We start from the raw sequence: 90,642 nt of genomic DNA, 5'->3' as shown, positions 1-90,642 counted from the left end.
GGCGGTGGACGTGCGGGGGCTGGGCTCGGGCGTGCTCGCGCTCGCCGTCGGGGGACAACACACCTGCGTGGTGGTGGAGGGGGGCACCGTGCGCTGCTGGGGGGACAACTCCCTGGCACAGCTCGGCAACAACACCACGATGGCCGCACTGGAGCCGGTGGATGTGCCGGGCGCGGGCACCAACGCGGTGACGGTGGTGTCGGGGCTGGGGCACTCCTGCTCGCTGCACGCGGGGGGACAGGTGATGTGCTGGGGCGAGAACAACCTCTTCCAGCTCGGCGGAGCGTACGCGGGGAAGGCGCCCAGGCCCGTGCCCGTGCTGGGACTTCCCGCCAACCTCACGGTGCTCGCGTCGGGCGCCAACCACACCTGCGCCGCCACCGCCGATGGAGAGGCGTGGTGCTGGGGCGACAACACGTACGGCGCGCTGGGCAATGGCCTCGCCAATCCCACGCCCGAGCCTGGGGCGGTGCGGGTGAGGGGCCTGAGCGGGCCGGTGCGCGCGCTGACTGCGGGCCTGAGCCACACCTGCGCGCGCGTGGGCATGGGCGACCTCGAGTGCTGGGGATTCAATCGCGAAGGGCAGTTGGGGGATGACACCGCGCTGGACAGCGTCACGCCGGTGCGGCCGGTGGGGCTGTCGTCGACCATGCGGCAGGTGCGCGCGGGCAATTCCTTCACCTGCGCGCTGGACGCGGAAGGTCGCGTGCGGTGCTGGGGACTCAATGGCGACGGACAGCTGGGGGATGGAACGCGCATCCACCGCGCGGCGCCCGTGGAGGTCACGGCCCTGGGCGACGACGTCGTGGACCTGTCGGCCGGAGCGACGAGCACCTGCGCGGTGATGCGGGATGGACAGGTGCGGTGCTGGGGCGCGAACGCCTTGGGCCAGTTGGGTGATGGGACGCAGTCGGACCGCGTGGAGCCGGCCGTGGTCCAGGGGCTTGGGGCCCCCTGAGAGGGAGGACGGCATGTCACTGTTGAGGGAAGACCCGCTGTTGCTGGAGGCCTTTCGCCGGGGAGAGCCGGGGGCGTTGACCCGCGTGTACCGGGCCTACTCCGGGCACGTGGCGCGGTTCCTGTCGCGCACGTACGTGTCGCGCGGACCTGGGGGCCTGGCGCGCGTGGGGCCGTTGGATTTGGAGGCCGCGCACCAGGAGACCTTCGTGCGCGCATTCCGCGAGCAGGCCCGGCTCACTTATGACGGCGTGCGGCCGTACTCCATCTGGCTCAACGCGCTGGCGCGGCAGGCGGCGGTGGATGTGCTGCGGGCGGCGGGGCGCATCGCTCGCGAGGCGGTGGCGCTGGATGACACGCCGACGGCGGAGCGGCTGGCCAGCAACGCTCCTTCGCCCGAGGACCGCGCGCTGGAAGCAGAGACGCGCGAATTGGTGCACCGCTTCCTCGCGGGACTCGACGAGGCGACCCGTCGTCTCGCGGACCTGCGCTTCGTGCAGGGCCTGTCCCAGGAGCGCGCGGGGCTGGTGCTGGGATTGTCCCGACAGGAGCTGCGGACGCGGGAGACGAAGCTGCGCCGCGCGATGACCGACTTCCTCCTCAACGAAGGCTGGCTCACCGCTGACTCGCCCGATGCATTGCCCTCCGCCGCCGCCACGGCCGCGGTGCTGGCGCTCCTCTTCCCCCTCTTCGTGCCTTGATTCGAGTGAGTTCCCCCATGGCCCTGTTCACCCAGCACGTGGACCGACAGCTCGTCCACCTCGCCAACGAGGGCGTCCTGCCTCCTCGCCAGTGGAGCCGCGTGCTGCGTCATGCCCGCGGCTGCGCGCGGTGTGGAGCGCGCTACGAGCGGGTGATGAACCTGCGCCGCATGTTCGCCAGCGACACCGTCACCGTGCCCACCCCGGGGGAGCTGGCGTCGCTCGAGTCGCGCGGGCTGGCCTCGGTCCTCGCCACCGTGGAGAGGGAGCCGTCGACCGAGTCCTCGGGACAGGCGGCGCGAGCGGACCGGCTGCACAAGGACCTGGGGGAGCCGTGGAGCCTGGCGCGGAGGCTGTGGGCCCGGGTGCTTCAGGCGTGGAACTCGCCGTCGCTGGGGCATGTGGGCGGCGCGTGGGTGGTCAGCTTGATGGCGGCGGCGGGGTTGCTGTGGCTGAGCCTGCCGAGCGACACGACGGAGTGGGGCGCGCGAGGCGAGGGGCAGGGCGCGACGGTGATGCGACTGTTCTGCGTGCCAGCGGAAGCAGAGCTTCGGGAGGTCCGAGGTCAGGGCGACTGTCCCGCCGGCGCGGCGCTGGCCTTCGCGGCCGGGGCACGTGCGCCCTACACGCATGTCGTGGTGACGGTGCGCACCGACAAGGGGCTGAAGGTGGAAGGACCGTTCGAGGTGAAGGCGTCTCCGGGCGCGGAGGCGGCGCTGGACCTCACGCCGAGACTGCCCGACACGGGAGAGGTGGAGCTGACCGCCGTGTTCGCGAGCAGCGCGTCCGACGCGCTCGCCGCCGCGCGCGGAGAACCCGTCCGAGACGTCGTGCGCGTGCAGCATCGCGTCCGCATTGCGGGGAAGCCATGAGCCACCGGCTCCATCGAGACGCGGCTGTGTTCGCGGAAGGAACACCATGAGACCCAGCACGGTTCCGGTGCCCAGCGGTGTCGTCGTCCTGTGGCTCGCCTGCTGCGCGACGGTGTCCCTCGCCGAGCCGGCGACCTCATCCTCGGGACCACCTCCCGTGCGGCGCGCCCTGGTCGTCGCCTACAACGGAAGCGACTCCCCGGGCATGCCTCCCCTGCGCTACGCGGACGATGACGGCGTGCGCTGGATGGAGACACTCCAGCGGCTGGGCGTAGAGGTAGTGCTGCTCACCGTCGCCGATGCCGACACCGCCGAGGCGGAGCGTGAGCGATTGACGGGGGTGCGCGTGCCCACGCTCGCCGCGCTCGATGAAGCCGTGGCCTCGCTGGCCCAACTCAACGCGGCGGACCGCGCCGCCGGACGCACCGTGGACTTCCTGTTCGTCTACGTGGGCCATGGGCGCACCGGTGAGTCCGCGCGCGCCTACCTCACGCTCGCCGACGGCAGACTGGACCAGGAGGGCCTGTACACCCGGGTCGTGGAGCGAATCGAGGCGGACTATGTCCACTTGCTGGTGGATGCCTGCCACGCGGCTGGCGTCGTGGGCAGCCGGGGCGCCGACCCGCTGGTACTCCGCAGGTTGCGACGCGCACTGGAGCAGGAGCAGCTCGCGGGCCACCCCAGCGTGGGCGCCATCTTCGCGGAGAGCAACGAAGGCGAGACGCATGAGTGGTCTCGCATCCGCGCGGGTGTCTTCAGCCATGCGGCGCGCTCGGCGCTGCTGGGTGGCGCGGACGTCAACGGTGACGGGCAGGTCGAGTACAGCGAGCTCGACGCCTTCGTCGCCGCCGCCATCCGGGGCGTGAAGTCTCCGCAGGCGAGGCTCGCGCTGCGCACCTTCCCGCCGATGCTCAATCCCTCGCGCGCGCTCATCGGCCCCATTCCAGAGGGTCCCCGCCTCGACCTGCCGGCGACGCCCGGGGGCGCGCGCATCTCCGTGGAGGACACGAATGGCGTGCGCCTCGCGGATGCGCATCAGTCCGAGGGAGAGCCCCTGGTCCTCGCGTTGCCGAAGCGCGACGCGTACTGGTTGCGTACGCCCGGAGGTGAAGCCCGTGTGCGGCTCGCGGACCTGAAGGCCAGACGACTGCCCCGCCCCTCACCTCCCGAGATGGCCCAGCGCGGCGCCGCCGAGGAGAGTCTGCTCCAGGGCCTCTTCGCCCTCCCCTTCGGACGCGATTTCTACGAGGGCTATGTCGCTTCGGCGGGAGGGCCCATCGTGGACTTCTCCAATCCGGTGACACCCGGAGACCCATCGAGCCTGCCGCACTCCCTGGGGCTGGAGGTGGGCCTCACGCTCGGCGCTCCGCCACTGGGAGGTCGTGGTGTGGCACGCGGACTGTCGCTGGCCTGGCGCGTGCCGGGCCCTGGCATCGTCCGGTGGGGCGCGCGGGCCAGCTACTCGCTCGCACCGGATGCGTGGGTGGACAACACCACGCTTCAGCGCGTGTCCGTACTGGCCATGGGCGGACTGAACGGCCGAGGCACGCTGGCCCCATTCGCGGAGGTGGGCGTGGGCTGGTTGATGACGGTGGTGGACAAGCCCGGCCGCAGAGAAGGCGACTCGCTGGGTCTGTCCGCGCGCGCCGCCGCGGGCCTGCGCTGGAGGGCGGGCGACTTCGCCGTGCGAGGCGCGCTGGGCATGGACCTCGACGGTGTCCGGGTGGATGGGCACCGTCGCGGACACTGGATTCCCGGCGTGGAGTTGGGGCTGGAGCGCTGAGCGACTCACCGTCCACGCGGTGCGCGGCACGCTGTGAACGCCGTTGACAGTGGCGCCTTCGCGCCCGCTCAAGTCCCTGGAATCAGGCCCGTGCATCCCTGGCAGGGCGCTTGCATTGGCCCCGCTCCGAAAGGGGCGGCACATGAACGCGGAGAGCACGGAGTGGGGCGAGGCACGGTGGGACGCGGGCAAGGTGCTCCGGTGGAGCCTTCTCCACCTGGGCGCACTCGTCGGCGGCGCGCTGTACTTCTCGTGGAGCGCGGTGGCGGTGTTCGCCGTGCTCACGGGGGTGACCATGTGCCTGGGCGTCTCGGTGGGCATCCACCGCGGCCTCATCCACCGGGCCTTCCGCGCACCGCGCACGGTGGAGCGGACGCTGGGCCTCATCGGCACGTTGGCGGGACTCGGCGGCGCCCTCGGCATGAGCCGCATGCACCACCTGCGCGACTTCCACCAGAACCAGCCCGAGGCCGACTGCCCCGAATACTTCGGCTACCGCGACGGCTTCCTCAGCGCGATGACCCACGCCCTCTTCCGCACGTGGCACGCACGAGACGCGAGCGTCTATCCCGCCGTGGACGCCGACCTGGAGCACGACGCCTTCTTCATCGCCCTGGAGCGCGCCGGGCTCTGGCTCCAGGTGCCACTCGCGCTCGTGCTGTACGCGGCGGGCGGTCCCGCGTGGGTGGTCTGGGGTGTCTTCGTGCGACTGGCGCTCACGCAGGACGGCTTCTGGTTCGTGCACTACGTGAGCCACGTGGAGGGAGAGCAGCCCTACGCGCTCCCCGGGTGCGCGGAGCAGGGACGCAACGCGGGCTGGCTCGCCCTCGTGAGCATGGGTGAGTCGTGGCACAACAACCACCACGCCTACCCGAGCTCGGCCCAGATGGGCTTCGGCTGGCGACAGCCGGATCCGGGCTGGTGGACGGTGAAGGCGCTGGCCACGCTGGGCCTCGTGCATGACGTGAAGACGATGGGGAACCTGCCGCTTCGCCCCGGAGCGCACCGACGCCCCGGCCCCCGAAAACACCCGCGCAGGTGCCTCCGCCGACGCGACGGCGCGCACGGTCTACCGGTGTAGCGCCACGCGACGACTCAGAAGGCCCAGCCCAGCGACAACGCCAGCCGCTCGTCAATCACCCACGAGCGACCCTCGTTCGACTGCTCGCCCACGGGGAACAGCCCTTCGTACCCGGGCTTGGCCGTGACGTTGCTCGTGTACTGACTCGAATCGTGCCGGGCCTCCGCGCCCACGCCCGCCTGCACCACGAGGCCTCGCCCGAGGATGACGGTGTAGCCCAGCATCGCCGTCGCGCCAAAGCTCCAGATGCGCTGCTCGTTGTCGTTGAGACTCGCCTGTCCTTCTATCTCGAAGCGGCGCCACGAGCGGGTGACCTCCAATCCCGGCGACACCCACAGCCCCTCGGGCGCGTCTCCCACGAGGAAGAAGCGGGCCCGAGGACCGACGCCCAGGACGAAGGTGGAGCTGCCTGCCTCGTTCTCCCGCTCCCCTGACACCAGGGAGTCGGACCAACCCTTCTGCTGGGTGAATCCGGTGCGCAACCCCAGGCCCACCGACACGCGGGGACTCACCACCCGCTCTCCCTCCAGCGTCACCACGCCCAGTTCATCGGGAGTGACGGAGACTCCCAGCACCGTCTTGCGCGCGGGCGAGACGGACGGTCCGGCGCTCAGCTCCTGGGCGTGAGCGGCAACGGACGACAGCAACGTCAGACACAGCATGTGAATGGGCTTCATGTTTGGACATCCCCCAATGACGTCCCTGGCACGCTCGTCCAGCGACCCACTCCCCTTGTGCAATGGGCGTGCACAACCTCACTCCAGAGGGAGCCTCAGCTCATGAGCACCCCTCCCCACGACATCGTGTCAACGAAGGCCCGCGCGCCGCGTGACAGGCTGACAGCGCGCCATCCACCCCGCTCCACACGCCGTGACACCGAGCACTGTCCGCCAGCGCGCGAATGGCGTCGGGACGGCGGGCCCACGGACTCGTCACGTTGCGCGATGCACCGGGCATCAAGATACTCCCGCCCGAGCCTTCCCACGGGGAGGCACTCATCCGGGGATGGAGGGAGTCCAAGTGATGCGCATGCGAATGCTGCTGGCGTCCGCGCTGCTGGTGCTCGGTGGCTGTGGTGGTGATGACGACAAGGAAGGCGACGACGGCGACGACACCACGACGGACCATCGGTCCAACGTCACGGGCGCCTATGAGAGCACGGGCACCCTGAGCGCCACCTTCAACGGAGAGACCCAGACCGGGGAGTTGGACGACACGGTGCGAATCTCGGAGGCCTCCGGCTCCAAGACGGCCCTGAGCCTGCGCTCCGAGTCCCTCACCTGCGACCGGGACCTGCGGGCGACGATGACCGGAGAGAACACCTTCTTCATCAGCGAGGGCGCGTGCTCGGTCTTCGACGAGGAGAGCAAGTGCACGGCGGACCTGAGTGTCACCTCCGGGCGAGGCAGCCGGGAGCCGAATGGCCCCCTCCAGCTCACCCTCCAGGGAAAGTTCACGGTGCGCTGCTCCCCGCTGCCCATCGTCGGTGACTTCACCCTGCTGCTCACCGGAACGCGCACGGGCGCGGAGGCCCTGCCCCGCGTCGAGACGCGGCTCTTCCACGTCACGCACCCCTGAGTCATCCGGCGACCGCGCTCCAGGCCAGCACGGGAGCGCGGTCCACCGGGCTCACCGCCTCACAGCGTCACCACGGCCTGCTCGCGACGAAGCTGGAGCACGCGCACGTCGGGGTCCACCACCCAGCGCTCGGGCGGGAAGTCGGAGCGCACCGTGACGTCGGCCTTCTCACCTGCCCCCAGCACCACGCGGCTTCGCGCCTCGCGGTAATCCGGTGACTGCACGTCCGGAGCCTTCGCGTCCGGCCGCTTCGCGAAGCGCTCGCCCTTCACCGCGGCGACCTCCACCGGCATGCGGCCGTCCCCCACGTTCTCCACCGTCACCGTGGCCACCCACTGTCCGCCCTCCTGCTTCACCTGGGCATTCGACAGCCGGTACTGCGGGACATGCACCTCGTGGAACCACTGCTGGACGAAGACGTCGTAGGCCGCCGCGTCCGGCGCGAAGGGGCGCATCGCCGTGGTGAAGTCCTGCAGCACCGGGTGGTCCTCATGGCCCACGTACTTCTGGAGGAACGCCTGGATTCCCGCGTGCATGGCCGGGCGGCCCATCAGTTCCTCCAGCATCGAGAACGCCCAGCCTCCCTTGTCGTAGAGCACGGTGTTGTCGCCGTCGCGCGAGTCGTCGAGCTTCACCAGCGACTGCTCCGCGTCCACGTGCCGCTCCCTGGCGTAGCGCTCCTCCAGTCGCTTGGCGATCTCCATCCGCGTCCGGGGACCGTCCAGTTGCTCCATCAGCTTCATCGCCGAATAGTGAGACATGCCCTCCGACAACACCGAGCCGCCCGGCCCCTTGCCGGGGATGAGCATGTTGCCCCACCACTGATGCGCCGCCTCGTGCGCGGTAATCAGCAGGACTGCATTCGACTCCGGCGTGCTGCGCGCGAGAAAGCCGATGCTCTCCGAGAACGTGATGTTGGTGGCGAAGCCCTGCGCATAGGTGTCCAGGCCGGGGAACTCGGACAGCTTCAGCTCCTTCCACGGATAGGGGTGGAACCATTCCGAGTAGTACCGGCGTGACGCGTCCAGCCCGCGGCGCATGGCCTCCACGTTGTAGACATGCGCGGGGTGGTGGAAGACGGCGGTGCCCTCGCCGCGCTGCACCGCCCAGCGGCCCGCGACGATGTTGAACATGCTGACCGGGGCGTCGCTGCGCCACACGCTGACACGACGTCCGTCCTTCACCTCGTCGCTCTCCAGCACGCCCACCGAATTGAGCGTGTACTCCGCCGGCCCCGTCACGCGGATGCGCGTGGTGAAGGGCGTGCCCGTGCCATAGGCGGCCTCCGTGGGCCCCACGTAGAAGTCGTCCGGGTAGACGCGCGGCTCGTACCGGTTCTCCTCCTTGTCCACGCCGATGTCGTCGCGGAAGCCCACCACCGGCGCGAAGCTCGGCCCGAAGCTGGTCAGCACCACGCCGGAGGGGAGAATGAACTCCGCCACCTTGCCGCCACTCTTCGTCACGCCCTTGGGGAACTCGCCATGGAACTCGAAGCCCACTCGCACCACCGAGCCGGGTGCCAGCGGCGCCTCGGGTTTGAAGACATACAACCGCGAGCGGTCCTCGGGCGTGACGTCTTTTCCATCCACCGTCCAGCGCACATCCTCCCAGTGGTCTCCGCCCGTGAGGGCAAAGGACTTCAGCGCCTTGTCTCGTCGGTTCACCAGGGTGTACGTGCCTCGGGTGCGGAAGGCGCGGCCCTCCGGGTCCAGCTCCACCTCCAGGTCCACGTCCTGAATCGCCGGCTGCGGCGCGTCCAGCCACGTGGCCAGGTTCTTCTGCCAGTACTCCTTCGCGCGCTTCTTCGCGGCGTCACCCTGCCAGCCCTGCCCCACCTGCACCGCCGCCGCCACGAGGGCCACCGCGGGCACCACCGCCCACGGCGTCAGTCGCCACGCGCCGCGCAACAGTCCCCCGGGGCGGATGCGCTCCAGCAGGCTCACCGAGTCCGCCGCGCGCCGCCCATCCCACCGCACCGCCAGCGCGGTGAAGAAGGCGGCGAGCCCCAGGACGCCCACGCGGTTGAGCACGAGCACGGTCCTGTCCAGCTCGAAGGGCCCCATGTCGGACCACTGCACCGCGCGCCACAGCGGCCAGTTCGTCGCCCAGTGGAGGTGGCCGCGCACCGCCGCATAACCGGTGAGGCTCAGCGCCGCGAGCGACACGCCATACGCGCCGAAGCGCCCTCCCGCCACCGCGTGCGCCGCCAGCACGAAGCACGTCCACGCGAAGAACGTGGGCAACAAGAGCCCCCACGCGAGGACGTATGACGACAACGAGAGCGGCACCTGGCCTTGCACGAGCTGGGCGATGATGCCCGCGAGCCCCGTCGCCACCAGCAGGGACACTCCGACGAGGCTGTTGGCGAGCGCCTTGCCCAGCAGGACGGAGACGGTGCGCACGGGCGCGGCGTCATGGATGGGCGCGAGGTCCGAGGCGCGCTCTCGCTCCAGCGACTCCACCGTGTAGAACATGAGCAGCAGACACGCGAGCGTGGACGCCACGCCCATGGTGTTCACCGCGAAGAAGCCCGGGGACGTCAGGAGCGAGGTGTCGAACGGGCCCACCTTGTTCAGCGCATTCGCCACCGTCTGCATCAGGATGATGGGCATGAACAGATAGAGCCCCGGCTGCGACAGGAGGCCCCGCAGCTCCGCGCGCGCCACCACCCACAGGCCCGACAGTGCCCCGGGAGGATGGGCTCGCATGCCCAGCGTCACGAGCGGCGTCTCCTCGCGCGCCGCGCCATCCGGCGTCGCCAGGGGAATGTCCGCCAGCGCCTTGCCATGCGCGCCGCGCACCGGTGCGCCACGCAGGCCTCGCGCCACGTGCCGCGCGCTCCACGCCACGCCGCCCAGCCCCACCGCGATGAAGCCCAGTCGGCTGAGGACGAACAGCGCGTCCAGCCCCACGCGCTCCGCGTTGTAGAAGGCGACCCCTCGGTCGACCTTCACCCAGGTCTCGCTCAGCCACCGCATGCCCGCGGGGTCCAGCGCCTGGAGCACCCGGTTCACCCGAGGGTCCAACCACCCGGGAGACCAGCTCCACAGGAAGAAGGCGCAGACGAACATCAGCACCACCGGCAGGAAGTACACGAGCACCGGGCGCCGCGTGCCCGCGCCCAGCGCGAAGGCCGCACCCGCGATGAACACCAACTGGGACAGGCCGAAGAAGAGCGCGGGCCGCGCGTAGTTGAGCCACGACAGCGGGCCGCGATACTCGGCGTTCTCGCCCGCGGGGATGACGTGGTGGAAGAAGACGAGGAAGAGCACCATCGCCCCGAGCGCCACCCCGTACGCGCTCAGCACCGCCAGGAACTTGCCCCACACGTACTCGCGCGGCGTCAGCGGCGTGGTGTGGAGGAGGGGGCCCACCCGCGCCTCCTCGTCGGCGATGACGCCCATGCCCGCGCCCACGGAGACGAAGAAGCTGAAGAGGAGGAACATGAGCAGCAGGAGCGTCTGAGAGACGGCGAACTCGCTCGTCACCCAGGCCTTCTGCCCGCCCACCTGGCTGGCCCCGGATTCGATGGTGACGTTGCCTGACGACAGGCCCCACACCGAGAGGAAGGTGACGAGCAACAGGATGACGAACAGCGGGCGGCGCATCTGGTGCGCCAGCTCCGTGCGCACCACTGTGCCCAGACGGGCCACGTTCATCGTGCCACCTCTCGTGCGGCTTCCACGACGGGCGGCTGCTGCGACGTCGCGGAGGCCTCGCGCGTGTCCTTCATCATCAGCAGATAGGCGTCCTCCAGCGTGGGCGTGACGCGCTCGAAGCCCGCGGGCACATCGCCTCCCGTCGAGTGGATGCGCACGCGGTTGCGGCCCTCGAAGAGCACGGCCTGCGTGACGCGGCGGGTGCGCTGCAGCTCCGCCAGCTCGGTGGCGGAGGCGGTCCCTTCGAAGATGGTGCCCTGGATGGAGGTCTTCGCCTCGGAGGGCGAAGTAATCGCCACCACGCGGCCCTGCCGGATGACGGCGAAGCGCGGACACAGCATCGCCACGTCCTCGACGATGTGCGTGGACAACAGCACCGTGCGCTCGTTCGCCACTTCCGCGAGCAGCCGGTAGAAGCGCAGGCGCTCCTCGGGGTCCAGGCCCGCGGTGGGCTCGTCCACGATGATGAGCTGGGGGTTGCCCGCGAGCGCCTGGGCGATTCCCAGCCGCTGCCGCATGCCACCCGAGTACTCCTTCACCTTGCGCTTCGCGGCGAACGTGAGGTTCACACGCTCCAGCAGCTCCGCGCACAATGACTTCAACCCTCGCGGCGCGGTGACGCCCTTGAGCTTGAGCAGGTACAGCAGCATGGCCTCGCCCGTGAGGTACGGGTAGAAGCCGAACTCCTGCGGCAGATAGCCCAGGTGGGGCCGGAGCGCTTCCGGGTGGCGGACGATGTCCAGTCCATCCAGCGTCACCTCACCGGAGGTGGGCTCCAGCAGGCCTGACAGAATCTTCATCAGCGTGGACTTGCCCGCGCCGTTGGGACCCAGCAGCCCGAACATCCCACGCGGTATCTCCAGGTCCACGCCACGCAGTGCGGACACCGGGCCCGGGTACACCTTCACCAGATTGCGGAGGGAGAGCATGCCCCCCGTACGCCTGGAGGGCTGTGCTCATTTCACGGGACGTGCGAGGAAACGCAGGGGCTCGCGGTGTCCGTCACGCGCACACCTGGGTGACGCACCGTGGCGCCCCGGTGCGGGCTTGCCGGGGCCTCAGCCGGGGATTCGATGGAGCGGAGCGCAGTGCGGCGCATCTTTCTGAAGCCGCTTGCGCAACACCTCGGCGCCCACGGTGTTGCCCGCACGCGCGGAAGCCACTCGAAGTCCCCAGGCGCTCATCAGCCAGGCCACGGGGAGATTGGTCTGCTGGTTGTGCACTTCCAGCGCCGCGAGCGAGTCGGGGGTGGCCGTGCCGGTGAGCACCTCGCCGATACCCACGCAGATCTCGTAGTAGGCGCGCCCCTCGTCCGAGCCGGCGACCGGGCTCGGAAACTCCACCATGGAGAGGGCCTCCTTCGCGAGCGCGAGCCCTCGCGCGGGGTCGTCCTCGCACAGCATGACGATGCTCGCCTCACCCACTCGCTCCATCGCGCGGATGACAGGGGGACGCGCTGACCAGTCGACGCTCGCCAGCTCCCGGCGCGCGGAGGCCGCGTCACCGTAGCAGGCATGGGCCAGGGCGCGGGAGCTCGCTCGGTAGAAGGCGACATCCGGAAACCGGCTGCTCGACGCGTACACCTGTTCGTAGACGGCGAGCAGGGCGCTCACGTCGGGATGCAGAAAGGCCGCGTTGATCTTGCGGCGCGCCGACAGTCCCTTCCAGAAGATGGAGCCCAGGGTACCCACCGCGAGCACGCCTCCAACCAGCAAGACGAAGCCCAACTGAGACCCGGACCGACTCAGCTCCTCGGTGGATGGCAGCTTCGGCGTCTTGCCGCCAGTGACCATGAAATACGCGGCGACGTAGGCAACGAGGATGAACGGCAACAGCTTCATCCAAAGCTTGAAGGGCGCGAGGGCACTGCGTGGGCGAATCGATTCGAAGTAGCGGGCGTTCTCTTCACGGGACATGCGCGCACTTATAGCCAAACATTTTCACGACGCCATGCACGCGGGGCCTGCCCCGACAGAATCACCCTCGCACCTCCAGAACGACACGGCGCCAGCCGCGTCACCTCACGAGTGCCGCACCAACCGCAGTGACGCGCGCGACGCCGTCGAAGCAGAGGCCGAAGCGGACGCCGAGGCCAGCAGCCCCACGTCGGGCCACGCGGTCTCCGGCTTCCCCTCCATGAGGAAGTCCACCGCCTGCGACACGACCTCCGGCGCGTACAGGATGCGGTGATGCCCCAGCCCCTGCGTGCGCGTCAGCCGCGCGCCCGGCCAGGCGCTGGCCACCGACTCGCCCGCGACAACCGACACCTCCCGGTCTCCCACGTCGTGAAACACATGCAGCGGCACGTGCCCCAAGAGCCGCACGAAGTTCGGCAGGGCCAGGTCACGCAGCCGCACGTTGAAGTGCGCCTCGATGCGCTGCTCCATCCGCATCCACACGCCATCCGTCAGCCCCATCGCCCGCGCGAAGGCCTGGATGCCGCCCCGGGGGTCCGCGGGCGGCGACACGAACACCGCGCGTCCCACCTTCAGCCCATCCCGCATCGCCACCGCCGTCGCCGCCGCGCCCAGCGAGTGCGCAATCACCGCGTACGGCCCACCCGTCGCCCGCGCCACGTCCGCCACCAACTCCGCCATCTCCGGCAACGAGCTGGTCCTCCCCGACGACTGCCCGTGCCCCGGCGCGTCGTACGTCACGACGGAGAAACCCGCCGACACCAGCGGCTCCACGAAGGCCGTGAGCTGCCCGCCGTACCCGCTCCACCCGTGCACCAGCAGCACGCGCGGTCCCACGCCCCAGCTCCACACCGCCACCTCCTCGCCCCCCAGCGTCAGCATCCGCGGCTGCCCCCGCGCCAGCACCGCCTCCGCCGTCTTCGAGCGATGCGGCCGACGAGGCGTCCGGAACATCCGGTCCGCCCACGCCGCCGTCAGCCCCGGCGCCACCGCCCCCATGCTCAACGCCGCCGCCCGCACACCCCACATCGCCAATTTCGCCCGAACGTTCGTGCTATTTTTCGCCATGACGAGGTCCTCCTCGGAACGACACTCAGCCAAAGAAATCTCAGGAGCCTTGGGGACGGGCGGCGCGCAGCAACGCGTCGAAGGAGCGCCGGGCCCACGTCTCCGCGCGGGGCTCTTTCAGCAGGCGCGCGGAGTGGTGGAAGCCCAGGAGCAGCGCGTTCTCATCGTGGGCGAACTGCTCCACGTCCACGTCCTTGTGGAAGTGCCCCTCCGCGACGGCGATGCGCGCGGCCTGGGCCAGGCAGTCCAGCCAGTCCCGCTGCGTCTGCACCAACCTGTCACGCGCGGGCCCGGGCGCGTCGTCCAGCTCCGTGGCCGCCGCCACGAAGATGCACCCGCCCTCCGGCACCAGCTCCTTCTCCCACGTCAGCCACTGCTCGAAGAGGGCCCGCACCCGGGGCTCGCCTCGCGGCTGCGTGAGCGCCGGGCGGATGACGCGCTCGGTGAACAGCGCCGTCGCCGCCTCCAGGATTTCCACCTGGAGCGACGTCTTGGAACGGAAGTGCGCGAACAGGCCGCTCTTGGAGAGCTGCAGCTCCTCCGCCAGCCCGCCAATGCTCAGCCCCTGGAGCCCCACGCGGCTGGCGAGCTGGATGGCCCGCTCCAGAATCGCCTGATGGGTGAGCTCTCCCTTGCGCATGGGCTCTTTCTAAACGCCCGTGCTTTTTTCCGCAAGTCGATGAACCACGGGGCTGCTCAGCCCTCGGTGTTGCGCAGGAAGTCCGCCACCTGGGCGAAGCGGTCATCCAGGAAGCGGCGCAGCCCGCCTGTGACGCCCCGGGCATCCAGGGCCTTCCCCATGGCGCGCAGCCACGCGTCGCGCATCGAGAGATCCACGGGCACATGGCCATGACGCATCCGCAGGCGCGGGTGGCCGTGCCGCTCCGCGTAATGCTGCGGCCCGCCCAGCCAGCCGATGAGGAAGAGGCCGAAGCGCTCGCGCGTCCCCCCGTTCACCCGGCCCTGCTCGTCCAACTCGTGCAACTTCGCCAGCACGGGCTCGTGCGCGTCCATCGCGTCATAGAAGGCCCCCGCCAGCGCCATCACCGCATCCGCGCCACCGATGCGCTGATACGGCGTGTCCTCCAGCGTGGGCACCCAATCATCAGAGGAGGGAATTTTGAGCTCAACAGGCATGACATCCTTCAACATCGGTGCGGGCGCGAGGTCATCCCTCGTGAAACGAGGGCTCGGTGTGCCGCCCCGAGGGGTGTCGAGAGGCCGACAGGTTGGCAGGCGCCTCGCGGGTTGCCCACCGAAGATTTGACCCAGGCAAGAGCCGGTTGCTAGAGCCCTGCCCCACCCGTGCACCCTTCCGCCAACTCCAAGCAGGCCAGGGCGATGCCTCCGCCCAGAGTCTGGGTCCTCGACGACAGCTCCGTGGAGAACGAGGCCATTCGCCGCGTGCTCACTCCCACCTGCCGGGTGGAGACGTTCACCGACGGGGCCGCGTTGCTGGAGGCGCTGGGGCGAGAGCACGGACTGCTCCCCGAGGTGCTCGTCCTGGACTGGTACCTGCCGGGCATGTCGGGCCTGGAGGTGTGCCGCTTCGTGCGCTCGGGCACCACCACCTCGCTGATTCCGGTGCTGCTGCTCACCGTCAACACCCGCGCGGATGACGTGGTGGAGGCGCTGGCGGCGGGCGCCAACGACTACGTCTTCAAGCCCTTCCGTCCGGTGGAGCTGGAGGCGCGCGTGCTGGCCCTGGCGCGCCTGGAGCGTCAGCGACGCCAACTGCTCGAGGACGAGCGCGCGCGGCGCATGCTGGCGGAGGGCACGCTGACCGAGGTGCAGGCCGCGGAGGAGCGCGCGTGGCGCAGCGAGCTGCGCTTCCGGCTGGCCGCCCGGGCCACGCGGGACGCGGTGTGGGAGTGGGACCCGCGCACGGACACGGTGGACTGGACCAGCGGCCTGCACGAGCTGTTCGGCCACGTGTCCACCAACATCCGGGACACGCGCGACTGGTGGGCGGAGCGCCTGCACCCGGAGGACCGGGACCGCGTGGTGCGCGGCCTGCGGCTGGCCGTGGCCAGTGAAACCCACGAGTGGCAGGACACCTACCGCTTCCAGCGCGGGGACGGCACGTGGGCCCACGTGGTGGACCGGTGCCACATCGTCCGGGACGGGGACAACCAGGCGGTGCAGGTGGTGGGCGCCATGCAGGACGTCACCGAGTGGCAGCAGACGGAGGCCGAGCGCCTGCGCCTGCTGGCCGAGGTGCACGCGCAGGCGGACTTCGAGCGGCAGCTCATCGGCATCGTCAGCCATGATTTGCGCAACCCCCTGGGCGCGATAACGCTGGCCGCGTCCCTGCTGGCGCAGCGCCCGGACGCGGACGACCGGCAACAGCGCAACGTGCAGCGAATCCTGCGCGCGGCGGAGCGGGCGACGCGGATGATTCGCGACCTGCTCGACTTCACGCGGGCCCGGCAGGGCCGCGGGCTCCCCATCTATCCACGCGCCATGGACCTGCACGAGGTGGTGCACGCGGCGCTGGACGAACTCCAGGCGGCCTGGCCCGAGCGCCGCATCGTCTCCGACTACCAGGGCAGCGGCGCGGGCGCGTGGGACCCCGACCGGGTGGCGCAGGTGCTCGGCAACCTGGTGGGCAACGCGATGCAGTACAGCCCGCCGGACACCGTGGTGCGCGTCATCGCGAGGGGCGAGGACACGGGCATCGTCCTGGAGGTCCACAACGCGGGCCTCCCGATTCCGGGCGACCTCCAGTCGCGCATCTTCGAGCCGCTGGAGCGCGGCGTGGAGCGCCCCGAGGACCGGGGCGTGCGCAGCATCGGCCTGGGGCTCTACATCGTGCGCAGCATCGTCGTGGCCCACGGCGGCACCGTGGAGGCGCGCTCCACCCAGGAACACGGCACCACCTTCACCGTGCGCCTTCCCCGTCAGCCGCCCGTCGCCCTCGCGCCCCAGCAGGACGACGACGACGACCAGGCCGCGGGGTAGTCCGCCTCAGTCCACCCAGCGCTTCGGCCTGCGCTTCATCGTGGTGACGCCCAGCCTGTCGCAGAGTGACTCGAACACCTGTCGGGGCACGCCCCGCCACGCCACGTCCTCCAGCGTCTTCGTGCCGGGCAGCGGCGCATCCGTCACCAGCGTGGCGAGCCGTCGGTACAGCAGCGCCTCCTCGCGATGCGCGCGCAGCGTCGCCGCCAGCTTGTCCGCGCCACGCGGGCGTGCCGTCCACGTCGCCGCGTCGTCCGGAATCGCCTCCAGTCTCCCGTAGGCCGCCAGCAGCGACGAGGCGCCCTTCTCCCCGAAGCCCGGCAGCCCGGGGATGCCATCCGCGTCGTCACCCATCAGCGCGAGCAGGTCCGGCACGCTCGTGGGGGACACGCCCAGCTTCGCGCGCACCGCGTCCTCGTCCAGCACCTTCTCCTGACGCCGGTCCACCTGCACCACGCGCTGGCCACGCACGCACTGCCCCAGGTCCTTGTCCGGGGTGAGCAGCCGCACCTGATCCACCGCGTCCGCCCATTTCGCCGCCGCCGTGGCCAGCGCGTCGTCCGCCTCGTGCTCCTTCATGGACCACACGCGCACGCCCAGCGCCGCGACGGCTTCCTCGGCCAGGTTGAACTGCGCATGCAGCTCCGGCGGGACGCCCTCGTCGCTCTTGTAGCCGTCGAACAGCGCGTTGCGGAACGAGCGGATGGGGTTGTCGAACGCCACCGCCACGTGTGTCACCGCTTCGTCCGAGTCGTGCAGCAGCATGAGCAGCGAGGACATCAGCCCCACCGTCGCCTTCACGTCTTGCCCGTCCGGCGCGGCGTGGCCGGGCCGGGGCGAGAAGTGGGCGCGGTACAGCTCGTACGTGCCATCCACCAGGTGCAGGCGCATCCCGCCGTCCTATCGCTCCCGGCGCCTTCCGACCAGCCCGGCCGCACCGTCACGAGGCCCTCCGCGCGCAAGGACTGCTCGCCGCGCCCCGGGGTCGCCCGGCCGCTCCCCGGGCGGCTTGTCCCGGTGCGGATTGCCGGGTTGTCGGCCCGAGCACACTTCAGGACCTGGGGCGCGACACCCGCGCTCCATCCGGCTGCTGGAGGTAGACCGTGCGCCCGAAGCTGCTTGCCGCGATGCTGTGCGCCACCCTGTTCGGGTGCGCCAGCCAGAGCGTGATACCCGTCTCGAACGCCAAACGAACAGAGGCCATCGCCTCCATGCGCGCAGCCGAAGGAGCCGGCGCCGCGCGCATCCCCGAAGCCGCGCGCCACCTGGAGTTCGCTCGCCAGCAGGTCAACAACGGCGAGGAGCTGATGGTGGACGACGACATGGAAGGCGCGGAGCTGAGCTTCATGCAGGCGGACGCGGACGCGGACCTCGCGCTGGCGCTCGCACGTGCGTTGCCACTGGAGCGGCAGGCGCAACAAACCACCCAGCAGGCCCAGTCGCTGCAACGCGGCCTGCAGTGAGCCCGAGTCCCGGAGGAAACCGTCATGGTGCGAAGCAAGCGTGGATGGAAGGCCCTCGTCGGAGCCACGACGCTCCTCGCCGCGGGGAGCGCGAGTGCCGCTCCACCCAAGGAGCTCGTGGAGGCGCGGTCGGCCTATCAGCAGTTGATTGCCAGTCCCCAGGGGCGTGAGCGCCCCCGGGAGGTGACCGAGGCGCGCGATGCCTTGCGCCAGGCGGAGCAGGCGTACCAGGACGACAAGGACGCCACCCGCACGCGGGTGCTCTCCTACGTGGCCCTGCGCAAGGCGGAGACCGCCGGCGCATGGGGCAGCGCGGAGATCGCCGCCAGGCAACAGGCCCAGGCCGAAGCGGCCTTGAGCCAGGCCCAGGCCCGACAGGAGCAGCAGCGGCTTTCGCAGGCCCAGGCCTCCCAGCAGCAGCAGGCCAATGACCAGCGGCTGTCGGAAGAGTCCTCCCGTCGTCAGGAGTTGGAGGCCGAGGCCCAGCGCCTGGCCCAGCAGAACCAGGAGCTGCAACGCCAGACGGCGGAGCTGCAGGCGCAGCAGCAGGCGCGAAGCCAGACGGAGCAGCAGAGCGCCCAGCAACTGGAGGCGGAGCGACAGGCGCGCGTGGAGGCCGAGCGCAAGGCCAGCGAGGCCCTGACGCAGTTGGACCGCGCGAACAAGGACCTCAAGGTCCGCGAGGAAGCCCGAGGCACGGTGCTGACGCTGTCAGGCAGCGTCCTCTTCGCCTCCGGTGCGTCGGACCTGCTGCCGGTGGCCCGCGACAGGCTGGCGGACGTGGCGCAGGTGCTGAAGGAGGGCGACAAGCCGCTGCTCATCGAAGGGCACACGGACTCGCAGGGCTCGGACGCGCTCAACGAGCGGCTCTCCTATGCGCGCGCCGAGCGCGTGAAGGAGTTCCTCATCAACCAGGGCGTCCCCGCCAATCGCATCGAGGCGCGCGGCATGGGTGAGTTCCGGCCCGTGGCCACCAACGCCACGGCCGAGGGCCGCGCGAACAACCGCCGCGTGGAAATCGTCGTCGAGCGCGGCGGACAGCGCGCCGTCGGCGGCAGCGGCCAGGGCACGGGCGGCGCCGGCTCCGAGCAGCAGAAGCAGGCTCCGGAGTCAGGCTCCTCGAACGACACCCTGCCGCCCCAGGAGGACACGAGCGGCGCGGTTCCCTCCGGACAGCAGGGCACCTCAGCGGACCATGAAGACTTCCCGGGCACCGGTGGCGGTGGTGCGCCTTCGGAGAGCCAGGGACAGCAGGGCACGTCGGCCGACCACGAGGACTTCCATGGCACGGGTGGCTCGGACGGCGCGAATCAGGACGTGAAGCAGTAACCCCGCTGACACCCGCCCGGCCCAACGCCGGGTGGGTGTGCGAGGCACGTTGCTCCTGGTGGTGTGCGTGAAGAACCCTCGCTCCGGACCTGCTCGCGGCTCTCATGCCCGGACAGGCCCGGAGCGCGGCCTTTCGGCCCCGTCGAGCACCTGTCACCCGGAGTGCTCCGTCCCGCTTGCGGCGCTCCGGTTCCGGCGCGCGACGCGATAGCCTGCGGGCCGCTCTCGTCATGGCCTCCGACAAACCCATCGTCCTGCTCACCACCGAGCGCTTGAGGGTGACCCAGCTGCCTCCCGACGGGGCGGCGCGCGTCGTCGCCTATTTCGAAGCCAACCGGGACCACCTGGGCCCGGTGTCCCCCACGCGGCCCGCCCACTTCTACACCCTGGCGTACTGGCGCACGCGGCTGGCACAGGACCTGGAGGACGCGCGCTTCGACAGGTCCCTGCGCATGGTGGTCCTCCCGCGCGCGGAGCCGCTGTCCTCCGCGCCCGTCATCGCCAACATCTCCCTCACGAACATCGTCCGGGGCCCGCTCCAGGCCGTGACGCTGGGCTACGGCCTGGACCACCGCCACGAGGGCCAGGGCCTGATGACGGAGGCCCTGCGCGCCGTCTGCGCCCACGCCTTCACCACCATGGGCCTGCACCGCATCCAGGCCAACCACCTCCCGGAGAACCTCCGGAGCGCCGCCGTGCTGCGCCGGCTGGGCTTCGCGGTGGAGGGCTACGCGCGCGACTTCCTGCGCATCGACGGCCGCTGGAGGGACCACATCCTCACCTCGCTCGTCGCGCCCGAGGGAAGCCCCACCGCCGTGTAGTCGCGGCCACGCGACACGCGCTCGAGTCAACCGTCGTGAACCCCTCGACGGGCGAAAGACGCGCTGGCGAAGGGACAGCGAGCCTCGTACAGCTTCGCCACGGAGGTGGAAGCGTGGCGTATCTGTTCCTGTTGGGGGCCATCGCCTGTGAAGTGGTGGCGACGAGCCTGCTGAAGTCCACCCAGGGCTTCACCCGCCTGTGGCCCACGGTGGGCTGCCTGTCGGGCTACGCGGTGGCGTTCCTGCTGCTGGCGCAAGCGGTGAAACAGGTGCCGGTGGGCGTCGCGTACGCGATGTGGTCCGGCCTGGGAACGGCCGCCATCGTCACCATCGGCGTCATCTTCCTGGACGAGCCGTTGAGCACCACCAAGGTCATCGGCGTGGCGCTCATCATCGGGGGCGTCGTCCTGCTCAACCTGCGCGGCGCGCACTGAAGCCGCGAGGAGTTCAGCGCGGGAGCGCGGCGGCCCGAGGGGCGCCGTTGGGGCCCGCGGGCAGGTGCGTGTCGAGCCACTCCACCGTGCGCCGCATCCGGTCCACCATGTGCTCCGGCTTGCGCAGGGTGTGGCCCTCGTCCGCGTAGACGACGAACTGGGTCTTCACCCCCAGCTCCTTCAGCGCGTGGTGGAACTCGTAGCCCTGCGTCACGGGCACCTCCACGTCCCGCTCGCCATGCAGCACCAGCGTGGGCGTGCGCGCCAGCTTCACGTAGTTGATGGGCGAGCTGCGCGTGTACACCTCCGGCTCCTCGTACACGGACGCGCCGAAGTACGGCCGCATCCACGCGTCGATGCGGTTGGTGCCGTAGTAGCTCTGCCAGTTGGCGATGCCCGCGCCCGCCACCGCCGCGCGGAAGCGCTGCGTCTGCGTCACCGCCCACATCGTCATGAAGCCGCCGTAGCTCCACCCCGTCACCCCCAGCCGCGAGGGGTCCACCGGCGCGTGCGCCAGCACCGCGTCCACGCCCGACACGATGTCGCGCAAGTCACCGAAGCCAAAGTCGCGCCGGTTGGCCTGCGCGAAGTCCGCGCCCTGGCCGAAGCTGCCCCGGTAGTTGGGGAGGAAGACGTAGTAGCCCCGGGCCGTGAAGAGCAGGACGTCCGGCCGGAACTGCGGCACCACGCCCGCCGCCGGCCCGCCGTGAATCATCGTCACCATGGGCGCGCGCGTGCCCGAAGGGGGCGCCATCGACGCGGCGGGCGCCACCAGCCAGCCCTGCACCTCCGCGCCGTCGCTCTTCCACGACAGGTCTCGCGTCTCGCCCACGAGCGCGCGCAGGTCCTCCTCGCGCCGCGTGACTCGCTCCCAGTCCCCCACCGGCCCCACCCACACGTTCTGCGCCTGGGTGAAGGACTCGCGCACCACAGCGCTGCGCTTTCCGTCCCGCGACAGCGACAGCCCCACGGAGCCGCCCGCGCTCAGCCGCTCCGGCCCCTTCCACAGCACCGTCACCCCGCCCTGCGCCGTCGGGTCCACCGAGGCCACCGCCGACTCCCCGCGCACCTGCGCGCCGAACAGCAGCTTCCGGGGCGCCACCCACTCGAGCGTCGTCGCCGTCGCCTTCATCCCCGCCGTGAGGTTGCGCGCCTTGCCGCCCTCCAGCGGCACCAGCATCACATCGCCCCCGTTGACGCCCTGGTCGCTCATCAACCCCTCGATGACGGCCACGTGCTTCCCATCCGGGCTCCACACCGGCTCGGTGAGCTGCCACTTGGGCGCGTACACCAGGCGCGAGCGGCCGTTGGCCGTCTCCAGCACATGCAGCTTCGCCAGCCACCAGCTCGCGTCTCCTGGAGGCGGCGCCGCGATGAAGGCCAGCCGCGAGCCCTCAGGACTCCACGCGTACTCGTAGACGAAGAGCTGCTCTGGCGACACGACACGGTGGGCGCCGTCCGCCACGGACACCAGCGCCACGCGCTTCACGGGATGGGACTCCCGCACCACGCCCGTCTCTCGCGCCGCGGGGCCGTTGGGGCCCTTGGCCTGCTCGGCCCCCTCGCCCTGCATCACCAGCACCGCCACGGACGCGCCATCCGGCGACCACTGGGGCGCGGACACCGAGCCCTGGAAGGACGTCAGCTTCCGCGCCACGGACTGCGCCAGGTCCGCGACATACAACTGGGACTGTCCCCGTTGGACCGCATCGGACAGGAACGCCAACTGCTTTCCATCCGGACTCCAGGCGATGGACGACTCGTCACAGGCGCGCCCGTCGGGACAGACGCTGACGCGCACCGCTTGCGGCTCGCTCACGTCCAGCTCCACCGCGTGGATGAGCGTGCCCCCCGTGGAAGCCACCTCCACCCACGCCACCCACGTCCCATTGGGAGACAGGGCCACCTGGCGGAAGCGCGTGGTGCGGCCTACCGCGCCCAGGATGGACTCCACCGACGGCTTGCCCACCTTCGTCGCCGCGCCGCGAACGACCACCGTCGTCTCGCGGTCCAACGCGGAGGGCGCGGGCATGGACTCGCCCACCTGCGCGAAGGCCGGAGCCACGCACCACAGCGCCACACCCAGGCCGACGACTCTCGCCACCATCCGAATCAACACATCCCCCCACGGGTCTGGAAGAGAGCACCAGACTACATGAGTGGGACGGCCCCGCGTCCGGACACTTGCTCCTGGCACCCCACCCGAGGGCCCGGCCCTCCTTCCTGGGAGGCCTCCTCATTCGTTGGACCTCGGAAGTTTTGGCGTGCGAGGAGTGACTCAGCGCGTCCATCGTCGGACAGACGCCCACTTCGACGGAAGCCGTGCGCCAGGGCCGGTGAAGACTGCCGGGCCATGGCACGAACCGAGCGGGAGAAGATGCTTGCGGGGGAGCTGTACAGCGGCTGGGACGCGGAGCTGACGGCGGCCAGGTCCCGGGCGCGCCGGCTCTTGCGCCTCTACAACGACACGCTCATGGACGACGAGGACGCGCGCAAGCAGCTGCTCGACCAGCTCATCGGGAAGCGGGGCACGGGCTGCTACATCGAGCCGCCCTTCCACTGCGACTACGGCACCTTCATCACCCTGGGCGAGCGCGTCTACATGAACTTCCAATGCGTCATCCTGGATTGCAACCAGATTACCATTGGTGACGACGTGTCGTTTGGCCCCAACGTGCACATCTACGCGGCCACGCACCCGTTGGACGCGGACGAGCGCATCAAGGGCCCGGAACTGGCCAGGCCGGTCACCATCGGCGCGAAGACGTGGGTGGGCGGCGGCGCCATCATCGTCGCGGGCGTCACCATCGGCGAGGGCGTCACCATCGGCGCCGGCAGCGTGGTGACGAAGGACATCCCGCCGTATGTGCTGGCGGCGGGCAATCCCTGTCGTGTCATCCGTTCGCTGCGTTGAGCGTTCAGCGCTTCGTCATGTCGAACAGCGCGCGGGCCTGCGGCCCCAAAAACCCGTCGAAGTCCGGCGCGCGCTGGGCAATCTCGAAGTACGCGTAGGGCCACGGACGGCGGCCCCCCTCGCGCAGCGTCACCGACAGCGGCGCGGCCTGGGTGGCGGTCTGCCGCAGCGACGTGCCCGGCGCGCCCTCGATGTCCGCCTTCATGGGCACGCCCGCATCCCGCATGCGCTGCTGCCAGACCTCCACGTCATCCACCGAGCCGGTGAAGTGGTTCACCTTGCGGCCGAAGGCCAGGAGCCAGGCGCCGTACTGCGACTCCTTCTCCAGCTCCAGCAGCGCGGCCTCCGACGGCGGCGGCGGCGAGCAGAACCACGCCGCCAGCGCGTCCACGTCCTCGGGCGGCGGCGGATCGTCCGGCAGCGTGCCGAGCAGTTCGCGGGCGCGCGGCGACAGCTCCTCCGACTTCAGCTCGGAGATGAAGACGCGCGGCAGCCCCGCCGGGTGCGACAGGTAGATGGCGGACAGGTGCGCGTCGGGGAAGGTGTATGCCCCCGCGGGCTTCCAGCCCAGCCGCTCGAAGGGCCGCGAGAAGAGGGCGATGCCGCCCCCGGGCCGCGCCAGCGAGCGCAGCGCGACATGGTCATTGCGAAAGCTGCCTCCGGAGAGCTGCACGAAGGTGCGGGCAAACGGCACCTCGGAGGCGTAGCGCTCCCAGAGCAGGTCCAACAGCCGGGTGGCCTGAGAAGTCGTCATGGCGGCGCACTCTAATCCGCCCAGAAAAGTGCGGCGGCGCGCGGCCCCGAGCCCTTGGAGGGGACTTCGTTCGGAGACGCGCGCCGCGCGCTAGAGACTCGCCTTGGAGTTTCGAGTCTCTGTACCCTTCTTGGTATGCATTGACTTCCGTTCCGGCCCGCTCGGCGCCACCCGAAGTCGTGCGGCGAAATAGGGTGCGACGTTGGAAAACGCCAGTGCCGCGCAAGAGTGGGCATCAAAGTCGCGTTGCGCCACCCTGTAGCCCGCCTAATTGACAGAATTGTGAGCGTAAAGTTTCCGTAACGCTGTGCCGCGCCACGTCATCGTGGCCTCGCGAGCGCAGGCGAGGGCGAAGACAGGCCCCCAGGCCCACCTCCACCCTCTTCCACCGCGAAACCCCACACCGGGCTCGCGACGGACAACCCCCGAGCGCCTCCGGATGCGCACGTGTCAGCCCCTGCTGGGGCGGGGAGACACGCGCGGAAGGACACCCCGCGAAATGGGCGGACCCGGTCGGCACGCTGATGAACGCAGCCCCCCGGAAATCTTCCCCTCTCGATTTCTCGTTCCGCGAAGACACACTTCATCAGCTCCCGAGAATGACGCACCGCTCCACGAAGAGCGTGGGTCAGTGGAGGTGCTCGGGGAGCATGGGCAGGCCGTGGAAGAAGCGGCGGCCGCACTCGAAGCGGCGGTGGAAGCAGACGCGGTCCTCCACATAGAGCCGGGCCATGTCCTCCTCGCCGTAGGCGCGGAAGAAGGCGGCGCGGGCCTCGTCGCAGGCGTTCTCGTATTCGGCGAGCAGGGCCTCCCAGTCCTCCGGCGGCGGCTCCTCGTCGTCCTGCCAGCAGCCGTCCTCCATGCCGTACTCGCGCTCCATCAGGTCCAGCTCCAGCGCGAGCCGCTGGACGCGCGGTACCTCCGTCAGCGCCTCGTCCGCCATGGCGGTGAGGATGTGGGCCACCAGGAAGAAGCCCGCGTCCGGAGGAACGACGCCCTCTTCGCGCGCGGCGCGGAAGGCGACGAGCAACTGCGCGTCCATCGCGTCATCCCCCAGCTCCAGCAACCGCGTGGCGAGCCCTCGCCACCGGTCCTCCGTCTCGCGGGCCTCCTGGAGGGCCAGGGTCAGTTCAGGGTCTCGCGTCTTCTTCATCTCGTGCTCCTGTCGGGATTGCCCCGAAGCTCTCATCCAGGTCTGACGTGTGGACCTCGAATCCACGGACGTCGGTGTTCGCGGTTGCTTCACGGGCACGTCGGATGGCGGACGAGGCCCGCCCGGGGTGTCGAGCGGTGGACGCGTGGTGGCCCGCGCGGACATGCTTCGCGGCACCGTGCCCCTGGCTTCTCGTCCCATCGCCCCCTCCGACAACGACTTCCTCTTCGCCCTGTACGTCAGCGCGCGGGAGGGCGAGCTGGCGGCGTGGGGTTGGACACCCGCGCAGCGCGAGGCGTTCCTGCGAATGCAGTGGCTGGCCCGGGGACGTGACTGGGGCGCGCGGTATCCGACAGCGGAGGACCGGGTGGTGTTGGTGGACGGTCAGCCGGCGGGCAGGTTGCTGGTGGTGCGCGGTGAGAAGGAGTGGCGGCTGGTGGACATCGCGCTGCTGTCCTCGCACCGGGGCGGGGGCCTGGGCACACAGCTCTTGCGCGAGCTGCTGGAGGCCGCGGGCGAGGCACGCGTGTGCGTGCGCCTGCATGTGCTCCATGACAGTCCCGCGCGCGGGCTGTACTCGCGCCTGGGCTTCCAGGTGGAGCCTGGCGCTTTGCCCGCGCGGGAAGATTCTCCATACGTGGCCATGGAGTGGACGCCCGCGTCATGTGCGGGCTGAGGGCGACAAGGCCCGGCTTGGGGGAAGCGCGCCATGCCCCCGGAACACGAACGGGCCGCGCGCCGATTGCGCGTCACGCGGGCGGTCGCCGGGGAAAGGCGAAGAAGCGCGCGGAGGCCCTGAAGACAGACAGCCAGGGGGGCCTCCGCGCGCTTGCTCCGGGGTCATCCGAATGACCCGGGTGATGAAGCCACGAACCGGCACGGGGCCGCTCGCGCCACGTCCATGGCCTGGATGCCAGCGGTCCCCCCGACTCGTCCGCGAGCCGCCCGTCCGGCGATTCACTGCGTCCTACGAACCTTCCACCGCCAGGCCGCGAGAGCCGGACGGCACGGTGCACCTGGTGGGCCCGTGAGGACCGAGGTGGGTCGCCCCCGTGGCGACCCGGCCTCCTCCCCGACTCCCGCCGTCAGCCCCGAAGGCAAACGGCGCGGGACTCTTGCGCGCCCCACGAGAGGGCGGAGGTGAGCCACTCCAGCGACCCGGCCTCCTCCCCGACTCCCGCCGCCGGGCCGTGAGGACCGGACAGCGGGATGTGCCTTCCTCCGCTTAGAGGAAGATGTTCTCCGGCACGGGAGTCACGGTCTGGAAGGAGAGGCCCGGTGCGCCAGCGCCAGACGTGATGCCCGTGGCACCACCATCGCCACCGTCACCACCCATCGCGCCGCCGCCACCGCCCGCCGCGACGGCGGTGCTCGCACCCTGGGGAGGAGCGGTGATACCCGCTGCGCCAGCACTCACGTCGAGGGTGCCCGTCACGGTGGGACTGGTGCTGGAGAGCAGGTGGATGATGCCACCGCCGCCACCGCCACCACCGCCCTTGCCAGCGCCGCCCGCGTTGTTGCCATCTCCGCCGCGACCGCCCACCACACGGATGGCGCCGCCCACCGTCACGCTGGCCTTGCCCACGATGACGACGACACCACCCGCGCCACCACCGGCGCCAGGGGTATTACCCAACGTCCCACCCGGGTCGCCGTTCGCGTTGATGGCGGAGGTCGGCTGCACCCGCACGTTGCCCTGCGAGAGGATGACCAGCGAGCCGCCACCTCCGGCGCCACTCACCCCCGCAACCTTCGCGCCAGAACCACCGCCCTGGGGACCCGGCCGAAGGAGCTGCGCGCCCTGGAGCGGCTGCAAGCCCAGGCCCTTGTGCGGCTCGCCAGCGGCGGCACGCGACACGCCCGCCGTCGCGGGGCCCGTCCCGGTGTCTTCGGTGCCCTGGTCCACGATGATGGTTCCGGAGATGGTGACATCACCCGTGGAGCGGATGACCGTGCCGCTCGGGAGGATGAGGGTGCCGGAGATGGTCACCGTCGAGAACTGGAGGTGCTGCCGCCCCGCCAGGGTGTTGAAGCCACCGACCGTGGTGAGGTCCAGCGTGTTGCCGAGGGGAACGTTGAGCAAGCCACCCGAGCCGTCACCGTAGACACCCGTCGAACCCGCCGGCCCCTGCAAGCCCGTGGCCCCCGTGGCCCCCGTCGCTCCTGTCGCGCCTGTCGCGCCCGTCGCACCCGTGGTGCCCGGCGTGCCCTGCGCACCGGGGACACCCTGCGGTCCCTGGGCCCCCGCGCAGACGTACCGGGTCAGCGCCGCGATGACCTCGCCAGCATCCAGCACGCCGTTGCCGTTGGAGTCCTGCCCGAACTGCAGCCGCACACCCCCGGTGGCGCAGTTCGCGCCCGCCGGCTCGGCCGCCGTCGCCGCCACCGAGTGGATGCCCGCGGCGCCCTGCGGACCCGTCTGTCCCTGCAGACCTTGCGAACCCTGGTCGCCCTTCAACCCCTGCGGCCCCTGCGGCCCCGCGCACACGTAGCGCGTCAGCGCCGCGTTGACCTCGGAGGTGTCCAGCGTGTTGTTGCGGTTGGCGTCCACGCCCACTTCCAGCTTCACACCGCCGGTGGCGCAATTGGCCCCGGACGCCTCGGCCGACGTGCGCACCAGCGCGCTCAGGCCCGTGGCGCCCTGCTGCCCCTCCGGGCCCGTCTCACCCTGAGGGCCGGTATCACCGCGCGGACCCACCGGACCCGCGGGACCCACCGGACCCGCCGGACCCACGTTGCCCTGCGCGCCGGTCTCACCCTGCTGTCCCTGGACGCCCTGCTGTCCCTGGGGCCCCTGCTGGCCCACGTTGCCCTGCGGCCCCGTGTCGCCCCTCGGCCCCTCGACGCCTTGCGGTCCCTGCGCGCCGTTGCACACGTAGCTGGTGACATCCACCTCGTCGTCATCCAGGTCGTCGTCTTCGTTGTCGTCGACGCCCGCCTCCAGCTTCACGCCACCCGTGGCGCAGTTGGCACCCGCCGGCTCCAGCGTCGTGCGAGCCACCGCGGGCTTTCCTTCCTCACCTCGCGGTCCATTGGCGGGACCCGGAGGGCCCTCGGGGCCTTCGGGACCTTCAGGCCCCGCTGGACCGGCCGGCCCCACGTCACCGGTGTCTCCCTTGGGGCCCAGGTCGCCCTGCGCACCCTGCGCGCCTTCAGGACCCGCGGCGCCTTGAGCACCGGCGGGACCCGCGGGGCCTTGAGGCCCCTGGGGACCTTCAGGTCCTTCTTCACATGCGGACAACAGCAACAACGCCGTCACCGGTAGCGCGCGGAACCCCCGCGTCCAATACGTGGGGTGTCGCCAGTTCATTTGAGCCATGGGTGGTCTCCTCGTCGTGGAACTCAGGGCCAAGGCACAGAGCAAGTCACGAGCCAGGATGGATTGTGTCGGGGTGCACGCCCCACTCAGCAGGGCGTGAGGGATTGTGGCTCGAAACGGCTCACGCGAAACAGCCCTCCCCCGCGTTCTTCCAGAACGCGACTCGCGTCACACCGGAACGCATGACGCGACGGGGCACGGGACACATGAGACCCCCATGCCCACTCGGGAAGCACGCGTCCCACAGCGGGGCCTGACTCCAAAACGACCCATGAAAGAAGTGTGGCCGATGCTTTGCTCAGGAGAGCGACACGTGCTGGGTTTCGCGTGAAACACACACACTCAAGCAACGAAAGGCGTACACGTGTCCGAGCCATTTATCGGTGAAATCCGGCTGTTCGGGGGAAACTTCGCTCCGCGCGGCTGGGCGTTCTGCCAGGGCCAGCTGCTCTCCATCGCGCAGAACACCGCGCTCTTCTCCATCCTGGGCACGACGTATGGAGGCAACGGGCAGACGACCTTCGCGCTGCCGGACCTGCGCGGGCGCTATCCGATGCAGCCGGGACAGGGGCCTGGCCTGTCGCCTCGGACCCTGGGCGAGCAGGGAGGTTCGGAGACGGTGACGCTGATTTCGACGCAGATGCCGGCGCACAACCACACCCTCAACGTCAGCTCGCAGCAGGGCGACACGGAGACGCCCATCGGCGTGGTGCTGGCGGCGGACAGCACCGCGACGGTCCTCAACTACCGGGCCGCGCCCATCGACGGGACGATGAACCCGGCGGCCATTGGAGTCGCGGGCGGCAGCCAGCCGCACAACAACATGTCTCCGTTCCTGGCCATCAACTTCATCATCGCGCTGGAAGGCATCTTCCCCTCGCGCAACTGACGTCGTGCGTCGCGGGGCGGCGCGCCTCTCCAAGAAGGGGCGCGTGCGTCATCGTCACTGTCGGCGCATGAACACGCCATGCCGGAAGTCCCGGGCGCGGGTGGAGTCGACCTGACATCCACTGGCGCCTCCGGGCGGGGAGGCTGGCATCCAGGCGAGGCACTGCATACCCCCACGAGGCGAGGTGTCTGTCGCGTGGGGGTACGGTGGCGGAGCAGGGGGAAACGAAACAGGGCTCCCAGGTGACACCGAAGACGGTGTTCACCGTGTGCTTCGTGGTGCTGGCGGTGCTGGCGCTCGTGGTGCTGGTGGTGCGCACGCGGGTCGCACTCACGCTGACGGGCATCGCGGCGCTGCTGGCGCTGGCGTTGGAGCACGGCGTCTCGCGGCTGGAGCGGTGGAAGATGCCTCGGGCGCTGGCCATCGCGACGATGCTGCTCGCCGCGATGACGGTGCTGGCGCTGCTGGCGTTGCTGGTGATTCCGGCGGCGGCGGCGCAGGTGGATGCGCTGGTGGTGCAGTGGCCGCATCTCTGGCAGGAGGTGCGCGAGTCGCGTCCCTTCCGGGGGCTGAACGAGCGATTGCAGAACCTGGGCTGGGCACGGCAGCTCGAGGACGCCACGCCGGAGCTCGCCACGGGGACGCTGCCGGGGCTGGTGGTGCATGCCATTGGCAGCATGGTGGGGCTCGTGGGAGGCGCGCTCAGCGTCTTCTTCCTCGTCGTCTTCATGCTGGTGTTCGGCGGCGGCCTGCTGAAGCGACTGTTGGATTTGCCCAAGCCGGAGCACCGGATGCGCTACGTGCGCGTGTTGCGCAACGTGTACCGGGCCACGGGCGGGTACCTGACGGGGCTCACGCTCATCTGCACCTTCAACGCGCTGCTCACGTCCACCGTGCTGGCGGTGCTGGGCGTGCCGTACTTCCTGCCGCTGGGCATCGTGAGTGGCTTCTCCAGCATGGTGCCCTACGCGGGACCGGTGGTGGCGGGAGGCTTCATCACGCTGCTGACGTGGGCGACGGGCGGGATGTGGATGGCGCTGGGGGTGCTGACGTACTTCGTGCTGTACGGGCAGTTGGAGGGCAACGTGCTGGCGCCGCTCGTCTTCCGTCGCACGGTGCACGTCAACCCGCTGCTCATCCTGCTGGCGGTGCTGTTCTGCGCGGAGCTGGCGGGTGTCGTCGGCGCGGTGGTGGCGGTGCCCGTCGCGGCCACCGTGCAGATTCTCGTCCGGGAGATGCTCCTGTTCCGACAGGAGCGCCGCATCGCCCGCGCGGACTCGGTCCTACCGCCCGGGCCGTCCTGACGCGGGCCGAGACACCTCGGCTCCACGACACGCCGAAGCGGCCCTTGCACGGGGCGCCGTCACCCACCGTGCCCTCCTGACGCAAGCCGAATCACCTCCGGCACCCGCCGCGCGCCGAGGCCTCTCGCGGGGACGCGCCGTCAGCCGCGCGCCACCTCGCGCAGCGAGTCCTCCACGCCCGCCAGCAACTCATCGAGCGCGGCGTCGGGGATGTTGAGCGCGGGCGCGATGTACACGGTGTCACCGAGCGGGCGCAGGTAGAGCCCGCGTCGCCGAGCCGCCTCGTACACACGCCACCCGCTGCTCGCGAGGTAGCCCCCACCGCCCAGGTCCACCGCGCCCACCATGCCGATGGCGCGCGGACGCACGAGCCCGGGAAGCGTCGCGGCCATGCGCTCGAAGGCGGCCTTCACCTTCGGCGCCTTGCGCGCCACCTGGCCCAGCACGTCCTCGTCGCGATACACGGCGAGCACCTCGCGAGCGACGGCCGCGCCCAGCGGATTGCCGCAGTACGAGTGCCCGTAATACAGCGCGCGCGACGACGCGCCGAGGAAGCCCGAGAAGATGCGCTCGGACGCGAGCGTCACGGCGAAAGGCATCAGCCCGCCCGAGAGCGCCTTGGCCAGACAGAGCAGGTCCGGCACCACGCCCGCCAGGTCCACGGCGAAGCGCGCCCCGGTGCGGCCCAGGCCGGTGAAGACCTCGTCGGCGATGAGGAAGGTGTCCACCGCGCGGGTGGCCTCACGCACCGCGCGCAGGAAGTCCGGCGAGTACATCTGCATGCCCGCGGCGCCCTGGATGATGGGCTCCACGATGACGCCGGCAATCTCGTCCGGGTGCTCGCGCAGCGCGGCTTGCACCTGGGCGAAGGCGCGCTCCCAGCCGCCCTCCTCCGCCGGAGACGGCACATGCACCACGTCGAAGAGCAGCGGCCCGAACACCTCGCGGAACAGGGGCACGCCACCCACGCTGGTGGAGCCGATGGTCTCTCCGTGGAACGCGCCGGACAGGGTGATGAAGCGCGTGCGGCGAGGCTGGCCATTCTGCGCCCAGTACTGGGCGGTCATCTTGATGGCCACCTCCACCGCGGTGCTGCCGTTGTCGGAGTAGAAGGCGCGCGTCAGCCGCTCACCTGTGGGCAGCTCCGGGCGGTCCGCGCCGGGGGCCATCGCCACCAGCTCCGAGGCGAGCGCGGCGGCGGGCTCGTGGGTGATGCCCGCGAGCGAGACATGGGGCAGCTGGCCCGCCTGCTCCGTGAGGGCGCGCAGGAGGCGCGGGTGGCGGTGGCCCAGGGTGGACACCCACCAGGAGCCATTCGCGTCGAGGTAGCGCCGGCCATCCACGTCGAAGAGGTAGGGCCCTTCCGCACGGGAGATGACGAGCGGGTCCGTCCCCGCGATGTACGCCTCCATGGCGGTGTACGGGTGCCAGACGTGCCCCTTGTCCAGCTTGACGATGTCGGCCCGCTCCACGTGTGCACCCCTGTCGATGAATGTGAGAGGTGCTCCGTACCGGAAATCGAGCCCCTGTCACCGCGCGTCATGCCCTGGCGCAGCGCGTCCGACTGATGGCGGCATGAAGTCAGGGCTCACCCGGTCGTCACCGGGGAGCAACTTCCGGCCGGTGATGACGTGGCCATGACATGGGGGGTGTTACCCGGGTTCTGACACCGAACCGGGAAAGCGCCATGGCCGTCCTCGTCTTCTTCGTCTCGCACTGGCTGCTCTGTGTCTTCTTCCAGAGCTTCTTCCAGCACCGGTACTCCGCGCACCGCATGTACACCATGGGTCCGCGCACGGAGCGGGTGATGCACCTGCTCACGTATCTGGTGCAGGGCTCGTCGTACCTGTCGCCCAAGGCCTACGCGATTCTGCACCGCGAGCACCACGCCTTCTCGGACACGGAGAAGGACCCGCACTCGCCGCACTTCTTCACGGACGTGTTCCGGATGATGCTGCACACGAAGAAGCGCTACGAGGACTACACGGCGGGTCGCGGGCAGCCGGAGGCTCGGTTCCTCGGCGGCTATCCCGAGTGGCCGTTGGTGGACGACACGCTGCGCACGTCCTGGGTGGCGACGCTGTTCTGGGTGGGGCTGTACACGTCGTTCTACGTGGCCTTCGCAACGGCGCCCTGGCAGTTCCTGCTGTTGCCGGTGCACTTCCTGATGGGCCCGGTGCACGGCGCCATCGTGAACTGGTGCGGGCACAAGTACGGCTACCGGAACTTCGACAGCAGCGACAAGTCGCGCAACACGCTGCCCGTCGAGGTGCTCTGCATGGGTGAGCTGTTCCAGAACAACCACCACAAGTTCGGCAGCAGCCCGAACTTCGCGGCGCGCAAGTTCGAGATCGACCCCACGTGGCAGGTGATGCGCGTGCTGGCGAAGCTGGGCGTCATCCGCATCGCCACGCCGCAGCGGGCGGTGTGGCCGGAGCCGCGCCGAGAGGCCGCGCACGACACGGGCGCCGCCCGGGCGGCCTGAGCCGCCAGTCGTATCCGGGAGTGAACCGAACCGAGGGGAAGAGGCCCGAAAGCCTCCTCCCCCGGCGAACGGGCCTCCTGGCGGTTCCAGCAGGGCCGGGCGAAGGCAAGCCCATGGCCAGGCGGCGAGAACGCACGGCGCGCGTTAAAACAGCCCCCCGTGCCCACAGACACTCCCCTCCGCCTCCGCATCCTCGACGCAGTGACAGACGTCCCGGCCGCCGACTGGGACGCGCTCGCCGGTCCGGACGCACCGCCCTTCGCGCGCCATGCATGGCTGGCGGCGATGGAGGAGAGCGGCAGCGCCACCGAGGAGACCGGTTGGGCGCCGCACCACCTGACGATATGGCGCGGCCCGAAGCTGGTGGCCGCCGCGCCCGCGTACCGGAAGTTCCACAGCATGGGCGAGTACATCTACGACTTCGGGTGGGCGGACGCGGCTGCCCGGCTCGGCGTGGAGTACTACCCGAAGCTCATCGTCGGAGGGCCGCTGTCACCGGCCACGGTGCCGCGCATGCTCATCGCCCAGGGCGAGGACATACCCGCGCTGCGCAAGGCGTTGCTGATCGCCGCGGTGGAGAGCGCGCAGGAGGCGGGGTGCTCCTCGGTGCACATCCTCTACCCGACGGACGAAGAGGCGGACTTCCTGGAGGAGCAGGGGCTGGCGCGGCGGGTGACGCTCCAGTTCCAGTGGAAGAACCCGGGCTACGCGAGCTACGACGACTACCTGTCGCGCTTCGACTCCAAGCGGAGACATCAGCTCAAGCGCGAGCGAGCAGCGGCGGCCACACAGGGAATCACGCTGCGCACGGTACGAAGCGCGGAGCTGACACAGGCGCATGCGAAGCGCGCGTTTGAGTTCTACGAGGCCACGTGCGAGCGACACTCGTGGGGCCGGGTGCAGCTCACGCCGGACTTCTTCTCGCGGGTCTTCAAGGCGATGCCGGACTCGGTGGAGATGGTGGAGGCGGTGCGCGAGGGCCGGGTCATCGCGGGGGCGTTCAACCTGGCGACGAAGGAGCGGCTCTACGGACGCTACTGGGGGAGCATCGAGGAGCACCCGTTCCTGCACTTCCACGTGTGTCTGTACCACTCGGTGGACGACTGCATCCGAGCGGGCCGCAAGGTGTTCGAGCCGGGCGCGGGTGGCGAGCACAAGGTATCCCGGGGCTTCGAGCCCACGGCGGTACACAGCGCGCATGTGATTTTCGACCGCAGGTTGGACAGCGCGGTGCGCGACTACGTGCGGCGCGAGCGGGCAAGGCTGAACATGGCGGTGGAAGAGGCCGAGCAGATTTCAGGCCTCAAGCCCTGGCCCCTGCCGAAAATCCAGACGGGGTGAGACCTCACTTTCCCGTGGGTCGTGCAATCTCCAAGATGGAGCCAGACCATCCCCAGACGTTGACTCCGTCAGCGGTCATATCCACCTGCACGAATCCGCCGTCGTGCACCTCTTCAGGTCCAGGTCCCTGGGCATGAATGTCCACCTCTTCCCCGGCCGCCAGCGGAGCCACTTCTCCCCAGGGCTCGAGGACCAGAGATGCGGGGCGCCCAAGCTCGTTTCTGATACGGATGGTCATCTTGATAGGCACGTCGACGCTCCTCGCGGCCCGGCCTCGATAGCGGGCACGAACCCAGCCGGCATGATGAACCACCGGGAGCCCGAGGTCCTCGAGCTCACGCAACGCTCCTCGGCTCACCGCACCGGGTGCGTCGTCCAGCGCTTCCCATCCGTGCTCGAAGCCAGCACGTGGCTCCCGGCCAGCCACAGCCGGTCATTCCCCACGACGATCATGCCCACGTCGGACACGTTCCTCGCCACGGACGACTCCTTGGGCACAGCGCACCGCTCGAAGCCCGAGGCATCCACGCGATAGACGTTCTCCTCGTCCGCCACATAGAACTCGCCGCCCCACCGCTCAGCCGAATGGATGCGGCCGACGCGAGCGACGACGCGGCACGCCTCCGCCGTGCCCAGGATGACGTCCCCCTGCGTTGTCCCGGCGATCACCTCACCCGAGGGGAAACACCGCACGAACGACACCTCCCCGCGCGGGAACGAGTGGACCTCGCGCCAGCCGCCCTCCCCATGCATCCAGAGGCTCCTTCCGCCCGCATAGAGCACCCGCGCCCCAGCCGCCCCTGGACAGCTGTCCAGCGCGAGCACCCGCCCCGGCAACTGCCCCAGCGACTGCGTCCAGCGCATGGCTCCCTCGACACGCACGAGCAGCCCCACCTCCGCGGGCGAGTCGAGTTCGAAACCTCGGCTCCCCGCCATCACGATGGCCTCACCGCTGAAGCACACCCGCGTCTCCACCAGCCCCTCAGGAACGCCCTCGTACTCCAGCGACTCCCACTTCCCGCTTTCGCTCGAACGGATGGCCACGAAGTGCGCCGAGCCGCCATACGAGACCAACGCCCCATGGCGGTTGGCTCCCAGTCGACACAGGGCGTCGATGGTCCCCACCACCACCACCTGCTCCAGGGTCCACGCGCCCGCCGTGCGCACCGCTACATGCTGGTAATCATCCACCTCGAACCTGGCGTCGTCCGGGTCGGAGCCGGAGTCGACCAGGTCCTGGTACGCCTCCGCGTCCACGGGCTGGTTCCACTCCCCGACCGGGCCCGGCCCGCCTCCGAAGTCATTGTCCGGATGGGGGTGGCTGACGACCAGCATCAGCTCCTGCTCGTCACGGATGCAGCCCCCCGACACGACTCCTCGAAACGCATGCTCCACGTGGCCCTCCCGGGCGGAGACCTCGCCCCCCCGCCTATCCCACCCGAGGGGAGACAGGCCAGCGACCCCCGCCTTCCCCGCGGCCTCGGGGGGCGGCCGGGAGGGAGGGCCCCTGTTTCCCACCTGCCAGGTCCGAGGGGGAACCCTCACGGGGAAGTTGAGAAACCGGGGTGACCCTCTAGAGTGGGCCCGTCATGAAAGCACCGGAGACGGACGAAGACTTCATCCAGTGGTACGAAGACTGCTGGGCTGACCGCGATGAAGTCGAGTACCCCAAGATGTTCGGCGCCATTGATGAAGGCGTCTTCACGCTCGACCAGACGGATGCCATCCAGGCCTGGATGGAGAGCGACCTCGCACAAGTAGAAGGTGAAGCGGACCCCAACTGGGGCCCCATGGGCGTGCGCGCCGCGCCGCCGAGCCCGGACTACCCCTACTGGACCTATGTCACCAGCGGGCTGTCCAATCCCTTCACCGTGGCCCCAGGTGACGAGATTACCGACGAGACACCCAGTGGCATCGGTTACGAGATGGTCATCCACACGCCAGAGCAGGCCAAGTGGCCCGTGTTCCGGCTGCTGGACATGATGGCCTACAACCTCGTGACGATGCGCGCCTTCGCCCTCAACCACCGCTACCCGGTGGAAGGCACGCTCGACGGCGGAGACTCCAAGCTGGGAGGCTTCGTCTTCGTCAGGGACCCGTCCCGCCCCGACCACTTCGCCCTGCCCAGCGGCAAGGTGCAACTGCTCACGCTCGTGGGCGTCACCAAGAACGAGATGGCCTTCGCGCGCTCCAACGGCCTGGACAAGCTGATGGAGAAGCTCGTCACTGCCGGCACCGGGTACATCACCCACCCGGACCGCGAGGAAGTGAAGCTGTAGTCACCCGCTCCGAGCCACGCGCGCCAGCGGCCCCAAGGCCCTGGCGCGCGGAGGTGCTCCCTCCACCAGCGCCCGCAGCGTCCCCGGGTCGAACGGCTTCTCGATTCGAGGCAACGGCACCGTCTGCAGGAACGCGCGCGCCCGCTCGGTGAACGCGCCGCCCGTCATGAAGACGAAGCGCGACAGCAGCTCCGGCCCGCGCGACAACAGCTCCGCGTGCAGGTCCATCCCCGTCACGTCCGCCATCATCAGGTCGCAGAAGACACGGTCGAAGTCCGCGTCCTGCTCCAAGAGCGCCAGCGCCTCCCGCCCGCTGTGCCTCACCACCACCTCGTGGTGTTGCCCCAACAGCCGCCGCAACAGCGACGCGAGCTGCGGCTCGTCGTCCACCACCAGCACCCGCTTGCGCTCGGGCACCTCCTGCGTGGAGCCCTTCGTCACCGCGTCCGGTATCGCCTCCGTCATCGGCAGGCGCACGCTGAAGGTGCTGCCCACGCCCGGCGTCGTGTTGACGGTGAGCTCGCCACGCATGCTGCGCACCATGCCCAGGCTGGTGGACAACCCCAGCCCGCTGCCCTCACCCACCGCGCGCGTGGTGAAGAACGGCTCGAAGACGCGCTCGGCGACCTCGGGCGTCATGCCGTGGCCCGTGTCCGCCACCTCCACCACCACCCACGGCCCCTCCACGCGCGTGGAGAGCGTGACGCGGTGCCGGGTGAAGTCCCCTTCCGGAATCGCATGCGCCGCGTTGACGAGCAGGTGCAGGAACACCTGCCCCAGCCGCGCCTCGTGCGCCATGACGGTGGGCACCTCGGCGAAGCGCCGCTCCACCTCCGCGCGGTAGCGCAGGTGCGGCATGGCCATGGAGAGGCCGAACTCCAGCGCCGCGTGCACGTCCACCGGGGACAGGTGCGGCTCATCCGCGCGGGCGAACGTCTGCAAGTCACGGACGATGACGCGGATGCGCTCGGCGCCCTCACGGGCCTCTCGCAGCGCCTCCAGGGCCTCGGCCAGGGGCGCGTTCTTGCCGAGGATGCCCCCCTCCATCGACAGCTCCAACTGCTCCAGCGCGAACTGGAGATTGCCGCTGACGTACGAGAGCGGATTGTTGATTTCGTGGCCCACGCCCTCGGCGAGCTGGCCCGCCATGGCCAGCTTCTCCGACTGCACCAGGCGCTCGCGCGCGGCGACCAACTCCTCGGTGCGCTCGCGCACCAGGGCCTCCGCCTCCAGCCGGCCGGAGTGCTCTCGCGTCAGCAGGGCATCGCGCTCCGCCTCCGCGCGCTTCTTGCCGGTGATGTCGCGCGAGAAGACGGAGACGTTCTGCCCCGAGCACCAGGCGTGCACCTCGTGCCAGCGGTCCGGCGCGGTGCGCACCTCGAAGATGGTGGAGGAGCCCTCGGCGGCCACGCGGCGCAGCTCGCGCTCGAACAAGGTGCCGACCAGCTCCGGGCACGCCTGCCACAACAGCTTCCGGAAGACCTGCTCCTGCGTGCGACCGGTGATTTCGGCGGCCTGCCTGTTGACGTAGGTGATGCGCCACTCCGCATCCACGGTGAAGAAGGCCTCGGGCGTGCTCTCCAGCACGTCGCGCACCCAGTCCAGCGTGTCGCGCAGCCCCTCCTCCATGCGCAGGGCGCTGGTGACATCGCGCAGGCGCAACAGCACGCCGTCCCGCAGCGGCACCGCGGTGCCGAGCAACCACGCGTCGCCCTCTGGGAAGCTGTCCGCGGCGGGCCGGCCGGACTCCACCACCTGCTTGAGCACCGCCAGCCGTCCACCCAGACCCGCGATGGGGGAGATGTCCTTCAGCCGCAGGCCGCGCAGCGTGTCGGTGCCCCGGCCCAGCGCTCGCGACGCGGCGGGGTTGGACCAGAGCCACTCGAAGTCGGTGATGACGCCGGACTCGTCGCGGACGGCACGCAACACCATGCACCCTTCCGAGTCATGGCGCTCCGCTTCCTCCAGCGCATCCAGCAGCGCATCCGCGCCCGGGACTGCCTGTCTCGTGTCCGTCGCCGACATGCCCCGCCCACTCCGGGCTTCCACGTCACCCGGAGGCAAAGCTCCGGAACCCCATCACGGGGCCGCAATTCCTGGAAACGTCCGGAGTCCCCGCATGTCGCCATGAAAGGGCTGCAGGCACAAGCCGAGGCTGCGAGGCACACATCTGCCTCCCTGACACCTGGGAGCACCGGGTTGAATACGATGAACCTACCTCTCGCGTGTCCCCTTCTTTCCAGGGAGCGGACCAGGATGCGCCTCTCGACATGACGCCCACGCTCATCACCGCTGTCCGCTTCACGCCGCTCGACTTGCCGCTGACGGAGCCCTTCGCCATCGCCACGGGGGCGCAGCACGTCGCACAGAACGTGTTGGTGCGACTGACACTCGCGGATGGCACGGTGGGGCTGGGCGAGGCGGCGCCGTTTCCAGCGGTGAGCGGAGAAACGCAGGCGAGCACGCTCGCGGCGCTGGAGCATGTGCACGCGGGGCTCCTGGGCAAGGACGTGCGTGCGTGGAGGCCGTTGTCGGAGTGGCTCGGCGACGGGCTCGCGTTGGCGCCGGCGGCGCGCGCGGGGGTGGAGATGGCGGTGCTGGATGCGCTGGCGCGACATCACCGTGTGCCGTTGTACGTGATGCTCGGGGGCGCGGGGACGACGCTGGACATCGACATGACGGTGACGGCGGGTGACGTGCCGCACGCGGCGGAGTCGGCGCGGGCCATCCTGAAGCGGGGCATCACCACGTTGAAGGTGAAGGTGGGGGCGCTGGCGCCGGACGAGGACGCGGCGCGGATGGTGGCGATTCACGAGGTGGCGCCCCAGGCGCGACTGTTCGCGGATGCGAATGGCGGTTACGACGTGGCGGAGGCGCTGGCGTTCCTGAAGGAGCTGGAGCGGGCGGACGTGCCGCTCGCGCTCCTGGAGCAGCCGGTGCCGGCGTCGGACTTCGCGGGCATGGCGGAAGTCGCTCGGCGCTCGAAAGTCCGCATCTGTGCGGACGAGTCAGCGCGCTCGGCGAAGGACGTGCTGCGGCTCATCCGCGAGGGGGCGGCGCACGGCATCAACATCAAGACGATGAAGTGCGGCGTGGTGGAGGCGCTGACGATGTGGAGCCTGGCGCGAGCGGCGGGGCTGGAGCTGATGGTGGGGGGGATGGTGGAGAGCGTGCTGGCGATGAGCGCGTCGGCGCATCTGGCGGCGGGGCTGGGCGGCTTCACGTATGCGGACCTGGACACGCCGCTGTTCATCGCGCGGCATCCGTTCCAGGGAGGGCTGCGCTACGAGGGCGCGAGGCTGCACCTGGACGCGGAGGCGGTGGGGCACGGCGTCACGTTGGCTTGACCAAGGGCTTGGGCGGTCGCGCTAGGATGGGGGCATGAGCGTGGCCGTCTGTGTGGGATGCGGCGAAACGAAGGAAGGCGCTTTCGAGCCTTGTGATGGCTGCGGACTGGACCCCGCTCGCGGTGGGACGGACCGGATGCTCCAGGCGCGCAGCCTGTTGCTCTCGGAGCGCTTCTTCGGTGAGGAGTCGCTGAAGGAGCTCGGGCGGAAGATTCGCACGGGTGAGCCGGTGAGCTACGACACGGGGCGACTGTCGCAGCTCGTGGAGGAGCTGAAGACGCAGAAGCTGCCCGTCATCTCCCGGTCCACGCCGGGGTGCTCCATCGTGACGTGGAGCGTGCTGGGCATGCTGGTGGTGCTCGCGGCGGGGCTCGCGTACCTGTACGGCAGTTGGAGGCACTGAAGCGGGTTCAGCGCGGGGAGAGCGCGACCGACGCCACGTCGAGGGCCTTGTCGAGCTGCGGGTCCTTCCCTGAGGCGAAGGCCAGTGAGTCGGGGACCTCGACATCCACGGGGACGCCCTGGCCTTCGAGTCGCACGCCATCGACCTCCACGTCTTCCACGGCGAGGTAGAGCAGGTCTCCGGTGGACAGACGCAGCGGAGTCCCCGCGAGGACCGCGCCGGCGGTGCGCTGTCCCACGAGGGTGGCCAGGGCGTGCTGTTTCATGACGAGGGCCACCATCTCCTTGCCGCTGCGGGAGTTGCCATTGACGAGCAGGACGACGGGTTTGCGCCAGGTGGCGGACCAGTCGTTGCGACGGCCCTCGCGACTGATGCCGGTGAAGACGGGGACGGTGCGATTGAAGAGGTTGAGGAAGGTGGGATTGCAGCCGCCCCAGCCATCGCGGAAGTCGATGACGAGTGCATCCGCGGCGGAGAAGTCCCCGGCGAGGGTTTCCTCGAGCAGGTCCTGATGTTCGGGGCCGGCGCACGAGTAGAGCTGCTGGTAGGCCACGCGACGGCCGCCGCGTTCGACGATGCGCGAGCTGGCCTTCTGGGTGTCGAGCCACTCGGCCTTCGGGTTGATGAGTCGAGGGGTGAGGGTGAGGGTGAGCGGGGTGGCGCCGTGGGTGCGCTCGACGGAGAAGCGCGTGGGCTTGCCGACGCGTCGGGTAAGGGCCGTCACGGAGGTGAAGGGTTTGTCCTCGACGGAGACGAGCCGGTCGCCGCGGAGCAGGCCGGCCTTGGCGGCGGGGCCGTTGGCGAAGACGTGGCGGACGAAGAAGCCCTCGGGGGTTTCCATGACATCGGCGCCGATGCTCGGGGCTTCGTACTTCGGGAGCTTGAGGTAGCGCTGGAAGATGGCGGAGAGGCCGGCGTAGCCCTCGCTGTCGCGTGGGTAGAAGGCGGTGTGTGAGGCGTTGAGTTCGGCGAGGGCGGCGCGCGTGAGGCGGGCGAAGTCCTCCGCGCTGGTGGCGGCGGCGCCGTAGCCCTGGTGCTTCGTGGCCCAGGCCTCGCCGCGCTTCGCGTCGAAGAAGCGCTTGCGGACGTGTTCGACGACTTCGTCACCGGGCTTCAGGAACGGGGACGCCGCTTGGGACACGGTGGAAAACAGGACAACGGCCAGAAAGATTCGCGGATAGAGGCGCTTCACCATGGCTTCGAGTTCCTCCTGACACCTTCGCCACCGTGGACAGTACCCAAACTTCTTCATGGTCGAGGAGAGGTGGCCCTGGAGCGCGCGAAAGTCACGGAGGCGAAGTTCGAGGAAGTCTGAGCGGACACGTAGCGCCCAGGTGCCCTGGGGTACTTACTCCTTGAGTCGCCTGTCAGCGCCGTCTGGTACTGCCAGGCTGTGCCCGCCTCGCCGCGGGCCTCTTGCCGGGGCCTACCATGACGCTTCGTTGGGTGGTGTCGCTGCTCCTGTTGATGGCCGTCACCGGCTGCGCGACGAGTCGAGTCGTGCGACTTGAGACCGGAGAGGACTCCTTCCTCGTCACCCCTCACGAGGAGCCTGACGCGGAAGTGAGTGCGGCTGAACTCGAAGACGACGAATTCGAGGAGGCCCTCGTGGAGTTCGCTCGGGACGTTCCTCCCTCTCGCAATCCCATGCAGGTCGCACGGGAGCGCTTCGGCGTTCCGTCCCGCAGTGGTGTGTACGGGTATGAGCGTGGGTCCTCACGACTCATCCCCCAGCGTGGAGGGGATGTGGACGGTCCCCGGCTGCTGGAGGACTACGCGGACGAGGCGCTGACGCGCGCCTACGGCCAGTGGTGCAAGCGGAAGGACCGACCCGGGGACTGCTTGCGCCTGCTGGATGAGGGCCCCCTGCTGGCCAGCGATGGCAAGTACACCTGGGCCCTGGCCATCGCCATGGACTCGGTGTGGGAGGAGACCTCCGAAGCACTGGAGGGTATGACGGACCCCCAGGCAGTCGTGGCTGGCATCGCCGCCTCCGCGACGATGTACCTGCTCTTGTGGTCGCTGCCCGAGCCGGTGAGTAAAGGCGTGGCGGCCACCTTGACGGCCTGCCTCATCGCCTACCTGGGCGTGGACACGGTGTGGAGCATGCTGGACGGGTGGCTGACGCTGGTGCGCCAGGTGGACAGGGCGACGAGCTTCGAGCAACTCCACGCAGCGGGTGAGGCGTACGGCGAGGTGCTCGGAAAGAACGCGGCGCGCGTCTTCGTCATGCTGGCCACGGTGGCCATCGGGAACACGGCGGGGCTGGCGGCGAAGTCAGCGGGGTTGCCGGGCTCCGCCCAGGCGGCCATGGCCGTGGAGTCTCAAGCGGGCTTCCAGTACGCGGCAGTGGGCAGCGTGAGTTCGGTCGCCTTGACGGCGGAGGGGTTCACGATTGCGCTTGCCCCGAACGCCGTGGCCATGGCGAGCCGGAGAAGCCGTAGCGAGCGTCATCACATCGCCACGAACAAGAACGATGTCTCCGCCGCGCGCGGCGGGCCATGGACGCCAATATTCAGGAAGCTGTTCGCAAGAGCCGGGATGAAGTTGAAGGACTCCGAGAATATTGTCGAAGTCGCGGGCCACAAGGGGCCGCATTCCCAGGGGTATCACGAGTACGTCCATGAGCGACTGAGGCAGGCCTTGGGAGAGTGCCGAAAGGTGGAAGTTTGCAGGGAGTCCCTCACCCTGGAGCTGCGCAAGCTTGCCAAGGAAGTGCTGACGAAAGGAACAGAGATCCACACGCTTTTGACTCAGGGCCTGTGAGGTCGCTAGGAAGTCCACCATGCCGAATCAGTCTCGATACTTCAGGCTCAACCAAGACGTGCAGGCTGGGAACTGGTCCCTAGGAGACCCGCTGGATGAGACGGGCAACGAGGTCGAGGACATCTGGCAGTTCGCCAAGGGGCGGCCCATCCAGCTTGCGAGTCGCCTGACGTTTCCCATTGAAGAGCCTGGAAGGTGGTTGGACTACTGTACGGCCGGCGTTGCCATGGCTCCGATTGTTCACGTCAGGGTGGCCAACCTCTTCGCGGAGCTGGCGCCCGATGATGTGCAATTGATACCCGTCGATGTCGAAGGTCGCCCGGAACAGCATGTCATGCTCATCGCCACGAAACTTATCCGGTGCATCGATGACAAGGCCTCGAGAGAGATTCTGATTTGGCAGCCCGAGGATGAGCGCCCGGACAAGCTCGGTCAGTACCGCAGCGTGGCGGGGATGCGGATCGACCGCACGAAGCTGGGCGGCGCGAAGGTCTTTCGCACCTGGGGGTGGGAGATCGCCCTGGTCATCACCGAGGACCTCAAGGTGGCCCTGGAGCGCGCGAAAGTCACAGGGGCGAAGTTCGTGGAAGTCTGAGCGGCCACGTAGCTCCAGGCATCTCTTCAAACTACTTCATGGACAGGCAGCGAGCGGGGCGTGACCTCTCGAGGGGTGCGCGCTGGCGGCTGGAGATGTTGCCCCGAGCGGAGTGCAGACTCCCTGGTTAATGAAGAGGTTCCGTGTTGGATGCCCCCCTCGTCCCGTTGCGTCTCGCGCTCGTCGCGGAAGACCCGCTGGCTCGGGGTGCGCTCTCACGGGTGCTCGGCGACCAGGGGAGCGAGCTGCTGACGGTGGCGTCCGGCACTCAGGTCGAGCTGGAGTCCATGCGGGGTGACGCCTTTGACGTGGTGCTCTGGGACACGGGCCTGCGCATATCGTCGGAGGCGGAAGCACGCGTGGAGGCCCCGGACCTGGGAGCGCCCGTGCTCGCGCTGGTGGCGGACGAGGCAGCGGGCGAGCTGGCTCTGACGGCGGGTGCAAAGGGGCTGTTGTTCCGGGACGTGGCGCCCATGCCGCTCACGGCGGCGCTGCTCGCGGTGGCACGAGGGCTCGTGGTGTTCGACCCAGGACTCTCCGAGCTGAGGACGTCCACGAGAACGGCCGCCCCAGGGAGCAGCGCCCTCGGCCCCGATGCGCTCACGCCGCGTGAGCGGGAGGTGCTCGCCTTGCTGGCGGAGGGCCTGTCGAACAAGGCCATCGCGGACCGGCTCTCCATCAGCGAGCACACGGCCAAGTTCCATGTGAACGCGGTGCTCGGAAAGCTGGGCGTCCAGCGCCGCACCGAAGCTGTCGTCCGCGCCGCGCGGATGGGCCTCGTCACGCTGTGAGTGCACCCCACCTCACGTCCCGGATGCTAGGCTGTGCGTCGCATGGCCAATCAGGATTGGGTGTCGCGCCTGCTCTCCGGGCGCGCGTCGGTGGACAAGGGGCTCAACGTCCACCTCTCCGAGCGTGACGGCGGCAGCCTCCACGACAAGATGCGGCAGGCGTACTGGTGGATCACCAACAACGCCGTCATCTGCCCCTACTACGACATCGAGTTCGGCCACGCCGCCTCGCTCAAGAGCGCCACCGGCGACGAACTCCATCTCCCCGAGGACATGAGCTACAGCTCCTTCGTCCTCATCCCCCTGCTCACCCTCTTCACCTGCCGCCGAGCCCTCCTCATCGGCGGCCCCGGCCGCGGAAAAACCACCTCCGCCATCCTCATGGCCCTGCTGTCCGGCATGTCCCGCGAGGACATCCACCGCTCCATCCAGCGCGGCCACCCCCAGCTCTCCATCGCCGACCTGCTCGGCGCGCCCCTCCCCTCCGACATGCTCAAGGCGGAGGACCTCTCCGCCGTCAAGGTCAGCTGGCGCAAGTGGATCACCCAGCGCGTCAAAATCATCGACGAGTACAACCGCATCCCCACCAAGACGCAGTCCGCCCTCCTCTCCCTCCTCGCCGAGGGCTACGCGGAGATGATGGACCAGTACGTCTACACCGGCCGCTCGTCCTGGTTCCTCACCGCCAATGACGACCAGGGCGGCGGCACCTTCCAGGTCATCGACGCCCTCAAGGACCGCATCGACGTCGTCGTCCGCGCCGTCCCCTTCAACTCGAACTTCATCGACACCCTCCTCCAGCGCATCGAAGCCGACAAATCCCCCGAGGAGATGCTCCCCAAGGACATCGTCTTCACCCCCGGCGAGCTGGAGCGCGCCTACGCCTCCATCCTCGAAGTGGAAGTGCCGCGAAACGTCCTCGAACGCATCGCCTTCTTCCTGGGCCAGCTCGACTTCTGCCGCATGGCCTCGCCCCGCTTCGAGTTCAAACACAAGGACACCCTCAAGCTCGCGGGGCAGACGGTCGCCGCCGTGTGCAACGAGCAGTGCCCGCTCGACAAGAAGGTGCACCTCTGCACGCAGACGGAGAACGGCGTCAGCGTGCGCGCCTACCAGACCATCCTCCACTACGCGAAGGCGCTCGCCTTCTTCCGAGGCCACGGCACCGTGGAGCTGGAGGACTTCCGTCAAATCGCCCCGTGGGTGCTGCACGAGAAGCTCGTCCCCAACACCCGCAGCGCCTTCTTCGAGGTGCGCGGCAACAAGATGCTCCTCCAGGACCGCGTCACCTGGATTCGGAACATGTTCGACATGGCCATGGGCCACTACGACAAGCATGAGCCCATCCGCCGCAAGGTCGGCGTGCTGCGCACCGAGCTGGACAAGGGCCTGTCCGGCATCGACCTGCGCACCACCGAGAAGCGCCTCACCACCGTCACCGCGCTGATGAACGAGCTGCTCACCAAACAGGAGCTGTCCGGCCCCGTCTACGAGGACCTCATCCACCTCAAGTCCATGTACAGCCGCTACCGGAACTACGCGACGTGGCTGAAGGAAAACCCGGGCGGCCAGCCATGAGCGGCTTCGCGGACGAGCTGGAGGCCAGCGCCCGTGGCCGCTACGTGCGGTGGGACTCCGAGCTGTGGCGCGCCCTGCTCGAAGGACCCGCGCGGAAGCTCGGAGAGTCCCTGTCCCAGACAGGCGCCTCCCCCGCCGACGCAGAGGACCTGCTGCGCGCATATCTGCGCCTGGGCGCCGAGGCCATCGGACTGGGCTACCTGTACCCGGCGACCGCGGGCCGACAGAACCTCTTCACCCTCGCGTGGACGGACCTGGTCCCCCGCCTGCTCTCGGGTGTCCCCGAGGCCCAACGCGCCGGCGTGCTCGCGCAGCTGTGGAACGTGGGCGAAAACCTGGAGTCCGCTCCACCGTGGGTGCAGCGCATCTTCTATCGCGTGAGCCAGCGGCTCGGCTCGCTCACGGGCATCGAGGAGCGCCTGCGAGAAACCGCCGCGCTCGCCATGGAGCCTCCCGCGATGAAGCTCGGCGACAAGGCCCAGCCCTTCCTCGTGGACCTGTCCCGAGAGGACAGCCGCTTCCTGCCCGGCCCCCTGCACTTCCTGGCGCCCACGGTGCTGTGCGTGCACGACCGCCACCGCCACGCCATCGCCGGACGTGAGGCCGCGACACAGGGCCTGCTCCTGTCGGACACGCCCATTCCCCTCGGCGCCATGGGTTGTCGCGAGACCCCCGAGGTGACGCTCCAGCAGAGCCCGCACCTGTCCACCGTCGCGTGGAGGGACCCGCGCGTGGACTCCTGGTTCGCCACCGTGACGAATGACTGGCGCGCCGCCGGCACGCTGGACACCTCGCAGCACGTCGTGGTGCTCGTGCCCGTATGAGCACGTCGCGCTTCACGCCAGAGCACATCGCGGGATGCTGGCGGGACGCGCTGGCGCTGTGGGACGTGCAGGTGCGGCTCAGCCCTCCGGAGCCTCACGTCCCCTTCCGGCCGGACGCGGACCACGCGAACGAGCCGCTCGCGTACATCGACCTCACGAAGCGTCAGGTCTTCGTCCACTTCGAGCTGCTGGAGTCCATGGGCGCGGCGGACAGCTTGATGGCGGTGCTCGCGCACGAAATCGGCCACCACGCGCGCTTCCCGCACACGCTGGGCTGGGACGCGGAGCTGCGCGTCATGGAGCAGCGGCTGCTCCCCGGCCTGAAGCAGTCCCTCACCAACCTCTTCTACGACCTCCAGGTGAACGAGTTCGTGGGCCGCACGCACCCGGAGGACCTGTGCCGGGTGTATCGCGGGTTCCAGCGCACGCAGGGCGGCGGCGAAGTCTCGCCGATGTTCTTCTTCTACCTCGCCATCTACGAGGAGCTGTGGGGACGCGAGCCTGGAGACCTGGTGCCTCGCGCGGCGATGGCGCCGATGGAAGAGCGGTTCCCTGGCCTGCGCGCGGAGGCTCGGATGTTCGCGCAGACCTTCTATGCGCTGCCGCACCCGCGCCTCCAGTTCCTCTACTTCTGCGCCACCTTCATCCGCTACCTCGGCAAGCTCGACGAGACGACGTACACCCTGCCCCTGGGTGACGACGTGTCGCTGCCGGACGTGGATGACTGGGACTCCGCGCTCCAGAGTGGTGGCAGGTGGGAAGACGCGCTGGAGGAGGCTCGTGCGAAGGGCTGGCTCGACGAGGCCCACGACACGAAGGCGCCGGACGCGCTGGACCACATCAACCGCGTCACCCAACACCTGCCCGGAACGGGCAGAGGAAAGCTGCGCCGCGCGCTGGTGGCCCGGCACTACCGGCGGCTCGTCGACCAGCACTTGCTGAAGCTCCCGTCCGCGCCCTCGAAGCCGGAGCCGTACCTGCGCACCACGCCCGAGGCGTGGGAGTACGGGGATGACCCCTCCGCCATCGACTGGACCTTGACGGTGCTCACCCAGGGACACCTCGCCGCGGTGTCGCCGCTGCGTCGCGAGCTGGAGGCCGACGTGCCTCCCGCGTCCGAGCTCGGTGTGCCTTCCGTGGAGCTGTACCTGGACACCAGCGGCTCCATGCCGAACCCGGATGCGCAGCTCAACACGATGACGCTGGCCGCGCAGGTGCTGTCCGCCTCCGCGCTGCGCAAGCAGGCGAAGGTGCGCGGCATCATCTACTCGCACACCGACCCCAAGCTCTCCCCGTGGATGTACGACGAGGAGACGGCGCGCGAGTTCCTGCTGCACTACATCGGCGGGGGGACGATGTTCCCCTTCGACGTGCTGGGCACGCTGTCCAAGGAGCGGCCGGACGCGCTGCGCGTCATCATCTCCGACAGCGACTTCCTGTCGAACGTGGCGACGGACGAGCATATGAAGATGCTGGTGGAGGCGACGCGGCGCTCTCGCCTGCTCGTCGCGCTCCTCGCGCTGCCGGACGAGCACCGAGCGCGGCAGGCGCTGGCGCCCGCGCTGAAGGAGCGCAACTTCCGCCTGGTGGTGGTGAAATGGCTGTCGGACTTCGGCCCCGCCGCCGCGGCCTTGTCCCAGGCTTTGCTGGAGAAGTGATGGCCTTCGACGTCAAGAACATCCAGAAGCAGCTCACCGACGTGCCTCTCGTTTCGCCGTATCCGCACGAGCTCGCGGTGGCCATCATCTGCGACACCTTCCGCCTCGCGGGAGTGCGTCCTCCGTCGCGCGCGGACTGGGAGGACATGGAGCGCAGAGCGAAGACTCCAGCGCTCTGGCGGGAGCAGGTGGTGATGCTCGCGTACGTACTGACGTCGTCCTCGTTGGGTGCGGACACGGCGGCGATGCTGAGGAAGAACGCGGACGCCGCCACCGTGATGCGGGGGTTCTTCGTGTGGGTGGAGCCCCTGACGGCGGAGATGGTGCGCTCCAACGCCTTCCGTCAGGAGGAGTTCCTGCGCAAGTGGGTGCACGCGGTGGACGGGCAGGTGAAGGACGAGTCATCCCGTGACACCTCCGCGCGGCTGAAGCAGCTCGACTACCGCGCCGCGCTGCAGGAGATGGAGCGGGCGGAGCAGGCCCGCCGCCAGGAAGCGGACAAGCGCGCCAAGGACCTCGCGGATGCGGCCCAGCGCGCCGCCGACGCTCGAGGATGGCGCGAGTGACGTTGGGGCTCCCCTCGGATGCACGCGTGGCTCCCCGCGCGAACATCCGCCGGGACACCGCCACCCAGCGTCCCCATGTCCCGTGGGCGGAGTCCATCGCCCGGGACCTGTCGCGCTTCGCCGTCCTCCCCGACGAGGCAGCGGCCCGCGCGGAGCTGGAGTCGCGACTGGAAGGGCTGCGCGCTGGCCTGCTGGCTTCTCCCTATTACACGCGGCGACTGCGGGACGCGGGGCTTCACCCTGGAGACCTCCGAACGCTCGCGGACCTGAGGCACTTCCCCACGCTGGAACGAGGCACGCTGGCGCGACACTGGGACCAGGTGCCCACACCGCTGTCCCATGAGGACGAGAGCGTGGTGGTGCGAAGCTCCGGCTCCACGGGCGAGCCGGTGAAGGTGGTGAGAGACAGGCGCGACTGCCTGCACATGTGGGCGGTGCTGCGGTTCTGGCTGGAGCGCGCGCGGGCCGTGCTGCCGCCGCGTCCCCGTGTGGTGCTGCTGGATGCCCTGCCGGGTGGACTCGAGTACTCGGTGCGGCTGCCCATCCTCCAGGACGGCGCGCTGCACCGCATCTCCGTGCTGCGAGACAATGCACGCGAGCGGCTGAGCCGCGTACGTCCCGCCGTCATCTTCTCAGACCCGGAGGGACTGCGGTGGCTCTCCGAGCAGCGCGACCTCCCGGCCCCCGCGCTGCTGCTCACCTCCGCGCAGTACCTGCCCCAGGACACCCGGGACGCCCTGGCGCGCTCGGTGCCCGCGCCGCTGCTGAACTACTACGCAACGACGGAGACGGGACCGCTTGCCTGGGAGTGCCTGGGAGGGCCGGGGCGCTTCCATGTCCTCGCGCCCGACGTGTGGCTGGAGCCAGGACTCAACGAGGTGGTGGTGACGCGGCTGCGTCCCAGCGTGCTGCCGCTCCTGCGCTATCTGCCGGGAGATTCGGGCACGGTGGACAGGGACGCGTGCGCGTGCGGCTTCCACGGCTGGACACTGGAGCGCTTCGGCGGTCGCGGCGCGTGCCACTTCACGACTCCCACGGGCCGAACAGTGGATGCGTGGACGCTCGCCTGGGTGTTCAAGCACCACGCCCTGCGCGCCTTCCGGCTGACGCAGCTGACACCCTCTTCCTTCGAGCTGGAGCTGGCCGGCGCGGACGCCTCCGAGGTAACGCCACTGTGTGAGCGACTCGTCGCCGCCCTGCGCAACCTCGGGTGGAGCGGGTCACCGCGGCTGGACGTGCGGCACGTGAGCGCGGAGGACCTGGCCACCGGCACCAAGCCCCTGCCATTCCGAAGCCGCGCCCGCGTTCCGTAGGGCCTGCTCCACTCGCGCCGCGCGGGGCCCTGCCCCCAATGACAGACATCGCGCGACGACCTGAATCGCGGGGCATCTCGCCGGGGCAGACCCGCACGCGTCGTCTCGCACGACTCAGTCATCGCGTAACAGCCACCTCGGCGTGTCGGCACGAGGCCGCTTGGAATTGCGACAACCTGGCCGTCACCACATTCTCCAGGCATGCCCTCCTCGCTCGTTCGTCCCCTCGCCCGTCTCCTCCTCCCGAGCCTGCTGGGTCTGCTGGGCCTGCTCTCCGCGTGCACCAGGGTGTGTTCCCTGTCCGAGCCTGAACCCGTGCGCCACGGCCCGGACATCGATGCCACCGCCGTGCGCCTCATGACCGAGGCGAAGCTGCCCGGGCTCGCGCTGGCCATCATCGAGGAAGGCCAGGTCGTCGCCGTGAAGGCTTACGGACTGCGCGACGTCGAGCAGGCCGCGCCCCTCAAGACCGACACCGTCATGTACGGCGCATCACTGACCAAGCTCGTCTTCGGCTACCTCGTCATGCAGCTCGTCGACGAGGGTGTGCTGGACCTGGACACGCCCATCGAGCGCTACCTCAAGAAGCCCCTGCCCGAGTTCAAGAAGTACGAGGACCTCGCGGCGGACCCGCGCTGGAAGCAGCTCACGCCGCGCATGCTGCTGAGCCACTCGCCCGGCGTCCCCAACTTCCGTTTCCTCAACCCGGACGGGAAGCTCGACTTCAAGTTCGACCCGGGCGCGCGCTACGCCTACTCCGGCGAGGGCATCAACCTGCTCCAGTTCGTCCTCGAGGACGCGGGCCTCGGACTCGACGCCGGCCAGGAGTTCCAGCGGCGCGTCTTCGACCGCTTCGGCATGCGCCGCACCAGCATGGTCTGGCGGGACGACTTCGCCCCCAACGTCACCACCGGCTACGACGAGCACGGCGTGGCCAAGGCCCACCACCAGCGCGGCAGCGTCCGCGCCGCCGGCTCCATGGACACCACCATCGAGGACTACGCGAAGTTCCTCGCCGGCCTCATGCGCGGAGAAGGCCTCTCCTCCAAGGCGCGCGCGGAGCTGCTCTCCCCGCAGCTCGCCATCCCCTGGGCCCACCAGTTCCCCACCCTCACCGAGGAAACGGACCCGCGCAACCAGACCATCTCCCTGTCCGCCGGACTGGGCATGGTGCTCTTCAATGACCGCTCCGGCCCCGCCTTCTTCAAGGGCGGCCACGACGAGCACACCGACAACTTCGCCCTCTGCCTGGAGCGCGGCGCGCGCTGCGTCGTCCTGCTCGCCAACAGCGTGAAGGGCCCCCACGTCTTCCCTCCGCTCATCGAAGCCGTCCTGGGCCCCACGGACATGCCCTGGCGCTGGGACTACAACCCGTATCCGCCGCCCACCGTGAAGTGACGCACCGGGCCGCGCTCACGCCAGCGCGGCCCCTGTCGAGGCGATGTAACCGTGTGCGCGTGTGCGCCGTAATGAAGCCACACCGCCCACTTGGAGGTACACGCCATGACCCCGAAGCTCTCTTCCGCCCGACACTCGCTTCACCTGCGGCAGGTCCCGAAGCAGCCGGCCATGCAGGAGCCCATCACCATCCAGGGCGCCACGGGCAACGGTGGCTCCGCACCTCCGGGGAGCTTCATCGGCAATCCCATGCTGATGCGGGACCGCTTCGACATGGGCCCGAGCAACATGGGCGGCCCGAGCGTGGGCATCGATGGTCACTGCTGCCCCACCCGGAAGTACAACAAGGGCATGTCCCAGGGCCCCGGCCTCCTGTCCCAGTCGGACTCGTTCAGCATGGGGAGGCCTCAGGACCGCGATTCGATGCGCATGCGTGACATGCTCGAAGCTCCAATGATTTGACGCCAACCCTCACACGGCGCCATTCACAAACAACACACCTGAAAGACTTCATCGTCAGCGTCAGGGAACACCGGGTCGGTGGTGCCCCGTCCCTCTCGGGGGAGCTGTCCACTCAACAAGTCGGAGCAAGAAGTCGCGCGTTGAACCGCCGAGCGTGCTCCTTCAATCACTTGCATCCGAGAAGAAGGCAGACGAGCGCCAAGTAGGACCATCATGCGCGGACCCCGCCTCGCGCCGGGAGCGTTTCGATTCCGGACGCTCGCGGTGCTCCCTCGCCGTGAGGAGGCCCCTCGCCTTGCCCACGCCCGTCTCGCATCTGGAAACCACCCGTCCGTCGGGGAGCACGCGCTCCCTGTCGGCTCCGCTCGAGCAGCGCCTCACGCCGGACCCCCGGAAGGCCTGGAGCTGGCTTCAGAAGTCCCGACTGGGCCGCTATGGCGTCGCCCTGCTCTTCTTCCTCTGCGCGCTGCTGCTCCAGATGGAGCTCGCGTCGCTGATGTCCACCAGCCCCTTCCTCTTCTTCTATGGCGCCGTCATGGTGGCCGGCTGGTGGGGAGGATGGGGGCCCGCGCTCCTGGTGACGGCGTTGTCACTGGGGGCCGTGGACCACGAGTTCCTCCCGCCGCGACTGACACTCCAGATGAGGTCCGCGGATGTGCTGTCCCTGGGCATCTTCGCCCTGCTCGCCATCTTCATCACCAAGCTGAACGTGTCGCTCAGCCGGGCCATGGAGGAGCGTGCGGGGCTGCTGGAGAGCGAGCGACAGGCCCGCGCCGCGTCCGAGGCCGCGAGGACTCGCCTGCACACCATCTTCATGCAGGCCCCCGCGCAGATTTTCTTCCTGCGCGGCGCCACGCACGACTTCGACTTCTCCAACGCGCGCAACAGCTCGCTCTTGAAGAGCCGGGACACCCTGGGCATGCCCTTCCAGGAGGGCGTGGTGAAGGTGGCGGAGCAGGACGCACGCGACGTGCTGGACCGCGTCTTCGCCACGGGCGAGCCCTTCGTGGGCAACGCCGTGCCGCTGCGCTTCCTCCAGACGGATGGGATGGAGAAGGAGACCTTTCACAACCTCGTCTACCAGCCCACCCGCGACACCCAGGGACAGGTGGACGGCATCGCGGGCTTCGGCTTCGACGTGACGGACCTGGTGCACGCACGCCAGCGCGCGGAGGCCCTGGCCATCGAACTGCGCCAGGCCGAGTTCCGCACCCGCGTCCTCGCCGAGGTGAGCACGGTGCTCGCGTCCTCGCTCGACTACGAGGCGACGATGCGCAACCTGGCCAAGCTCGTGGTGCCCGCGCTCGCGGACTGGTGCTTCGTGGACCTGGCGCAACCCGATGGCAACTTCCGTCGGCTGGAGGTCGCCCATGCACGCCCCGAGGACGCCGCCACCGCCGCGGAGGTCCTCAACTTCCAGCTCATGCCGGAGGGCAACCCGCGCCACCCGCCCACCGCGGCGCTCCTGCGCGGCGAGGCCATCCTCCTGGAGGAGATGACGCCCGCGCACATCAAGCGCAGCGCCCACAACGAGAACCACGCCCGGGTGATGCTGGCCACCGGCCTGCGCTCCTTCATCGCCGTGCCGCTGGTGGTGCGCGGCCACACGCTGGGAGTCTTCAGCTTCTTCACCTCGTTCTCCAACCGTCGCTACACCCAGGCGGACCTCGCCTTCGGGCTGGAGCTGGCGTACCGCGCCGCGCTCTCCATGGAGAACGCGCGCCTGTACCGCGAGGCCCAGGAGGCCATCCGCCTGCGCGACGAGTTCCTCTCCATCGCGAGCCACGAGCTGAAGACGCCCCTCACCCCGCTGAGCCTCAAGCTCCAGGCGCTCGCGCGCGAGCTGGAGCGCCACCCCGACGCCATCCCCTACTCCGTGGTGAAGGGCTACGTGGACACGGGCGCCCGGCAGGTGAAGAAGCTGGCGGAGCTCGTGGGAGATTTGCTCGACGTGTCGCGCATCGCCGCGGGCAGGCTGGCCCTGGAGCTGGAGGACGTGGACCTGGGCGCGCTCATCCGCGAGGTGGTGGTGCGCTACGAGCCCCATGCAACCCGGGCCGGCTCCACGCTGGAGGTGGAGGGCGGTGAGTCGGGCCTCATCGGTCGATGGGACCGGCTCCGGCTGGAGCAGGTCGTCACCAACCTCATCGACAACGCGGTGAAGTACGGCTCGGGCAAACCCATCCAGCTGAGCCTGGAGCAGGGCCCCACCCGTGCGCGCTTGCGGGTGAGGGACCAGGGCATCGGGATTGCGCCCGAGCACCTGCCGCGCCTCTTCGGCCGCTTCGAGCGCGCCGTGTCGGAACGGCACTATGGCGGCCTGGGCCTGGGCCTCTACATCACCCGGACGCTGGTGGAGGCCATGGGAGGGCGGGTGCGCGTGGAGAGCGAGCAGGGGCGCGGCTCCACCTTCACCGTCGATTTGCCTCGGGAGCGAACGCTTCCAGTTGACGTGTCGGTGGCCCAGCCACAGTAAAGGCTCCGCGCGAAAACGGACGCCATGTCGGCGGCCGGCGAAGGGGCTGTCGACATGGAGACACGGACTCTCGGAAAGCAGGGCCTGAAGGTGTCCGCCTTGGGCCTGGGCTGCATGGGGATGTCGGATTTCTACGCGGGGCGGGATGACGCCGAGTCGGAAGCCACGCTGCTGCACGCGCTGGACAAGGGCATCACCTTCTTCGACACGGCGGACATGTACGGCTCCGGAAGCAACGAGGAGCTGGTGGGCCGGGTGCTCAAGCCCCACCGCGCGAAGGTCGTCCTGGCCACCAAGTTCGGCATCGTCCGGGACCCGAACAACCCGCAGGCGCGCGGCATCAACGGCAGCCCCGAGTACGTGAAGCGCGCGTGCGAGGCCAGCCTGCGCCGGCTGGGCGTGGACGTCATCGACCTGTACTACCTGCACCGGCTGGACGCGTCGACGCCCATCGAGGACACGGTGGGGGCCATGGCGGACCTGGTGCGCGCGGGCAAGGTGCGGCACCTGGGGTTGTCGGAGGTGGACGCGGACACGCTGCGCCGGGCCTCCAAGGTGCACCCCATCGCCGCGCTCCAGAGTGAGTACTCGCTGTGGAGCCGCGAACCGGAGGACGGGGTGCTCCAGGCCTGCCACGAGCTGGGCATCGGCTTCGTGCCGTACAGCCCGCTGGGGCGCGGCTTCCTGACGGGGCAAATCAAGCGCTACGAGGACCTGGCCGCGGACGACTACCGCCGCCACTCGCCGCGCTTCCAGGGAGAGAACTTCACGCGCAACCTGGAGCTGGTGGTGAAGGTGGAGCGGCTGGCGAAGGACAAGGGCTGCACGCCGGCGCAGCTCGCGCTCGCGTGGGTGATGGCGCGCGGCCAGGACGTGGTCCCCATCCCGGGAACCAAGCGGCGCAAGTACCTGGATGAGAACCTGGGCGCGCTCGACGTGAAGCTCACGGAGAAGGACCTGAAGGACATCGACCTCGTGGCGCCTCCGGGCGTCGCGGTGGGAGACCGCTATCCGGCGTCGATGCAGCGCGCGCTGTCGAAGTCCCGCGAGTAGCCTCGGGGGTCAGCCGTGGGCCCGTGGGAGCTGCGCGTGCGGCTGCCACGGGCCACTGGCGCCCAGGCAGTAGCGACAGGTGGCCAGCGGCGTGTCCCGCTCCAGGTGGCCGAGCATCCGCTCCAGCAGCTCCGGAGCGTCGAGGCGCACACCATCCACCTCGGCCAGCGCGGGCATCTCCGGGTGCGAGGGGCCCAGCACCGTGGCCACGTGGGGCGGACGGGTGCAGGTGTAGAAGTGGCCCCGGTGGACCAGGTGGCAGCGGACCTTGAGCCAGCAGCGCGCGTGGACGTCGCGGACCTCCGCGTCGGTGGCCAGGGGCGCATCCGGGGTGAGCTGCTGGAAGGCGTCGATGTGCTTCACCGTGAGGAGGACGTCGTGTCGCGCACAGCGCTCGGTGATGCGGGCCAGGGACTTCTCCGGCAGCGGCGCGGAGGAGTAGACGGACAGGGTCATCCGGTCCAGGCGCTCGTAGACGGCGTCGGGCGCGCTCTGGGCGAGGAAACCGTTGGTGGTGACGGAGAGCTGCTCGGAGATGCCGGACGCGCGGACGGCGTCGAGTACGGCGGGCAGGTCCGGGTGGAGGAAGGGCTCGCCGCCGGTGAGCTTGAAGATGTTGGGCTTGAGCACGCGGGCGAGCCGGGTGAGGTCGGCGCCGAGCACGGCGGGCTCCACGGCCCAGGCGGGCAGGTGGGGCGACATGGGGCAACACTGCACGCAGCGCAGGTTGCAGTGGGTGACGACGTGCGTCTCCAGGGACCAGGTGAGGATTCGGCCGTCGTGCAGCTCGTAACGCACGGAGGGACTATAGCGGGGTTGCCGGGTGCCCCCGGGGCTTGCGACAGTCCCCGCGTGTCCGACGCCCCCGGCGACCCGAGCGGCCCGCTCGCCGCCCTGCCCTCCTACCAGCCGACAGCCGGACCCCGGACGAGCGCTCCCGTGGAGTCGGTGTGGCGCCTGCTCCCGCTCCTGAGCGGTGAAGTCGTGGGCCTGGAGCCGGCCTCCGTCACGGCATTCCTGCGACACAGCCTGCCGTCGACATGGAGCCTCTTTCGAGGCGTGAGCCGCGTGGCGCCGCTCCCGCCGCGAATCCGCCGCCAATCCTCACCGCGCCCCCCGGAAGAAGAAGATGACGAGCCACGAGCACGGGCGCTCCTGGCCGCGTGCTCCGACGCTGTCGGTACCCGGGTGGCCTCGGGCGCGCTGGACGTGAGCCTGAGCGGCGGCGTGGACAGCGCAGTGCTGTGCACGCTGGCGGCGCGGCATGCACCAGGCCGGGTTCGCGCGTGGAGCATGGATGTCCACTTCGCCGACGCGGTCGAGCGACACAACGCGAGGACAGTGGCCCGGCTCGCGGGAGTGGAGCAGGTCGACGTTCCGATTCCGGATGCCCTCCTGCCGGACCTGTTCGAGCCCGCCGTCATCGCCAACGAGAGCGCCATCCTCAATGCACGGGCGGTGGCGAGCTTCGCGTTCTACGCGGAGGCGAAGCGGCTCGGAGCCTCGGTGATGCTGAGCGGAGCCGGCGCGGATGAGGTGTTGAGGGGCAATCCCCTGGCGCTCGCCTCGGCGCTCGCGCGCATCGAGGAAGACCGACGACTCGCACGGACGGTCCTACGCGCCGCTGTGGACAACTTGGGGAGGAGTCCAGACGAGGCCCGTGGCGAGCCCTGGTCCCAGGAGGACGGCCCGGAGCTCTCCGACGCGGTCCGTGGCGGGCCCTGGTCCCAGGAGGACGGCCCGGAGCTCTCCGACGCGGCCCGTGGCGGGCCCTGGTCTCTCCAAGACACGAAGGCCTCCGAGGAGGTCCTCTACGCGGAATGGGTGCTGCGCGAGCTGGTGCTTCCTCCCGAGCTGAGGGGCGCGCGGGCCCACGGACTCACGGTGCACACGCCGTATCTCGACTCCCGGTTCGCGGACGTGGCGCTCTCGCTGCCCGAGTCCTCGCTCGTCCGCGAGGGAGTCGGCAAGTGGCTCTTCCGCCACGCGGTGCGAGGACTCGTCCCCGACGAGGTCCGGCTCGCGCGCAAGACGCCGCGTTATGGACACACGGCGCTCTCCAGTCCCGTGCGTGCCCGGTGGCTGGAGCTGTACCGCGCCTGGCTGTCGGCCTCGCGACTGGAGCCGATGGAGGTCATCGACCCGACGGCCGTGCTCATGCTCCTGGAGCGCTACACGCGAATGGAGCCCCAGGATCCGGAGGCGGATGGCGTGGATCGCCTGTTGATGCGGCTGTGCTCCCTCGCCATGCTCCACGCGCACGCAGCACACGGCTCCCCATGTCCCGAATCCTGATTGCGACCTCGCCCGAGAAGGGCCACATCAACCCGATGATGGGCGTCGCGCAGTGGCTGCGCCGCCTGGGCCACACCGTGGGCTGGCTCTGCATCCCCGAGCCCGCGCCGCAGCTCGCGAAGCTCGGTGTGGAGGTGCTGCACCTGCCTCACTCGACGAGGGATGCTCCCACCATTGAAACGGGCGGCGAGGCGCTGGCCCGACTGGTGCGTGACGAGGTGGCACTGGGGAAGTGGATTCGCGGCCTGTTGCTGGATGCGGTGCCCGCGCTCATCGAGCCCGTGCGCGAGGTGGTGCGTCGCTTCCGTCCGGACGTCATGGCGCTGGATGGGATGCAGTATGCGGCGGTGCTGGCCGCGCATCAGGAGCGGATACCGTGGGCCGGAGTGTCCTCCGCGCTCTCGCTGCTGGAGCCCATGGAGGACTACGGGCTGCGCCGCAACGTGCGCGCCCTGGCGAAGGAGCGCACGGAGCTGTTCGCACGACATGGCTTCGTGGCGAGCTTCCGCAACTGCGAGGCCCTCTCGCCCCACCTCAACATCCTCTTCGCCACGGAGGCGTTCCTCGGACCGGAGGTGGACCTTCCTCCCGCCGGGCGGCTGGTGGGCCCGTCGATTCCGCCCGAGCCTCGGGGAGACGAGGTGGATTTCCCGTGGGAGCGATTGGGTTCGAAGCCCGTGGTGTACGTGTCCTTCGGCAGTCAGATTTCATGGCAGCCCACGCTGTTCCGCACCATCGCGGAGGCCGCCGCGCCGCTGGGCGTCACGGTGGTGTTGAGCGCGGGTGAGCTGGCGGACACGGACTTCTCGCGCGCGTTGCCAGGGGACGTGGTGGCGGTGCCCTATACGCCGCAGCGGCAGCTCCTGCCGAGGACGTCTGTCTTTGTCTCGCATGGCGGCGCCAACTCCGTGATGGAGGCGCTGACAGTGGGCGTGCCGCTGCTGCTGTTGCCTGTTTGCAATGACCAGCCCATCCAGGCGCACTTCCTCCGGGCCTCGGGGGCGGGACTCACGCGGGAGCTGGACACGTTGACGGTGGAGGACTGTCGCGCCGCGCTTCGCCAGCTCCTGGAGCCGGGAACGCCGTTGCGCGCGAAGGTGGCGGCCATCTCGGAGTCGTATCAATCCCGAGACGGCGCGAAGGATGCAGCGGAGCGAATCGCCGGGCTCGTCGCGTGAGTTCCGCGCCGCGAAGGTGGACGGCCCGTCGTTACCACGCGGAGAGAGTGACACCGCTGGAGGTGTGGAACCTCCCGGTGTTCGGACGCGAGTTGTGGGAGCTGATTGGCGCGCCGCGAGTGGAGACGGACCGACGCGCGGGGGTGCCCGAGGACCAGCTCGCGGAGCAACTGTTTCCAGCGCTCACGAGCGCCCTCGAACAATTGGTGCATCGGCATGCCGTGGACGCGGTGTGGTTGAGCGGAGGACTGGCCTGCCTGGAGGGCTTCGAGGTGGGGGTGGCGAAGGCCACTGCCGCGCTCGGGTGTCCTGTCTATGTCTCGGAGTCGCCGCGCTTCGCGCCCGCGTACGCGGGCTTCGCGCTTGTGGCGGCGCGAACGCCGCTGGTGCTCGACGTGGGCCAGACGAGCATCAAGTGCGCGCGCCCTGGAGTCCAACGTGTCTTCGAGCGGGACCTCCACACGCTGCCCCGCCTCTTCATCGGGATGCCTCGCCCCACGGATGGGCACCACATCGTCGCGGCGGTGCACTTCATCGCCAACGCGCTGCGGGCCTGTACACGAAACCTCGGTCACCTGGCCGTGGAAGGCGTGTGTCTCGCGCTTCCCTGTCCCCTGGATGAGGCTCTCGTTCCCGGAGGCTGCACCTATGGTTGGGAAGGGCATGCATCGCTGGTGACCGACATCCTGGAGGAAGCAGCCCTGCCGGGCGGCGGAGAGGTGCTCGTGCTCAACGACGCGGAGCTCGCGGCCGAGGCAGCGCGAGTGGAGCTCAGACGGCACAGGCATCTTCGCATCCTCTGTCTGACGCTGGGCTTCGGCCCTGGAGGGGCTCTGCTCACGCACTCCACATGACCCAAAGGGTAGGGAGCGCGTCCGGTGACCAAGACATGCTAGCTTTCGCGTCCAATGCGAATCCCTCACGCACTCTGGCTTTCGCTGTTCGCCGTGTCCTGGCTGGGTTGCTCCACTGTCAGCAAGCCGCCCAGTCAACAGGCCTGGGCAGGGGCGGAGCAGGAATGCGACGACCCTGGGGAAGACCAGTGCGTCACCCTCTTCTGCGTGGAAGACCTCTGCGGTTTCTACCCCTGCGAGGACACACCGGCAGAGGTCGAGCTGGCGCGCTTCCCTCCTTCGCGTCCTCCTGCGGCAGCAGCAGCGCCGGGCAGCGGCCCTCGGAGGAATTGGGGTGGCGCGCAGAAATTGCCGCCGGGCTCCGTCATGACGTTCCCCAACTGGAACGGCGCTCCGACTGCAGTCATCCCTCCGTCCCGGCAACTCACGCCGGGGCGATGGGAAAAGCACCACATCTTCCCCCAGTCAAAGGATTTGGCGGAGTGGTTCGCGCGCCAGGAAGTGAAAATCCACGACTACACCATGCCCATTCCGCTTTCCGTTCATCGAAGGATTCATGACGGTTCCCCGCGTGGAGGGGCATGGAACGATGCGTGGCGGGACTACATGATGGCCAAGCCGTTCGCCTCTCCGGCAGAGATTTTCAGGCATGCAGGAGAGCTGATTCATCGCTTCGAGCTCATGGGCGGCCCGATCCAGCCCTACTATTCCCGGCCAGGAGCGTAGGCACGAATGAGTCGTTTCTATTGGGTCAACGAGGACAGGGCCGCCAGAACGAAGCACGGTGGCTACCTCGACGCGGCACACACGTGGGGCCTTCCCGGCATACGGTGTCACGCATGCGGAGCCACCTGGAGTGCCGTGGCACACGACTTTCCCTCGATTGACCTCTCGCTGCTTCCGGAGAGCCCTGAGTTCCTCAAGCCGAGAGCCGAACCCTTCCCCGAGTTCGTGCGCCTGCGCGAGTTGGTCCAGCCCCTCATGCCGCCCCACGTCGAGCTGCCGCCTGGAACGAGCTTCGGTCCATTGAAGGGAAGCGCCGCTGGGGAGTTCGGGGCCATGGCATGGCTGGGACCCAGACTTCTTCTGCGCCGTGACGCACTGGAGAGTCTGCAAGCAGAAGGAGTGCGCGGCCTGCTGGGCTGTCGCACGGAGCTGCGGTTCCGGAAGAAGAACGCGCCGGAGCTGCTGGAGCTCCAGATTGAGCCGCGAGGGCGCTTTCATCCGGACTGCATTCCCTCGGATGTTCCCCCGCCGTGCACGACCTGTGGCCGACACGGCTTCGGGCGCCCCGACGAACCCATCCTCGACGCCGCTTCGCTCCCTCAGGAACTCGACCTCTTCCGCGTGGGGAACTTCGCCACGATGATCATCGGCACCGAGCAGTTCATGGACGCCGTGCATCGACTCGGGCTCGTCGGCATGACCTTCCGCGAGCTGCCGACACGCTGACCCATTCCAGTCCGAACCGCGGCAACGTGGGGCAGTGGCTGAACACGCCGGGCTCCCCAAGAGCGGCGTGTGCGCTGCGGAGCCGGACGGGCGGCGCGCGTGAAATTGCGCAAGAAAAGGCCCTCGGGTGTCTCCTCGCCATGAACGGGGAAGGGAAGCATCCGGATGCGCCCTGAGCTGCTGGGCGGAGGACTGTGTCTGCTGGGGGCGCTCCTGGCCTGCGGGCCTGGCGTCGATGAACGGGACTCGCCCGACGGAACCTATGAGGAGGAGGGGGTGCTTCGGAAACCCCTGCGAGTCGACGTGGAGGTCCTGGACCCCGAGAGCGCGGATCTCCACTTCCGGGTCTGGGGCATCGACTTCACCCCCTCCATGAATGTGCATGTCATCGGGGTGGGACTGACGACCGAGTTCGTGAGCAAGACGCAGCTTCGCGCCCGATTGAACCCCCTCCTGGTGAAGGACATGCCGGAGTTCCCGGTCGAGGTCCGCGTGGAGCCGGGCGACGTGGTCTACATGTCGGGCGCCAGGTCCCCCTCCATCACCGTGTCCATGCCAGTCCCGGAGCTGCACTCGCTCACGCCCGATGTGCTCGAGGCCAACCCCACGGCCCCCGTTCACATCGCCGTGCTCGGAAAGAACCTGGTCCATGGCACCCAGGCGGTCTTCCGGGGCATCTGGTATCCCGTCACCTTGTCGAGCACGCGCCTGGGCGAGCTGTGGTTACCTCCCGAGGCCCTGACCCCCACGTCGGGCAAGCAGTCGCTGTACCTGGAAGTCCCCCGCCCTCGCCTCCTCGACACGCCCGCCCTGTCGTTGACCGTGACGACTTCGCCCCCTGTGGCATCCCCCTGACCTCGAGAGGAATCATCCGGATGCGACCAGACGTGACACGAGGGTGGTTGTGTCTGCTGTGGGTCCTCTGCTGTGCCTGCGGGCCAGGCCTCCAGAGCCACCCGGCACCTGTCGAGGAACCTGACGCGGGCTCCCCTCCCGCGGAGGTGGAGCTGCCCTTCGTCACTCTGGGAGAGGTGGTGGTGTCGGACGTGGAGGGCTCCGAAATGAGCATGCAGGTGCTCGGCGTCGGCTTCGCCCGGTTCAGTGACGTGTTCCTGAACGACCAGCGCCTGACGACCCAGTTCGTGAGCGCCACGGAGCTGCGAGCCGTGGTTCCGTCCTCGTTCGTCACGGGCGCAACGGACCTCTTCTTCGAGGTGCGGGTTGCCCGAGGCGACCCCGAGTACGGGGAAGGCGCCCGGTCCGCTCGCATCCCGTTCACCGTGCCCGCGCCCGAGCTGACCTCCGTGACTCCAGACTCCCTGCCCTCGGAGCCCGAGGACGCCGTTCAAATCACCGTGACGGGGAAGAACCTCGTGCATGGCAGCCAGGCCATCTTCCGCGGCACATCCTATCCATTGACACTGACCAGCTCCCGCGAAGGGAGCTTCCTGCTTCCACCGTCGGCCCTGAAGCCCCTGGCGACACAAGACCCGCTCGTCATCCAGGTCTCGCGCCCGCGCACAGCCACCACGCAGCCCCTGCCCCTGACTGTGACGAGCCCCACCCCGGAAATCACGGGCGTGTGGCCTCCCTCGCTGAACGCCACCGACCTGCACCATGGCAACGCGGGCAGCGCCACCTTCGAGCGCATCATCGTCAGCGGGCGGCAGGTGCGCTCCACCACGGTGGTGAAGTGGGATGGCATTCCGCTGCCCACCGAGACGTATGACGGCAAGAACCGGGTCTGGGCGCAAATCCCTCTCATGGGTCGGGTCCAAGCCGGCACCGTCCAGGTGACGCTGGAGACACCCGGCGTCCATGGAGGAAGAGAGTCCTCCAGCCATGGCCTTCGCGTGAAGTCGGAGCCCGTGCTGCATGACGTGTCCCCGGCCTGGGTCCTCACGGGCTCGGAGGAGGTCAGGTTCAAGCTCAAAGGCGAAGGACTGGGGCTCTACACACAGCCGGTCGTCCACTGGAACGGCCACCCCCTGGAGCACTCCTTCGGTCCGGACTTCCAGGGGGTCTTGACGTTCATCGTCCCCGCCGCCCTGCTGACCCAGGCCGGCACCCTCCCCGTGACGGTGACACGCACCTTCGACGGGGCCGTGTCCGCGCCCCTCTTCGTCCAGGTGTTCGCCCAGGCCCCCGCGCCCATCGCCCACTCACTGCTGCCCTCCGTGCTGTCCGTCGACGATGCGCCGGGGCTCCTCTACGTCGAGGGTGCCGGCTTCACACCCCAGTCCGTCATCCTGCTGGACGGACAGGAGCGCACCACCCGTCTTCACGACCCTTCGAGGGTCTCTATCGAACTCCAGGCCGCGGACCTGTCGACGAAAGGGGTGCGCACCGTCACCGTGAGCACGCCCGCGCCAGGAGGAGGCACCACCCTGCCCCTGCTGCTCGCGGTGCATGCGGAGCGGCCCATGCCCATCATCAACCAGGTCTCGGGCAACAACGGGTATCCCCATGCCCTCGCCGGCGGTGGCGTCCTGCGTCTGCTCGTCGAGGGACAGGGCTTCGGCCCCTCCTCGGTCGTCCGGTGGAATGGACAACCGCTGCCAGCCCAGTGGGCATGCTGGACCTCGGGCGGCTGCACGGCGGGCCCTGGCGACCGGGCCCGCCTGTGGGTGAATGTCCCCGCCGATCTGGTGGCGCAGCCCGGCGTCGGCCGGGTGACGGTGTTCAACCCAGGCCCCGGAGGTGGAGAGAGCCCGGAGCAGTTCTTCGTCCTCATCGCGGCGGGACAGCCCACTGTCTACCTGGTCCCTTCCGTGGTGGATGTGGGCGCGAGCGACGCCAGCGATCGCGAGGTCACCGTCTTGATGAATGTCATGGGGCCGCTCACTCAGGCCTCGGTCCTCTTCATGAATGACATGGTGCGTGCGTTCGACAGCCCATCAGGCCTGCGCTTGAGCGATGAGGAGGTCGCGACCCCGCGGGTCCACAAGCTACAGATCTTCACCGTGGGCTCCGGCTTGAGTGCTCCCGCCTATCTGAGAGTCCAGGGCGCCCTTCCACCGCAGCTTCGCGCGACGACACCGGGGGTCGTCTCTCAAGGAGAGTGGGCCGCCTCGGAGGAACGACGCTTCTTCCTTTGGGGAGAGAACTTCTTCTGGCCCAGCAGCAACTTCCAGCGCGTCTCGGGCACCACCCTGGACTGGGATGACCAGTCACAGCCTTTCGTCAGGCCTCCGTCGCAGGGGCTGGAGGGCACGAAGCTGGAGCACGTGGGAGTCCGCTCGCTGAAGGTGTCTCGCGTCGCGGAAGGCGGTGGCGCGTCGCTGCCCGCGCTGCTCAACGTGGTCTCCGAACGACCCGTGCCGATGTTGACCGCAGTGGAACCCATGAGCGCCCTCAAGGGCGCGCCCGCGTTGACGCTCCGAATCAAGGGGAAGGGCATCCACTCCGCCACGGTGCTGCGCTGGAAGGAGTTCCGTTCGAGCCTCAAGGCCGTGTACGTCTTGGACAACGAGCCGACGCACTACGAGGCGACCCTCCCCGCTGAAGCCCTGGCGACAGCTGGAGGGGTGGACGTCACGCTGGAGACGCCCGAGCCCGGTGGCGGTGTCTCGCTCCCGCTCCACGTCATCGTCGAGGAGTAGCCCGGGGAGCTCCCCGAAAGGAGGGGCGACCTGCCTGAACGGGCAGGTGCACACCCTGCCTGGTTCGCCGATGTGGCGCGCCTTCGAGGCTTTTACCTTCCGCCTCGAAAGGAACACGCCATGTCCACCGACTTTCTTCCCGCCCTCTCCCAGTCTCTCGCCTCCCTCGTCGAGCGGGCCTCTCCGAGCGTCGTCCGCGTGGACGCTCGACGACGGCGCGGCGCCACCGGTGTCGTCTGGAGCGCCGAGGGCCACATCGTCACCACCAGCCACGCCGTCGAGCATGAGGGCCCCGTGCAAGTAGGCCTGTCCGACGGCGGCACCGTGGCCGCCGAGCTCATCGGCCGCGATGCCAGCACGGACGTGGCGCTGCTCAAAATCGACGCGGCGAAGCTCTCCCCGCTCGCGCTCGCGCCCTTGGACGCCGTGAAGGTGGGCAACCTCGTCGTCACGGTGGCGCGGCCGGGACGCACGGCGCGCGCCACGCTCGGCATGGTGAGCACGCATGGCGAGGGCTGGCGCACCCACGCGGGCGGGCGCGTGGACCGTTATCTCGAGACGGACGCGGACCTGCCGCCCGGCTTCTCTGGAGGCGCGCTGGTGGACGTGGAGGGGCGCTTCGTCGGGCTGCTCACCGCGGCGTTCTCACGCACCGCGGCCGTCGTCATTCCACATGACACGCTGACGCGGGTGACGGCGTCGCTGCGCGAGCACGGAGGCATCCGGCGCGGCTACCTGGGCGTGGGGGCGTACCCCGTGAAGCTGCCCCAACACCAGTGGGCGGCGGCGGGCGCGGAGGCGGGGCTCATCTTCCTCTCCGTGGACCCGGACGGGCCCGCGCACCGGGCCGGCCTGTTGCTCGGGGACGTGCTGGTGAGCCTGGGAGGCCAGGCGCTGCACGGCGTGGAGGACCTGCTCGGCTACCTGGGGGACGAGAAGGTGGGCACCTCCGTCCCGGCGCGCGTGCTGCGAGCCGGCGAGGTGCGTGAAGTGCCCATCACCATCGGCAAGCGTTCGTGAGGAGAGGGGTGACGCGATGAAGTTGCTGCAACAGTTCTCGGACGACCTGGAGACGCTCGTGTCGCGCGCCTCGCCCGCGGTGGTGGGCGTGGAGCACGCCAGAGGCCACGGCACCGGTCTCTTCCTCACGCCGGATGGCTATGTCCTCACCAACCGCCACGTCGTCATGCGGGGCTCTCGCAAGCTGACGGTGCAACTGTCCAACGGCGAGGAGCTGCGCGGCTCGCTGGTGGGCGGGGACGCGCCCACGGACCTCGCGGTGGTGCGAGCGGAGGGCGGCGACTTCCCCACGCTGCCCCTGGCCGCGCCGGAGACGGTGCGCGTGGGGCAGTTGGTGATGGCGATTGGCAATCCCTTCCGGCTGGAGCAGTCGGTGGCGCTCGGGGTGGTGAGCGCCGTCAATCGCAGCGTCACGCTGCCTGACGGCGTCATCCTGGAGGGCATGCTCCAGACAGACGCGGCCATCAACCCGGGCAACTCCGGCGGGCCCCTCATCAACACGCGGGGCGAGGTGGTGGGGCTCAACACGTTGGTGCTGCCGTACGCGCAGGGCATCGGCTTCGCGGTGAGCGCCACCACGGCGGCGTGGGTGGCCAGCCTGCTCATCCAGCGCGGGAAGGTGGAGCGGCGCTTCCTCGGCATCGCGGCGGTGGCGGTGGACCTGACGTCGGAGCATGCCCGCGACGCGGGGCAGCCGCGCGCGGTGCGAATCCTCCGGGTGCAGGACGGGACGCCCGCGGACGACGCGGGGCTCCAGCCGGAGGACCTGCTCTTGGCCATCAACCGTCGCGCCGTGGGCAGCGTGGATGACCTCCAGCGACTGATGGCCCTGGCCACCGATGAAGAGGTGTCGCTGGACGTGTTGCGCAAGGGACGGCGCAAGCAGGTCTCCGCGCGCACGCGCCCCCGCATCGAGCCCGTGGCGGCGTGAGCGGAACGTGGCTCCGGGTTCGTTCATGCGGCCCGGAGCCACGGACGCGCTGTCATTTCGACCCGGGCCCACAAGAGCCCGTGACGGAGTGACAGTCGCCCGTGAGACGTGCGACGAGACTCCACTCCGGAGACCAGGCAGGCACGCGGCTTGAATAGTCACGAGCCGCCATGAATGAAATGCTTCCACGCCGCACGCTGCGCCACTCGCTCCGACAGGTCCTTCCCATCCTGCTGTTTCTCTCGGCGGGAGTGGCGGCCTTCGTGCTGCCACTCTTCTTCTGGATAGTGCTCTCCGAATGTCGGGGCGAGTCGAGACACAGTCGGGCCGAGCTCGACTTGAAGAACATCAAGAGCGCCGTGCGCCTCTACCAGCGCAAGACGGGCCAGTTGCCCACGCATGCCGAAGGGCTCCAACTCCTCGTGGACCAGGGGGTACTCGATGAACTGCCCCTCGACCCTTGGGTCAACCCCTACCAGTACACGCTTCGCGGTGCGTGGGTGGAGCTGCGCAGCCTGGGCTCCGACGGCGTGGGTGGTGGAGAAGGCAACGACCAGGACATCGAGCTCACGTTTCCCGTGAGCCCGCTCCCAGAGGATTCGCCCCGTCCCTAGACGCGAGCCGAGTCACCCCGCTCCGGTCTGTCATCCAGCAGGAGCCGGTCCTCGAAGCACCACACCCACGTCTCACCCGGCTCGAACGACTGGATGACGGGGTGCTTCGTCTGATGGAAGTGCTTCGTCGCGTGCTTGTTCTGCGACGAGTCGCAGCACCCGACGTGACCGCACTCCAGACAGCGTCGGAGGTGGACCCACTGGGCCCCCATCTTCAGACACTCCTCGCAGCCGTCGGTCCTTGCCTCGGGGTTCCCCGCCTGCTCGATGTGCTTGCACTCGGTCGCCATCGTTCGCCTCCCTGATAACCCATCGCCCGCGGACAGGGTGTGCACGAAGGCCCCGCGCATCCACGTGCCGGGCAGCCATGCGGTCAGGCTCTTGCCGCCAGGGTGGCCGACACTCGTGGGCCGCGAGGAGTGGCGCGACGGAGGCGCACGTCCCACGGTTGAGCCGTATGCCTTCCGACACTTCTTCCGGCGGCGCGTCCGTTTCCTATGCCAGTGCGAGGGGACGCGGCGTGCTGCTCGCGAGCGTGCTCGGCAGTGGCATGGCCTTCCTCGACTCCACCGCCGTCAACGTGGCGCTGCCCGCGCTGGGCCGAGAGCTCCACACGGGGCTGACGGGCCTCCAGTGGGCCGTGGACGCCTACCTGCTCACCCTCGGTTCGCTGGTGCTCACCGGCGGCGCGCTCGGTGATGCATGGGGACAGCGCCGCGTCTTCTTGCTGGGCGTGGTGGGCTTCACCGCCATGTCCGTGCTGTGCGGCCTGGCGCCGAACGCCTGGACGCTCGCCCTCTTCCGCGCCGCGCAAGGCATGGGCGCGGCGCTGCTGGTGCCCGCGAGCCTGGCGCTCTTGCGGACCTCGTTCCCCGAAGCGGACCGACAGCGCGCGGTGGCCGCATGGGCGGGCCTGTCCGGCGTCACCACCGCGCTGGGGCCGCTGTTGGGAGGCTGGCTGGTGGACGTGGCCTCCTGGCGACTGGTGTTCTTCCTGAATCTTCCCCTGGCGGCGCTCACCGCGTGGGCCACGCTGCGCCACGTTCCGGACGACCGGCCCACGGGTGATGCGCGCAAGCTGGACCTCGCCGGTTCGGTGACGGCCGCGCTGGGGCTCGGCGGCGTCATCTACGCGCTCATCGAAGGGCCCGCGCATGGCTGGTCCGTGGCTCCCGTGCTCGCCGCGGTGTTCGGCGCGGCGATGCTGGCCGCGTTCCTCGTCATCGAGTCGCGCGCGCGAAACCCGATGTTGCCGCTCGGGCTGTTCCGTTCGCGGACCTTCTCTGGCGCCAACCTCACGACGCTGACGGTGTACTTCGCGCTGGGCGGCGTGGGCTTCCTGCTCATCCTCGCGCTGCAACAACAACTCGGGTACTCGGCGCTCGCGGCGGGAGCGTCGCTGCTGCCCATCACCGTGATGCTGCTGTTGCTCTCGCCGCTGGTGGGAAGGCTCGCGGGCCGCATCGGCGCACGGCCTTTGATGACGGCGGGGCCGCTGCTGGCGGGCGTGGGCATGGCGCTGCTCACGCTCATCCACCGGGGCGGAAGCTACGTGGGCACGGTGCTGCCGGGGGTGCTCGTGCTGGGCCTGGGGTTGAGTCTCACGGTGGGGCCGCTGACGGCGGTGGTGCTTGGCGCGGTGGAGGACCGGCACGCGGGCATCGCCTCGGGGGTGAACAACGCGGTGGCGCGAATCGCCGGACTCCTGGCGGTGGCACTGCTGCCGCTCCTGGGAGGACTCGCGAACAAGACGGGGGACGCGTTCCTCGCGGGGACACGTGAAGCGCTGTGGGTGTCCGCGGGCCTGTGCGTGCTGGGCGCGCTGTGCTCGTTCCTGCTGTTGCCCCAGGATGTCGGCCGGGTGAAGCGCGAGCCCTCGAGACCGAGCCCGCGCTCCACCGCGCCTCCAGGCTCACGCCCGGGTCTTCAGTTCCGGAGTCAGCGGAAGTAGGGCGAGCGGGCCACTTCGATGCGGCCCAGCAGCTCCATCGTCCCCAGTCGCTCCTCACCGCTGAGCGTGGGCAGTCGCGCCGTCAGCTCCGTGTGGACGTCCTGCAGCAGCCCATAGGCCGCGAGCGTCTGCTGGTCCTTCAGGATGTCCACCATGACGCGCCGCACGCGGAAGCCGCGAACCCCGTCGACGTTCAGCAGGATGCCACGCAGGTCGGCATGCAGGGCCTGCGTATACAGGGGTGTGCTCGGAGGATCATACGGATGCTTGGTGAAGACCGTGTACGTCTCCAGGTGGAGATGGACAAGGATGCGGCGAGCCAGTTCATCGGCTCGGGCTGCGTAGGCGGCGCCCTCGCCAGCGGGGACCTGGAGTGGTGGCCGCACCTGCTGCATGAGGGCGTCGTACGCCTGGACCCGAGCACTCTCCGCACCGCTCCTGACGAAGTCGCCCGTATGTTGGAGCAATCTTTGGAACGAGGACGAGCCAGGCGCCCCGCGCAACACCTGCGCCACCTCGGCCTGCCAGTTGGGGGTGAACCAACGCGTCAGCGGGTCGTCGAAGCGGTCGCGGCCGACACACGCGGGGTCCTCCCATCCTGGATACGCGTCCTCAGTGCAGAACAGGTCCGTGGGGAGCTCCGGCGACAGCCCGTAGAGATAGCGCACGGCTGCGACATCATAGGAACCCGGAGTCTGCAGGTAGACGGTATCGAGCATGTCGGCTCGGTCCATGACGGTGCTCGAGCGAGGGGTCGCCGGCGTGCCGTCATAGACCAACGACCCCATGAGGTTGTGCCGCAACCCCATCGTGTGACCCACCTCGTGCATGGACACGTAGGTGAGGTAGCGCTCCACCTTCTCCGTCTTGGTCAGGGGAGTCGCCGAGGCGTCATCCTCCTCCCAAGAGGTCTGGCCTGACGGTCCAGGATGGAAGAGCTCCGCCCCGAACTCACACTCCGACTCGCGAGCGAGCCCCGGCCGGGCCAGGCGCAGGGGAGGCCTGGCCTTGGGCGCCGTCAACTGAGCGAGGGCGAGCAGGTCATCATCGAAGAAGGCCTCCACGGCGTGCATCATGTTGGAGTTGAAGTAGAAGCGACCGCTGCGAACCTCTCCCGTGTTGGGATTGACGCTCCGAGTGGCGTAGGCATACGGGCCATAGATGGAGTCCACCGGGTCGTAGATGAAGACATTCTTGTCGTCGTCGCCGAGGTCCATGTCGCCACCCCCCAGGAGCGCTTCGAAGGCCTTGTAACCAAACAGCGCATTCCACCCTTCGATGCCCCGCTTGATGGCGCCGACCAGGTCCGCATCCACATAACGGGGGTCGTCCTTCAGCATCAGCAGGGTGTCGGTGATGTACCAGCGGATGGGCTTCATCCCTGGGTGGATGTGCATCTTGATGGCGACCTGCTCCAGCGTCGTCGTGTTGCGGATGAAGCGCCCATCACTGCGGATGAAGAGCTCCTGCTCAGGGAGGGGGGTCTCCTTGAAACCCGCTCCTTCCTTGTACTTCCGCAGGCCCATGGACAACGTGGCGGAGACCGCCAGGGCGTTCACCTCCAGAATCTCGGCGCTGTCGATGGGGTCATCCGTGTACGCCCTGATGACGTGCTCGTACAAGACGCCGTCCGAGATGCGCCGGAAGCGTTGTGCGAAGCTCAGCTCAATCTGAAAGTCGATGGCGCCCGAGCCATACCAATGGTCCCCCATGAAGCCGATGCGGTTGAGCCCCGCCGCCGGGTCGAAGAGCACGTACTGCTCCGAGCCTGGCAGTCGATGGAACGCGGAGAAGTCCGTGACGATGGGGAACGCGTCCACCAGCACGTCGGGCCTGAAGGGGTCACTCCTGTCCAGTCCATCACGAGCGTCGAAGACAAAGAGCTTGCCGTTCTGCTCCTGGAAGCGAACCACGCGAGTGCCGACCTGTTGCGCGGCCCCATAATCCGCTCCCCCTGGGTGGAGCTGACGAAGGAAGCCGGACATGAACCAGCGCTGCGACAGTTCGCTCCGGCGAATGGCCAGGTAGAAGGTCCGCCCTGTCGGGTCCACCACCCCTTCGAGCTTCTGGGTCACCTGCGCACGCTGCGTGGAGGAGAGCTGTCGCGGCACCTCCACGATGTCCTCTCCCAGCACGAGGTCGAGCCCCGGGCCCTCGGGTTCCCGCTCCAGACTCCGAGGCTCACTGCATCCCGTGCTCAACACCCACGTCAGCGCCAGGATGCCCGCCCAGACGCGCGTCCCCGCGAAATGCCATCGCCGCATCACGGTATCCCCCGCCGAGAGAGAGGTGAAACACGGCACGGCCCTCCTCGACCGAGCCGTCGCTGCCCGGTCTCTCGGCCGTGACCAGGCAATCTCACACCTTCATTGCCACAGCCATTGAGTTACCGATATCCGTGAAACCCCCGAGGTCGGGAGTCACTCGTCCCACGAGAGGTGGGCTTTTCGAGCCCCCAGCCACGCGCGCGCGACTCCAGAAAGCACGAAGGGCCCTCCTCCCGAGCATGGGAAGAGGGCCCTCGGCACCGCGCTCACCTCAGCGGAAGTAGGGCGAGCGGGCCACTTCGATGCGGCCCAGCAGCTCCATCGTCCCCAGTCGCTCGTCACCACTGAGCGTGGGCAGTCGTGCCGTCAGCTCCGTGTGCGCCTCCTGCAACACGCCATAGGCCGCGAGTGTCTGGTGCGCCTTCAGGAGATTCACCATGACCCGGCGCACGGGGAAGGTGCGCACGCCGTCCACGTTCAGCAGGATGCCGCGCACGTCCGCGAGCAGGGCCTGCGTATACGCAGGGGTGGTCGGCGGCGGCTTCACCGCATGGGGCTGCCCGACGCGTGTGTCCAGATAGAGGAAGCTGAGGATGCGGCGGGCCAGGTCATTGGCACGGACCGCGTACGCCGCACCTTCGCCCGAGGGAATCTGGAGGGGTGGCCGCACCTGCTGCATGAGGACGTCGTAGGCCTGGGCCTGTCCGCTCGCGTCCCCGCCCCTGACGAAGGAGTCCAGCGCCTGGAGGCTCGCGCGGAAATCGACGCCGACGGGCGCGCCACGCAGCACCTGCTCCACCAGGGTCCGCATGTTGGGCAGATGAAAACGCGTCAACGGGTCGTCATAGCGGTCGTAGTGGACACAAGCAGGCTCCGCCCAGGCCAGGACGTCACTGTCCGTACAGAACAGGTCCGTGGGCAGCGCCGTGGACAGTCCATAGAGGTAGCGCACCGCCGCCACGTCGTACGTGCCGGGCGCCTGCACGTGAATGGTGTCGGGCATGGCGGAGTAGTCCATGACGGTGCTCGAACGCGGCGTTTGGGGCGTGCCGTCGTACACCCGCGACCCATTGAAGTTGTGTCGCAGGCCCAGCGTGTGACCGACCTCGTGCAGCATGATGTAGGTGAGGTAGCGCTCCACCTTCTGCTTCACGGTGAGGGCGGGTCCTTCGGAGCGGTCCTCCTCGGACGACAGTCGGGCGGAGAAGCCCGATGGGAGGGACGCCGCGTCCAGCTCACAGGAGGGCTCGCGGGTGAGCCCGACCCAGTACAACCTGGGCCTCGGGCTCTCGTCACGCGCGCTGGCCGAGGAGAAAACCGTCAGCTCTCCCGCGAAGAAGGCCTCGGCATCGTGAATCATGGCGGCGCTGATCATGACGGTGGCCCGACGGACCTCGCCCGTATTGGGATTCGAGCTGAAGTCAGCGATGGCCAGATGGGCGTGGACCTTCGGGTCGAGGACAGCGAAGTTCTTGTCGTCCTCTCCGATGTCCATGCTGCTGTCACCCAGCACGGCCTCGAAGACCTTGAAGCCGAACGCCGCGTTCCAACCCTCGATGCCTCGCTTCACGGCGCCCACCACGTCCGCACCCCGGTAGCGGGGGTCCTCGTTCAGTTCCAGGAAGTTGGGGGTGATGTAGAAGCGGATGGGTTTCATCCCCGGCCGGATGTTCCACTTGATGGCATTCAACGCCAGCTCGCCCGTGTTGGGGATGAAGCGGCCCTCGCTGCGGAAGTAGTGCCGCGGCTCCGGTGCTGGCATCTCCGTGAAGCCCTCACCTTCCTTGTACTTGCGCAGCGCCATGGCCAGCGTGCCCGAGGCGCGAAAGCCGTTGCGCTCCAGGGAGTCGCTCCGGTCGTCGAAGACGTCCGTGAACCCCGTGAAGACCTGTTCGTACTGGACGCCGTCCGAGAGACGCCGAAAGCGCTGGGAGAAGAGCAGCTCCATCCGGAAGTCGATGGCCCCGGGCCCATACCAGTGGTCTCCGAGGATGCCGACACGGTTGAGCCCCGCCGCCGGGTCGATGAGCACGTACTGGTCCGAGCCTGGCAAGCGGTTGAACGGGGCGTGGTCCGTGACGATGGGATACGCCTCCACCAACGAGTCCGGCTTGAAGATGTCGTTGCGAGTCAACCCGTCGCGAGCATCGAAGGCGTAGAGCTTGCCGTTCTGCTCCTGGAAGCGAATCACGCGGGGAATGAGGTTCGCGGGGAGGCCGTAGTACTCCGGGTCGAAGTTGAGCTGTCGAAGCGTGGCGGACAGGAACCAGCGCTGCTTCAGTTCGCTCTTGCGGATGGCGAGGTAGAACGTCCGCCCCGTTGGGTCCACCACTCCGTCCAGCTTCTGCGTCACCTGCGTGTGCTGTTCGGAGGTGAGTTCACGAGGGACTTCGACGAAGTCGTCACCCAGGACCATCGCGGGCGCGGGGACCTCCGGCGCGTCGCACCCGACACCCAACGTCGCGACCAGGGCCAGCGCCCCCATCCAGGAACGCCGAGTCGAGAAGTGCTGTCTCCACATCACGATGTCTCTCCACACCGGGAGAAGAAGTCGAGACTCGTCTGCCTACAGGAGACGGCACGACGCCCCTGCTCGGTCCCCCGGCGGTCCCGGGCAAGGTCGCACCCTCATTGCCACGGTCATCGAGTTGCAATCCATGCGAGGAACCTCCTCTCCGGACATGCTTGTTCCTCGGCCAGTGGACTTTGCGGTCCATCCACCGTGCTGCTACCCGCGCGCGGGCGCGCGACTCCAGAAGCACGAAGGGCCCCCTTCCCGGTGGGAAGAGAGCCCTTGTCACCACATGGATGCGTCCGTCGTGCGCGCTAGCTCTTGTACTTCACCGAGCAGCCGTACGGCGTGGTGGTGGCGGCGGGAACGGGCTTGCCGTTGAGCACCGCGTCCACGGTCGTCTGCACATGGTTGACCTTCTTGTCGCTCTTGCCGCGCGGGTCATCGTCGATGGCGCCCGCGTAGCGGACCACGCCCTCCGCGTCGATGACGTACATGTGCGGCGTCGTCTTGGCGCCGTACGTCTTGCCCGTCGCGCCGCTGGCGTCCTGGAGCACGGGGTACGTGAAGCCCTCCGTCTTCTTCCACGTGGCGGACTTCTCCGGCGTGTTGTGCGCCGTCGAGTCCACCGCCAGCCACACCACCTTCTTGGCGTCGAAGCCCTTCAAGGTGTTGGCCATCGTGTCCGCCTCATAGTGGCGCTTCACGAAGGGGCACTCGGGGTTGGTCCACTCCAGCACCACCACCTTGCCCTTGTACTGCGACAGCGAATGCTCCTTGCCCGCCTCGTCCTTCAGCGTGAAGGCCGGGGCCGGCTTGCCGACCTCCGCGTCCGCGAAAGCGGGGACACCCACGAGTACCGAGCCGAGCGCGAGAGCGGTGAAGACCTGCTTCATGGCGTTCCTCCTGATTGGGCACTGCTTGACTGCGGATGACTGCGTTTCAAGGCCGAGGGAATCCAGCGGCGCAGAGGACCTTCGAGCCGTCCTGCCGGCGCAGCGGCGAGCACTCCGACGCACGCTTCACCGAGTCCACCACTGCATCCACCGTCAACAACTCCTGCAGCACCTCCGGCTTGTCCGGCGCGCCGGGGCTCAGCACCAGGTACATGGGCACGCCCGCGCGGCCATGGTCCGCCAGCCGCGCGGTGATGCGCGCGTCGCGGCGCGTCCAGTCCGCCACGAAGAACGCCACGTGGTGCTCCGTGAAGGCCGCGCGCACCTCCTCGCGAGCCAGCACGGTGCGCTCGTTGAACTTGCAGGTGAGGCACCAGTCCGCGGTGAAGTCGATGAACACCGGCTGCCCCGCCGCCAGCGCGGAGGCAACCGCCTCGTCGCTCCAAGGCTGCGCCTGCCCCACCGTGGTTGACGCGCGCGCCGCCGGGGCCGCCTCCTCGAAGCGCAGCGCCGCCACGCCCGAGCCCACCAGCACCAGCGCCGCCACCGCCAGCGTGCCCCACCGGCGCCCGCCCTCCTGGAGCTGCGACTGGCCATACACCCACGTGCCCAGTCCCACCGCGACGAGGAAGGCCAACAGCCGCGCCATGCCGTCCACGCCGGCAAGCCCCCCCATCACCCAGACGAGCCACACCGTGGTGCCCAGGAGCGCGAAGCCCAGCACCTGCTTGAAGCGCTCCATCCACGCGCCCGGCTTCGGCAGCTTCTGTGCGAGCCCCGGCACCAGCACCAGCAGACAGAACGGCAGCGCCAGTCCCAGGCCCAGCGCGGTGAAGACGGCGAGCACCGTGAGCGGACCCGCCGCGAAGGCGAAGCCCACCGCCGTGCCGAGCAGCGGCGCCGAGCACGGAGTCGCCAGCACCACCGCGAGCACGCCCTCGCCCGCGCTGTGAAGCAGTCCGTGGCTCTGGTCCACCTTGCCCGCGAGCGCGGTGCCATCCAGGCCCACGTTGAAGACACCAAAGAGGTTGAGGGCGAACGCCACCAGCACCGCGCTCACCGCCGCGACGAAGAGTGGCTCCTGGAACTGGAAGCCCCAGCCCACGCCCGCGCCGCCCGCGCGCACCGCCAGCACCGCGCCCGCGAGCGCCAGCATGCTGGCGACGATTCCGCCCGCGTACGCCGCCGCGTGCGCGCCCACCCGGCCCTGCTCCTGGCGCACCATGCGCGTGAAGCCGTACGCCTTGAGCGCCAGCACGGGGAACACGCACGGCATCAGGTTGAGCAGCGCGCCGCCGAGGAACGCGAACAAGAGCGCCATGCCCAGCCCCATCGACGACTCCGGGGGTGCGGCCGTCGCGGCGCTCGCCACCGGCTTCACCGCCGCGAGCGAGTCCTTGATGGAGGGCGCCTTCGCCACGACGGGCGTCGGCGCCACACCCACGGCGGCCACGAAGGGCGCCATCGGCACGTCGACTTCCAGCGCCTGATAACCCGTGGCCTCGGTCCCCAGGCGCAACACGCCCTTGAGTCGAGGCTCCGCCTTCGGTGCATCCGGCTCCGCCTTGCCCTTCAGCGCGAAGCGCCCCGGGGCCGTCTGCGTGAGCGTCACCTTGTCCAGGCCGGGGATGCGCTCGGGAACGAAGGCGTCCTTCTCCGCGGTGGGCACCGCGCCACCACCGGACTTCGCCACCGTGACGGTGCCGGTGAACTCCTGGCCCGCGGTGAGCTGCTTCACGTCCAGCGCGAGCGCGGCGGTGTGGCCGGTGTCCGCCACCGGGCGAGGAACGCGCGCCTTCGCCGCGTCGAACGTTGGCGTGGTCTCCGCGTCCGCGAGCGTCGTCGGCCCCACGGGGATGGAGCGCGTGAGCATCAGGTCCGCGGGGATGCAGTGCACCTCGCACACCAGCGCGTTCACCGCGGCCGACAGGTTGAGCGTGCCGACGGCCTGCTCGGAAGCGCGTGCCTCGGCGAAGAGGAGCACCTCGCCGTCATAGCCGTGGGTGACGATGAAGCCGTCGGGCGTGCGGAAGGTGCTCGGGAAGGGCCACTGGAGCGAGCCCACCGTGGAGCCGGGCGTGTCCCACGCGACGTCCGTCTCCAGGCCGGAGTCACCCGGGTTCTTCCAGTAGATGTGCCAGCCCGGATCCAACCGGAAGCGCACGCCCACGCGGTAGGTGTCGCCCGGCTTCACCTGGGTGGCATCCACCAGCAGCGCGGCCTCCAAGCGCGGATCGCCCTCGTCGGGCGCGCCCGTGGCCACCGCGGACGGAGGAAGCGCCGCCTGCGCCACCGCCGCCACCAGCCACATGCCGATACCGCCCACCAGGGCGAGCCTCTTGGACACCGAGTGCTTCATGCGTCTCCCGTTAACCCACCCGAAGCCAGGTCGCCAGCATCCGACGGGCCCCGCTTCCGAGGGAGAACCTTCCAGGCGGGGGGACATTCCCCGCGCCCGCCCGCATCCGGGGCGTGCGACAGGGCAGGAAACATCCCGGGTGACTCGGCGTGGACAGAAGGACCCGCTCCGTCGGGGCGGGCGACCGGGCAGCCAGGCCAGGAGCAGCTCAGTCCTCCGACTTCCAGGGGGCCAGGGCGGGCAGCGGGAGCGCCGGACCCACGCGACTCAAGGTGACGCGGGAGACCTCGGAGTGGGCGCGGCGCATCACCAGGGCCTGGGGTTGCGCGGCGCGGCGCTCGACGATGCGGCGCAGGTCCGCCAGTCGCTCCATGTGGCGTTGCGGTGGGACTTCCAGCGAGCCCAGTCGCGCGAGCTTGTAGAGGGCGAGGTCGGCGGTCTCCAGCGCCTGCTCCGCGGCCCCCTGGTTGCGGCGGCCCAGGGCCTTCCAGGCGGAGGCCTCGGCGGCCACCAGCTCCAGCTCCGCCGACACCGCGCGCACGAAGCGGCCCTGGTCGCTGTCGGGCAGTACGCGTGACACGGGGACGGGCATGCGCCGCGTGTCCGTGCCCTCCGTGTAGGAAGTCGTCACGCCCAGGTTCCACTCGGCCGCGTCCAGCCTGCCGGAGAAGAGGACCCGACGCGGGAAGGACTGCGACACCGCGCCGAGCGACGCACTCATCGCGTCGCCTTCGACACGGGAGGAGTAGCGGTGACGGCAGCGCAGCTCCGAGAAGCCCGAGGGCAGCACGTACACGCGCGCGTCCGAGCCCACCTCGCCGAACAGCTCCGCGGACATCGTGCCCACCGCCAGCGGAAGGCCCTCCGGGTCATCCACGTGGACGAAGCCGGTACCGGACGGTCCCGTGAGGGCTTCCAGGATGTCGGGCAGGTAGTGCCGGCCCAGTCCCAGCGCGTGCAGCACGACGCCAGACTCCACGACGCGCGCGCCCAGCGTCTTGAAGTCGGAGAGCTGGGAGGGGCCGACGGACGGCTCGCCATCCGTGAGCATCAGCACCTGGGGGCGCGCACCGGGGACGAGCACGCGGCGCACGGCCTCCGCGCCCCGCTCGATGGCCTCGTGCAGCGCGGTGCCCTCACCGGACTCCAGGCGCGACAGCGCCTTGAGGAACTGGGCCTTGGCGGAAGCGTCCATCGCGCGCACGGGCAGCAGTTGCTCCGGCTCCGCGTCGAAAGTGAGGAGGCCCAGGTAGTCGCGAGGGCTGGCGCGCTCCACCAGGGATTGCGCGGCCTGCACCGCGGCGAGCAGCGGGACGCCGCGCATGGACGCGCTGCGGTCCAACACGAGGTTCGCCGTCACGGGAGCCCGGGGCGCGTCCGCGTCCGCTTCCAGCGTGACGAGCAGCAACACTTCCCGGCCGTGCTCCGCGTCGCGCTCCACTGCCAAGGCCGTCTGCTTCATCCGTGCTCCCGCGCGCTCTCACGAGACATTCTGCCGCGAACCGCCCCGTGAAAGACGACGTCCCTCACGACCGGAAGTCTCATGGGCCACAACACCAATGGCATGGATCCTCACGGAAAGGCTTCCACGTCGAGGATGTGGGCAGACACACCCCGGAATCAAGAGGGGCCAGGCCGCCACACCCGGCGGCGGGGTAGGTCCTGACCGCGTCGGGAGCGATTACCGGGACACGCCGCACGCCGCGCAGTGCCGGGCCTCGGGCGTCCGCAGGGGCTTGCCGCAGTGCGCACAAGGCGGCCCATACTGACTCAGCCGGTGGTGCATCACCGCGTTGGCGTTCGTCTCGTGGAACCCGGTGAGCCGCTCATACTCCTCACGCACGGGCCGGAACCGCTCCTCGATGGAGCGCCGCTCCCCGCTCCGCACTTCCGCCGGGCTCCGTGGAGAAAACGCCGCCCGGTACAGTCCGGCCACGCGCGCGAACTCCTACTCGTCGAGCATCGGCACATCCAGCTTGCAGCGCCAGCACCACAGCACCTTCATCCGGGCCTCCCGCCCTCCTCGCGCGCACGCGGCAGCTTCGCGCACCACGCCAGGGCGCACGCAACGACGTCAGCAAGAAGGAGGAGATGACGGCCGCCCCGAACACCCAGGCGTCACCGAGAGACCACCGGCCCGGGAGCCACCCACTGAGGGCGCCACCGCACGAGCCGAACCACCCGTTACAAAGAAGCGCCCCCGCGCATCCACCGGCCGCGGGGGCCGCGAATCAGTCGGCCGCGCTCCAGCCGCCCCACGACTCATCCCCATAGCCCCACATCCGGCCGCCGGGAGCCCCATCCACGGGAGTCACGGACTCGCTCTCACCATCTTCCGCGAGGTCCACATACGGCAGCCCTTCATCGTCCATGTAGGTGGTGTCATCGTGAACCATGTCCGACTCCTTTGGGCGCTCCGCTTCAGGGAAGGTGGACGGCCTTTCGGCTCGCCTCCTTGTGGGCGCCCCCCTGTTCGGTCCGCGTGGGTCCGCCCGATGCGGTGCCCGGCTTACGACTCGTTGACCGATTTACCGACCATGGTGCTCATGTCGCTTCGCGTTGTAAAGCCCTTGGGGAATCAAACTTCCGACCCCTGCTTCGACCCCACGTCTACTCGCCTGCCCTCCAACCTCCACTCTAATTATTTCAGTGGGTTGTGAAGGCGTTGACTGACAGACAGCGTGCGAGGCCGTCGTACAAGGTAGGTCGGCCTGGCGTCGGATGGAACCACACAGCAGTCAACACTTCGCCATTTTCAAGGCGGTAGGCTGCCAGTGCGGGTGTCAGTAAATCGGTGTAGCGGGCAAGCTTGCTCGCTCGTGGCGCCACTCCGTGCTTCAGTCCCGGACACCTCGCCCGCTCAGCGCTTGATTCGAGAATCACCCCTGTTAGGGTTGACGGGCACTCAAGTTTTGCCGCGTCGCGGCAACGGGCCTTCCGCCGCGTCCCCCCAGAGGTCCTCCGAGTCCCAATGAGTCCCATCATCACCGGCCTATTGCTTGCCATCGCCGTTCCCATCTTCGTGATGACCATGTCCGGTCGCGTGGGCGTGTTGCTCGCGATGAAGAAGGAGCGGCGGCTCGACAACATCCCGCTGCGCATCAAGCGGCTCGTGCTCTTCGGGCTCGGGCAGAAGCGCATGGTCGACCCGGAGGAGTTCACCCCGGGCTTGATGCACGTGCTCATCTACGCGGCGTTCATGGTGCTGCAGGTGCGCACCATCATGATGTTCGCGATGGGCTTCTCGTCCGGCGCGCTGGAGCTGTTCACCGACCTGAGCCACCCCTTCTGGCTGGACAACACGGTGCTGCTGGGCGCCTACCGTGGCTATCTGCTGATCAAGGACGTGGTGGCGGCCCTGGCCCTGGTGGGCTGCGGCTACTACGTGTGGACGCGCTGGAAGGTGAAGCCGGACCGCATGTCGCAGTCCTGGGAGGCGTACCTCATCCTGGGCTTCATCTCCGGGTTGATGGTCTCCGAGTTCCTGTTCGGCGGCAGCCACATGGTGGCGGCGCACGCGGCGGCACAGCAGGTGCCGATGGGCGCCACGCAGGTGCCCGCGGCCCCGTCCGCGCTGGTGTGGTGGGAGCCGTTCACCAGCCTGGTCGGCATGGCGATGATGCCCCTGGGCTCCACGGCCGCGCACGTGCTGGGCATTGGAGGCTTCTGGACCCACCTCATCATCGTCCTGGCGTTCCTGAACTTCCTGCCCATCGGCAAGCACTTCCACATCATCACCGGCCTGCCCAACGTCTTCTTCCAGCGCACCCACTCCACCGGCAAGCTGCCCACGCCCAATCTGGAGAAGGAAGAGTTCGGCACCGCCACGGTGAGGGACCTCACGTGGAAGCAGGGCCTGGATTTGTACTCCTGCACGGAGTGCGGTCGCTGCCAGACGCACTGCCCCACGTACATCACCGGCAAGCCGCTCACGCACAAGGCCGTCAACCAGGACCTGAAGCATTGGATCTGGGACCACGAGCAGTGGGCGGAGGAGGGCTACAGCCCCAACCGCATCAAGGAGCCCCTGCCGGAAATCGTCGGCGGCGCGCTGAGCTCCGAGACGGTCTGGGCCTGTACCAGCTGCGGGTGGTGCGAGCAGGCGTGTCCGGTGTTCATCGAGAACGTGCCGCGCCTCATCGACATGCGCCGCTACCAGGTGCAGGTGAAGGCGGACTTCCCGCCTGAAATCCAGCGCGTGTTCGAAGGCATGGAGCGCCAGGGCAACCCCTGGGGCCTGGGCCAGGACCGTCGCGACGAGTGGGCCGAAGATTTGGCGCTGCCCACGTGGGGTGACGAAGGCGGCCCGTACGAGTACCTGTTCTTCGTGGGCTGCGCGGGCAGCTACGACGACAAGCAGAAGAAGGTCAGCCGCTCGCTGGTGAAAATCATGCGGGAGGCGGGCGTGAGCTTCGCCACGCTGTCCAAGCAGGAGATGTGCAACGGCGACTCCGCGCGCCGCATGGGCAACGAGTACCTGTACCAGACGATGGCGAAGACGAACGTCGAGTCGTGGAACTCGATGGGCGTCAAGGCGGTCATCACCCAGTGCCCGCACTGCTTCAACACCATCAAGAACGAGTACCCGGAGTTCGGCGGCGAGTACCGCGTCATCAATCACACGGAGCTCATCAACGAGCTGTTGCGCGACAAGCGCATCAAGCTGTCCGCGGTGATGAACACCAAGCTGACGTACCACGACCCCTGCTACCTGGGCCGGCACAACGGCGTGTATGACGCGCCCCGCGAAGTGCTCAAGGCCATCCCCGGGCTGGAAGTCGTGGAGATGCAGCGCAGCAAGCGCGAGGGCTTCTGCTGCGGCGCCGGTGGCGGCCGCATGTGGATGGAGGAGCACATCGGCACGCGCATCAACCACAACCGGTTGAACGAAGTCGCGCTGACGCTCAAGCACGCCGAGGACCCGACCACGCCGTTCCCCGACGCCGCGGACAGGAAGAAGCCGGGCCTGGTGGGCGACTACAAGGAGAAGGGCGGCACGGGCATCGTCGCCGTCGCGTGTCCCTTCTGCTCGACGATGCTGGGCGACGCGGTCAACGACACCGGCCGCGAGGGGAACATCAAGGTCAAGGACATCACCGAGCTGGTCGCCGACGCGATGGAGGTCCGCAGCGGCGCGGCCGGTGGCGTGGCCCCCGGCGCGACGCTGAGCGCCAAGCCGGAGTAACGGCACGGGAAGCAGACACAGGGCCCGGAGGCTTCCACCGCGAAGCCCCGGGCCTTCGTCGTTTCAGGCGCTCACTTCACCCACTCCAGCAGGTACGTGCAGGAGGAACCCTCGCGCACGAGCACGGAGACGCGGGGCTCCTTCGCGCCGGAGAGGGTGAGCAGGAACTCCAGGACGCCGACGTAGTAGATGGGCCTGTCGTTGATGTCGCTGAGCCACAGCTCGGCGCGCCCCGGCGAGCTGGCCTTCACCAGCGTCTCCACGTAGTTGTCCGTGCCGCGAAAGCCCCGGTTGAGCTGGAACAACATGAACTGGGGCCCCAGCGCGCGGGCGCCCACGCCCAGCATCCGGCCGAGCACCGTGGCCAGCAGGCCCTCCATCACCGCGTGCCCCAACTGACGCCAGGCCTCATCGAGCGGAAGGTGCGGCCACAAGTCACCCAGCACGATGTGTTGCCAGCGCAGCCACGAGGCCAGGGGATACGTCGGCTGCAACGGGACGGACAAATCCAACCCCGCCTCACGCAGCAGGCGCCACGCGTCCTCGGACAGACGGTCCTTCAGAGCAATCTGGAAGAGACCCTGCACCGTCCCGCTGTGGACGATTTTTGGCTCGGACGTCGCCATGCGGTGGCTCCTCTCGGACGGGGGCGGACCGTACGTGTGAAGCCTCCCATGCGGTGCGGGGCCGCCCGCGCGTGGAGGGTGGTGAACGCCGCGAGTGTCCGGACACGGACGCGTGCTCAGGGCTTGCGTTGCTTTTCCGAACGCAGCACTCGCTCCAACCGCTTCGTGGCCCCGTCATCCCCGAGCTTGCCCGCGACGTACGCACCCGCGGACGCGAGCTTCCGGCGGAAGTCTTCCTTCGGCGGTGTCGCGGCCGGAGAGGCCGTGCCCGGACCGGTGATGGCATCGGTGCGCAGCAACAGGGGCACCATGGAGCGCTCGTCCTCCGTCGCGCTCTCCCAGAGCGCCGACACGGAGTTCGAGTGGCCATGGGCGGCGGCGATGATGACCGCGGACTCTCCGATGCGGTTCGTAATCGTCGCGTCCGCGCCCGCCTTCAGCAGCAGCTCCACGAGCCCTGCGTGTCCCTCCCGCGCCGCCACCATCAGCGGCGTGAGTCCCTCGTCATCGAACGGATTGGGGTCCGCGCCCGCGTCGAGCTGGGACTTCAAGGACTCGCGGTCTCCCGCGAGCACGGCATCGAAGAGGGACATGGCAGCCTCCAGCGCGACAGCATCGCGCCTCGGGGGCGCGGATGCCAGGGACCTGGGAGCCTGGGGACAGGCCTACAGCGGGCCGTACGAAGGCTCGGCCGCGCTGGGCACCGCGAGCGTGACGGAGTTGGACGGCGCCGCGCTCACGGTGGAGCGGTAGATGCCCGGGTCCCCACCCGCCGAGTCGGCGAAGAGGAAGCCGACCTGGCTCGCGCCCGTCCACACCGGCCACGTCTCCTGGGCGCTTGCGCCGCCATAGCTGGTGACGCGTCGCAAGGCGCCCAGGCGACCTCCACTCAGGGTTCCCACATAGGTGCGCACGCTGCTCGAGGAGCCGCGCCCGTCCAGCACCACCTGCGAGCCGTCCGGCGACACCGCGACACGGTTGGCCACGGTTCCGACGTCATTGCCCAGCGACGAGGCGATGATGGCGCCCCCCGAGAGCGGCACGTACGCCACCTGGTTGAGCTGCTGGAGCCCGCTGCCCGTGGGCGCGACGACGGCGGTCCCATTGGGGACGAAGGACGGCGCCCCATAGGCGACGACGGAGTTCGGGGTGAGTTCCTGGAAGCCGCTGCCGTCCGTGTTCACCCGCCCCAGCGACGTGAGGGAGCTGTTGCCGGGGGAGAAGACGAAGACGACGCCGCGGCCGTCCGGGCTGAAGGTGGGCGTGCGGAAATTGGTGCAGCCCCGCGCGCAGGCCGCGTCATTCTCGCTGAACAACGTGGCCACGGTGCCACCCGTGGTGGGCACCGTCAGCAGCGAGGTGCCAAGACCACCGCGCTGGACGAAGACGACGCTGCGACCATCCTTCGACACCGAGGGCCAGTAGGCCCCGCCCGTGCTGGTCAGCCGCTGCGGACTGTTGGGGTCTCCCGCGTCGTCCACCACGAAGACGTTGCGGTCGTCCTCGCGCACGAAGGCAAAGCCCTTGCTGAACCGGACGCCTCCCACACCGCCGCCGCCACCATCATCCTCGAACGGCTCGCAGCCACCCAGCAGCCCCACCACCAACAGCCCACCGACGAAATACCGCGTGCCCGTCATCACAATCGCTCCACGTTGCCGGCCCGGTTCAGCGCCCCGCACTACAGGGCGCGCCGGGTCGGACGTCAACGCGTGCGAAGGCATTCACGGGCAAGCCCGCGCGAAGGGGCTCAGCGGTTGAGCTTGGCCAGCTCGTTGCGACACTGGTTGCAGAGCGACAGCTGCTTGCGGTCGCAGTCCTGCGGGGACTGCGCGAAGAACATCACGCACCGGGGGTCCTCGCAGTAGGACAACCCGAGCAGGTGGCCCGCCTGGTGGGTGACCTCCACCTGGATGCGCCGCCGCAGGTGCTCGCCGTCAGCGCCCTGGCGAAGCCTGAACACGCTCACCACCGCCGTGCGGGACTCGCGGTCCGCCTCGCCGAAGACAAAGGGCGAGTCAGGGACGAAGAGGTCCACGTCCGTCACGCCGAGCACCAGGTGCTGACCGGGCTCCATCATCGGCGTGAGCCGACGCATGATGGCGTTGCAGTGGTACTGGGCACGGTCCTTGTTGAAGGCATAGGCCGGCGTCGGGAGCGCCGTCTTCGCCACCACCGAAGCGGTGCCCATCTGTGTGGTCAGTGGGTCCTGGAGGTCTTTCAACAGGGTTGCCGTTGGGCTTCCCACGGAGACCAGCAGGAGCGTCTTCTGCGGCATCGGGCCACCGTCCTTCATGCACACGGACGGACGCGCTGGCTACCGCGTCCCCCCGGAGCGGAATGACTGGGGCGCAAGGATTCGAACCTTGATACTCAGAGTCAAAGTCTGATGTCCTGCCATTAGACGACGCCCCAGCAGGTTCGCACGTGAACTTCTGGCGGCCGATTCTACGGCATCTGGACGGGCTCGGGAACCCACTCTGACGTCGGGATGTGTCGTCCCCCCTCTTCCACGCGGATCAACCCCGGAAAGTACGGGTCCGGACGCGCTGAATTCCACCAGGAGTGAATTGACCGCTCCGCGTGTATCGGCGCGAGGGCCCGGAGACGGAGCTCCAGGCCCCCGCGAAGCGGGATTCAGCCCTTGAGGACGGCGATGGGTGTCAGGCGCCGGACGGGAGTGACGAGGTCCGCCTCGTCCTCGAGGACCTCGACGATGTCGCGGTAGGCGGCGGGCGCCTCCTCCACGAGCGCCGCGGCCCGGCGGGAGTCATGCACCACCCTGCGCAGGGCGTGCTCCAGGGCCGAGGGACGGATGCGAGCGCGGGCCTCGGTCCGGGTAAGGACCCGACCGGCTCCGTGGGAGCAGGAGCGGAACGCGCGGGGCTCGGCCCGGCCTTCCACCACATAGGAGGCAGTGCCCATCGAACCGGGAATGAGCCCTTGCCGCCCTGACTCCAGGCCCACCGCGCCCTTGCGGTGGACCCACAGCGCGCGGCCGAAGTGCGTCTCCCCGGCGACGTGGTTGTGGTGGAGGTCCACCGTGGACTCCGGCTCCGGTGAGATGCCCAGCGTCTGGGACAACACCTCCAGGGCCCGGGCGGCCAGCGCGTCGCGGTTCGCTCGGGCGAAGCGACAGGCGAGGTCCAGGTCCGCGAGGCAGGCGGCTCCCTCGGGCGTGTGCAGGCTCAGGCCAGGCAGGCTGCCTTCCCCGAGCGTCTTCGCGACACGCTGGTGATGCTCGCCGATGGCCGCGCCCACGCCGCGAGAGCCGGAGTGCAGGAGGAGCCAGAGGTCCCCTCCCGCGTCCCGGTCCAGTTCGAGGAAGTGGTTGCCACCGCCGAGAGTGCCCAGGTGTCGCGGCGCCAGCCGCTCCCAGGCATGGCGCAGCTTCTGGGTCGACAGCGGTGGCGCCTCCAGCGCGGACGGAAGAGGAAGGCCGCGACCTCGATGCGTCGCGTCTCCCACCGGGATGACCTGGGACAAGCGGGTGAGCAGCAGCTCCAGCGTGTCACGCCCCAGCGACGCGGCGGGATATGCGAAGCGGTAGGCACTCACGCCACAGCCCAGGTCTCCACCGAGGGCACCGGGGACAACGTGGTGCTCGGTGGCGAAGACGGAGCCCACCGCGACGCCGTGCGCGACGTGGACATCCGGCATCGCGGCCACGTGCTCGACGACGTAGGGCTGGGCGGCGAGGTGCCGGAGTTGTTTCTCCGCGCCGGGTGGAAGGGCGCGTGCCCAGACGAGGATGGGCACGGCGCCGGGCGCCGCCGGGAGGATGCGTGGATTCATCGCGCACCTCCTTCGTCATCGCCGTCCTCGTCGAAGGACCCGGGTACTTCGTCCTCGTCTTCGGGGACGGCGTCGTCTGGAGGCTCGGCGGACAACGCCTCCGTCGGGTGCTCGGCCACGCCGATGTAGATGAAGCGCAGTTGAGGCACCCGCTTGAGGTCCAGGTGCTGTGCGAGCTGCGAGCGCAGGTAGCCACTGGCTCGGGCCAGTGCCTCCTGGACTTCACGCGCGGCCGACGCCGCCGCCGGGGTGAGGGTGTAGCCAATGCGGATGAGCCGACCATCTGGCGTCAGCTCGAAGGACGCCGGTGAGACACCTTCGAGTCGAGGGTCGGACAGCTCGCTCCGGAAGAGGAGGGAGACCTCCTGGAACAGGGTGGACTGAACGCGCAGGTGACGCGCGGAGGGAGGTTCGGACGACGACAACGAGAACGATGATGCAGCAGCACCCTCGCGCCGACGGGACGCGCGGGGACGACGATTCCTGGAAGAAGCCATGAGTGGACGAAGAGTTCCCAGCAGGCCGCGCGTGCGGCGCACACCTCGTGACTCAGCTCACGAGGACGCGTGCGGCACGACGGCCGGAGTGCACGGTGACAAAGGCTTGCGCGCGGTGCTGGTTCGACGAGGACACAACCCTCTCCGACCCACTCATCCTCGAGGGCGGGTGAGGGAGGAACTCAGTGCTCGTGAGACAAGCACGACGCGAAGCGACCCGAGACACCGTTCAATACAGTCCCCATGGCACACCTCCCGCCGCGCTCGGAGTCTCCGGCACGGGCACTCGTGGGTTTCCGACGGGGAGAACGGACGGCGCTCACCGCCTGTCCGCGCACACCGGCGGACGCTGACGAAAATGCCTGGGGACTCCTGACACGCGGGGACGGGGGGCCCTCCTCTCCGGACAAGGCAGGCGTCACCTGGAGGACAGCGCGCACCGTCGAGCCTCCTGGAGAGGGGGCGGATGTCCGGTGGTCGCCACCCCTTCTTTCCACCATCCGACGAGAAGCCTCGCGTGGGATTGGCCCCTTCGCACCTCCCTGCCTACGCAGCAGGGCGCGAGGGCGAACACATGGCGGATGTCTTCGATGTGGTGGTGATTGGTGGTGGGCCCACGGGAGAGAATGCGGGAGCGCGAGCCGCCGCGGCCGGGCTTTCCGTGGCGCTGGTCGAACACGAGCTGCTCGGCGGCGAGTGCTCCTACTGGGCCTGCGTTCCGAGCAAGGCGCTGTTGCGTCCAGCGGAGGCGCTCTGGTTGGCGAAGCACTCGCCGGGTGTGCGAGAGACCATCAAGGGGCCGCTGGTCGCCAGCGCGGTGTTGGAGCACCGCGACGCCATGGTCGGCTACTACAACGACGACTCCCAGGTGAAGTGGGCCGAGGGCGCGAAGCTGACGGTGGTGCGCGGCCACGGCAAGCTCACCGGCCCACGCAAGGTGCGCGTCGAGGCCAAGGACGGCACCGTGCGCGAGCTGGAGGCAAAACGCGCGGTGGTGCTCGCGACGGGCAGCCGGCCGCGCATCCCGGACATCCCGGGGCTGAAGGAAGCCCGGCCGTGGGACAACCGCGAGGGCACGGGCGCGAAGCAGGTACCCAAGCGGCTGCTGGTGCTGGGCGGCGGCGTGGTGGCGGTGGAGCTGGCGCAGGCGTGGCGCTCGCTGGGCTCGGAGGTGACGCTGGTGGAGCGCGGCAAGGCGCTGCTGTCCCGCTTCGAGCCCTTCGTGGGTGAGCAGGTGGCCCAGGCCCTGCGCGATGAAGGCGTGAAGGTGATGCTGAGCACGTCCATCGCCAGCGTGAGTCGCCCGGGAGGCCAGGGCGAGGTGACGGTGAAGCTCTCGACGGGCGAGGAGCTGAAGGGCGATGCGGTGTTGGTGGGCATGGGCCGCGTGCCGCGCACGGACTCACTGGGCCTGGAGACAGTGGGGCTGAAGGCCGGCGAGACGGTGCAGGTGGATGACCAGCTCCGCGCGAAGGGCGTGGAGGGTGGATGGCTCTACGCCTGCGGCGATGTGAATGGCCGCAACCTGCTGACGCACATGGGCAAGTACCAGGCGCGACTGGTGGGTGACGTCATCGCGGGCAAGAAGGCGAGCGCGTGGGCGGACACGAAGGCGACGCCGCAGGTCATCTTCACGCACCCACAGGTGGCGAGCGTGGGCCTCACGGAGGCGAAGGCCCGTGAAGCGGGGCTGCCCGTGCGCGCGGTGCAGTACGACCTGGGCAAGGTGTCGGGTACGTCACTGTTCGGCGAGAAGCTCGGTGGCACGGCGAAGCTGGTGGTGGACGAGAAGCGCCGGGTCATCCTGGGCGCCACCTTCACCGGACCCGAGGTGGGCGAGATGCTTCACGCGGCCACCATCGCCGTCGCGGGTGAGGTGTCGCTCGACACGCTCTGGCATGCCGTGCCGTCGTTCCCCACGATGAGTGAGGTGTGGCTGCGCTTGCTGGAGACGTACGGCTTGTAGCGCGGGCACGTAGGCCGCTGGCGAGTGCGCGGCTCGCCAGCTCCGGCGCGCATGGCAGCCCGTGTATTGGATTGCCCAATCCCATACAGACCCCCGGAAGCACACCCACCCGGGAGCCCGAGCGTCCCCTCACGACGTCTCCACGTCGGCACGACACGGCCGCACCCGCATGTGCCGCCAGGTCAGTGAAACACCTTCCTCCGCGACGGCACCACACATCCAGGCACACTCCAGGTGACGACCTCCGCGCCATGTCCGGGCAGGCAGGCAACCCGAGGGGGGAGATCCACCTCGCCACCTCCACACGGAGGCCGTTGCCGGGCAGGGCCCCGGCGTGAAATGGTGAACACC

At 69.3% G+C, this 90,642-nt stretch carries 76 protein-coding genes and 1 tRNA gene; 45 read left to right on the top strand and 32 right to left on the bottom strand.

Annotation, left to right across the window (positions count from 1 at the left end):
- The 5 genes from FJV41_RS04645 to FJV41_RS04625 form a co-directional block, all read left to right on the top strand.
- Positions 1-958: RCC1 domain-containing protein (locus tag FJV41_RS04645; RefSeq protein ID WP_368773766.1), on the top strand; the 958-nt coding region annotated here is incomplete at its 5' end.
- A 13-nt stretch (positions 959-971) separates the two neighbouring features.
- Entirely contained in the window at positions 972-1,658 is a 687-nt protein-coding gene (locus FJV41_RS04640) for an RNA polymerase sigma factor (protein ID WP_174457066.1), read from the top strand.
- Between the two features lie 17 nt (positions 1,659-1,675).
- Positions 1,676-2,530: a hypothetical protein gene (locus FJV41_RS04635; RefSeq protein WP_141641183.1), complete on the top strand. Its 855-nt coding sequence runs from the start codon at positions 1,676-1,678 to the stop codon at positions 2,528-2,530.
- Between the two features lie 46 nt (positions 2,531-2,576).
- Complete coding sequence (locus FJV41_RS04630; protein ID WP_141641182.1) at positions 2,577-4,313, top strand: caspase family protein; 1,737 nt, start codon at positions 2,577-2,579, stop codon at positions 4,311-4,313.
- A gap of 142 nt (positions 4,314-4,455) precedes the next feature.
- Positions 4,456-5,394 (top strand): acyl-CoA desaturase, encoded by a 939-nt coding sequence (locus FJV41_RS04625; protein WP_181790386.1) that lies wholly within the window; start codon positions 4,456-4,458, stop codon positions 5,392-5,394.
- Between the two features lie 14 nt (positions 5,395-5,408).
- Here the strand turns inward: FJV41_RS04625 and FJV41_RS04620 are convergent, their stop codons facing one another.
- Positions 5,409-6,071, bottom strand: coding sequence for a hypothetical protein (locus tag FJV41_RS04620; protein WP_141641180.1), 663 nt, complete (start codon positions 6,069-6,071; stop codon positions 5,409-5,411).
- A 346-nt stretch (positions 6,072-6,417) separates the two neighbouring features.
- Between FJV41_RS04620 and FJV41_RS04615 the strand changes: the two genes are divergently transcribed.
- Positions 6,418-6,972, top strand: a complete 555-nt coding sequence (locus tag FJV41_RS04615) for a hypothetical protein (RefSeq protein ID WP_141641179.1) — start codon at positions 6,418-6,420, stop codon at positions 6,970-6,972.
- 59 nt (positions 6,973-7,031) lie between these two features.
- Here the strand turns inward: FJV41_RS04615 and FJV41_RS04610 are convergent, their stop codons facing one another.
- From FJV41_RS04610 to FJV41_RS04585, 6 genes are all read right to left on the bottom strand, one after another.
- Positions 7,032-10,631 (bottom strand): ABC transporter permease/M1 family aminopeptidase, encoded by a 3,600-nt coding sequence (locus FJV41_RS04610; protein WP_141641178.1) that lies wholly within the window; start codon positions 10,629-10,631, stop codon positions 7,032-7,034.
- A complete protein-coding gene (locus tag FJV41_RS04605) occupies positions 10,628-11,560 on the bottom strand; it encodes an ABC transporter ATP-binding protein (protein ID WP_141641177.1) in 933 nt (310 codons plus the stop codon). Before FJV41_RS04605 ends, FJV41_RS04610 begins: the two co-directional genes overlap by 4 nt.
- 129 nt (positions 11,561-11,689) lie before the next feature.
- Complete coding sequence (locus tag FJV41_RS04600) at positions 11,690-12,547, bottom strand: hypothetical protein (protein WP_141641176.1); 858 nt, start codon at positions 12,545-12,547, stop codon at positions 11,690-11,692.
- A 105-nt stretch (positions 12,548-12,652) separates the two neighbouring features.
- Complete coding sequence (locus FJV41_RS04595) at positions 12,653-13,615, bottom strand: alpha/beta hydrolase (RefSeq protein WP_141641175.1); 963 nt, start codon at positions 13,613-13,615, stop codon at positions 12,653-12,655.
- A gap of 40 nt (positions 13,616-13,655) precedes the next feature.
- Entirely contained in the window at positions 13,656-14,255 is a 600-nt protein-coding gene (locus FJV41_RS04590) for a TetR/AcrR family transcriptional regulator (RefSeq protein WP_141641174.1), read from the bottom strand.
- A 56-nt stretch (positions 14,256-14,311) separates the two neighbouring features.
- Entirely contained in the window at positions 14,312-14,752 is a 441-nt protein-coding gene (locus tag FJV41_RS04585; protein ID WP_141641173.1) for a group II truncated hemoglobin, read from the bottom strand.
- 204 nt (positions 14,753-14,956) lie between these two features.
- On the opposite strand from FJV41_RS04585, the gene FJV41_RS04580 reads away from it, so the two are divergent.
- Positions 14,957-16,576: a sensor histidine kinase gene (locus FJV41_RS04580; protein ID WP_141641172.1), complete on the top strand. Its 1,620-nt coding sequence runs from the start codon at positions 14,957-14,959 to the stop codon at positions 16,574-16,576.
- Between the two features lie 6 nt (positions 16,577-16,582).
- Here the strand turns inward: FJV41_RS04580 and FJV41_RS04575 are convergent, their stop codons facing one another.
- Positions 16,583-17,467 (bottom strand): 5'-3' exonuclease, encoded by an 885-nt coding sequence (locus FJV41_RS04575; RefSeq protein WP_141641171.1) that lies wholly within the window; start codon positions 17,465-17,467, stop codon positions 16,583-16,585.
- A 212-nt stretch (positions 17,468-17,679) separates the two neighbouring features.
- Between FJV41_RS04575 and FJV41_RS04570 the strand changes: the two genes are divergently transcribed.
- The 4 genes from FJV41_RS04570 to FJV41_RS04555 all read left to right on the top strand — a co-directional run bounded on the left by FJV41_RS04570 (position 17,680) and on the right by FJV41_RS04555 (position 20,623).
- The gene (locus FJV41_RS04570) at positions 17,680-18,039 is read left to right on the top strand and encodes a DUF4398 domain-containing protein (protein WP_141641170.1); all 360 of its coding nucleotides are present in this window, start codon (positions 17,680-17,682) and stop codon (positions 18,037-18,039) included.
- 24 nt (positions 18,040-18,063) lie between these two features.
- On the top strand, positions 18,064-19,368 hold the full coding sequence (locus tag FJV41_RS04565; protein WP_141641169.1) for an OmpA family protein: 1,305 nt from the start codon (positions 18,064-18,066) through the stop codon (positions 19,366-19,368).
- A gap of 230 nt (positions 19,369-19,598) precedes the next feature.
- Positions 19,599-20,189, top strand: coding sequence for a GNAT family N-acetyltransferase (locus FJV41_RS04560; RefSeq protein ID WP_141641168.1), 591 nt, complete (start codon positions 19,599-19,601; stop codon positions 20,187-20,189).
- 113 nt (positions 20,190-20,302) lie between these two features.
- Positions 20,303-20,623 (top strand): DMT family transporter, encoded by a 321-nt coding sequence (locus FJV41_RS04555; protein WP_141641167.1) that lies wholly within the window; start codon positions 20,303-20,305, stop codon positions 20,621-20,623.
- Between the two features lie 13 nt (positions 20,624-20,636).
- On the opposite strand, the gene FJV41_RS04550 is transcribed toward FJV41_RS04555, so the two are convergent.
- Positions 20,637-22,730 carry a S9 family peptidase gene (locus FJV41_RS04550; protein ID WP_141641166.1) on the bottom strand — a complete coding sequence of 698 codons (2,094 nt, stop codon included), beginning with the start codon at positions 22,728-22,730 and terminating at the stop codon, positions 20,637-20,639.
- Positions 22,731-22,976: 246 nt separating this feature from the next.
- On the opposite strand from FJV41_RS04550, the gene FJV41_RS04545 reads away from it, so the two are divergent.
- Complete coding sequence (locus FJV41_RS04545) at positions 22,977-23,537, top strand: sugar O-acetyltransferase (RefSeq protein WP_141641165.1); 561 nt, start codon at positions 22,977-22,979, stop codon at positions 23,535-23,537.
- Between the two features lie 4 nt (positions 23,538-23,541).
- Here the strand turns inward: FJV41_RS04545 and FJV41_RS04540 are convergent, their stop codons facing one another.
- Both FJV41_RS04540 and FJV41_RS04535 read right to left on the bottom strand, forming a co-directional pair.
- The gene (locus tag FJV41_RS04540; protein ID WP_141641164.1) at positions 23,542-24,291 is read right to left on the bottom strand and encodes a DUF1338 domain-containing protein; all 750 of its coding nucleotides are present in this window, start codon (positions 24,289-24,291) and stop codon (positions 23,542-23,544) included.
- A gap of 628 nt (positions 24,292-24,919) precedes the next feature.
- On the bottom strand, positions 24,920-25,444 hold the full coding sequence (locus FJV41_RS04535) for a hypothetical protein (RefSeq protein WP_141641163.1): 525 nt from the start codon (positions 25,442-25,444) through the stop codon (positions 24,920-24,922).
- A 49-nt stretch (positions 25,445-25,493) separates the two neighbouring features.
- On the opposite strand from FJV41_RS04535, the gene FJV41_RS04530 reads away from it, so the two are divergent.
- Positions 25,494-26,120, top strand: coding sequence for a GNAT family N-acetyltransferase (locus tag FJV41_RS04530; RefSeq protein ID WP_246136986.1), 627 nt, complete (start codon positions 25,494-25,496; stop codon positions 26,118-26,120).
- 549 nt (positions 26,121-26,669) lie between these two features.
- Here FJV41_RS04530 and FJV41_RS54525 read toward each other — a convergent pair.
- Positions 26,670-28,763, bottom strand: coding sequence for a DUF7151 family protein (locus tag FJV41_RS54525; RefSeq protein WP_141641162.1), 2,094 nt, complete (start codon positions 28,761-28,763; stop codon positions 26,670-26,672).
- Positions 28,764-29,127: 364 nt separating this feature from the next.
- On the opposite strand from FJV41_RS54525, the gene FJV41_RS04520 reads away from it, so the two are divergent.
- A complete protein-coding gene (locus tag FJV41_RS04520) occupies positions 29,128-29,652 on the top strand; it encodes a phage tail protein (RefSeq protein ID WP_141641161.1) in 525 nt (174 codons plus the stop codon).
- A 206-nt stretch (positions 29,653-29,858) separates the two neighbouring features.
- A complete protein-coding gene (locus FJV41_RS04515; protein WP_181790384.1) occupies positions 29,859-30,956 on the top strand; it encodes an AI-2E family transporter in 1,098 nt (365 codons plus the stop codon).
- A 140-nt stretch (positions 30,957-31,096) separates the two neighbouring features.
- Here FJV41_RS04515 and bioA read toward each other — a convergent pair whose 3' ends face one another.
- Positions 31,097-32,428, bottom strand: a complete 1,332-nt coding sequence (bioA, locus tag FJV41_RS04510; protein WP_141641159.1) for an adenosylmethionine--8-amino-7-oxononanoate transaminase — start codon at positions 32,426-32,428, stop codon at positions 31,097-31,099.
- A gap of 215 nt (positions 32,429-32,643) precedes the next feature.
- Here bioA and FJV41_RS04505 point away from each other — a divergent pair, with 215 nt between their 5' ends.
- Together FJV41_RS04505 and FJV41_RS04500 are read left to right on the top strand one after the other, a co-directional pair.
- Positions 32,644-33,441, top strand: a complete 798-nt coding sequence (locus FJV41_RS04505) for an acyl-CoA desaturase (RefSeq protein WP_141641158.1) — start codon at positions 32,644-32,646, stop codon at positions 33,439-33,441.
- 159 nt (positions 33,442-33,600) lie between these two features.
- Positions 33,601-34,782: a GNAT family N-acetyltransferase gene (locus FJV41_RS04500; protein ID WP_141641157.1), complete on the top strand. Its 1,182-nt coding sequence runs from the start codon at positions 33,601-33,603 to the stop codon at positions 34,780-34,782.
- 354 nt (positions 34,783-35,136) lie between these two features.
- On the opposite strand, the gene FJV41_RS04495 is transcribed toward FJV41_RS04500, so the two are convergent.
- The gene (locus tag FJV41_RS04495) at positions 35,137-36,177 is read right to left on the bottom strand and encodes a hypothetical protein (RefSeq protein WP_141641156.1); all 1,041 of its coding nucleotides are present in this window, start codon (positions 36,175-36,177) and stop codon (positions 35,137-35,139) included.
- A gap of 194 nt (positions 36,178-36,371) precedes the next feature.
- Here FJV41_RS04495 and FJV41_RS04490 point away from each other — a divergent pair, with 194 nt between their 5' ends.
- Positions 36,372-37,061 carry a suppressor of fused domain protein gene (locus FJV41_RS04490; RefSeq protein WP_141641155.1) on the top strand — a complete coding sequence of 230 codons (690 nt, stop codon included), beginning with the start codon at positions 36,372-36,374 and terminating at the stop codon, positions 37,059-37,061.
- On the opposite strand, the gene FJV41_RS04485 is transcribed toward FJV41_RS04490, so the two are convergent.
- Positions 37,062-39,086, bottom strand: a complete 2,025-nt coding sequence (locus tag FJV41_RS04485; RefSeq protein ID WP_141641154.1) for an ATP-binding protein — start codon at positions 39,084-39,086, stop codon at positions 37,062-37,064.
- A gap of 245 nt (positions 39,087-39,331) precedes the next feature.
- Between FJV41_RS04485 and FJV41_RS04480 the strand changes: the two genes are divergently transcribed.
- A complete protein-coding gene (locus FJV41_RS04480; RefSeq protein WP_141641186.1) occupies positions 39,332-40,408 on the top strand; it encodes a dipeptide epimerase in 1,077 nt (358 codons plus the stop codon).
- Positions 40,409-40,442: 34 nt separating this feature from the next.
- On the top strand, positions 40,443-40,811 hold the full coding sequence (locus tag FJV41_RS04475; protein WP_141641153.1) for a hypothetical protein: 369 nt from the start codon (positions 40,443-40,445) through the stop codon (positions 40,809-40,811).
- 7 nt (positions 40,812-40,818) lie between these two features.
- Here the strand turns inward: FJV41_RS04475 and FJV41_RS04470 are convergent, their stop codons facing one another.
- The gene (locus tag FJV41_RS04470; protein ID WP_181790382.1) at positions 40,819-42,006 is read right to left on the bottom strand and encodes a S41 family peptidase; all 1,188 of its coding nucleotides are present in this window, start codon (positions 42,004-42,006) and stop codon (positions 40,819-40,821) included.
- Positions 42,007-42,242: 236 nt separating this feature from the next.
- Here FJV41_RS04470 and FJV41_RS04465 point away from each other — a divergent pair, with 236 nt between their 5' ends.
- The 12 genes from FJV41_RS04465 to FJV41_RS04410 all read left to right on the top strand — a co-directional run bounded on the left by FJV41_RS04465 (position 42,243) and on the right by FJV41_RS04410 (position 56,291).
- Positions 42,243-43,577 (top strand): AHH domain-containing protein, encoded by a 1,335-nt coding sequence (locus FJV41_RS04465; protein ID WP_141641151.1) that lies wholly within the window; start codon positions 42,243-42,245, stop codon positions 43,575-43,577.
- 19 nt (positions 43,578-43,596) lie between these two features.
- Positions 43,597-44,172, top strand: a complete 576-nt coding sequence (locus tag FJV41_RS04460; RefSeq protein ID WP_141641150.1) for an imm11 family protein — start codon at positions 43,597-43,599, stop codon at positions 44,170-44,172.
- 143 nt (positions 44,173-44,315) lie between these two features.
- Positions 44,316-44,963: a response regulator transcription factor gene (locus tag FJV41_RS04455; protein ID WP_141641149.1), complete on the top strand. Its 648-nt coding sequence runs from the start codon at positions 44,316-44,318 to the stop codon at positions 44,961-44,963.
- Between the two features lie 42 nt (positions 44,964-45,005).
- Complete coding sequence (locus FJV41_RS04450; protein WP_141641148.1) at positions 45,006-46,541, top strand: MoxR family ATPase; 1,536 nt, start codon at positions 45,006-45,008, stop codon at positions 46,539-46,541.
- A complete protein-coding gene (locus FJV41_RS04445) occupies positions 46,538-47,365 on the top strand; it encodes a hypothetical protein (protein WP_181790380.1) in 828 nt (275 codons plus the stop codon). The genes FJV41_RS04450 and FJV41_RS04445 overlap by 4 nt, the downstream gene beginning before the upstream one ends.
- A complete protein-coding gene (locus tag FJV41_RS04440) occupies positions 47,362-49,023 on the top strand; it encodes a M48 family metalloprotease (RefSeq protein WP_141641146.1) in 1,662 nt (553 codons plus the stop codon). Before FJV41_RS04445 ends, FJV41_RS04440 begins: the two co-directional genes overlap by 4 nt.
- A complete protein-coding gene (locus FJV41_RS04435; protein WP_141641145.1) occupies positions 49,023-49,589 on the top strand; it encodes a hypothetical protein in 567 nt (188 codons plus the stop codon). The genes FJV41_RS04440 and FJV41_RS04435 overlap by 1 nt, the downstream gene beginning before the upstream one ends.
- The gene (locus FJV41_RS04430; protein WP_141641144.1) at positions 49,577-50,902 is read left to right on the top strand and encodes a phenylacetate--CoA ligase family protein; all 1,326 of its coding nucleotides are present in this window, start codon (positions 49,577-49,579) and stop codon (positions 50,900-50,902) included. Before FJV41_RS04435 ends, FJV41_RS04430 begins: the two co-directional genes overlap by 13 nt.
- Before the next feature lie 201 nt (positions 50,903-51,103).
- Entirely contained in the window at positions 51,104-52,300 is a 1,197-nt protein-coding gene (locus tag FJV41_RS04425; RefSeq protein WP_141641143.1) for a serine hydrolase domain-containing protein, read from the top strand.
- 105 nt (positions 52,301-52,405) lie between these two features.
- Positions 52,406-52,762, top strand: coding sequence for a hypothetical protein (locus FJV41_RS04420; protein ID WP_141641142.1), 357 nt, complete (start codon positions 52,406-52,408; stop codon positions 52,760-52,762).
- A gap of 295 nt (positions 52,763-53,057) precedes the next feature.
- Positions 53,058-55,238 carry a sensor histidine kinase gene (locus FJV41_RS04415; protein ID WP_246136984.1) on the top strand — a complete coding sequence of 727 codons (2,181 nt, stop codon included), beginning with the start codon at positions 53,058-53,060 and terminating at the stop codon, positions 55,236-55,238.
- 54 nt (positions 55,239-55,292) lie between these two features.
- Positions 55,293-56,291, top strand: coding sequence for an aldo/keto reductase (locus tag FJV41_RS04410; RefSeq protein ID WP_141641140.1), 999 nt, complete (start codon positions 55,293-55,295; stop codon positions 56,289-56,291).
- 9 nt (positions 56,292-56,300) lie between these two features.
- On the opposite strand, the gene FJV41_RS04405 is transcribed toward FJV41_RS04410, so the two are convergent.
- Positions 56,301-57,089 (bottom strand): radical SAM protein, encoded by a 789-nt coding sequence (locus FJV41_RS04405; RefSeq protein ID WP_141641139.1) that lies wholly within the window; start codon positions 57,087-57,089, stop codon positions 56,301-56,303.
- A 54-nt stretch (positions 57,090-57,143) separates the two neighbouring features.
- Here FJV41_RS04405 and FJV41_RS04400 point away from each other — a divergent pair, with 54 nt between their 5' ends.
- From FJV41_RS04400 to FJV41_RS04355, 10 genes are all read left to right on the top strand, one after another.
- Positions 57,144-58,586 carry an asparagine synthase-related protein gene (locus FJV41_RS04400; protein ID WP_246136983.1) on the top strand — a complete coding sequence of 481 codons (1,443 nt, stop codon included), beginning with the start codon at positions 57,144-57,146 and terminating at the stop codon, positions 58,584-58,586.
- Positions 58,571-59,764, top strand: a complete 1,194-nt coding sequence (locus FJV41_RS04395) for a glycosyltransferase (protein WP_141641138.1) — start codon at positions 58,571-58,573, stop codon at positions 59,762-59,764. The genes FJV41_RS04400 and FJV41_RS04395 overlap by 16 nt, the downstream gene beginning before the upstream one ends.
- A gap of 47 nt (positions 59,765-59,811) precedes the next feature.
- Positions 59,812-60,618: an ROK family protein gene (locus FJV41_RS04390; RefSeq protein ID WP_246136982.1), complete on the top strand. Its 807-nt coding sequence runs from the start codon at positions 59,812-59,814 to the stop codon at positions 60,616-60,618.
- 54 nt (positions 60,619-60,672) lie between these two features.
- On the top strand, positions 60,673-61,344 hold the full coding sequence (gene sitA6, locus FJV41_RS04385; protein ID WP_141641136.1) for a SitA6 family polymorphic toxin lipoprotein: 672 nt from the start codon (positions 60,673-60,675) through the stop codon (positions 61,342-61,344).
- A 6-nt stretch (positions 61,345-61,350) separates the two neighbouring features.
- On the top strand, positions 61,351-62,070 hold the full coding sequence (gene sitI6, locus FJV41_RS04380) for a SitI6 family double-CXXCG motif immunity protein (RefSeq protein ID WP_141641135.1): 720 nt from the start codon (positions 61,351-61,353) through the stop codon (positions 62,068-62,070).
- A gap of 165 nt (positions 62,071-62,235) precedes the next feature.
- Complete coding sequence (locus tag FJV41_RS04375; RefSeq protein ID WP_141641134.1) at positions 62,236-62,925, top strand: hypothetical protein; 690 nt, start codon at positions 62,236-62,238, stop codon at positions 62,923-62,925.
- Between the two features lie 20 nt (positions 62,926-62,945).
- A complete protein-coding gene (locus FJV41_RS04370) occupies positions 62,946-65,672 on the top strand; it encodes a choice-of-anchor Z repeating domain-containing protein (RefSeq protein WP_141641133.1) in 2,727 nt (908 codons plus the stop codon).
- Between the two features lie 120 nt (positions 65,673-65,792).
- Positions 65,793-66,692, top strand: coding sequence for a S1C family serine protease (locus tag FJV41_RS04365; protein ID WP_174460162.1), 900 nt, complete (start codon positions 65,793-65,795; stop codon positions 66,690-66,692).
- Positions 66,693-66,708: 16 nt separating this feature from the next.
- Entirely contained in the window at positions 66,709-67,623 is a 915-nt protein-coding gene (locus FJV41_RS04360) for a S1C family serine protease (RefSeq protein WP_141641131.1), read from the top strand.
- A 170-nt stretch (positions 67,624-67,793) separates the two neighbouring features.
- Positions 67,794-68,237: a type II secretion system protein GspG gene (locus FJV41_RS04355; protein ID WP_141641130.1), complete on the top strand. Its 444-nt coding sequence runs from the start codon at positions 67,794-67,796 to the stop codon at positions 68,235-68,237.
- Here the strand turns inward: FJV41_RS04355 and FJV41_RS04350 are convergent.
- Complete coding sequence (locus FJV41_RS04350; protein WP_141641129.1) at positions 68,234-68,527, bottom strand: UBP-type zinc finger domain-containing protein; 294 nt, start codon at positions 68,525-68,527, stop codon at positions 68,234-68,236. The two genes, FJV41_RS04355 and FJV41_RS04350, sit on opposite strands and share 4 nt — an antisense overlap.
- Before the next feature lie 230 nt (positions 68,528-68,757).
- Here FJV41_RS04350 and FJV41_RS04345 point away from each other — a divergent pair, with 230 nt between their 5' ends.
- Entirely contained in the window at positions 68,758-70,188 is a 1,431-nt protein-coding gene (locus FJV41_RS04345; protein WP_246136981.1) for an MFS transporter, read from the top strand.
- Here FJV41_RS04345 and FJV41_RS04340 read toward each other — a convergent pair.
- The 7 genes from FJV41_RS04340 to FJV41_RS52050 all read right to left on the bottom strand — a co-directional run bounded on the left by FJV41_RS04340 (position 70,176) and on the right by FJV41_RS52050 (position 80,618).
- On the bottom strand, positions 70,176-72,452 hold the full coding sequence (locus tag FJV41_RS04340) for a zinc-dependent metalloprotease (protein WP_141641127.1): 2,277 nt from the start codon (positions 72,450-72,452) through the stop codon (positions 70,176-70,178). The two genes, FJV41_RS04345 and FJV41_RS04340, sit on opposite strands and share 13 nt — an antisense overlap.
- Before the next feature lie 274 nt (positions 72,453-72,726).
- Positions 72,727-74,976: a zinc-dependent metalloprotease gene (locus FJV41_RS04335; protein WP_246136987.1), complete on the bottom strand. Its 2,250-nt coding sequence runs from the start codon at positions 74,974-74,976 to the stop codon at positions 72,727-72,729.
- 305 nt (positions 74,977-75,281) lie between these two features.
- Positions 75,282-75,863 carry a thioredoxin family protein gene (locus FJV41_RS04330; protein WP_141641125.1) on the bottom strand — a complete coding sequence of 194 codons (582 nt, stop codon included), beginning with the start codon at positions 75,861-75,863 and terminating at the stop codon, positions 75,282-75,284.
- Positions 75,864-75,909: 46 nt separating this feature from the next.
- On the bottom strand, positions 75,910-78,222 hold the full coding sequence (locus FJV41_RS04325) for a protein-disulfide reductase DsbD family protein (RefSeq protein ID WP_141641124.1): 2,313 nt from the start codon (positions 78,220-78,222) through the stop codon (positions 75,910-75,912).
- Between the two features lie 208 nt (positions 78,223-78,430).
- Entirely contained in the window at positions 78,431-79,684 is a 1,254-nt protein-coding gene (locus tag FJV41_RS04320; RefSeq protein ID WP_141641123.1) for a vWA domain-containing protein, read from the bottom strand.
- Between the two features lie 219 nt (positions 79,685-79,903).
- The gene (locus FJV41_RS04315) at positions 79,904-80,158 is read right to left on the bottom strand and encodes a C1 domain-containing protein (protein ID WP_220137829.1); all 255 of its coding nucleotides are present in this window, start codon (positions 80,156-80,158) and stop codon (positions 79,904-79,906) included.
- A gap of 295 nt (positions 80,159-80,453) precedes the next feature.
- Complete coding sequence (locus tag FJV41_RS52050) at positions 80,454-80,618, bottom strand: hypothetical protein (RefSeq protein WP_174477266.1); 165 nt, start codon at positions 80,616-80,618, stop codon at positions 80,454-80,456.
- A 575-nt stretch (positions 80,619-81,193) separates the two neighbouring features.
- Here FJV41_RS52050 and FJV41_RS04310 point away from each other — a divergent pair.
- Entirely contained in the window at positions 81,194-83,407 is a 2,214-nt protein-coding gene (locus tag FJV41_RS04310) for a (Fe-S)-binding protein (protein WP_141641122.1), read from the top strand.
- Between the two features lie 71 nt (positions 83,408-83,478).
- On the opposite strand, the gene FJV41_RS04305 is transcribed toward FJV41_RS04310, so the two are convergent.
- The 7 genes from FJV41_RS04305 to FJV41_RS04275 all read right to left on the bottom strand — a co-directional run bounded on the left by FJV41_RS04305 (position 83,479) and on the right by FJV41_RS04275 (position 88,325).
- Entirely contained in the window at positions 83,479-84,033 is a 555-nt protein-coding gene (locus FJV41_RS04305; RefSeq protein WP_141641121.1) for a DUF2378 family protein, read from the bottom strand.
- 116 nt (positions 84,034-84,149) lie between these two features.
- Positions 84,150-84,626: an ankyrin repeat domain-containing protein gene (locus FJV41_RS04300; RefSeq protein WP_141641120.1), complete on the bottom strand. Its 477-nt coding sequence runs from the start codon at positions 84,624-84,626 to the stop codon at positions 84,150-84,152.
- 72 nt (positions 84,627-84,698) lie between these two features.
- A complete protein-coding gene (locus tag FJV41_RS04295) occupies positions 84,699-85,673 on the bottom strand; it encodes a TolB family protein (RefSeq protein ID WP_141641119.1) in 975 nt (324 codons plus the stop codon).
- A gap of 110 nt (positions 85,674-85,783) precedes the next feature.
- On the bottom strand, positions 85,784-86,311 hold the full coding sequence (locus FJV41_RS04290; protein ID WP_141641118.1) for a non-proteolytic archaemetzincin-like protein: 528 nt from the start codon (positions 86,309-86,311) through the stop codon (positions 85,784-85,786).
- Positions 86,312-86,377: 66 nt separating this feature from the next.
- Positions 86,378-86,448: transfer RNA gene (locus FJV41_RS04285), tRNA-Gln, on the bottom strand.
- A 222-nt stretch (positions 86,449-86,670) separates the two neighbouring features.
- Complete coding sequence (locus FJV41_RS04280; protein WP_141641117.1) at positions 86,671-87,828, bottom strand: RtcB family protein; 1,158 nt, start codon at positions 87,826-87,828, stop codon at positions 86,671-86,673.
- Positions 87,825-88,325: a ribosome-binding factor A gene (locus tag FJV41_RS04275; RefSeq protein ID WP_141641116.1), complete on the bottom strand. Its 501-nt coding sequence runs from the start codon at positions 88,323-88,325 to the stop codon at positions 87,825-87,827. Before FJV41_RS04275 ends, FJV41_RS04280 begins: the two co-directional genes overlap by 4 nt.
- A 574-nt stretch (positions 88,326-88,899) precedes the next feature.
- Here FJV41_RS04275 and FJV41_RS04270 point away from each other — a divergent pair.
- On the top strand, positions 88,900-90,291 hold the full coding sequence (locus FJV41_RS04270; protein ID WP_141641115.1) for a dihydrolipoyl dehydrogenase family protein: 1,392 nt from the start codon (positions 88,900-88,902) through the stop codon (positions 90,289-90,291).
- Positions 90,292-90,642 lie beyond the last annotated feature (351 nt).

Origin of the sequence: Myxococcus llanfairpwllgwyngyllgogerychwyrndrobwllllantysiliogogogochensis (assembly GCF_006636215.1) — a bacterium.
GTDB classification, from domain to species: Bacteria; Myxococcota; Myxococcia; order Myxococcales; family Myxococcaceae; genus Myxococcus; species Myxococcus llanfairpwllgwyngyllgogerychwyrndrobwllllantysiliogogogochensis.
This window is presented reverse-complemented; position numbering and strand designations above follow the sequence as displayed.

Excerpts from the sequence above, each read along its gene's own strand:
- FJV41_RS04275 (WP_141641116.1), bottom strand. The coding sequence starts at position 88,325 with ATGGCTTCTTCCAGGAATCGTCGTCCCCGCGCGTCCCGTCGGCGCGAG.
- FJV41_RS04320 (WP_141641123.1), bottom strand. The coding sequence starts at position 79,684 with ATGAAGCAGACGGCCTTGGCAGTGGAGCGCGACGCGGAGCACGGCCGG.
- FJV41_RS04280 (WP_141641117.1), bottom strand. The coding sequence starts at position 87,828 with ATGAATCCACGCATCCTCCCGGCGGCGCCCGGCGCCGTGCCCATCCTC.
- FJV41_RS04475 (WP_141641153.1), top strand. The coding sequence starts at position 40,443 with ATGAGCGTGGCCGTCTGTGTGGGATGCGGCGAAACGAAGGAAGGCGCT.
- FJV41_RS04330 (WP_141641125.1), bottom strand. The coding sequence starts at position 75,863 with ATGAAGCAGGTCTTCACCGCTCTCGCGCTCGGCTCGGTACTCGTGGGT.
- FJV41_RS04335 (WP_246136987.1), bottom strand. The coding sequence starts at position 74,976 with ATGTGGAGACAGCACTTCTCGACTCGGCGTTCCTGGATGGGGGCGCTG.
- FJV41_RS04585 (WP_141641173.1), bottom strand. The coding sequence starts at position 14,752 with ATGCCTGTTGAGCTCAAAATTCCCTCCTCTGATGATTGGGTGCCCACG.
- FJV41_RS04375 (WP_141641134.1), top strand. The coding sequence starts at position 62,236 with ATGCGCCCTGAGCTGCTGGGCGGAGGACTGTGTCTGCTGGGGGCGCTC.
- FJV41_RS04360 (WP_141641131.1), top strand. The coding sequence starts at position 66,709 with ATGAAGTTGCTGCAACAGTTCTCGGACGACCTGGAGACGCTCGTGTCG.
- FJV41_RS04445 (WP_181790380.1), top strand. The coding sequence starts at position 46,538 with ATGAGCGGCTTCGCGGACGAGCTGGAGGCCAGCGCCCGTGGCCGCTAC.
- FJV41_RS04590 (WP_141641174.1), bottom strand. The coding sequence starts at position 14,255 with ATGCGCAAGGGAGAGCTCACCCATCAGGCGATTCTGGAGCGGGCCATC.
- FJV41_RS04610 (WP_141641178.1), bottom strand. The coding sequence starts at position 10,631 with ATGAACGTGGCCCGTCTGGGCACAGTGGTGCGCACGGAGCTGGCGCAC.
- FJV41_RS04435 (WP_141641145.1), top strand. The coding sequence starts at position 49,023 with ATGGCCTTCGACGTCAAGAACATCCAGAAGCAGCTCACCGACGTGCCT.
- FJV41_RS04295 (WP_141641119.1), bottom strand. The coding sequence starts at position 85,673 with ATGACGGGCACGCGGTATTTCGTCGGTGGGCTGTTGGTGGTGGGGCTG.
- FJV41_RS04305 (WP_141641121.1), bottom strand. The coding sequence starts at position 84,033 with ATGGCGACGTCCGAGCCAAAAATCGTCCACAGCGGGACGGTGCAGGGT.
- FJV41_RS04420 (WP_141641142.1), top strand. The coding sequence starts at position 52,406 with ATGACCCCGAAGCTCTCTTCCGCCCGACACTCGCTTCACCTGCGGCAG.
- FJV41_RS04550 (WP_141641166.1), bottom strand. The coding sequence starts at position 22,730 with ATGGTGGCGAGAGTCGTCGGCCTGGGTGTGGCGCTGTGGTGCGTGGCT.
- FJV41_RS04615 (WP_141641179.1), top strand. The coding sequence starts at position 6,418 with ATGCGCATGCGAATGCTGCTGGCGTCCGCGCTGCTGGTGCTCGGTGGC.
- FJV41_RS04365 (WP_174460162.1), top strand. The coding sequence starts at position 65,793 with ATGTCCACCGACTTTCTTCCCGCCCTCTCCCAGTCTCTCGCCTCCCTC.
- FJV41_RS04350 (WP_141641129.1), bottom strand. The coding sequence starts at position 68,527 with ATGGCGACCGAGTGCAAGCACATCGAGCAGGCGGGGAACCCCGAGGCA.
- FJV41_RS04625 (WP_181790386.1), top strand. The coding sequence starts at position 4,456 with ATGAACGCGGAGAGCACGGAGTGGGGCGAGGCACGGTGGGACGCGGGC.
- FJV41_RS04535 (WP_141641163.1), bottom strand. The coding sequence starts at position 25,444 with ATGAAGAAGACGCGAGACCCTGAACTGACCCTGGCCCTCCAGGAGGCC.
- FJV41_RS04310 (WP_141641122.1), top strand. The coding sequence starts at position 81,194 with ATGAGTCCCATCATCACCGGCCTATTGCTTGCCATCGCCGTTCCCATC.
- FJV41_RS04425 (WP_141641143.1), top strand. The coding sequence starts at position 51,104 with ATGCCCTCCTCGCTCGTTCGTCCCCTCGCCCGTCTCCTCCTCCCGAGC.
- FJV41_RS04480 (WP_141641186.1), top strand. The coding sequence starts at position 39,332 with ATGACGCCCACGCTCATCACCGCTGTCCGCTTCACGCCGCTCGACTTG.
- FJV41_RS52050 (WP_174477266.1), bottom strand. The coding sequence starts at position 80,618 with ATGGTTCACGATGACACCACCTACATGGACGATGAAGGGCTGCCGTAT.
- FJV41_RS04565 (WP_141641169.1), top strand. The coding sequence starts at position 18,064 with ATGGTGCGAAGCAAGCGTGGATGGAAGGCCCTCGTCGGAGCCACGACG.
- FJV41_RS54525 (WP_141641162.1), bottom strand. The coding sequence starts at position 28,763 with ATGGCTCAAATGAACTGGCGACACCCCACGTATTGGACGCGGGGGTTC.
- sitA6 (WP_141641136.1), top strand. The coding sequence starts at position 60,673 with ATGCGAATCCCTCACGCACTCTGGCTTTCGCTGTTCGCCGTGTCCTGG.
- FJV41_RS04545 (WP_141641165.1), top strand. The coding sequence starts at position 22,977 with ATGGCACGAACCGAGCGGGAGAAGATGCTTGCGGGGGAGCTGTACAGC.
- sitI6 (WP_141641135.1), top strand. The coding sequence starts at position 61,351 with ATGAGTCGTTTCTATTGGGTCAACGAGGACAGGGCCGCCAGAACGAAG.
- FJV41_RS04560 (WP_141641168.1), top strand. The coding sequence starts at position 19,599 with ATGGCCTCCGACAAACCCATCGTCCTGCTCACCACCGAGCGCTTGAGG.
- FJV41_RS04600 (WP_141641176.1), bottom strand. The coding sequence starts at position 12,547 with ATGTCCCGTGAAGAGAACGCCCGCTACTTCGAATCGATTCGCCCACGC.
- FJV41_RS04575 (WP_141641171.1), bottom strand. The coding sequence starts at position 17,467 with ATGCGCCTGCACCTGGTGGATGGCACGTACGAGCTGTACCGCGCCCAC.
- FJV41_RS04325 (WP_141641124.1), bottom strand. The coding sequence starts at position 78,222 with ATGAAGCACTCGGTGTCCAAGAGGCTCGCCCTGGTGGGCGGTATCGGC.
- FJV41_RS04490 (WP_141641155.1), top strand. The coding sequence starts at position 36,372 with ATGAAAGCACCGGAGACGGACGAAGACTTCATCCAGTGGTACGAAGAC.
- FJV41_RS04450 (WP_141641148.1), top strand. The coding sequence starts at position 45,006 with ATGGCCAATCAGGATTGGGTGTCGCGCCTGCTCTCCGGGCGCGCGTCG.
- FJV41_RS04635 (WP_141641183.1), top strand. The coding sequence starts at position 1,676 with ATGGCCCTGTTCACCCAGCACGTGGACCGACAGCTCGTCCACCTCGCC.
- FJV41_RS04605 (WP_141641177.1), bottom strand. The coding sequence starts at position 11,560 with ATGCTCTCCCTCCGCAATCTGGTGAAGGTGTACCCGGGCCCGGTGTCC.
- FJV41_RS04395 (WP_141641138.1), top strand. The coding sequence starts at position 58,571 with ATGTCCCGAATCCTGATTGCGACCTCGCCCGAGAAGGGCCACATCAAC.
- FJV41_RS04640 (WP_174457066.1), top strand. The coding sequence starts at position 972 with ATGTCACTGTTGAGGGAAGACCCGCTGTTGCTGGAGGCCTTTCGCCGG.
- FJV41_RS04410 (WP_141641140.1), top strand. The coding sequence starts at position 55,293 with ATGGAGACACGGACTCTCGGAAAGCAGGGCCTGAAGGTGTCCGCCTTG.
- FJV41_RS04370 (WP_141641133.1), top strand. The coding sequence starts at position 62,946 with ATGCGACCAGACGTGACACGAGGGTGGTTGTGTCTGCTGTGGGTCCTC.
- FJV41_RS04540 (WP_141641164.1), bottom strand. The coding sequence starts at position 24,291 with ATGACGACTTCTCAGGCCACCCGGCTGTTGGACCTGCTCTGGGAGCGC.
- FJV41_RS04580 (WP_141641172.1), top strand. The coding sequence starts at position 14,957 with ATGCCTCCGCCCAGAGTCTGGGTCCTCGACGACAGCTCCGTGGAGAAC.
- FJV41_RS04290 (WP_141641118.1), bottom strand. The coding sequence starts at position 86,311 with ATGCCGCAGAAGACGCTCCTGCTGGTCTCCGTGGGAAGCCCAACGGCA.
- FJV41_RS04300 (WP_141641120.1), bottom strand. The coding sequence starts at position 84,626 with ATGTCCCTCTTCGATGCCGTGCTCGCGGGAGACCGCGAGTCCTTGAAG.
- FJV41_RS04620 (WP_141641180.1), bottom strand. The coding sequence starts at position 6,071 with ATGAAGCCCATTCACATGCTGTGTCTGACGTTGCTGTCGTCCGTTGCC.
- FJV41_RS04355 (WP_141641130.1), top strand. The coding sequence starts at position 67,794 with ATGAATGAAATGCTTCCACGCCGCACGCTGCGCCACTCGCTCCGACAG.
- FJV41_RS04465 (WP_141641151.1), top strand. The coding sequence starts at position 42,243 with ATGACGCTTCGTTGGGTGGTGTCGCTGCTCCTGTTGATGGCCGTCACC.
- FJV41_RS04440 (WP_141641146.1), top strand. The coding sequence starts at position 47,362 with ATGAGCACGTCGCGCTTCACGCCAGAGCACATCGCGGGATGCTGGCGG.
- FJV41_RS04485 (WP_141641154.1), bottom strand. The coding sequence starts at position 39,086 with ATGTCGGCGACGGACACGAGACAGGCAGTCCCGGGCGCGGATGCGCTG.
- FJV41_RS04630 (WP_141641182.1), top strand. The coding sequence starts at position 2,577 with ATGAGACCCAGCACGGTTCCGGTGCCCAGCGGTGTCGTCGTCCTGTGG.
- FJV41_RS04340 (WP_141641127.1), bottom strand. The coding sequence starts at position 72,452 with ATGCGGCGATGGCATTTCGCGGGGACGCGCGTCTGGGCGGGCATCCTG.
- FJV41_RS04505 (WP_141641158.1), top strand. The coding sequence starts at position 32,644 with ATGGCCGTCCTCGTCTTCTTCGTCTCGCACTGGCTGCTCTGTGTCTTC.
- FJV41_RS04270 (WP_141641115.1), top strand. The coding sequence starts at position 88,900 with ATGGCGGATGTCTTCGATGTGGTGGTGATTGGTGGTGGGCCCACGGGA.
- FJV41_RS04460 (WP_141641150.1), top strand. The coding sequence starts at position 43,597 with ATGCCGAATCAGTCTCGATACTTCAGGCTCAACCAAGACGTGCAGGCT.
- FJV41_RS04430 (WP_141641144.1), top strand. The coding sequence starts at position 49,577 with ATGGCGCGAGTGACGTTGGGGCTCCCCTCGGATGCACGCGTGGCTCCC.
- FJV41_RS04595 (WP_141641175.1), bottom strand. The coding sequence starts at position 13,615 with ATGGCGAAAAATAGCACGAACGTTCGGGCGAAATTGGCGATGTGGGGT.
- FJV41_RS04470 (WP_181790382.1), bottom strand. The coding sequence starts at position 42,006 with ATGGTGAAGCGCCTCTATCCGCGAATCTTTCTGGCCGTTGTCCTGTTT.